The sequence below is a fragment of the Streptomyces sp. T12 genome, assembly GCF_028736035.1.
In the GTDB taxonomy this organism is placed as follows: domain Bacteria; phylum Actinomycetota; class Actinomycetes; order Streptomycetales; family Streptomycetaceae; genus Streptomyces.
In genome coordinates this window covers 9,005,421-9,118,312 of the sequence record NZ_CP117866.1, presented here as the reverse complement: position 1 = coordinate 9,118,312, position 112,892 = coordinate 9,005,421, and the positions used below count along the sequence as shown (strand labels likewise).

109 protein-coding genes and 4 pseudogenes (2 of these 113 cut by a window edge) are annotated in these 112,892 nt (G+C 70.6%); 55 read left to right on the top strand and 58 right to left on the bottom strand.

The annotated features are described in order from the left end of the window. Positions 1-643: the 5' portion of an ROK family transcriptional regulator gene (locus PBV52_RS40955; RefSeq protein WP_274249876.1), read on the bottom strand. The gene continues 539 nt to the left of window position 1, outside the view; the window shows 643 of its 1,182 coding nt (coding positions 1-643); its start codon is at positions 641-643; the stop codon falls past the left edge of the window. 426 nt (positions 644-1,069) lie between these two features. Between PBV52_RS40955 and PBV52_RS40950 the strand changes: the two are divergent. After that, positions 1,070-1,330: pseudogene (locus PBV52_RS40950) on the top strand (SDR family oxidoreductase); the annotation flags it as partial. 234 nt (positions 1,331-1,564) lie between these two features. Here PBV52_RS40950 and PBV52_RS40945 read toward each other — a convergent pair. The 6 genes from PBV52_RS40945 to PBV52_RS40920 form a co-directional block, all read right to left on the bottom strand. Next, positions 1,565-2,242 carry a GntR family transcriptional regulator gene (locus PBV52_RS40945; RefSeq protein WP_274245896.1) on the bottom strand — a complete coding sequence of 226 codons (678 nt, stop codon included), beginning with the start codon at positions 2,240-2,242 and terminating at the stop codon, positions 1,565-1,567. A 205-nt stretch (positions 2,243-2,447) separates the two neighbouring features. After that, a complete protein-coding gene (locus tag PBV52_RS40940) occupies positions 2,448-3,386 on the bottom strand; it encodes a beta-ketoacyl-ACP synthase III (RefSeq protein WP_062700747.1) in 939 nt (312 codons plus the stop codon). A gap of 221 nt (positions 3,387-3,607) precedes the next feature. Beyond that, positions 3,608-3,955 carry a hypothetical protein gene (locus tag PBV52_RS40935; protein WP_274245893.1) on the bottom strand — a complete coding sequence of 116 codons (348 nt, stop codon included), beginning with the start codon at positions 3,953-3,955 and terminating at the stop codon, positions 3,608-3,610. Positions 3,956-3,957: 2 nt separating this feature from the next. Further along, on the bottom strand, positions 3,958-4,479 hold the full coding sequence (locus PBV52_RS40930; RefSeq protein ID WP_274245891.1) for a DUF6232 family protein: 522 nt from the start codon (positions 4,477-4,479) through the stop codon (positions 3,958-3,960). Between the two features lie 148 nt (positions 4,480-4,627). Beyond that, positions 4,628-4,756: a hypothetical protein gene (locus PBV52_RS40925; RefSeq protein ID WP_274245889.1), complete on the bottom strand. Its 129-nt coding sequence runs from the start codon at positions 4,754-4,756 to the stop codon at positions 4,628-4,630. Next, positions 4,731-6,062 carry an OFA family MFS transporter gene (locus PBV52_RS40920; RefSeq protein ID WP_274245888.1) on the bottom strand — a complete coding sequence of 444 codons (1,332 nt, stop codon included), beginning with the start codon at positions 6,060-6,062 and terminating at the stop codon, positions 4,731-4,733. The genes PBV52_RS40925 and PBV52_RS40920 overlap by 26 nt, the downstream gene beginning before the upstream one ends. 234 nt (positions 6,063-6,296) lie before the next feature. On the opposite strand from PBV52_RS40920, the gene PBV52_RS40915 reads away from it, so the two are divergent. Genes PBV52_RS40915 through fdhD form a run of 5 tightly spaced genes read left to right on the top strand, consistent with a single transcriptional unit; the run spans position 6,297 to position 12,768 of the window. After that, positions 6,297-7,268: a 2-dehydropantoate 2-reductase gene (locus tag PBV52_RS40915; protein ID WP_274245886.1), complete on the top strand. Its 972-nt coding sequence runs from the start codon at positions 6,297-6,299 to the stop codon at positions 7,266-7,268. Beyond that, on the top strand, positions 7,265-9,211 hold the full coding sequence (locus PBV52_RS40910) for a molybdopterin oxidoreductase family protein (RefSeq protein ID WP_274245885.1): 1,947 nt from the start codon (positions 7,265-7,267) through the stop codon (positions 9,209-9,211). Before PBV52_RS40915 ends, PBV52_RS40910 begins: the two co-directional genes overlap by 4 nt. Positions 9,212-9,216: 5 nt before the next feature. Further along, positions 9,217-11,040, top strand: a complete 1,824-nt coding sequence (locus PBV52_RS40905; protein WP_274245883.1) for an NAD(P)H-dependent oxidoreductase subunit E — start codon at positions 9,217-9,219, stop codon at positions 11,038-11,040. Further along, the gene (locus PBV52_RS40900; RefSeq protein ID WP_274245882.1) at positions 11,037-11,897 is read left to right on the top strand and encodes a 2Fe-2S iron-sulfur cluster-binding protein; all 861 of its coding nucleotides are present in this window, start codon (positions 11,037-11,039) and stop codon (positions 11,895-11,897) included. The genes PBV52_RS40905 and PBV52_RS40900 overlap by 4 nt, the downstream gene beginning before the upstream one ends. A gap of 7 nt (positions 11,898-11,904) precedes the next feature. Next, positions 11,905-12,768 (top strand): formate dehydrogenase accessory sulfurtransferase FdhD, encoded by an 864-nt coding sequence (fdhD, locus tag PBV52_RS40895; RefSeq protein WP_274245879.1) that lies wholly within the window; start codon positions 11,905-11,907, stop codon positions 12,766-12,768. Between the two features lie 73 nt (positions 12,769-12,841). Here fdhD and PBV52_RS40890 read toward each other — a convergent pair whose 3' ends face one another. Then, positions 12,842-13,360 (bottom strand): isochorismatase family protein, encoded by a 519-nt coding sequence (locus PBV52_RS40890; RefSeq protein ID WP_274245877.1) that lies wholly within the window; start codon positions 13,358-13,360, stop codon positions 12,842-12,844. 19 nt (positions 13,361-13,379) lie between these two features. After that, positions 13,380-13,817 (bottom strand): MarR family winged helix-turn-helix transcriptional regulator, encoded by a 438-nt coding sequence (locus PBV52_RS40885; RefSeq protein WP_274245875.1) that lies wholly within the window; start codon positions 13,815-13,817, stop codon positions 13,380-13,382. 86 nt (positions 13,818-13,903) lie between these two features. Between PBV52_RS40885 and PBV52_RS40880 the strand changes: the two genes are divergently transcribed. The 3 genes from PBV52_RS40880 to PBV52_RS40870 all read left to right on the top strand — a co-directional run bounded on the left by PBV52_RS40880 (position 13,904) and on the right by PBV52_RS40870 (position 18,092). Beyond that, positions 13,904-14,821, top strand: a complete 918-nt coding sequence (locus PBV52_RS40880) for a zinc-binding dehydrogenase (protein WP_274245873.1) — start codon at positions 13,904-13,906, stop codon at positions 14,819-14,821. A gap of 132 nt (positions 14,822-14,953) precedes the next feature. After that, positions 14,954-16,834 (top strand): sialidase family protein, encoded by a 1,881-nt coding sequence (locus tag PBV52_RS40875; RefSeq protein WP_274245870.1) that lies wholly within the window; start codon positions 14,954-14,956, stop codon positions 16,832-16,834. Positions 16,835-16,853: 19 nt separating this feature from the next. Further along, positions 16,854-18,092: a DUF4185 domain-containing protein gene (locus PBV52_RS40870; RefSeq protein WP_274245868.1), complete on the top strand. Its 1,239-nt coding sequence runs from the start codon at positions 16,854-16,856 to the stop codon at positions 18,090-18,092. On the opposite strand, the gene PBV52_RS40865 is transcribed toward PBV52_RS40870, so the two are convergent. Further along, positions 18,028-19,083, bottom strand: a complete 1,056-nt coding sequence (locus PBV52_RS40865) for a bile acid:sodium symporter family protein (RefSeq protein WP_274245866.1) — start codon at positions 19,081-19,083, stop codon at positions 18,028-18,030. The two genes, PBV52_RS40870 and PBV52_RS40865, sit on opposite strands and share 65 nt — an antisense overlap. Before the next feature lie 194 nt (positions 19,084-19,277). Here PBV52_RS40865 and PBV52_RS40860 point away from each other — a divergent pair, with 194 nt between their 5' ends. Then, positions 19,278-20,141: a LysR substrate-binding domain-containing protein gene (locus PBV52_RS40860; protein ID WP_274245864.1), complete on the top strand. Its 864-nt coding sequence runs from the start codon at positions 19,278-19,280 to the stop codon at positions 20,139-20,141. On the opposite strand, the gene PBV52_RS40855 is transcribed toward PBV52_RS40860, so the two are convergent. After that, entirely contained in the window at positions 20,138-21,115 is a 978-nt protein-coding gene (locus tag PBV52_RS40855) for an Lrp/AsnC family transcriptional regulator (RefSeq protein ID WP_274245863.1), read from the bottom strand. The two genes, PBV52_RS40860 and PBV52_RS40855, sit on opposite strands and share 4 nt — an antisense overlap. A 113-nt stretch (positions 21,116-21,228) precedes the next feature. On the opposite strand from PBV52_RS40855, the gene PBV52_RS40850 reads away from it, so the two are divergent. Together PBV52_RS40850 and PBV52_RS40845 are read left to right on the top strand one after the other, a co-directional pair. After that, positions 21,229-22,761 carry an MFS transporter gene (locus PBV52_RS40850; RefSeq protein WP_274245861.1) on the top strand — a complete coding sequence of 511 codons (1,533 nt, stop codon included), beginning with the start codon at positions 21,229-21,231 and terminating at the stop codon, positions 22,759-22,761. A gap of 272 nt (positions 22,762-23,033) precedes the next feature. Next, the gene (locus tag PBV52_RS40845; protein WP_274245859.1) at positions 23,034-24,860 is read left to right on the top strand and encodes a long-chain fatty acid--CoA ligase; all 1,827 of its coding nucleotides are present in this window, start codon (positions 23,034-23,036) and stop codon (positions 24,858-24,860) included. Between the two features lie 22 nt (positions 24,861-24,882). Here PBV52_RS40845 and PBV52_RS40840 read toward each other — a convergent pair whose 3' ends face one another. After that, a complete protein-coding gene (locus PBV52_RS40840) occupies positions 24,883-25,665 on the bottom strand; it encodes a Tat pathway signal sequence domain protein (RefSeq protein ID WP_274245858.1) in 783 nt (260 codons plus the stop codon). A 259-nt stretch (positions 25,666-25,924) separates the two neighbouring features. On the opposite strand from PBV52_RS40840, the gene PBV52_RS40835 reads away from it, so the two are divergent. Then, the gene (locus PBV52_RS40835; protein WP_274245856.1) at positions 25,925-26,761 is read left to right on the top strand and encodes an aldo/keto reductase; all 837 of its coding nucleotides are present in this window, start codon (positions 25,925-25,927) and stop codon (positions 26,759-26,761) included. Positions 26,762-26,832: 71 nt separating this feature from the next. On the opposite strand, the gene PBV52_RS40830 is transcribed toward PBV52_RS40835, so the two are convergent. Continuing rightward, a complete protein-coding gene (locus PBV52_RS40830) occupies positions 26,833-27,444 on the bottom strand; it encodes a hypothetical protein (RefSeq protein WP_274245854.1) in 612 nt (203 codons plus the stop codon). A gap of 122 nt (positions 27,445-27,566) precedes the next feature. Between PBV52_RS40830 and PBV52_RS40825 the strand changes: the two genes are divergently transcribed. Then, positions 27,567-28,262 (top strand): glycoside hydrolase family 75 protein, encoded by a 696-nt coding sequence (locus PBV52_RS40825; RefSeq protein WP_274245852.1) that lies wholly within the window; start codon positions 27,567-27,569, stop codon positions 28,260-28,262. A 42-nt stretch (positions 28,263-28,304) separates the two neighbouring features. On the opposite strand, the gene PBV52_RS40820 is transcribed toward PBV52_RS40825, so the two are convergent. Then, positions 28,305-29,051, bottom strand: a complete 747-nt coding sequence (locus tag PBV52_RS40820) for an SDR family oxidoreductase (RefSeq protein ID WP_274245851.1) — start codon at positions 29,049-29,051, stop codon at positions 28,305-28,307. Positions 29,052-29,119: 68 nt separating this feature from the next. Next, complete coding sequence (locus PBV52_RS40815; protein ID WP_274245848.1) at positions 29,120-30,019, bottom strand: trans-aconitate 2-methyltransferase; 900 nt, start codon at positions 30,017-30,019, stop codon at positions 29,120-29,122. Between the two features lie 136 nt (positions 30,020-30,155). On the opposite strand from PBV52_RS40815, the gene PBV52_RS40810 reads away from it, so the two are divergent. After that, a complete protein-coding gene (locus PBV52_RS40810) occupies positions 30,156-30,926 on the top strand; it encodes a phytanoyl-CoA dioxygenase family protein (RefSeq protein ID WP_274245846.1) in 771 nt (256 codons plus the stop codon). A 30-nt stretch (positions 30,927-30,956) separates the two neighbouring features. Here the strand turns inward: PBV52_RS40810 and PBV52_RS40805 are convergent, their stop codons facing one another. The 3 genes and pseudogenes from PBV52_RS40805 to PBV52_RS40795 form a co-directional block, all read right to left on the bottom strand. Next, positions 30,957-32,672: a glycoside hydrolase family 6 protein gene (locus PBV52_RS40805; RefSeq protein ID WP_274245843.1), complete on the bottom strand. Its 1,716-nt coding sequence runs from the start codon at positions 32,670-32,672 to the stop codon at positions 30,957-30,959. A gap of 34 nt (positions 32,673-32,706) precedes the next feature. Further along, positions 32,707-33,104: pseudogene (locus PBV52_RS40800) on the bottom strand (cellulose-binding protein); the annotation flags it as partial. Between the two features lies 1 nt (position 33,105). Next, complete coding sequence (locus PBV52_RS40795) at positions 33,106-33,288, bottom strand: hypothetical protein (protein WP_274245841.1); 183 nt, start codon at positions 33,286-33,288, stop codon at positions 33,106-33,108. Positions 33,289-33,539: 251 nt separating this feature from the next. On the opposite strand from PBV52_RS40795, the gene PBV52_RS40790 reads away from it, so the two are divergent. Both PBV52_RS40790 and PBV52_RS40785 read left to right on the top strand, forming a co-directional pair. Continuing rightward, positions 33,540-36,455 carry a glycoside hydrolase family 48 protein gene (locus PBV52_RS40790; protein WP_274245839.1) on the top strand — a complete coding sequence of 972 codons (2,916 nt, stop codon included), beginning with the start codon at positions 33,540-33,542 and terminating at the stop codon, positions 36,453-36,455. 240 nt (positions 36,456-36,695) lie between these two features. Then, entirely contained in the window at positions 36,696-39,359 is a 2,664-nt protein-coding gene (locus PBV52_RS40785) for a cellulose binding domain-containing protein (RefSeq protein ID WP_274245836.1), read from the top strand. Between the two features lie 50 nt (positions 39,360-39,409). Here the strand turns inward: PBV52_RS40785 and PBV52_RS40780 are convergent, their stop codons facing one another. From PBV52_RS40780 to PBV52_RS40770, 3 genes are all read right to left on the bottom strand, one after another. Further along, positions 39,410-40,015, bottom strand: coding sequence for a DUF4352 domain-containing protein (locus tag PBV52_RS40780; protein WP_274245835.1), 606 nt, complete (start codon positions 40,013-40,015; stop codon positions 39,410-39,412). 162 nt (positions 40,016-40,177) lie between these two features. After that, positions 40,178-42,052 (bottom strand): rhamnogalacturonan lyase, encoded by a 1,875-nt coding sequence (locus PBV52_RS40775; RefSeq protein WP_274245833.1) that lies wholly within the window; start codon positions 42,050-42,052, stop codon positions 40,178-40,180. 40 nt (positions 42,053-42,092) lie between these two features. Next, positions 42,093-43,043 carry a YafY family protein gene (locus PBV52_RS40770; RefSeq protein ID WP_274245832.1) on the bottom strand — a complete coding sequence of 317 codons (951 nt, stop codon included), beginning with the start codon at positions 43,041-43,043 and terminating at the stop codon, positions 42,093-42,095. Positions 43,044-43,082: 39 nt separating this feature from the next. On the opposite strand from PBV52_RS40770, the gene PBV52_RS40765 reads away from it, so the two are divergent. Both PBV52_RS40765 and PBV52_RS40760 read left to right on the top strand, forming a co-directional pair. Continuing rightward, entirely contained in the window at positions 43,083-43,598 is a 516-nt protein-coding gene (locus PBV52_RS40765) for a hypothetical protein (RefSeq protein WP_274245829.1), read from the top strand. Further along, on the top strand, positions 43,595-44,071 hold the full coding sequence (locus PBV52_RS40760) for a hypothetical protein (protein WP_274245827.1): 477 nt from the start codon (positions 43,595-43,597) through the stop codon (positions 44,069-44,071). The genes PBV52_RS40765 and PBV52_RS40760 overlap by 4 nt, the downstream gene beginning before the upstream one ends. Here PBV52_RS40760 and PBV52_RS40755 read toward each other — a convergent pair. Continuing rightward, positions 44,040-44,783 (bottom strand): class I SAM-dependent methyltransferase, encoded by a 744-nt coding sequence (locus tag PBV52_RS40755; RefSeq protein WP_274245825.1) that lies wholly within the window; start codon positions 44,781-44,783, stop codon positions 44,040-44,042. The two genes, PBV52_RS40760 and PBV52_RS40755, sit on opposite strands and share 32 nt — an antisense overlap. Positions 44,784-44,788: 5 nt before the next feature. Continuing rightward, positions 44,789-45,091 (bottom strand): 4a-hydroxytetrahydrobiopterin dehydratase, encoded by a 303-nt coding sequence (locus tag PBV52_RS40750; protein ID WP_274245823.1) that lies wholly within the window; start codon positions 45,089-45,091, stop codon positions 44,789-44,791. A 266-nt stretch (positions 45,092-45,357) separates the two neighbouring features. Between PBV52_RS40750 and PBV52_RS40745 the strand changes: the two genes are divergently transcribed. Beyond that, complete coding sequence (locus tag PBV52_RS40745) at positions 45,358-46,194, top strand: helix-turn-helix domain-containing protein (RefSeq protein ID WP_274245821.1); 837 nt, start codon at positions 45,358-45,360, stop codon at positions 46,192-46,194. Here the strand turns inward: PBV52_RS40745 and PBV52_RS40740 are convergent. After that, on the bottom strand, positions 46,176-46,601 hold the full coding sequence (locus PBV52_RS40740) for a hypothetical protein (RefSeq protein ID WP_274245819.1): 426 nt from the start codon (positions 46,599-46,601) through the stop codon (positions 46,176-46,178). The genes PBV52_RS40745 and PBV52_RS40740 overlap by 19 nt on opposite strands. A gap of 322 nt (positions 46,602-46,923) precedes the next feature. On the opposite strand from PBV52_RS40740, the gene PBV52_RS40735 reads away from it, so the two are divergent. The 6 genes from PBV52_RS40735 (at position 46,924) to narI (ending at position 55,386) form a co-directional block, all read left to right on the top strand. After that, on the top strand, positions 46,924-47,787 hold the full coding sequence (locus tag PBV52_RS40735; protein WP_274245817.1) for a helix-turn-helix transcriptional regulator: 864 nt from the start codon (positions 46,924-46,926) through the stop codon (positions 47,785-47,787). Between the two features lie 129 nt (positions 47,788-47,916). After that, entirely contained in the window at positions 47,917-48,732 is an 816-nt protein-coding gene (locus PBV52_RS40730) for an SAM-dependent methyltransferase (protein ID WP_274245816.1), read from the top strand. Positions 48,733-48,828: 96 nt separating this feature from the next. Further along, complete coding sequence (locus PBV52_RS40725) at positions 48,829-52,533, top strand: nitrate reductase subunit alpha (protein WP_274245814.1); 3,705 nt, start codon at positions 48,829-48,831, stop codon at positions 52,531-52,533. Further along, positions 52,533-54,173 (top strand): nitrate reductase subunit beta, encoded by a 1,641-nt coding sequence (gene narH / locus PBV52_RS40720; RefSeq protein WP_274245812.1) that lies wholly within the window; start codon positions 52,533-52,535, stop codon positions 54,171-54,173. The genes PBV52_RS40725 and narH overlap by 1 nt, the downstream gene beginning before the upstream one ends. Then, entirely contained in the window at positions 54,173-54,667 is a 495-nt protein-coding gene (gene narJ, locus PBV52_RS40715) for a nitrate reductase molybdenum cofactor assembly chaperone (RefSeq protein ID WP_274245811.1), read from the top strand. Before narH ends, narJ begins: the two co-directional genes overlap by 1 nt. Then, the gene (narI, locus tag PBV52_RS40710; RefSeq protein WP_274245809.1) at positions 54,664-55,386 is read left to right on the top strand and encodes a respiratory nitrate reductase subunit gamma; all 723 of its coding nucleotides are present in this window, start codon (positions 54,664-54,666) and stop codon (positions 55,384-55,386) included. The genes narJ and narI overlap by 4 nt, the downstream gene beginning before the upstream one ends. Positions 55,387-55,394: 8 nt before the next feature. On the opposite strand, the gene dnaK is transcribed toward narI, so the two are convergent. The 6 genes from dnaK to PBV52_RS40680 all read right to left on the bottom strand — a co-directional run bounded on the left by dnaK (position 55,395) and on the right by PBV52_RS40680 (position 63,558). Next, positions 55,395-57,269: a molecular chaperone DnaK gene (gene dnaK / locus PBV52_RS40705; protein ID WP_274245807.1), complete on the bottom strand. Its 1,875-nt coding sequence runs from the start codon at positions 57,267-57,269 to the stop codon at positions 55,395-55,397. Positions 57,270-57,442: 173 nt separating this feature from the next. Next, positions 57,443-57,871 (bottom strand): OsmC family protein, encoded by a 429-nt coding sequence (locus PBV52_RS40700; protein WP_274245805.1) that lies wholly within the window; start codon positions 57,869-57,871, stop codon positions 57,443-57,445. A gap of 65 nt (positions 57,872-57,936) precedes the next feature. Then, complete coding sequence (locus PBV52_RS40695; protein WP_274245802.1) at positions 57,937-59,745, bottom strand: hypothetical protein; 1,809 nt, start codon at positions 59,743-59,745, stop codon at positions 57,937-57,939. Beyond that, positions 59,742-60,803 carry an ATP-binding protein gene (locus tag PBV52_RS40690; protein ID WP_274245801.1) on the bottom strand — a complete coding sequence of 354 codons (1,062 nt, stop codon included), beginning with the start codon at positions 60,801-60,803 and terminating at the stop codon, positions 59,742-59,744. The genes PBV52_RS40695 and PBV52_RS40690 overlap by 4 nt, the downstream gene beginning before the upstream one ends. An 80-nt stretch (positions 60,804-60,883) precedes the next feature. Continuing rightward, positions 60,884-63,025 (bottom strand): phage holin family protein, encoded by a 2,142-nt coding sequence (locus tag PBV52_RS40685; protein ID WP_274245799.1) that lies wholly within the window; start codon positions 63,023-63,025, stop codon positions 60,884-60,886. Positions 63,026-63,150: 125 nt separating this feature from the next. Then, positions 63,151-63,558, bottom strand: coding sequence for a hypothetical protein (locus tag PBV52_RS40680; protein WP_274245797.1), 408 nt, complete (start codon positions 63,556-63,558; stop codon positions 63,151-63,153). Between the two features lie 84 nt (positions 63,559-63,642). On the opposite strand from PBV52_RS40680, the gene PBV52_RS40675 reads away from it, so the two are divergent. Then, complete coding sequence (locus tag PBV52_RS40675) at positions 63,643-64,416, top strand: MBL fold metallo-hydrolase (RefSeq protein ID WP_274245795.1); 774 nt, start codon at positions 63,643-63,645, stop codon at positions 64,414-64,416. Beyond that, on the top strand, positions 64,413-65,042 hold the full coding sequence (locus PBV52_RS40670) for a DedA family protein (RefSeq protein WP_274245793.1): 630 nt from the start codon (positions 64,413-64,415) through the stop codon (positions 65,040-65,042). Before PBV52_RS40675 ends, PBV52_RS40670 begins: the two co-directional genes overlap by 4 nt. Before the next feature lie 49 nt (positions 65,043-65,091). Here PBV52_RS40670 and PBV52_RS40665 read toward each other — a convergent pair whose 3' ends face one another. The 4 genes from PBV52_RS40665 to PBV52_RS40650 form a co-directional block, all read right to left on the bottom strand. After that, on the bottom strand, positions 65,092-66,159 hold the full coding sequence (locus PBV52_RS40665; RefSeq protein ID WP_274245792.1) for an MBL fold metallo-hydrolase: 1,068 nt from the start codon (positions 66,157-66,159) through the stop codon (positions 65,092-65,094). Beyond that, the gene (locus PBV52_RS40660; RefSeq protein ID WP_274245790.1) at positions 66,156-67,403 is read right to left on the bottom strand and encodes an aminotransferase class I/II-fold pyridoxal phosphate-dependent enzyme; all 1,248 of its coding nucleotides are present in this window, start codon (positions 67,401-67,403) and stop codon (positions 66,156-66,158) included. Before PBV52_RS40660 ends, PBV52_RS40665 begins: the two co-directional genes overlap by 4 nt. 232 nt (positions 67,404-67,635) lie before the next feature. Next, positions 67,636-68,547 (bottom strand): hypothetical protein, encoded by a 912-nt coding sequence (locus PBV52_RS40655; RefSeq protein ID WP_274245788.1) that lies wholly within the window; start codon positions 68,545-68,547, stop codon positions 67,636-67,638. 209 nt (positions 68,548-68,756) lie between these two features. Continuing rightward, positions 68,757-69,473, bottom strand: a complete 717-nt coding sequence (locus PBV52_RS40650; protein ID WP_274245786.1) for an ANTAR domain-containing response regulator — start codon at positions 69,471-69,473, stop codon at positions 68,757-68,759. Positions 69,474-69,602: 129 nt separating this feature from the next. Between PBV52_RS40650 and PBV52_RS40645 the strand changes: the two genes are divergently transcribed. Then, positions 69,603-70,730 carry a PAS domain-containing protein gene (locus PBV52_RS40645; RefSeq protein WP_274245784.1) on the top strand — a complete coding sequence of 376 codons (1,128 nt, stop codon included), beginning with the start codon at positions 69,603-69,605 and terminating at the stop codon, positions 70,728-70,730. A 38-nt stretch (positions 70,731-70,768) separates the two neighbouring features. Here PBV52_RS40645 and PBV52_RS40640 read toward each other — a convergent pair whose 3' ends face one another. Then, on the bottom strand, positions 70,769-71,560 hold the full coding sequence (locus tag PBV52_RS40640; protein WP_274245782.1) for an RNA polymerase sigma factor SigF: 792 nt from the start codon (positions 71,558-71,560) through the stop codon (positions 70,769-70,771). Positions 71,561-71,805: 245 nt separating this feature from the next. Between PBV52_RS40640 and PBV52_RS40635 the strand changes: the two are divergent. From PBV52_RS40635 to PBV52_RS40615, 5 genes and pseudogenes are all read left to right on the top strand, one after another. Then, a pseudogene (locus PBV52_RS40635) lies at positions 71,806-73,286 on the top strand (thiamine pyrophosphate-dependent enzyme). Between the two features lie 87 nt (positions 73,287-73,373). Beyond that, entirely contained in the window at positions 73,374-73,904 is a 531-nt protein-coding gene (locus tag PBV52_RS51475; protein WP_306801463.1) for a helicase associated domain-containing protein, read from the top strand. A 227-nt stretch (positions 73,905-74,131) separates the two neighbouring features. Then, positions 74,132-74,332: a hypothetical protein gene (locus PBV52_RS40625; protein ID WP_274245780.1), complete on the top strand. Its 201-nt coding sequence runs from the start codon at positions 74,132-74,134 to the stop codon at positions 74,330-74,332. Positions 74,333-74,578: 246 nt separating this feature from the next. Beyond that, positions 74,579-76,123, top strand: a complete 1,545-nt coding sequence (locus PBV52_RS40620; RefSeq protein ID WP_274249872.1) for an MFS transporter — start codon at positions 74,579-74,581, stop codon at positions 76,121-76,123. A 188-nt stretch (positions 76,124-76,311) separates the two neighbouring features. Next, positions 76,312-76,947: a TetR/AcrR family transcriptional regulator gene (locus PBV52_RS40615; RefSeq protein WP_020276841.1), complete on the top strand. Its 636-nt coding sequence runs from the start codon at positions 76,312-76,314 to the stop codon at positions 76,945-76,947. 16 nt (positions 76,948-76,963) lie between these two features. Here PBV52_RS40615 and PBV52_RS40610 read toward each other — a convergent pair whose 3' ends face one another. After that, positions 76,964-77,665, bottom strand: a complete 702-nt coding sequence (locus PBV52_RS40610) for a TetR/AcrR family transcriptional regulator (RefSeq protein WP_274245777.1) — start codon at positions 77,663-77,665, stop codon at positions 76,964-76,966. A gap of 212 nt (positions 77,666-77,877) precedes the next feature. Here PBV52_RS40610 and PBV52_RS40605 point away from each other — a divergent pair, with 212 nt between their 5' ends. From PBV52_RS40605 to PBV52_RS40545, 13 genes are all read left to right on the top strand, one after another. After that, on the top strand, positions 77,878-79,173 hold the full coding sequence (locus tag PBV52_RS40605; protein WP_274245775.1) for an alpha/beta fold hydrolase: 1,296 nt from the start codon (positions 77,878-77,880) through the stop codon (positions 79,171-79,173). A gap of 31 nt (positions 79,174-79,204) precedes the next feature. Continuing rightward, the gene (locus PBV52_RS40600) at positions 79,205-80,467 is read left to right on the top strand and encodes a cytochrome P450 (RefSeq protein WP_274245773.1); all 1,263 of its coding nucleotides are present in this window, start codon (positions 79,205-79,207) and stop codon (positions 80,465-80,467) included. A gap of 5 nt (positions 80,468-80,472) precedes the next feature. Beyond that, positions 80,473-80,796 carry a 2Fe-2S iron-sulfur cluster-binding protein gene (locus PBV52_RS40595; RefSeq protein WP_037673461.1) on the top strand — a complete coding sequence of 108 codons (324 nt, stop codon included), beginning with the start codon at positions 80,473-80,475 and terminating at the stop codon, positions 80,794-80,796. A 6-nt stretch (positions 80,797-80,802) separates the two neighbouring features. Continuing rightward, positions 80,803-82,095 carry an NAD(P)/FAD-dependent oxidoreductase gene (locus tag PBV52_RS40590; protein WP_274245771.1) on the top strand — a complete coding sequence of 431 codons (1,293 nt, stop codon included), beginning with the start codon at positions 80,803-80,805 and terminating at the stop codon, positions 82,093-82,095. Then, the gene (locus PBV52_RS40585) at positions 82,092-82,613 is read left to right on the top strand and encodes an HtaA domain-containing protein (protein ID WP_274245769.1); all 522 of its coding nucleotides are present in this window, start codon (positions 82,092-82,094) and stop codon (positions 82,611-82,613) included. The genes PBV52_RS40590 and PBV52_RS40585 overlap by 4 nt, the downstream gene beginning before the upstream one ends. Beyond that, positions 82,610-83,686: a hypothetical protein gene (locus PBV52_RS40580; protein ID WP_274245767.1), complete on the top strand. Its 1,077-nt coding sequence runs from the start codon at positions 82,610-82,612 to the stop codon at positions 83,684-83,686. The genes PBV52_RS40585 and PBV52_RS40580 overlap by 4 nt, the downstream gene beginning before the upstream one ends. A gap of 52 nt (positions 83,687-83,738) precedes the next feature. Next, positions 83,739-84,758, top strand: a complete 1,020-nt coding sequence (locus tag PBV52_RS40575) for an alcohol dehydrogenase catalytic domain-containing protein (RefSeq protein ID WP_274245766.1) — start codon at positions 83,739-83,741, stop codon at positions 84,756-84,758. A gap of 99 nt (positions 84,759-84,857) precedes the next feature. Further along, positions 84,858-85,964, top strand: a complete 1,107-nt coding sequence (locus tag PBV52_RS40570; protein ID WP_274245764.1) for a zinc-binding dehydrogenase — start codon at positions 84,858-84,860, stop codon at positions 85,962-85,964. 164 nt (positions 85,965-86,128) lie between these two features. Continuing rightward, on the top strand, positions 86,129-86,983 hold the full coding sequence (locus PBV52_RS40565; RefSeq protein WP_274245762.1) for an MBL fold metallo-hydrolase: 855 nt from the start codon (positions 86,129-86,131) through the stop codon (positions 86,981-86,983). A gap of 22 nt (positions 86,984-87,005) precedes the next feature. Beyond that, complete coding sequence (locus PBV52_RS40560) at positions 87,006-87,986, top strand: aldo/keto reductase (RefSeq protein WP_274245760.1); 981 nt, start codon at positions 87,006-87,008, stop codon at positions 87,984-87,986. A gap of 136 nt (positions 87,987-88,122) precedes the next feature. Continuing rightward, complete coding sequence (locus PBV52_RS40555; RefSeq protein WP_274245759.1) at positions 88,123-88,299, top strand: hypothetical protein; 177 nt, start codon at positions 88,123-88,125, stop codon at positions 88,297-88,299. Continuing rightward, on the top strand, positions 88,290-88,856 hold the full coding sequence (locus PBV52_RS40550; protein ID WP_274245757.1) for a YbhB/YbcL family Raf kinase inhibitor-like protein: 567 nt from the start codon (positions 88,290-88,292) through the stop codon (positions 88,854-88,856). Before PBV52_RS40555 ends, PBV52_RS40550 begins: the two co-directional genes overlap by 10 nt. A 375-nt stretch (positions 88,857-89,231) precedes the next feature. After that, positions 89,232-90,374 carry a hypothetical protein gene (locus PBV52_RS40545; protein WP_274245755.1) on the top strand — a complete coding sequence of 381 codons (1,143 nt, stop codon included), beginning with the start codon at positions 89,232-89,234 and terminating at the stop codon, positions 90,372-90,374. Positions 90,375-90,604: 230 nt separating this feature from the next. Here PBV52_RS40545 and PBV52_RS40540 read toward each other — a convergent pair whose 3' ends face one another. The 7 genes from PBV52_RS40540 to PBV52_RS40510 form a co-directional block, all read right to left on the bottom strand. Next, positions 90,605-91,906, bottom strand: coding sequence for an MFS transporter (locus PBV52_RS40540; RefSeq protein ID WP_274245753.1), 1,302 nt, complete (start codon positions 91,904-91,906; stop codon positions 90,605-90,607). After that, a complete protein-coding gene (locus tag PBV52_RS40535) occupies positions 91,903-93,045 on the bottom strand; it encodes a PLP-dependent cysteine synthase family protein (protein WP_274245751.1) in 1,143 nt (380 codons plus the stop codon). Before PBV52_RS40535 ends, PBV52_RS40540 begins: the two co-directional genes overlap by 4 nt. Positions 93,046-93,186: 141 nt before the next feature. Beyond that, positions 93,187-93,609 carry a hypothetical protein gene (locus PBV52_RS40530; RefSeq protein WP_274245749.1) on the bottom strand — a complete coding sequence of 141 codons (423 nt, stop codon included), beginning with the start codon at positions 93,607-93,609 and terminating at the stop codon, positions 93,187-93,189. Between the two features lie 194 nt (positions 93,610-93,803). Continuing rightward, entirely contained in the window at positions 93,804-94,214 is a 411-nt protein-coding gene (locus PBV52_RS40525) for a hypothetical protein (RefSeq protein WP_274245747.1), read from the bottom strand. Positions 94,215-94,329: 115 nt separating this feature from the next. Then, positions 94,330-95,073, bottom strand: coding sequence for a CbtA family protein (locus PBV52_RS40520; RefSeq protein WP_274245745.1), 744 nt, complete (start codon positions 95,071-95,073; stop codon positions 94,330-94,332). A 16-nt stretch (positions 95,074-95,089) separates the two neighbouring features. Continuing rightward, positions 95,090-95,311 carry a CbtB-domain containing protein gene (locus tag PBV52_RS40515; RefSeq protein WP_274245744.1) on the bottom strand — a complete coding sequence of 74 codons (222 nt, stop codon included), beginning with the start codon at positions 95,309-95,311 and terminating at the stop codon, positions 95,090-95,092. 638 nt (positions 95,312-95,949) lie between these two features. Next, entirely contained in the window at positions 95,950-96,105 is a 156-nt protein-coding gene (locus tag PBV52_RS40510; protein ID WP_274245742.1) for a hypothetical protein, read from the bottom strand. Between the two features lie 145 nt (positions 96,106-96,250). On the opposite strand from PBV52_RS40510, the gene PBV52_RS40505 reads away from it, so the two are divergent. The 4 genes and pseudogenes from PBV52_RS40505 to PBV52_RS51930 all read left to right on the top strand — a co-directional run. After that, entirely contained in the window at positions 96,251-96,655 is a 405-nt protein-coding gene (locus tag PBV52_RS40505; protein ID WP_274245741.1) for a DUF2795 domain-containing protein, read from the top strand. Positions 96,656-96,742: 87 nt separating this feature from the next. Beyond that, positions 96,743-97,162: a CBS domain-containing protein gene (locus PBV52_RS40500; protein WP_274245739.1), complete on the top strand. Its 420-nt coding sequence runs from the start codon at positions 96,743-96,745 to the stop codon at positions 97,160-97,162. 163 nt (positions 97,163-97,325) lie between these two features. Further along, a complete protein-coding gene (locus PBV52_RS40495) occupies positions 97,326-97,883 on the top strand; it encodes a type 1 glutamine amidotransferase domain-containing protein (protein ID WP_274245737.1) in 558 nt (185 codons plus the stop codon). Positions 97,884-97,925: 42 nt separating this feature from the next. Continuing rightward, positions 97,926-98,012, top strand: a pseudogene (locus PBV52_RS51930) (catalase); the annotation flags it as partial. A 234-nt stretch (positions 98,013-98,246) separates the two neighbouring features. On the opposite strand, the gene PBV52_RS40485 reads toward PBV52_RS51930, so the two are convergent. After that, positions 98,247-98,531 carry a DUF6158 family protein gene (locus PBV52_RS40485; protein WP_274245733.1) on the bottom strand — a complete coding sequence of 95 codons (285 nt, stop codon included), beginning with the start codon at positions 98,529-98,531 and terminating at the stop codon, positions 98,247-98,249. Between the two features lie 58 nt (positions 98,532-98,589). Between PBV52_RS40485 and PBV52_RS40480 the strand changes: the two genes are divergently transcribed. Further along, entirely contained in the window at positions 98,590-99,696 is a 1,107-nt protein-coding gene (locus PBV52_RS40480) for a Vms1/Ankzf1 family peptidyl-tRNA hydrolase (protein WP_274245731.1), read from the top strand. A 38-nt stretch (positions 99,697-99,734) separates the two neighbouring features. On the opposite strand, the gene PBV52_RS40475 is transcribed toward PBV52_RS40480, so the two are convergent. Together PBV52_RS40475 and PBV52_RS40470 are read right to left on the bottom strand one after the other, a co-directional pair. Next, positions 99,735-101,354, bottom strand: a complete 1,620-nt coding sequence (locus PBV52_RS40475; RefSeq protein WP_274245729.1) for an ABC-F family ATP-binding cassette domain-containing protein — start codon at positions 101,352-101,354, stop codon at positions 99,735-99,737. Positions 101,355-101,445: 91 nt separating this feature from the next. Next, the gene (locus PBV52_RS40470) at positions 101,446-102,099 is read right to left on the bottom strand and encodes a histidine phosphatase family protein (RefSeq protein WP_274245727.1); all 654 of its coding nucleotides are present in this window, start codon (positions 102,097-102,099) and stop codon (positions 101,446-101,448) included. Positions 102,100-102,171: 72 nt separating this feature from the next. Here PBV52_RS40470 and PBV52_RS40465 point away from each other — a divergent pair, with 72 nt between their 5' ends. The 3 genes from PBV52_RS40465 to PBV52_RS40455 all read left to right on the top strand — a co-directional run bounded on the left by PBV52_RS40465 (position 102,172) and on the right by PBV52_RS40455 (position 104,824). Then, the gene (locus PBV52_RS40465; protein WP_274245725.1) at positions 102,172-103,665 is read left to right on the top strand and encodes a bifunctional phosphatase PAP2/diacylglycerol kinase family protein; all 1,494 of its coding nucleotides are present in this window, start codon (positions 102,172-102,174) and stop codon (positions 103,663-103,665) included. Between the two features lie 125 nt (positions 103,666-103,790). Next, positions 103,791-104,612 (top strand): class I SAM-dependent methyltransferase, encoded by an 822-nt coding sequence (locus PBV52_RS40460; protein WP_274245723.1) that lies wholly within the window; start codon positions 103,791-103,793, stop codon positions 104,610-104,612. A 41-nt stretch (positions 104,613-104,653) separates the two neighbouring features. Then, complete coding sequence (locus PBV52_RS40455; RefSeq protein ID WP_062702272.1) at positions 104,654-104,824, top strand: hypothetical protein; 171 nt, start codon at positions 104,654-104,656, stop codon at positions 104,822-104,824. Between the two features lie 24 nt (positions 104,825-104,848). Here the strand turns inward: PBV52_RS40455 and PBV52_RS40450 are convergent, their stop codons facing one another. The 12 genes in view from PBV52_RS40450 to PBV52_RS40395 are tightly spaced (at most 59 nt apart) and all read right to left on the bottom strand, a layout consistent with a single transcriptional unit that may run on beyond the window. Then, the gene (locus tag PBV52_RS40450) at positions 104,849-105,133 is read right to left on the bottom strand and encodes a gas vesicle protein K (protein ID WP_274245718.1); all 285 of its coding nucleotides are present in this window, start codon (positions 105,131-105,133) and stop codon (positions 104,849-104,851) included. Further along, positions 105,130-105,318, bottom strand: a complete 189-nt coding sequence (locus tag PBV52_RS40445; protein ID WP_274245717.1) for a gas vesicle protein — start codon at positions 105,316-105,318, stop codon at positions 105,130-105,132. The genes PBV52_RS40450 and PBV52_RS40445 overlap by 4 nt, the downstream gene beginning before the upstream one ends. Beyond that, positions 105,315-106,187, bottom strand: a complete 873-nt coding sequence (locus tag PBV52_RS40440; RefSeq protein ID WP_274245715.1) for a GvpL/GvpF family gas vesicle protein — start codon at positions 106,185-106,187, stop codon at positions 105,315-105,317. Before PBV52_RS40440 ends, PBV52_RS40445 begins: the two co-directional genes overlap by 4 nt. Further along, positions 106,184-106,510 carry a gas vesicle protein gene (locus PBV52_RS40435; RefSeq protein WP_274245712.1) on the bottom strand — a complete coding sequence of 109 codons (327 nt, stop codon included), beginning with the start codon at positions 106,508-106,510 and terminating at the stop codon, positions 106,184-106,186. The genes PBV52_RS40440 and PBV52_RS40435 overlap by 4 nt, the downstream gene beginning before the upstream one ends. Continuing rightward, positions 106,507-107,607: an SRPBCC family protein gene (locus PBV52_RS40430; RefSeq protein WP_274245710.1), complete on the bottom strand. Its 1,101-nt coding sequence runs from the start codon at positions 107,605-107,607 to the stop codon at positions 106,507-106,509. The genes PBV52_RS40435 and PBV52_RS40430 overlap by 4 nt, the downstream gene beginning before the upstream one ends. Next, positions 107,607-108,338 carry a DNA primase gene (locus PBV52_RS40425; RefSeq protein ID WP_274245708.1) on the bottom strand — a complete coding sequence of 244 codons (732 nt, stop codon included), beginning with the start codon at positions 108,336-108,338 and terminating at the stop codon, positions 107,607-107,609. The genes PBV52_RS40430 and PBV52_RS40425 overlap by 1 nt, the downstream gene beginning before the upstream one ends. Beyond that, a complete protein-coding gene (locus PBV52_RS40420; RefSeq protein WP_274245706.1) occupies positions 108,335-108,598 on the bottom strand; it encodes a gas vesicle protein GvpG in 264 nt (87 codons plus the stop codon). Before PBV52_RS40420 ends, PBV52_RS40425 begins: the two co-directional genes overlap by 4 nt. A gap of 4 nt (positions 108,599-108,602) precedes the next feature. Beyond that, entirely contained in the window at positions 108,603-109,373 is a 771-nt protein-coding gene (locus PBV52_RS40415) for a GvpL/GvpF family gas vesicle protein (RefSeq protein WP_274245705.1), read from the bottom strand. After that, positions 109,370-109,795, bottom strand: coding sequence for a gas vesicle structural protein GvpA (locus PBV52_RS40410; protein ID WP_274245703.1), 426 nt, complete (start codon positions 109,793-109,795; stop codon positions 109,370-109,372). Before PBV52_RS40410 ends, PBV52_RS40415 begins: the two co-directional genes overlap by 4 nt. A gap of 53 nt (positions 109,796-109,848) precedes the next feature. Continuing rightward, entirely contained in the window at positions 109,849-110,181 is a 333-nt protein-coding gene (locus PBV52_RS40405; protein WP_274245702.1) for a gas vesicle protein, read from the bottom strand. Positions 110,182-110,240: 59 nt separating this feature from the next. Beyond that, positions 110,241-111,170, bottom strand: coding sequence for a non-homologous end-joining DNA ligase (ligD, locus tag PBV52_RS40400; protein ID WP_274245700.1), 930 nt, complete (start codon positions 111,168-111,170; stop codon positions 110,241-110,243). Further along, a protein-coding gene (locus tag PBV52_RS40395; RefSeq protein ID WP_274245698.1) for a transketolase crosses the window boundary here: on the bottom strand, positions 111,167-112,892 show its 3' portion. The gene runs 122 nt beyond the window's last position; only the last 1,726 of its 1,848 coding nucleotides appear in the window; the start codon falls outside the window, past its right edge; the stop codon is at positions 111,167-111,169. The genes ligD and PBV52_RS40395 overlap by 4 nt, the downstream gene beginning before the upstream one ends.

Below are 112,892 nucleotides of genomic sequence, written 5' to 3'. Positions count from 1 at the left end.
AGCCGATGCCGGTGCCGATCTTGACGCAGAGGAAGTCGCCCACGGAGCGTGCGACGCCCGCGTGCTGCTCCCCCATCGCCATGAGGTTCACGTCGTTGTCGACCATGACCGGGCAGCCGAGTTCCTGGCTGAGCGCCTCCCGTACCGGGAAGCCGTCCCAGCCCGGCATGATCGGCGGAGCCACCGGGACACCCTCGGGGAAGCGGACCGGTCCGGGGACGCCGATGCCGGCGCCGTCGTACCCCTCCGCGAGCCCCGAGGCCCTCAACTTCGCTGCCATGGACAGGACTTGCTCGAAGACCGCGACCGGGCCCTCGCGGACGTCCATGGGCTGGTTGAGGTGGCCCAGGATCTCCAGTTCGGCGTTGGTGACGGCGACGTCGACCGAGGTCGCGCCGATGTCGACGCCGAGGAAGCGCAGCCCGGGGTTGAGCCGGACGTTGTGGGAGCGGCGGCCACCGCGCGAGGCGGCGAGTCCGTCGGCCACGACCAGGCCCGTCTCCAGCAGACGGTCCACCTCCACGGCCAGCTTGGACCGCGAGAGGTCGATCTGATCGCCCAGCTGGGCCCGGGAGTTGGGGCCTCCGTCGCGCAACAGCTTGAGCAGCCGGGCCTGATGGGCGTTCGCGGGTCGCGCCGTCATGCGTCTCACGAGCCCCTCCCCGCCTCGATCGGCCTGCACGCGCCGGGTTTCGGCCACTTGCGTGGCCTGCTTTCGAGGGGAACGTAGCAGCGGCTGCCGGGAGTGGGAAGAAGTTGCGCAGAGATTGCCCTCAACTTTCTCCACTCACAGGACAAAGCCACGGCCCGATCCGCCCCGCACCTCGCCACGTCTTGGTATCACCGGGTCTCAAACCCTGCGGTGCCTGGTGCAGTCAGGCAGCCAGCTCTGCGGAGTCCTGGTGCAGTCGGGCTCCCAGCCCTGCGGTGCCTGGCGTCGCAGGGCCCCCGACCTCCGCGGCGCCCTGGCGCCACCGGCCCCGGCCCCGCGACGCCCTGACGCCACCGGCCCCAGCCCCGGCCCGAGACCGTGCGGGACGTGCTCGACGGCGTACGGTCGCCGTTCCTGATGCCCGGCTACGAAGGACAGAGCCGGATCCTGGCCGACGCGCGGGCGTTTGGCGTGGCCCACGTCGTGCTCCTGTCCGGAAAGTCGGCCGAGATCGACGACGACAACGCGGTCACGCGCTACCTGCGGGCGGCCGAGTCGGAGGTGCGCGCGTCCGGGCTGTCGTGGACCTTCGTGCGGCCAGTGAGCTTCATACCCAACGCGCCGGCGCTGGCGGAGCAGATCCGCAAGGGCGACGAGGTGCGCGTACCGTGCCCCGGCGTGCGCACGGCGGACATCTCCCCGTACGACATCGCCCAGGTGGCCGCCCGCGCCCTGCGCTCGGCGGGGCCCCTCGGCGAGGTGCTCGGCCGCGAACTGCGCACCGTCGGCCTCACGGACGACGAGGCACGCGAGCACGCGAGGCGATGGGCGCCCACTTCCCGACCCCGTACGTCGACGCGCTCTTCCGCTTCTTCGTCGACGGGATCCTCGACGGGACGGAACCTCTCGGGACTACGACCGCTGCCGTGCGTGGTACGACCGCCGCGTGTGCTCCGTGTGCTCGCGCATCAGCTCCGTGGCCCGCTGCTCGTCCCGCTCGGTGATCGCGGCGATCATGCCGCGGTGCTCGGTCCAGGACTGCTGCCCGCGCTGGCGGGCGACGGGGGTGTAGTACCAGCGGACGCGCCGGTCGACCTGTGCGGCGAGCTCGGCGAGGACCGCGTTGCCCGCGAGTTCCATGATCTTCGCGTGGAAGCGGGCGTTGAGGGCGACCGCCGCGTCCACGTCGTCGGCGGCGACGGCCTTCTCGCCCTCCGCGCACAGCGACTCCAGGACCGCGATGCCGGCACTGTCGGCGTGGGCGGCGGCGAGCCGGGCGGCCTCGGCCTCCAGGAGCGTGCGGACGGTGAGCAGCTGGTCGGCCTCCTCCTCCGTCGGCTCGTGCACGAACGCGCCCTGCGCGGGCCGCAGATCGACCCAGCCCTCGGTGTTCAGCCGCTGCAGCGCCTCACGCACCGGCTGCCGGGACACACCGAGGTGGCCTGCCAGTTCGCTCTCGACGAGGTGCTGGCCCGGCTGGAGGGCGCGGGTGGTGATGAGTTCGAGCAGCGCCTCGTAGACGCGGTCGCGCAGCGGGCCGGGCCGTTCGAGCTTGGGCACCGCACCCTGCGGCAGTCCTGTCGACAACATCGGTCCCCCTCCTGGGCGAACACCGGACGGCGACTGCCTCCGGTAGCCGGCCGTCACTGGAAAGCCAGTATCGATTGTCTTTCGTCTACAGTCTACGGCGCACAAAGGCCAGGGGACCGGGGAGTTGGTCTCGTCACACGGGCGTCACACGGACCAAAGAGGGACACCAGAGGGACGCCGACGCCAGAGGGAGGACGCCACACGGTCAGGGGCAGCGGACGACCTGTCCCGCGTACGACAGGTTCCCCCCGAACCCGAAGAGCAGTACCGGGTCCCCGGACGAGATCCGCCCCTGTTCCACGAGCTTGGAGAGCGCCAGCGGAATGCTCGCCGCCGAGGTGTTCCCGGACTCCGAGACATCGCGCGCGACCACGGCGTTGACGGCGCCGAGCTTGAGCGCGAGGGGCTCGATGATGCGCAGGTTGGCCTGGTGCAGGACGACTCCGGCGAGGTCCTCGGGCGCGAGGCCCGCCCGCTCGCAGGCCCTGCGGGCGATGGCCGGCAGCTGAGTCGTCGCCCAGCGGTAGACGCTCTGCCCCTCCTGCGCGAACCGCGCGGGCTGTCCCTCGATGCGCACCGCGTGCCCCATCTCGGGCACCGAACCCCACAACACGGGCCCGATGGCGGCCTCCTGGGAAGCCTCCACGACGGCCGCGCCGGCCCCGTCCCCGACCAGCACACAGGTCGTACGGTCGCTCCAGTCGGTCACGTCGGACATCTTGTCGGCGCCGATCACCAGGGCCCGGGCCGCGGCGCCCGCGCGGACGGCGTGGTCGGCGGTGGCCAGGGCATGGGTGAAGCCCGCGCAGACGACGTTGATGTCCATCGCGGCGGGCGACGGGATGCCGAGCCGGGCCGCGACCCGGGCGGCCATGTTCGGGGAGCGGTCGATGGCGGTGGAGGTGGCGACCAGGACCAGGTCGATGTCGCCGGGCGCGAGGCCCGCCGCCGCGAGAGCCTTGGCGGCGGCGTGTGCGGCCAGTTCGTCGACCGGCTCGTCGGGCCCGGCGATGTGGCGCGTACGGATGCCCACCCGGCTCGTGATCCACTCGTCACTGGTGGCCACCATGCCGGCCAGGTCCTCGTTGGTGAGCACCTTGGCGGGCTGGTAGTGGCCGACAGCGGCGATGCGCGAGCCGTTCATGGGTGGATCCCCCTCGTTGCCTTGGGTAGCGGGATTCACCAGTCTGATCAGTGACTCACGAGTAGCGGTGCAGGCAATGGCACAGGATTGGGACCCCGGGGTTGTTGACTTCCCTCAGGCCGTAGCACGTCATAGCAGTCGGACCATCCGTCCCGGCAGTCGGGCCGTCGCCGTGCGGAAGGCCGCCTCACCGTGTGCGGCACCACCGAGGACGCACGCTGTCACATGCCGAGGGCCGCCGTCGCGCGACGCACCGCGTCAAGCACGGGGACGCCGACCTGACCGACCATGGCGGCGACTCCCGCGATGGCGCCGAGAGCACGGCGCAGCGTTCCGCGGTCGACGCTCTCACCGTCTCCGATGGCGCCCAGCGACTCGTCGACGACCTGCAGATCGGCGGGCGACAGCTCACCCCGGAGAACCCGCACGGCGGTGACCATCTCGCGCAGTGCGGTGCGGGGGTCCACCGGAGCCTGGTTCTTGATCATGCCGACATTGTGGTCACCGAACTGGGTGACCTCGTCGCCGAAGTGAATGCCGCCGCTCATCGCGCCGCCTTCCCCGTTCATATTCAGGCCACCTTCCCCACATTCCGGTCGCCGAATTGCTGAATCTTGTCGCCGAGATGGAAGTTCTCGACCTGCATACTGAAAGCGGCCTGCGGATTGTCGATCGCGTCCATGATGTTGACGACGAGCTGGTCCACGAGATTAGGGTCGGCACTCACCAGCGCGGTACGCGGAGTCCCCGCCGTTTCGATCACCAGCGCGAAATAGTTGCGCCTCAGCAGAACACTGAAGAGTTTCGCGGTGGCGATGACGAGGACGCCGAGGACGACGACGGTCGCGATGGTCAAAAAGCCCGGGCCCGCGTCCGAAAGGGCCTGCTCCTCCCCCGACAGGGCCCTGGCCGCCACCCAGATGACCACGCAGAGCACAGCCTGCGAAAGGAAACGCCCCACAGCGGCGGCACGCGCGGGCACGATCTTGATGACCTGTGCCCGCGCGATGTTGTTCAGCGGATATGCCTCCGCGCCGATCCACAGAATACGGCGGCTGACGCGGACACTGATGACTTCTCTTTTGAATGCCACTGCGATTCCCCCGATTTCGCCGCGGCTGGTGCCGCGCGCGAACCAGGATCCTCCCGGAAGCCCGCCCCGACAACAGGATTCACGTTTTCGGGAACGCCGACTTCTGCACCACGCGGCCCACCGTCCTCATGTGTCCGACATCAGTTCCTCATCCGGTGAACAACTGCGTCGCCTTCTGTACGAGTTCGTACAGCCCGTAGGCGAGCGGTACTCCCACCCACACCCAGGCGAAGGCGATGAGCCCCCGTCGGCTAGGCGGGCTGCTGTCGCTGGACATCTGGGGCCTCCTTCGACTCCGGGGTGGGGATGTGGTGGCGGGGGTGGACAGGCCGGACGAGTTCGTTGGCGACGAAGCCGACGGCGAGCAGGCCGATCATGATGAACAGGGACATCGTGTACAGGGACGAGCCGTCCTTGCCGGCCTCCTCCTGCCGGTCGGCGATCCAGTTGACGATCAGCGGCCCGAGGACGCCGGCCGTGGACCAGGCGGTGAGCAGCCGCCCGTGGATGGCACCCACCTGGTAGGTCCCGAAGAGGTCCTTCAGATACGCGGGGATCGTCGCGAAGCCGCCGCCGTAGAAGGACAGGATCACCAGCGCGCACAGGATGAACAGCGGCTTCGACGAGTCGCCGGCCAGCGCGATCAGCCCGTACATGAGGGCGCCCACGCCCAGGTACAGACGGTAGATGTTCTTGCGTCCGATCAGGTCGGAGGTCGACGACCAGCCGATCCGGCCCGCCATGTTGGCGGCGGACAGCAGGGCGACGAAGCCGGCGGCGGCCGACACCGACACCGGTGTGGAGGTGTTCGCGAAGAAGTCCGTGATCATCGGCGCGGCCTTCTCCAGGATGCCGATGCCCGCGGTCACGTTCATGCAGAGCACGACCCACAGACACCAGAACTGCGGCGTGCGCACGGCGTTGCGGGCGGACACCTGCGGTCCGTCGAAGACGCTGGGCCCGTCGCCGACCGGCTTCTCGGTGCGCGGCACCCGGACCAGCAGCACGCCGAGCAGCATGAAGACGGCGTACGACAGCCCGTGCACCAGGAACGCCAGCGCGATCCCGGAGCTGTCACGGCCGAACGAGTCCAGCATCTGCGTCGACCAGGGCGAGGCGATGAGCGCGCCGCCGCCGAAGCCCATGATGGCGATGCCGGTGGCCATGCCGGGCCGGTCAGGGAACCACTTGATCAATGTCGAGACCGGCGAGATGTAGCCGATGCCGAGGCCGATCCCGCCGACGAAGCCGTAGCCGAAAACGATCAGCCAGTACTGCTCGGTGGCCGCGCCGAGCGCGGAGAGCAGGAAGCCGGACGAGAAGCAGATCAGGGCGACGGTCATCGCCCAGCGCGGCCCGTTGCGCTCCACCAGCGTGCCGCCGAACGCGGCCGACAGACCGAGCATGACGATGCCGAGTTGGAACGGCAGCGCGCTCTGTGTGCCGCTGAGGCCGAGCGCGGACTCGAGCGGCGGCTTGAACACGCTCCAGGCGTAGGCCTGGCCGATGGACAGATGGACCGACAGAGCGGCGGGCGGAACCAGCCAGCGGCTCCATCCCGGGGGAGCGACAGGGGGACTCATGATCCCGAACGGTAGGGAGGAGCAGCGGAGTTGAGAAGGCGGCGCGTCGACCGTATGCGATGAACGGTATGCCGGGCGCGACGAACGGTCGAACGCCGTGCGCGAACCCTTGCTGACCCCCTATCCATACTGTAGACAATATTCCGTCGACAGGATTCGGTAGCAACTTCCCAGCCAGTCGGCGCTTGACAGCCACCTCCGCGGTACTCCCTCGACCGAACGGAGCGTTCCGAAGTGAAAGTTGCAGTCCTCGGCGCCGGTGCCATCGGCGCCTACGTCGGAGCCGCGCTCCATCGCGCGGGCGCCGACGTGCACCTCATCGCCCGTGGACCGCATCTGGCGGCCATGAGGCAGCACGGGGTGCGGGTGCTCAGTCCGCGCGGCGACTTCACCGCCCGCGCCCACGCGACCGACGACCCGGCCGACATCGGCCCGGTCGACTACGTCTTTCTGGGCCTGAAGGCCAACTCGTACGCGGCGTGCGGGCCGCTCATCGAGCCCCTTCTGCACGACACCACGGCGGTCGTCGCGGCCCAGAACGGCATCCCCTGGTGGTACTTCCACCGGCACGGCGGCCCCCACGACGGCCACCGCGTCGAGAGTGTGGACCCGGACGGCGCGGTCAGTGCGGTGCTCGCGCCCGAACGGGCCGTCGGCTGTGTCGTATACGCGGCGACGGAACTCGAAGGGCCAGGTGTCGTACGGCACTTGGAAGGCACCCGGTTCTCCATCGGCGAGCCCGACCGCAGCGTGTCCAGGCGCTGTCTCGCGCTCAGCGAGGCCATGGTGGCCGGCGGCCTCAAGTGCCCGGTGGAGCCCGACCTGCGCAACGACATCTGGCTCAAACTGCTCGGCAACATCTCCTTCAACCCGATCAGCGCGCTGGCCCGCGCCACCATGCGGCAGATGTGCCTGCACGGCGGCACCCGCAAGGTCATCGAGATCATGATGACCGAGACGCTCTCGGTCGCCGAGGCCCTCGGCTGCGAGGTCGGTGTCTCCATCGAGCGCCGGCTCGCGGGCGCGGAGCGGGTCGGCGACCACCGCACCTCCACGCTCCAGGACCTGGAGCGCGGCAAGCCGCTCGAACTCGACGTACTCCTCGCGGCCGTCGTCGAGTTGGCGGAGATCACCGGCGTGTCGGTGCCCACCCTGCGCACCGTGCACGCCATCTCGGACCTGCTCGCGCTGAGGAGCGCCGCATGAACTCTGACGAACGCCGCACGAGGAAACGCGACCGCACCCCGAAGACCTACACCCGGCTCACCCATCCCCTCGTCCGGGACTCACGCGACGAGCCCTTCCGGCAGGCGAGCTGGGAGGAGGCGCTGGACCGTGCCGCCCAGGGCCTGGCGGCGGCCCGCGGCGCGTTCGGCATGTTCTCCTGCGCCCGCGCGACCAACGAGATGAACTACGTCGCCCAGAAGTTCGCCCGCGTCGTGATGGGCACCAACAACGTCGACTCCTGCAACCGCACCTGCCATGCGCCGAGCGTGGCGGGCCTGTCGGCGGCCTTCGGCTCGGGCGGGGGCACCTCCTCCTACGGGGAGATCGAACACACCGACGTCATCGTGATGTGGGGCTCCAACGCCCGCTTCGCGCACCCGATCTTCTTCCAGCACGTGCTGAAGGGCATCAGGAACGGCGCCCGGATGTACGCCGTCGACCCGCGCCGCACCTCCACCGCCGAGTGGGCGGAGAGCTGGCTCGGGCTGAACGTCGGCACGGACATCCCGATGGCGCACGCGATCGGCCGCGAGATCATCCACGCGGGCCTCGCGAACGAGGCGTTCATCGAGCGGGCGACGAGCGGCTTCGAGGAGTACAAGGCCCTGGTCGAGCCGTGGACGCTGTCCCTCGCCGAGAAGGTGACGGGCGTACCGGCTGCCGCCATAAGGGAGTTGGCGCACGCCTACGCCCGCGCCGAGCGCGCCCAGCTGTGCTGGACCCTCGGCATCACCGAGCACCACAACGGCACCGACAACGTCCGGGCGCTGATCAACCTGTCCCTGCTGACGGGGCATGTGGGCCGCTACGGCTCGGGCCTGCAACCCCTGCGCGGCCAGAACAACGTGCAGGGCGGCGGCGACATGGGCGCCATCCCCAACCGCCTCCCCGGCTTCCAGGACATCCTCGACCCCGACTCCCGCCTGAAGTTCGAGTCGGCCTGGGACACCGTCATCCAGCCGCACTACGGGCTCAACCTCACCGAGATGTTCGAGGCGATGGAGGAGGGCTCACTCAAGGCCGTCTACTGCATCGGCGAGAACCCGGCGCAGTCGGAGGCCGACAGCGAGCAGGCCGTACGGCGCATGCGGCAGCTGGACTTCCTCGTCGTCCAGGACATCTTCCTGACGAAGACAGCCGAGCTGGCCGACGTCGTCCTCCCCGCGACCGCCGGGTGGGCGGAGACCGACGGCACAACGACCAACAGCGAGCGGCGAGTTCAGCGGGTACGGCGGGCCGTCACCCCGCCGGGCGAGGCGCGCGAGGACATCGACATCATCTGCGAGCTGGCGGCCCGGCTCGGCCACGAGTGGAAGTACGCCGACGCCGAGGCCGTGTGGAACGAGCTCAGGTCCGTCTCGCCGGACCACTACGGGATGACGTACGAACGCCTGGAGGAGCACCAGGGCATCCAGTGGCCGTGCCCGACCACCGACGAGCTCGAACCGACCTACCTGCACGGCCGGTTGTGGGAGAAGGACCCGGCCAGGCGCGGCATGCCGGCGCCCTTCGGGATCGTCCAGCACGATCCGCCGGTCGACCTCACCGACGAGGAGTACCCGATCCGGCTCACCACCGGACGGCGGCTCGACTCCTACAACACCGGTGTGCAGAGCGGGAGTTTCGCCTCCCCGCTGCGCCGCGGCGAGTACGTCGAGCTGTGCCCGGAGGACGCCGAGCGGTACGGGGTCGTGGTCGGCGAGGAGGTCCAGGTGACCTCGCGGCGCGGGTCGGTCGTCGCGCCGGTGTGGGTCGACACCGCACTGCGGCCCGGGCTGGCCTTCATGACCATGCACTTTCCCGACGAGGTGGACACCAACCAGCTGACGATCGAGGCGAACTGCCCGATCGCGGGGACGGCGGAGTTCAAGGCGTCGGCGATCCGGATCGAGAAGCTCCCCGTCGCGACCATCGTGAGGTGACGTAAGTGGACCTGCACTTCGGCGACAGCAAACCGACGGACGACGAACGGGCGGCCGTCGACGCCCTGTTGGGCCCGCCGGAGTCCTCCTGGGAGGGCGCCGACCGCTCCGACGCCGACCTGCGATGGGCGCGCGGCGGACGCGAGGCCCGGGACCGCCGCGACCTGCTGTTGCCGGGGCTGCACGCGATCAACGACCGGGTCGGCTGGATCAGCGAGGGCGCCCTCGACTACCTGTGCCGGCGGCTGACGGTGCCGCCGGCGGAGGCGTACGGCGTCGCTACCTTCTACGCCATGTTCTCGGTCAAGCCGCGGCCCGCGACCGTGCTCCACGTGTGCACGGACCTCGCGTGCGCGGCCGCCGGGGCGAGCGAGCTCTGCGCCGGGATCGAGGCACGGCTCGGGCTCGGCAGTGGTGTGTCGGTCGAGCGCAGTCCCTGCCTGGGCCTGTGCGAACGCGCTCCGGCGGCGCTCGCGATCAAGGCGGGGGATCCGGTGCGTACGGCGGTCTCGGCGCCGGCGACCGTGCACGACGCGGTCCTCGCCGCGAGCGCGCCGGACTCGGCACCCGAGGAGCCGCCGGCGGCAGTGGCGGTCCCCCAGGCGGGCGGCGACGACCTCGTACTGCTCCGGCGCGTCGGCGTCGTCGACCCGTCGTCGCTGGACGACTACCGCGCCCACGGCGGCTACACCGCCCTGCGCCGGGCGTTCGAGCTCGGTCCGGCCGGAGTCATCCGCGAGGTCACCGACTCCGGCCTGGTCGGGCGTGGCGGCGCCGCCTTCCCCACCGGCCGCAAATGGCAGGCCACGGCGTCGCAGCCCGACCGTCCGCACTACGTCGTCTGCAACGCCGACGAATCCGAGCCGGGCACCTTCAAGGACCGCGTGATCATGGAGGGCGACCCGTACGCGCTGGTCGAGGCGATGACGATCGCGGCGTACGCGACCGGCGCGCACCAGGGATACCTGTACCTGCGCGGCGAGTACCCACGCGCCCTGCACCGCCTGGAACACGCGCTGGCGCAGGCACGCGCGCGTGGCCTGCTCGGCGCTGACATCCTCGGCCAGGGATACACCTTCGACATCGAGATACGCAGGGGCGCGGGCGCGTACATCTGCGGCGAGGAGACGGCTCTCTTCAACTCGATCGAGGGCTACCGGGGCGAGCCTCGCTCGAAGCCGCCGTTCCCCGTGGAGAAGGGCCTGTTCGGCAAGCCCACGGTGGAGAACAACGTGGAGACGCTGGTCAACGTACTGCCGGTCCTGACCATGGGAGCACCGGCGTACGCGGCGATCGGCACGGCGAAATCCACCGGGCCGAAACTGTTCTGCGTGTCCGGGAGCGTGGAGCGGCCCGGCATCTACGAGCTCCCCTTCGGCGCCACGCTCGGCGAGCTGCTGGAGCTGGCCGGAGTGCGGAAAAGGCTGCGAGCGGTGCTGCTGGGCGGTGCGGCGGGCAGCTTCGTACGGCCCGACGAACTGGACATCCCGCTCACCTTCGAGGGCACGCGCCAGGCGGGCACGACGCTCGGCTCGGGCGTGGTCATGGCCTTCGACGACACGGTTCCGCTGCCCCGGCTGCTGCTGCGCATCGCCGAGTTCTTCCGCGACGAGTCGTGCGGACAGTGCGTGCCGTGCCGGGTCGGGACCGTACGGCAGGAGGAGGCACTGCACCGGATCGTTCAGCGCACGGGTGCCGCGGCCGCCGATGACATCGCCCTGCTCAGGGAGGTCGGCCGCGCCATGCGGGACGCCTCGATCTGCGGTCTCGGGCAGACCGCGTGGAATGCCGTGGAATCCGCCATCGACCGTCTGGGGGCGTACGAATGACCGTGACACCGCTGGGGATCCCGCGCCGACTGCTGGAGTTCACCATCGACGGGGAGCCGGTGCGCACCCCCGAGGGGTCGACGATCCTGGACGCCTGCCGGGCGGTCGGGAAGGACGTCCCGACGCTGTGCGAAGGGGACACGCTGAGGCCCAAGAACGCGTGCCGGGTCTGTGTCGTCGAGGTCGAGGGCTCACGCACCCTCGTCCCGGCCTGCTCCCGCAAGGCCGAGCCCGGCATGGAGGTCAGGACCGACACGGAGCGCGCGAGGCACAGCCGCAAGATCGTCCTGGAGCTCCTCGCCTCCTCGGTGGACCTGTCGACGACCCCGCGGGTCGCCGAGTGGATCAAGGAGTACGAGGCCAAGCCGGACCGCTTCGGCCCCGACGCGGCCCGGCTGAACGAGGAGCCGAAGGTCGACAACGACCTGTACGTGCGGGACTACGACAAGTGCATCCTCTGTTACAAGTGCGTGGACGCGTGTGGGGACCAGTGGCAGAACACGTTCGCGATCTCCGTGGCCGGGCGGGGATTCGGCACGCGGATCGCCGTGGAGCATGATGCGCCGCTGACCGATTCGGCGTGCGTCTACTGCGGGAACTGCATCGAGGTGTGTCCGACGGGTGCGCTGTCGTTCAAGTCGGAGTTCGACATGCGGGCGGCGGGTACCTGGGACGAGTCGCAGCAGACCGAGACGACCACCGTGTGCGCCTACTGCGGTGTGGGCTGCAACCTCACCCTCCACGTGCAGGACAATGAGATCGTGAAGGTCACCTCGCCGCACGACAACCCGGTGACCCACGGCAACCTCTGCATCAAGGGCCGTTTCGGCTACCAGCACGTACAGAACCGGGACTGAGACACACATGGGACGAGTCACGGAACGACGCAAGGTCATCCGGATCCGGGACGGAGCGGTCTCCAGCCGCCCGGACACGCTCGTGGCCGAGGAACCGCTGGAGATCCGCCTCAACGGGAAGCCGCTCGCGATCACCATGCGCACCCCGGGCGACGACTTCGCGCTGGCGGCCGGCTTCCTGGTGAGCGAGGGCGTACTGGCGGAGCAGGGCGATCTGCAGAACATCGTGTACTGCGCGGGCGCCACGGCGGACGGGTCGAACACATACAACGTGGTGGACGTGAAGACGGCGCCGGGGGTCGCCATCCCCGACATCACGCTGGAGCGGAACGTCTACACGACCTCGTCCTGCGGACTGTGCGGCAAGGCGTCGCTGGACGCGGTGCGTACGACGGCCCGCTGGCCCATCGACGACACGCACGGCGGCCACACTCCCCCGGTCCGGCTCGACCCCGACCTGCTCGCGGGCCTCCCCGACCGGCTGCGCGCGGCCCAGCGGGTCTTCGACCGGACCGGGGGCCTGCACGCGGCGGCCCTGTTCACCGAGGACGGCGAGCTGCTGGACATACGGGAGGACGTGGGCCGGCACAACGCGGTCGACAAGCTGGTCGGCCGCGCGTTGCAGAACGGCGACCTGCCCCTGTCCCGCACGGTCCTCCTCGTCTCCGGCCGGGCCAGCTTCGAGCTCGCCCAGAAGGCGGTCATGGCCGGCATCCCGGTCCTGGCGGCGGTCTCGGCCCCCTCCTCCCTCGCGGTGGACCTGGCCGCGGAGACGGGGCTGACACTGGTGGGTTTCCTGCGGGGCAGCTCCATGAACGTGTACGCGGGCGAACACCGGCTCGCCCTGCGGACCGCGGCCGCCCAGGCCTGACCGGCTCCCCGCGACACGGCGGCGGGGCCCCCGACCGGCGGGGAGCGCCCCCTGCGCCGCAAGGGGCCCCGTCTCAGACGACCACCTGCGCTGCCGTCACCACCGTGCCCAAGCGCGGGAAGTCGAGCCGTACCGACGCCTCGTGCTCGGCCGCCGTGAACGCCGTCATCGCGTCCTCGACGAAGACCAGCTCGTAGCCGAGGTCGCCGGCGGCGCGGGCGGTGGACTCGACGCCGAGGTTGGTGGCGATGCCGCCGAACACCAAGGTGGTGACGCCGCGTTCGCGGAGGCGGTCGTCCAGGCCCGTGCCCTGGAAACCGCCGATGGTGCGCTTCACGATCTCGATGTCGCCCTCCTTCAGCAGCCCTGCCACCAGGCCGCTGCCGGGCGGCTGTTCGGCGACACCGGCCCGTTCGACACGGACGAGGACGACGGTCCCTCCCGCCGAGCGGAAGGAGGCCGCCAACTCCTCGCACGTCACGAGGACTTCGGTTCCCTTACGGGGCTCCAGGGGCAGCGCGACGATCCGGTCCATCAGGTCGACGAGTACGAGGGCGGTGCGCGCGGGGTCGAGCGCGAGTGGTGCGGTCATGACGGAACGTTATCCGCCGTCACCGCTGCGTACCGGAAATCCGGATCAACAGGTCCATGAACCGGTCGCGCTCGGCCGGCGAGAGGGACGCGAGGAGCGCGTCGTTGGCCTCGCGGGCCGCTTTCTCGCAGCGCTCCAGCAGGCGTGCGCCCTCATCGGTGAGGGAGACCGCGTTCTTGCGCCGGTCGTTCGGATCCGGCGCGCGCACCACCAGTGCCCGCGCCTGGAGGTCGTTGAGGATCCCGACCAGGTCCTTGGGGTCGAGCTGGACGCTGCGCCCGAGATCGGCCTGCGCGACGGGAGCGAGGTCGCGCACGGCGGAGAGTACGACGTGGTGCCACATCTTCATCCCCTCCGCGGCCAGCGCCTCGGCCACCAGGGCTCGGCCGCGCGCGGCCGCACGCCCGAGCAGCCAGCTGGGCAGGGAGCGGATCGCGGGGAGGGGGGCTTCGGGCATGCATCGCAGCCTAGCCGAAAGTCATTGGACTTCCCAACGACTCGGCATCTATCGTTGGGACCACCAACGTTCTGGAGGTGTGGTTGATGCGTCGTGTCCGGTACGACTCCCCGGGCGGCCCGCTCTTCATGGAGGAGGCACCCGTCCCCGAACCGGCCGCCGGCGAGCTCCTCGTCCGCTGCGAGGCGATCGGCGTCACGCTTCCCGTCGTACGCAAGGTCACCGAGGCAGCAGAGCCGGTCGCGCTCGGGGGAGAGATCGCCGGGGAGGTCGTGGCCGTCGGCGAGGGGGTCAGCCGGTTCCGGCTGGGCGACCGGGTCACGGGACTGTGCTTCGGGCACGGGTACGCCGACTTCGCACCGCTGCTGGAGACCATGGCCTCCCCGGTGCCGGACGACGCCTCGGCCGTCGACGCGGTGGCCCTGGTCCGCAGCGGCCTGGTCGCACTCGGCGCGCTGGAGGCCGCCCGGCCCGAGCGCGGAGAGGCGGCACTGGTCACCGCGGCGGCGAGCGGTGTCGGGCATCTCGCCGTGCAGCTCGCGCGGGCCCGGGGCGCGGGGCGGGTCGTGGGTGCCGTGTCCGATCCGGCCAAGGCGGACTTCGTGCGCTCCCTCGGCGCAGACGACGTCGTCGCCTACGGGGAGGGCACTTGGGGAGCCCCCGTCGACTACGTCCTCGATGCGGTCGGCGGCGAGCTCCTCACCCCGGCCCTCGCCGCGCTCACCCCGGGCGGGCGGCTCGTGGCGTACAGCTCGGGCGGCGGGACGATCCAGGCGTACGACCTTCTCGTGGGCGCCAAGTCCGTCGTCGGGTTCCAGATGGCGCGCATCGCCCGCGGGGAGCCGGAGTTGTACGAGCGGTGGCGCAGGGAGCTGTGGGAGTTGTTCGCCGAGGGCACGCTGAAGCCTGCCGTACACGGGGAGTTCGGGCTTCAGGAGGCGGCCGAGGCGCACGCGGCGATCGAGTCGCGGAGCAACCGAGGGAAAGTGGTACTCCATCCGTGACGTGACACGTGCACGGTTCTTGTGATGTGTGCGATAGCCCAACTAACGTCTGTGATGCGCACTTTGGACGTGGGATGTCCGAATGTTCAGATGCCTGGACACATGACCAGACGATGAAGGGCGGGCCGCACCATGCCGTCAAGAGTTCGCGCACGTCTCAGAGCTGCCCTCGTCGCGGCCGTCGCCACCACGGCGACCGCCGCGACCTTAGGTCCGGCTGAGTCCCAACCCACCACCCGGACACCGCTGTTCGAGCAGCAGCTGCTCTTCAAGGCCTCCCAGGACCCCGGGTACACCTGCTTCCGGATCCCGGCGATCGTGAAGACCAAGGACGGCACGCTGCTGGCGTTCGCCGAGGGGCGGGTGCTCAACTGCGGTGACGCCGCCGACATCGACATCGTCCTCAAGCGGTCGACGGACGGTGGCCGCACCTGGGGGCCGCTCCAGGTCGTCAACGAGGGCGACGGCGACACGCACGGGAACCCGGCGCCGATCGTGGACCGCGAGACCGGCCGCATCCTGCTGGCGGAGACGTACAACACGGGCCGTACGGACAGCGGCAGTTGCTCCGTCCCGTGCAAGCGCACCCCCCATCTCCAGTACAGCGACGACGACGGCCTGACCTGGTCGGCACCGCGCGATCTGAGCGCCGAAATACTGCCCGCGAACTGGAACTCCTGGTACGCCACCGGCCCCGTGCACGGCATCCAGCTCACCGGGGGCAAGCACGCCGGGCGGCTCGTCTTCGGCGTCAACACCGAGACCTGGGACGGCAGTCGGGTCACCGCCAACCACGCCGCCCTCATCGTCAGCGACGACGGCGGCGACAACTGGCGGATCGGCGCCACCGACTCCTGGCCCATCGCCGCGGCCGACGGCACCTTCCGGCAGAAGCCGTCCGAGGTGACCCTCACCGAGCGCACGGACGGCACGATCCTCATCAGCGGCCGGGAACAGGACGGCACCGACCTCGGCCACCGCTCCCAGACGTACAGCCGTGACGGCGGTGACAGCTTCACCGGCCCCTTCCGGGACATTCCTGACCTCTACACGCCCCAGGTCCAGGGCGCCACGCTCCGCCTGGGCAAACGCCTCCTGCTGTCCGCCCCGGGCGATCCCGACCGCCGCCGGACCATGATGATCCGGTCGTCCTGGAACGGCGGCACCACCTGGGACAGCGTGGACCGCGGCAAGGTCGTGACGACGGACTGGTCGGGCTACTCCGACATGGTCGACATCGACGCGTCCACGGTGGGCCTGATGTACGAGGGCGGCGCCGTCGACGCGCGCGACGAGATCCGCTTCGCCCGCTTCGACGAGGCCTGGCTCGGACCGCGCCGCGGCCCCGACCCGACCACCCCCGACCTCGCCCCGAGCGCACCCCGCGCCACCGTCCTCGGGGGCGCCGAGACGACGGACGGCGTGTTCGGCAACGCCCTGGAGTTCGACGGCGACGACGACGCCGTACGCCTGCCGTACCGGACCCGACTTCCGCTCGGCACCGGTGAGTTCACCGTCTCGTTGTTCTTCCGCTACTCCGCCACCGCCGGCGAGCAGCCGTTCCTGTGGATGGGCGGGATCGGCTCCACCCAGCCCCAGGTCTGGCTGCGCGGCGAGCCCGACAACGACCGGGTGCGCGCCCTGATCACCACACGGCAGGGATTCGGGACCGTGCGCACCGCGTCCATGTGGGCCACCGGCGCCCACAACGACGGCGAGTGGCACCACCTCGCCCTGCGGCGCGGTGGAGGACAGCTGACGCTCTTCCTGGACGGTACGGCGATCAGCACCGCGGACGTGCCCGGTTCGGTCAGCCGGAACTCGCCGTTCGGCGTGCACGTCGGCCAGCGCATGGACAGCCGGGCCTTCCTCACCGGCGCGATCGACGACGTCCACGTGTGGAACCGGGCGCTCGGCGACGCGGAGATCAACGCCGCGGCGCAGGTCACCGCCCGCAAGAGTTCGGCCACTGCCGATACCGTCCTGTGGCTGCCCATGGACCAGGTGCGCTGAGACCACTAACGTCCCGGGCGTGCCCGACGACACACGAGCACGGCAGCGCACGGGAACCGGCCTCGGACTCCTGCTGGCCCTGGTTCTCGGGGCCGTGCTGCTCACCGCCCTCCCGGACGACGGCGAACGGGAGGGCGGTGGCGCGTGTGCCCCGCACTCGGTCGCGTCCTGGAAGGCCGACGACGGCCTCACCGCCGAGTTCGCCCGCTACGGCGACGACCCCTCCCGCACCGACGACTGGACCGGCGGCGACGGCACCCACTCGGTGCGGCTGCCGGACGGCCGGCTGCTGTGGCTGTTCTCGGACACCTACCTCGGCCAGGTGTACGCCCCTCCCAACCCGTTCGGCGAGTCCCACACCTGGCGGGACACCGCCGCGCCCCTGGTGCGCAACTCCGCGGCCGTCATGCGCGACGGACGCCTGGAGCGCACCCTGCCCACCCCGCTCTTTCCCGACCCGGCCCCGAACCAGTGGCGCTGGCCGGTGGCGGCCCGTGTCGAGCCCCGCTCCCCCGGCTCCTCCGAGCAGGTCCTGCGGGTGCTGCTGTGGGTGCGCACGGCCGGGCAGTCCCCCTGGATCTACGGTGTGCCCACCGCCACCGAGGTCGCCACGCTCTCGCTGCCCGACCTGCGGGTCGAGTCGGTCGTCAAGGTCCTCGACCAGCAGCTGGTGCCGGATCCCTCCCGGCGGGTCCTGTTCGGCACGACGCTGGTCGAGGAGGACGGCTGGACGTACGTCTTCGGGGGCGACGACGGCCAGGCCGCGTCCCGGCCGGCCTCGCACGCGTACGTCGCGCGCGTGCCGAAAGGCAGGCTGGCCGAGCCGGGTGCCTGGCAGTACTGGAACGGCTCCGCGTGGGCCGAGGCCGGCGCCGCCCGGCCACGCTCGGTGCTCGGGGACGGGCAGCGCAAGGGGGTGGGCAGCGCGTTCTCGGTGGCGCGGGTGCGGGGGACGTACGTCCTGTTCACGATGGCCGCGGGCACCGAGGGGCTGACGACCGTCACGTCGTACTGGGCCTGCTCCCCCGCCGGCCCGTGGCACGGGCCGACGAAGGACTTCAGCCCGTCGCTGCCGCAGGGCGGCCAGGTCGCCGCGTACAACCCGCAGGCGCACCCCGAGCTGAGCGACGACGGGCGTCTCGTGGTCAGCTACGACGTCAACTGGCTGGAGACGGGCGGCGCCGCGGCGCAGCTCAACCGGAACGTGTCCCTGTACCGACCGCGGTTCGTGACGCTGCGGCTGGCGCCGACGCGCTGACCGGCTCCGGGGCGTCGACGTCGACGTCGGCGTCGACCTCGGCGTCGACCTCGGCGTCGTGGGCCCGGCGCTTGGCGATGACCGCGCACACCATCAGCTGCATCTGGTGGAAGAGCATCAGCGGCAGCACGGCCAGCGAGGCGTGCGCGCCGAACAGGACGCTCGCCATGGGCAGGCCGGAGGCGAGGGACTTCTTGGAGCCGGCGAACTGGATCGCGATGCGGTCCTCGCGGTTGAAGCGCAGCGCCTTGGCGCCGTACCAGGTCAGGGCGAGCATGACGGCCAGCAGCACGGCCTCGACGGCGAGCAGGCCGGCCAGCCGGATCGGGCTCACCTGGTGCCAGATGCCCTGGACCATGCCCTCGCTGAACGCGGTGTAGACGACCAGCAGGATCGAGCCGCGATCGACCAGCCCGAGGACCTTCTTGTGCCGGGCGACGAAGCCGCCGATCCAGCGGCGCAGCAGCTGCCCCGCGACGAACGGCACCAGCAGCTGCAGCACGATCTGGACCACCGAGTCGGCGGAGAAGCCGCCCGCGCTGCTGCCGAGCACGGCCGCCGCGAGGAGCGGGGTGATGACGATGCCGACGAGGGAGGAGAAGGAGCCCGCGCAGATCGCGGCGGGCACGTTGCCGCGGGCCATCGAGGTGAAGGCGATCGACGACTGGATGGTCGACGGCACGAGGGTGAGGAAGAGCAGGCCCTGGTAGAGGGGGTGCGTCAGGAGCACCGGGACCAGGCCGCGGGCGGCCAGACCCAGCAGCGGGAAGGCGACGAAGGTGCAGGCCAGGACGGTGACATGGAGCCGCCAGTGCTTCAGCCCGTCCATCGCCTCACGGGTGGACAGCCGGGCGCCGTAGAGGAAGAAGAGGAAGGCGATCGCGGCCGTGGAGGCACCGGACGCCACGTCGGAGGCCGTCCCGCGCGCCGGGAAGAGGGCCGCGAGGCCCACGGTCCCGAGCAGCAGCAGGACGTACGGGTCGATCGGCATCCAACGCGGCCATTGCAGGCGTTTCACTGTGCTCCACTACTTCGCTGTCTCGACTCGGCTGTCGCTTCGCTGAACTTCGGGTTCCCGGCACGGACGTGCCCTCTCCATCGTCCTCCGGCGATCAGCGATCGGGAATCCGGCATACCACTCTGACTGTCATCACGTTCCGCGATAACGGCGGGTAGCCTGGGAGCGTGTACGACCCCTCCCATCTGCGTACGTTCCTCGCGGTGGCCCAGACCCTGAGCTTCACCCAGGCGGCCCGTCGCCTCGGCCTGCGCCAGTCGACCGTCAGCCAGCACGTGCGGCGCCTGGAGGACGCCACCGGGCGGCCGTTGTTCGCCCGGGACACCCACTCCGTGGAGCTGACCGAGGACGGCGAGGCGATGCTCGGCTTCGCCCGCCGGATCCTGGAGGTGCACGAGCAGGCGACGGCGTTCTTCACCGGCACCCGGCTGCGCGGCCGACTCCGCTTCGGCGCGTCCGAGGACTTCGTCCTGACCCGCCTGCCGGAGATCCTGGAGGGCTTCCGTTACGACCACCCGGAGGTCGACCTGGAACTGACGGTCGAGCTCTCGGGCACGCTGCACGAGCAGCTTTCCGCCGGAAAGCTGGACCTGGTGCTGGCCAAGCGACGCCCGGAGGATCCACGGGGCGAGCTGGTCTGGCACGACCGGCTGGTGTGGATCGGCGCGGAGCGGCTGCGCCTGGAGCCGGACCGTCCGGTGCCGTTGATCGTCTATCCGCCGCCGGGCATCACGCGGGCACTCGCCTTGGAGGCGCTGGAGCGGCAAGGGCGGGAATGGCGGATCGTGTGCACGAGCGGCAGCCTCAACGGCCTCGTCGCGGCGGCGCGGGCCGGTCTCGGCGTGATGGCGCACTCACGGGGCCTGATCCCGCCGGGACTGGTGCGTATGCCCGACCGGGCCGGGCTGCCGGAGCTGGGCCGGGTCGATTTCGTGCTGGTCCACGGCCACCGCCGCACGGCGGCACAGGGCGCGGCGGACGCACTGGCGGCGGCGATCCTGGCGGGCGGGGACCGGCTGCACAGGCGTTAGGGACGTCGCTGGTACGTCAGCTGTTTCACCCTCCGCAGGAACGGTGACGCCTCCACGTGCTGGACACCCTCCAGGCGGCCGAGGGGGCCGCTGAGGTAGGCGTACAGGTCGGCGGAGTTTCTGACGACCACCGTCGCGACCATGTTGCAGGGGCCGGCCGTCGCCGCGGCATGGGCGATCTCGTCGTGGGCGGCGAGGGCCTCGCCGACGGACGTCAGCGCGGCGGTGGTGGTGGTGATCCACAGGTGGGCGGCGAAGGGGTAGCCGATGGCCTCGGACCGGTACTCCACGTCGAGGTACACCGCTGCGGACGCCAGCAGCGCGGCGAGGCGGCGCTTCACCGCGGACTCCGAGCGGCCGGTGGCGCGCTGGAGTTCGGGGTAGGTGGCGCGTCCGTCGCGTTCCAGGGCGGCGAGCAGGGGTTCGTCGTCGGCGTCGATGCGGGCCGGTCCCGGGGCGGGGAGCGCCTCGGGCCGCAGTGCCGCGACCTGGTCGTCCGTGAGCACCCGGAACTTGCGCAGCCAGCCGGTCGGCCCGCCGTAGAAGCGGTGCAGCATCTGGTGGGCCCGGATCTCCAGGACGCGCGGCGTGCGGGGCAGTTTGCCGAGCAGGAGGTCGTCGCGGTCGCCCTGGCTGCGCGGCCGGGTTCCGAAGATGACCTCGGTGCCGCCCGAGGCGATCCCGATCCAGTTGGTGTCGGGCCGTTTGGCCAGCGCCTCCGCGATGACCTGAGCGCTGTCCGGCACGCAGCGCAGCCGCAGCGTCCACTGGTCCTGGCCGAGGCGCTCGGCGTCGCGGATGGCCACCACCCGCAGACCGGCCTCGGCGCAGAGCCTGCGGTAGCGGCGGGCGATCGTCTGGTCGGAGACGCCGAGCACCTCCCCGAGGCGGGCGAAGGACGCCCGGCCGTTCACCTCCAGCGCGTCCAGCAGCTGAAGGTCCAGCTTGTCGAACGTGTCGGATTCCATCTCCAAGACGGCTTCTCCTGTCGGATTCCGGCAGCCCACTGCCCGCTACGGGCGTGATCGGCCGCGCGCGCCCATCGTACGGAGGGATGAGCAACAGCCGCAGGAGGGGAAGAGGAACCATGCGTACATGGGGGCCGCTCACGGCCGTGTGCCTGAGCACGTTCATGTTGTTGCTGGACGTGACGATCGCGGTCGTCGCGCTGCCGGACATGGCTCGGGCGCTGGACGGGTCGCTGGGTGATCTGCAATGGGTGATGGACGGGTACGCGCTGGCGCTGGCCGCGCTGCTGCTGGGCCTGGGGGCCGCGGCGGACGTGCTGGGCAGGCGGCGCGTGCATGTCGTGGGGGTCGTCGTCTTCGCGGTGGCGTCGCTGCTGTGCGGGCTCGCGACGGGGCCGGGGATGCTGGTGGCGGCGCGGGGGCTGCAGGGCATCGGCGCGGCGGCCATGTTCGCCACGACGCTGCCGCTGCTCGGCTCCGTCTACCAGGGCAAGCGGCGGTCGATGGCGCTGGGCGTGTGGGGCGCGGTCAGCGGTGCGGCGGCCGCGGTGGGGCCGATCGTCGGCGGCCTGCTCACCGACGGACCGGGCTGGCGGTGGATCTTCTACGTCAACCTGCCGGTGAGCGTGGCCGCGGTGTGGCTGACGCTGCGGGTGGTGCCGGAGTCGCGGGGTGCGCGCGGGCGTCGTGTCGACTGGGCGGGAACCGTGACGTTCGCGGCGTTCGCGGGGGCGGTGACGTACGGGGCCGTGCGGGCCGGGAGCCATGGGTGGAGCGCGAGCGGGACCCTGGTGTGGTTCGCGGCAGCGGTCGTGGCGCTGGGCTGCTTCCTCGTGGTGGAGCGGCGGGCCGCCGATCCGCTGCTGGATCCGCGGCTGTTCCTGCGGCCCGCGTTCTCCGGGGTGATGGCGGGCGCGCTCGCCTTCAACGCGGCGGCGTTCGGTGTCATGGCGTACACCTCGATCTGGTTGCAGACCCTGCTCGGGATGAGCCCGGTGCGCGGCGGGGCGGTCTTCCTGTGGCTGTCGCTCGCCTCGTTCGTGGTCGCCGCGGCCGGCGGACGGCTGCTGCACGGGGTGCCGGCGCGGTTCACCATCGGAGGCGGGCTGCTGCTGATCGGCGCGGGCCAGTACTGCATGGCGGTCCTGGACGCCGGGTCGACGGCAGGCGCCCTGGTGCCGGGTCTTGTGCTGGTGGGCGTCGGTACGGGGCTGGTGTCGCCCGGCATCGCGGGCGCCGCGCTGGCCGCCGTACCGCAGGAACGGGCCGGCATGGCGGGCGGTGCGGTGAACACCTTCCGGCAGCTCGGGTACGCCCTCGGCATCGCCCTGTGGGGCACGGTGCTGACCTCGCGGATGCGGGACACGCTGCCGCAGGAGGCGGCCCATGCCCTGGCGGGCGGCGGCGCCGGTGCGCTGCGGAGCGCGTTCGGCGAGGAGAGGCTGCGCGCCGCCTTCGCCGACGGGCTGGACGCGGTGGCGGTGGCGGCGGGGTCGACCGCGCTGGTGGCCGGAGTGCTGGTGCTCGCCCTGGTCAGGAGGGCCGTGACGAAAACCGGAGTGACAGCTTCGGCCCCCGGCACGCTGACAGAGGAGACGGCGGAGGAGACGAGGGAAGAGACGAAGCAGGCGTGGACGACACGCCGGGGATGACCTGATCAACAGGGCCCGTACCGGGTAATCGGGTCGTCCCGTACCGGGTAATCGGGTCGTACAGATTCGGTGGAGATTACGGGCCCGAAACTTACTCAACCGTCAGTTTTCTGTCCGACCCTTCCCCATGTGAGCGCATTTTCCCGCGCTGACCAGTGCGTACCTGAGCACCCGTCGATTTCCGGCCCCCTCCCGTCCGAAACGCGGGTGGGGTAGCTTTCACGGCGCTGAGCGGAGCTTCAGCCGAGGCATATCGGAGCGGGGAGCGGGGTTTGCGCGAGTTCACCAACCCTCCGTTGGCGTTGGCACCGCCGGTGGGCGGCCTGGCCGACGTCGTCTTCGAGCATGCCCAGGAGGATCCGCTGTATGTCGCCCTCGGCCGCAAGGACGAGGACGGGCAGTGGCGGGACGTCACCGCCGCCGAGTTCCGGGACGAGGTGCTCGCCCTGGCCAAGGGCCTGCTCGCCCGGGGCATCCGGTTCGGCGACCGGGTCGCGATCATGTCCCGTACCCGGTACGAGTGGACGCTCTTCGACTTCGCCCTGTGGACGATCGGCGCCCAGGTGGTGCCGATCTACCCCACCTCCTCGGCGGAACAGTGCTTCTGGACGCTGTACGACGCCGAGTGCTCGGCGGCGGTCGTCGAGCACGAGGACCACGCGATGACGATCGCCACCGTCATCGACCGGCTGCCCCGGCTGCACCAGCTGTGGCAGCTGGACTCGGGCGCCGTGCAGGAGCTGTACGACGCCGGCGCCCACCTCGACGACGAGGTGGTCCACCGCCACCGGCAGGCGGTCACCCCCGACTCCGTCGCGACGATCATCTACACCTCCGGCACCACGGGGCGCCCCAAGGGCTGTGTCATCTCGCACGGCAACTTCATGTACGAGGCGGACACGGTCATCCAGCGCTGGGAGCCGGTGTTCCACTCCAAGAAGGGCGACGAGGCGGCGACCCTGCTGTTCCTGCCGCTGGCGCACGTCTTCGGCCGGATGGTGCAGGTCGCCGCGATCCGCGGCAAGGTCCGCTTCGGTCACCAGCCGCAGATGAACGCGGCCGCCCTGCTGCCGGACCTCGCCGCGTTCAAGCCGACGTTCTTCCTCGCCGTGCCGTACATCTTCGAGAAGGTCTTCAACGCCGCACGCCGCAAGGCCGAGAAGGAGGGCAGGTCGGGCGCCTTCGAGAAGGCCGTCGAGGTGGCCGTGAAGTACGCGGACGCCATGGAGGCCAAGGCGTGGGGCATCGGTCCCGGCCCGTCGGCCGGTCTGCGCATGCAGCACCAGCTCTTCGACAAGCTCGTCTACTCCAAGATGCGGGCGGCGATGGGCGGCCGCATCCGGCAGGCGATGACCGGTGGTTCGGGGATGGACCGCCGGCTGGGTCTGTTCTTCGCGGGCGCCGGCGTCCATGTCTACGAGGGATACGGCCTCACCGAGTCCACGGCGGCCGCGACCGCCAACCCGCCCTATCGCACCCGCTACGGCACCGTCGGCCAGCCCATCCCGGGCATGACCGTGCACATCGCGGACGACGGCGAGATCTGGCTGCACGGCGCCAACGTCTTCCAGGGCTACCTCAACAACCAGAAGGCCACCGACGCGGCCCTGCACGACGGCTGGCTGGCCACCGGCGACCTGGGCTCCCTCGACGAGGACGGCTACCTCACCATCACCGGCCGCAAGAAGGAGATCCTGGTCACGTCCGGCGGCAAGAGCGTCTCGCCGGGCGTGCTGGAGGAGCGCGTCCGGGACCACCCCCTGGTCGCCCAGTGCATCGTCGTCGGCAACGACCGCCCGTACATCGCGGCCCTGGTCACCCTCGACCAGGAGGCCGTCGAGCACTGGCTGATGATGCGCGACAAGCCCCAGATGACCGCGGCCCAGCTGGTCCGCGACGCCGACCTGGAGACCGAGGTGCGGCGCGCGGTCGTCGCCGCCAACACCCTTGTCTCGCAGGCCGAGTCGATCCGCACCTTCCGTATCCTCGCGCAGCCGTTCACCGAGGAGCACGGACTGCTCACGCCGTCGCTGAAGCTGAAGCGCAAGGCGATCGAGAACGCCTATGCCAACGAGGTCGAGGCGCTGTACCGGGCCTGAGCCGGCCTGTGGAAGGGCCGCCTCAGACGAGCTGGTAGCCGCGCAGACCGGTGAGCAGCAGGTGGCAGTCGCGCAGGGAGTCCGAGGTGTCGCCGAGTGAGCGGTAGATGCCCCACTTCGGGCGGACCCGGTCGTCCAGGAAGGTGTCGACGCCCGTGCGCGACTTGTCGATCAGCGTCGTGCCGCCGCTCTTGAGGATCCATCGCACCGAACCGGACGTACCGTCACCGACCTTGATCTGGAAGTCGACGTCGGTCCACCGGTCGTGCAGCGGGGCGAGCGGGGTGCGGCCGACGAGGGTTCCGGAGATGGGCAGGTGGAGTTCGATGGTCTGCTCCGCGCCGACGCGGCGCAGCGACTGCACGACGATCGGCGAGGAGCCGGCGCCGGGCTGCTTCATCTGCATGATGTGCGTGAAGGTGGTCGTGGCCTTCAGCGAGCTCGGGATGTACATCGAGTACGTGACCCGCCAGGTCTGGCCCGGCAGCCACTTCAGGTAGCCCGCGGACGTACGCAGGCCGGTGACCTCCTGGCGCTGACGGTCGGTCGCGGTGTCCCGGTCCACGGTGTGCATGGTGAAGCGCCAGTTGTCGCCCTCCGGGCGGATGTGGGGCGCGCCCGCGGGGTGCGAGTCGGCGCGGTCGTCCTCGACGGTCTCGAAGGCCCGCAGACCGTCGGACCGCGCGGACGGGGACCATTTCAGCTGCCAGGAGGCGGCGTTCGCGGGGGTGGCGGACAGTCCGACGGCGGCGGTCGCGGCGCCGCCCAGGGCCGCGCCGAGCAGGGTTCGGCGGCTGGTGCTCATGGCTGCTCCCTCAGGGTGGGGGTGAAGGGCCGGGCTCTCAGCACCCAGGCGCGCGCCTGGGGTTCACATATCTGCACCACGTTCATCGACCGGTTCGGCCGTGCCTACAGAGTCGCGACATGACGGGCCACGGTCAATGGTCCGGACCTGTAAAGCGGTCAGCAGTTTCGATCGGATTCCGCCGTCAGGAATGCATCACGCCACGTGATCGTTGACGATATGAGTACCACCTGACGACAACCGTAAGGATCAAGAGCTCGTGAGCAGCAAGGTCCCCCCGATCACCCTCAACAACGGCGTCGAGATGCCCCAGCTGGGCTTCGGCGTCTGGCAGGTGCCGGACGACGAGGCGGAGCAGGCGGTCAGCACGGCGCTGGAGGCCGGGTACCGCAGCATCGACACAGCGGCGATCTACGGCAACGAGGAGGGCACCGGCAAGGCCATCGCCGCCGCCGGCATCCCCCGCGAGGACATCTTCGTCACCACCAAGCTCTGGAACGGCGACCAGGGGTACGACTCCACCCTGCGCGCCTTCGACGTGTCGCTGGGCAAGCTCGGTCTGGACTACGTCGACCTGTACCTCATCCACTGGCCGCTGCCGGCCCGCGACACGTACGTCGACACCTACAAGGCCTTCGAGAAGCTCCACGCCGACGGCCGCGTCCGCGCGATCGGTGTGTCCAACTTCCTTCCGGAGCACCTGGAGCGGCTGATCGGCGAGACGTCGGTCGTCCCGGCGGTCAACCAGATCGAGCTGCACCCGCACCTGCAGCAGCAGGCCTCCCGCGACTACCACGCCGAGCAGGGCATCGCCACCGAGGCCTGGTCGCCGCTCGGCCAGGGCAAGGGGCTGCTGGAGGTCCCGGCGATCGTCGCCATCGCGCAGAAGCACGGCCGCACCCCGGCCCAGATCGTGTTGCGCTGGCACCTCCAGCTGGGCAATGTCGTGATCCCGAAGTCCGTGACGCCGTCGCGGATCAAGGAGAACATCGAGGTCTTCGACTTCAGCCTGGACGCCGAGGACCTCGCGGCGATCAGCGCGCTGAACGAGGACCGGCGGATCGGTCCGGACCCGGCGACGTTCGACGTGGCCTGACGCCCGCTTCACCACGACCGTCCGCCCGCCGCTCAACCGTATGAGCGGCGGGCGGACGCGTACGGGGCGTTTCAGTCACCGCGCACATCGGTGAAGACGACCTCGAACTCCTCCAGCCCGGTCACGGTCACATGCGCCTTGGCCGCACCTTCTTGCCGGGCCGCCGCCTGGCCCGCGCGGGACGCCGCCAGGGACGCCTGGTCGACGAAGACGGCTCCGACCATCCCGCGCCCCCGCTCCCGGTCGACCAACAGCGACGCCCTGGCCAGCCCCGTGAGGGTGTCCAGCTTGGGCACCACCGTCGCCCGGAACGTGTCGGCGAGCAGATCCGTGTCCATGGGGTCGAACTCCAGCCTGGTGAGCCGCAGTCCGCCGCCCGCCTGCGGCTGCCGCACCTGGTGGAAGACCAACGCCTCGTAGTTGAAGACCGCCAGTGTCCCCGCGAACGGCTCCAGCATCGCCGGCCGCCGCTCGCGCAACACCTCGTCGCTGTTGCGCCGGTCCTCCTCCGACTCCCACCAGCTCGCCGCGAGCAGCTTCCCGAGCGTCCGGTCCACGAAGACACTTGCCCCGCGGTAGCCCGGACGCTCTTCCAGCAAGTCCCGCCCCTCGGTGTTCATTGCCCTGATGGCCGTGTCGATCTTCGCGGGATCGCCGGTCGTGTAGATGGCGCGTACGAACATGACACCTCCCGGAAATCCGGGCCCATATCCGAAATCTTCGGCATGTCCAGTCTTCTACTGGGGTCATGACGCCGCAATCAGCGCAGGTCAGGAAGTTTTCCTAACAGAAGGGCCCCCGCACGGTGCACATCCGAAGACTGACCCTCGTCGCGGCCTCCGGCGCCGCGCTGCTCGCCGCCGGACTGCTCCCCGCGAGCGCCTCCGGCATGTCACGATCGCCGTCCGCCCGGGAAGGCTCGGTCAGCGCGGCCGACCTGCTCGCGAAGGTGACGTCGTGTTCGCAGATCTCGAACGGCATGTACCGCACCGACGAGGGGGCCTCGCCCACCATCCCGGTGTGCGGCGGGAACGGCGCCGTCTTCTGGACGGCCGACCTGGACATCGACTGCGACGGGCAGCGCACCGACCGGTGCAACGAGTACACCGACCCCTCGTTCCAGCCCGACACCGCGTTCCACCAGTCCGACGGCCGACCGCTGCGGTCCGACACGCTGCCCTATGTCGTCGTCCCCGGCATCAGCGACATCTGGGACCACTCCGCGGCGGGCATCGAGGGCGGCGGCGTGGTCGCCGTCATCCACGACGACCAGGTGCTGTACGCCGTCGTCGGCGACACCGGTCCGCGGAGCGTCATCGGCGAGGCCTCCTACGCCGCCGCCGAGGCACTCGGCATCGACCCCGACCCGGCGACCGGCGGCACCGCCTCCGGCGTGACGTACATCCTCTTCGAGAACTCCCGCGTCTCGCCCATCGAGAGCCACAGCGCGGCGGTCTCGCTGGGCGAGGAGCTCGCGGAGGAGTTCATCCGGGACAACTGAGGCCGGAGCGACCGGAACCCGGCAACTCAACGCAGCTGTACGTCAGTTGGGCTGTCCGAGCGGCCGTACGACGACGGTGTTGATGTCGACGCCGTCGGGCTGCCGGATGGCCCACACCACCGAGTCGGCGATCTGGTCAGCGGTCAGCAGATGCCCCGGCGGCAGGCTGCCGTAGCTGTCCCAGAACGGTGTCTCGACGCGGCCGGGCGCGATGTGGGTCACGCCGACGCCCCAATCGGTGACCTGCCGCCGGGTGTTCTCGGCGAGCCCGGTCACCGCCCATTTCGTCGCCCCGTAGATGTTGCCCGGCCCGGGCACGAACCCGGCGACGCTGCCGACGAGGACGATCCGGCCGCGGGTCTCCTTGAGGGCGTCGATGGAGGCGCGGATCAGCAGGGCCGGGCCGAGGACGTTGGTCAGCACCATCTCGGTCCAGCCGGACGGGTCGCCCTCGGCGACCGAGTCGTGGGTGGCGAAACCGGCGTTGGCGACGACTGTGTCGAGTCGGCCGAAGGTCTTGAGTGTCGTGTCGACGGCCGCCTGTACGTCGCCGTACTCGGCTGCGCTCCCGACGATCGTCAACAGGCCGTCCGGGTCCCCGAGTTCCTCGGCGAAGCCCCGCAGCCGTGCCTCGCCGCGGCCGGTGACGGTGACCCGGTACCCGGCGTCCAGCAGCTGTCGCGCGACCGCGGCGCCGATGCCGCTGCCGCCGCCGGTGATGAGCGCGACCGGAGAGTCGGTCGCGGCCGATCCGGTCGTGGTCGATCCGGTCATGGTCGATCCGGTCATGGTGATCCCCCTGCGTTTCGTTCGGACGACGGGGATTCCATCACTTGGAGAGTTCTCGAAGTCAAGGCTCACTTCGTCCGAACCGCCGTGTACACCGTCTGCGCCGCGAGGACGAACACGTCCGGCCGGTGGTGCACGCTCGCCTTGTCGTCCGGGTCGAGGAGCCGGTCGAGGGTCGCGCGGTCATCGACGTCGAGGTGGTCCCCGAGACCCTCGCGGGTGCGGGTCAGGGAGGCGACGGCGTAAGCGCGGGCCCGGTCGGTGGTCGGCGCGGGCAGGTCGAGGAGGAAGGTGCGGGTGCCGGTGGGCCGGAGGCCTGCGGAGGCGAGCAGTGCCGGCCAGTCCTCGGTCTCGGCGACGGAACCGGGCAGGTCCGCGCGCATCGCGGCGAACCACTCCTCCTCCAGCGCGTCGAGGCGCGCCTGCAGTCCGGGCCGCCCGAAGCCGAGGTCGCGCGGCAGGAACCGGGCCGGCAGGCCGCCCTCCTGCAGGGCCAGGGTGCCGCCCTGCGTGAGGCGGGCGGCGAACGCGGCGAGGGCGGCGCGCTGGTCGCCGAGGTGGTGCAGGCTGCGGCCGGCCCAGAGCAGATCGGCCGGGTAGTCCAAGTCGCCGAGGACGTCCGGCAGTTCACCGGCGAGGGTGCCGAAGCGGTCGGCGACGCCCAGCCGCTCGGCCCGCGCCCGGGCCCGCTCGAGGAGCGGTGCGGATCCGTCGACGGCGACGATCCGGGCGCCGGGGAAGGTGTCGGCGAGCAGACAGGCGACGACGCCGGGTCCGCTGCCCACGTCCACGATCAGCCCGGGCTCGGTCTGCCGCTTGGCCAGCCAGGCCATGGCGTGCTCGTACAGGGGCGTGAACAGCTCCGCCTGGGCCTCCAGGTGCGGGGCCATCTCGCTCCAGTCGATGTCGGTGTGGTCGTGGTGGTGGTGGCCGGCCCGGTGGCCTCCGTCGTGGTGGTGGTGCGCCATGCTCGTCAGCCTCTCCTTCGGATGGGGCCAGCGTGCGCCGACGCACCGTCGCGGGGCCACTGTCATTGCCGTAACGGCAAAACCATGGCACGAAAATAGGATGCGGCCGTCGTGGCCTATCGCCCACGATGGCCCGATGGACGACGAGATGGTGAAGCGCTTCCTCGAGGACGGGTTCGTGAAGATCGAGGGCGCCTTTCCGCCGCGCGTCGCCGAGCACTGCGCGCGGCTGCTGTGGCGGGAGACGGGGTACGACCCGCAGGACCCGGGCACCTGGAAGGACCCCGTGCACTGGGTGTACGACATGGCGCAGGGCCCCTTCGCGGCGGCCGTCAACACGCCCGTCCTGCACGAGGCCTTCGATGTGCTGGTGGGTGAGGACCGCTGGCAGTCACGCTATTCGCTGGGCAGTTTCCCGCTGCGGTTCCCGCACGAGGAGGAACCGAACGACGCGGGCTGGCACATCGAGGGCAGTTACGTGCCCGAAGGCGCCGAGCACCCGCACACGAACGTGCGCTCGAAGGACCGTGCGCTGCTCATGCTCTTCCTGTTCAGCGAGGTCACCGAGGACGACGCCCCGACCCGCATCCGGGTCGGCTCCCATCTCGACGTACCGCCGGTCCTGGAACCGTACGGCGAGGCCGGCGCCTCCTTCCTGGAGCTCGGCCCGAAGGTCGCCGAGGCCTCCGCGCACCGCCCGCTCGCCCACGCCACCGGTCGCCCCGGCGACGTCTACCTCTGCCATCCGTTCCTGGTGCACGCGGCCCAGCCCCACCACGGCACCCGCCCCCGCTTCATGGCGCAGCCGCCGCTGATGTCGGCGCTGCCCCACGAGCTGGAGCGGGCGGACGGCGACTACTCGCCGGTGGAGTTCGCGATCCGCCGGGGCCTGGCTCGGGAGAGCTGACCGACCCCGGCGGAAGTCGCCGTCACCGCACTACGACAGCGGCGGGTACGCGTTCTGCATCAGCTGCTGGAACTGCGCCGAGAACCAGTGGCCGGACAGCGGGGCGTTCGGCAGGGAGCCGGACATGCTGTTGCCGTTGCGCGGGTTGCCCGTGTAGGTCGGGTCGCACATCCGGTCGAAGCCCTTGCCCTCGTCGTTCGGGATCGCCGTGCTGGAGCCGTCGGACTCACCCGGCGGCTTGATCCAGACGTACGCGTCGATCCCGGCCGCCGGGTTGGCCTGCGGACGCTCGCCGAGGCCGGCACCGGACTGGTTGCACCAGTTGCCGACGTGGATACGGCGGTCGTAGCGCCCGCCGTTGACGTAGGTGTCGACGTCGGTCGTCGCACCCGGACCGGCAGGCCGTGCGCTGCCGCCCCAGCCGTTCCTCGACGTGTCGATCAGCATGCCGATACCGGAGTTGAAGCCGGTCGTGACCAGCTGGTTGCGGAAGCCCTGCGCGAAGGACAGCTCGTCGACGTACCGGTTCCAGTCGACCCACTTCGACTCGCGGACCGACTTGCCGGCCACGGAGTCGTTGATGGTGAAGTTGTTCTCCTTCAGGGCGCTGTAGTTGGCCGTGTTGGCGATGAAGCCGTGCACGTCGTTGACGGTGGCGCCCTCGGAGGTGGCGGCCTCCTTCATCACGGTGGCGCTGGCGGCGAAGTTGTCGTCCCAGCCGATCCAGCCATGGTGTCCGGCGTCGATGTAGTTGTAGACGTTGGCCGCGTCACCGAGCTTGTTGAGGGCGTAGCCGACGCCCTTCTGGTAGTTGCCGTTGGCCTTCATCACGTCGCACTGCGGGGTGGCCGTCGGACGGCTGCCGGTGTTGGTGACGAGGTTCGGCAGCGAGTCGATCTCGATCGTGGTGACGATCCGCAGCGAGGCGTACTTCGGGTCGGCGAGGATCGCGGCGATCGGGTCGATGTACTCGGTCTTGTAGCGGCCGAGCTCCGTCGGGCCGAGCTCGCCGTTGGAGGCGAGGGCCGCGCAGTCACGTCCCGGCAGGTTGTAGATCACCAGCTGGACGACGAGCTCGCCGGAGCCCTTCTGGGTGAGGGCCTCGTCGAGGTGGTCGCGCAGCCCCATGCCACCGTTCACGCCGTTGATGGCAGCGATCCGGTCCAGCCAGACGCCCGTCGGCTGGTTGGCGATACGGCTGCCGCCCGGTTCGGCGGCGGCCTTCGCGGACCACTCGGGGTTCACGTACACCTTGGCGCCGGAGTACGGGTTGTCGACCTTCGGGCCGGTGGGGCCGGGGTCCGGGGGGTCCGTGGGTCCGCCGCCGTCGACGTTGCAGGTCACGCCGTCGAGGGTGAAGGTGGCCGGGATCGCGTTGGTGCCGCTGTAGGTGCCCTGGAAGCCGAAGCTGACCGAACCGCCTGTCGACAGGGTCCCGTTGTAGGTCTCATTGGTGGCGGTGACGGCCGCGCCGCTCTGGCTGATCTTCGCGTTCCAGCCGCTGGTGACCTTCTGGTTTCCGGCGTACGACCACTTCACCGACCAGTTCGACTTGGCGGCCCCCTGGTTGGTGACCGTCACCGCGGCGGTGAAGCCGGTGTCCCACTGATTCTGCACCTTGTAGTCGACGGTGCAGGGGACGGCTGCCGTGCCGATGTCCTGGGGGACGTTCGCGGCGAGCGCGGTCCCCGAGGCCCCGGCGACCAGCGCCAGGGCGGCGAGCATCGCTGTTCTGGTACGACTCATGTGCGGGTTCCTTCTCCGTCAGGGATGAGAGGGGTTATCCGTCGAGGGCGCGCAGGTGATCACGCAGCCCTGTGCCGTACGACGTGGGAGTTCCGTCGCAACTGGAGATCAGGGCCGGCCCGGAGCCGCAGTTCCACGTGTTCCAGGTCCAGCCCAGGTAGGACAGGCCGCGGTCGTCGAACCACTTCATGACCTGGTCGATGAAGGAGTGCGCGCAGGTGATCTCCCCGATCTCACCCGCCGCCAACGGCACTTGGGCCGCGACGGGGCGAGCGTGGAGTTCCAGCAGCTCTCGTTCACGCAGGAGTTGAAGTTGTAGACGTGCCATGCCGCGGCGAGATCGCCCACCGGGTCGGTGGGCTGGTACGTCAGCCACTGGCTCAGGCCGTTCGCGTACGCGAGCCCGCCGAGCAGGATCAGGTTGTCGGCGCCTTCACTCGGGCCACCCGGTCATGAACTCGCCGCCGGAACGATGGACGCCGAGCAGGCGACGGGTGGTGCCGTCGGCGTCCACGAGCTTGTTCCCGGAGACGTGCAAGGCCGGCACCGTCACGGCCGCGATGAGGGCGACCGTGCCGGTGACGGCTAAAAGTACTGAACGCGGGGGGTGTCGCATGAGCGACTCCTTGCAGTTCAGGCGCGCCATGACGGACGCGTCGACTGATGGAATCGCTCCCACTGGTGTCAATGAAGCTAGCGCCAAGTGACAGTAAAGGACAGAGGAGTTGCTGACTTTCCCTCAACTAAATCCGTCGAATCTTTTCGACTCTTCAAGCATCTTGACCCCTTGCACCCCCATCCCCACTATGGGAGCGCTCCCACTGGTTCAAGCCTTGACTTCTCCGAGCCGCAAGGAGGAACCAGCACGTGCATCCCCCACGCAGACGCAGAACCGTACGACGGTTGTGGACAGCCGTCGTCGCAGCCATGGCGCTTCCCTTGACGATGCTGAGCACGGGCTCGACACCCGCTCAGGCCGCGGTAGTTCAGTGCAGTGTCGACTACAAGACCAATGACTGGGGTTCCGGCTTCACCGCGGAACTGACGATCACCAACCGCGGCACGGACGTCATCGACGGCTGGACCCTGACGTACAGCTACGCGGGCAACCAGAAGCTCAGCAACGGCTGGAACGGCACCTGGTCCCAGTCCGGCCAGTCGATCACGGTGAAGGACGCCGGCTACAACGGCAAGATCGCCACCGGAGCCGCGGTCACCACCGGCGCGCAGTTCACCTACAGCGGCAGCAACGCCGCCCCGACGAACTTCGCGATCAACGGCACCTCCTGCACGGGCGCCCACCAACCCCCCATCACCGTGCTGACCAGCCCGGCGGCGGGCGCCGTCTACTCGCAGGGCGACGCAGTCCCGCTCGCGGCCACCGCCGCGGCCGCGGACAACGCCACCATCAGCAAGGTGGAGTTCTACGACAACACCACGCTGCTGGGCACGGACACGACGGCCCCGTACTCGCTCTCGGCCTCAAGTTTGACCGTGGGCAGTCATTCGCTCCTCGCGAAGGCGTACGACAGCCTGGGCGCGTCCGGGGAGTCCACGCCGGTCGGCGTCACGGTCGCCTCGGGTCCCGCCGTGGTGGCCTCGCAGACCCAACTCCCGGTCCAGCAGGGCAAGACGGCGTCGTACGACATCAAGCTGTCGACGCAGCCGTCGGCCAACGTCACCGTCACCACCGCACGCGCGAGTGGCAACTCGGGCCTGTCGGTGACCGGCGGCGCCTCGCTCACCTTCACGCCCTCGAACTGGAACACCGCCCAGCAGGTGACCATCACGGCCGCCAACTCCGGCACCGGCTCGGCGACCTTCGAGTCGACGGCCACCGGGCACGCCAAGGCGTCGGTCACGGTGACCCAGATCGCGGCGACGAAGGCGTACGACGCCCGGTTCCTGGAGCTGTACGGCAAGATCACCAACCCGGCGAACGGCTACTTCTCACCCGAGGGCATCCCCTACCACTCGGTCGAGACGCTGATCGTCGAGGCTCCGGACCACGGTCACGAGACCACGTCGGAGGCGTACAGCTATCTGCTCTGGCTGCAAGCCATGTACGGCAAGGTGACGGGCGACTGGGCCAAGTTCAACGGCGCCTGGGAGATCATGGAGAAGTACATGATCCCGACCCACGCCGACCAGCCGACCAACTCCTTCTACAACGCCTCGAAGCCGGCGACCTACGCCCCCGAGCTGGACACCCCGAACGAGTACCCGGCGAAGCTCGACACGTCGGTCTCGGTCGGCTCGGACCCGATCGCGGGTGAGCTGAAGAGCGCGTACGGCACGGACGACGTCTACGGCATGCACTGGCTCCAGGACGTCGACAACGTCTACAGCTACGGGAACTCGCCGGGCAAGTGCGAGGCGGGGCCGACGGACACCGGGCCGTCGTACATCAACACCTTCCAGCGCGGCGCGCAGGAGTCGGTGTGGGAGACGGTGCCGCAGCCGACCTGCGACGCCTTCAAGTACGGCGGGAAGAACGGGTACCTGGACCTGTTCACCGGTGACGCCTCCTACGCCAAGCAGTGGAAGTTCACCAACGCCCCGGACGCCGACGCGCGTGCCGTGCAGGCCGCGTACTGGGCCGACAAGTGGGCCGACGAGCAGGGCAAGGGCAGCCAGATCTCCGCGACCGTGGCCAAGGCCGCGAAGATGGGCGACTACCTGCGCTACGCGATGTACGACAAGTACTTCAAGAAGGTCGGCAACTGTGTGGGCGCCTCGTCCTGCCCGGCGGGCACCGGCAAGGACGCCTCGTTCTACCTGCTGTCCTGGTACTACGCGTGGGGCGGCGCCACCGACACCTCGGCGGGCTGGGCCTGGCGCATCGGCTCCAGCCACGCGCACGGCGGCTACCAGAACCCGATGGCCGCGTACGCCCTGTCCAACTACGCCGACCTGAAGCCCAAGTCGGCGACGGGGCAGGCGGACTGGGCCAAGTCCCTTGAGCGGCAGGTCGAGTTCTACCGCTGGCTGCAGTCCAGCGAGGGCGCGATCGCGGGCGGTGCGACCAACAGCTGGGCGGGCCGCTACGCGACTCCGCCGGCCGGGAAGTCGACGTTCTACGGCATGTACTACGACCAGCAGCCCGTCTACCACGACCCGCCGTCCAACCAGTGGTTCGGCTTCCAGGCGTGGTCGATGGAGCGGGTCGCCGAGTACTACCAGCAGACGGGCAACGCGGCAGCGAAGGCCGTACTCGACAAGTGGGTCAAGTGGGCGCTGTCCGAGACGACCGTCAACCCGGACGGCACGTTCCGGATCCCGTCGACGCTCCAGTGGTCGGGCCAGCCCGACACCTGGAACGCGTCAAGTCCGGGCGCGAACAACGGACTTCACGTCACCGTCGCCGACTACACCAACGACGTCGGCGTGGCGGCCGCGTACGCCAAGACCCTGACGTACTACGCCGACCGCTCCGGTGACACGGCGGCCGCGACGACGGCGAAGGCCTTGCTGGACGGCATGTGGGACAACTACCAGGACGACCTCGGTATCGCCGTCCCGGAGACCCGCGCCGACTACAACCGCTTCGACGACGGGATCTACGTCCCGAGCGGCTGGACCGGCACCATGCCGAACGGCGACGCGATCAACTCGTCGTCGACCTTCGACTCGATCCGCTCGTTCTACGAGGACGACCCGGCCTGGTCGAAGATCGAGGCGTATCTCGCGGGTGGTGCGGCGCCGTCGTTCACGTATCACCGGTTCTGGGCCCAGGCGGACATCGCCTTGGCCATGGGTTCGTACGCGGAGCTTCTCGAATAGTCCCCGCCGGGCGCTCCGCGGGTTGGGCCGTGTTCGGCTGCGGGTCCGGTTGTGGCTGGTCGCGCAGTTCCCCGCGCCCCTTACGGGGCGCTCCCGTCCACGGCGATTCCTCGGAACCGCTTGAAAGCTCCGCGTATGTGGTCTCGTCACCTGACGGCGAGGCCGAACCGCCGGGCGGCCCCCTCCCGCACTGGGGGCCGCCCGGTCGTCGCGCGTTCCTCTCTCAGGAAGGACCCCACCGTGCGAAGAACCCGCATCCTCACCGCCGCGCTGGCCCTCGCGGCCGGGCTGCTCGCGGGCGCGCCGCCCGCACTCGCCGCCCCTGCCGCCAAGGAGGTGTCGATCGCCGCCGACACCTACACCTGGAAGAACGCCCGTATCGACGGGGGCGGCTTTGTCCCCGGCATCGTCTTCAACCGCAAGGAGAAGAACCTCGCCTACGCGCGCACCGACATCGGCGGCGCCTACCGCTGGCAGGAGTCGACGAAGACCTGGGCGCCGCTGCTGGACTCGGTCGGCTGGGACGACTGGGGGCACACCGGTGTGGTGAGCCTGGCGTCCGACTCCGTGGACCCGGACAAGGTGTACGCGGCGGTCGGGACGTACACCAACAGCTGGGACCCGAAGAACGGCGCGGTCATGCGCTCCTCCGACCGGGGCGCGAGCTGGCAGAAGGCGAACCTGCCGTTCAAGCTGGGCGGCAACATGCCGGGCCGCGGCATGGGTGAGCGGCTGGCGGTCGACCCGAACACGAACAGCGTGCTGTATCTGGGCGCGCCCAGCGGCAAGGGGCTGTGGCGGTCGACGGACTCCGGGGTGACCTGGTCGCAGGTGGCGAACTTCCCCAACGTCGGCAACTACGCGCAGGATCCGAGCGACACGAGCGGCTACGCCAGCGACAACCAGGGCATCGTCTGGGTCACCTTCGACGAGTCCACGGGGTCGTCCGGGAACGCCACCAAGACCATCTACGTCGGGGTCGCCGACAAGGACAACGCCGTGTACCGGTCGACGGACGCGGGCGCGACCTGGTCGCGGGTCGCCGGGCAGCCGACGGGATACCTGGCCCACAAGGGTGTCCTGGACGCGACGAACGGCTACCTCTACCTCGCCTACAGCGACAAGGGCGGCCCGTACGACGGCGGCAAGGGCCAGCTGTGGCGGTACGCGACGGCGACCGGCACCTGGACGAACATCAGCCCGGTCGCCGAGGCCGACACCTACTACGGCTTCGCCGGCCTGACCGTCGACCGGCAGAAGCCCGGCACGGTGATGGCGACGGCGTACAGCTCCTGGTGGCCGGACACCCAGATCTTCCGCTCGACGGACAGCGGCGGCACCTGGACGAAGGCGTGGGACTACACGTCGTACCCCAACCGCGCCAACCGCTACACCATGGACGTCTCGTCCTCCCCGTGGCTGGCCTGGGGCGCGAACCCGTCGCCGCCCGAACAGACGCCGAAGCTGGGGTGGATGACGGAGGCGCTGGAGATCGACCCGTTCAACTCGAACCGGATGATGTACGGGACGGGTGCGACGATCTACGGCACCGAGGATCTGACGAAGTGGGACAGCGGGAGCCAGTTCACCATCAAGCCGATGGTGCAGGGCCTGGAGGAGACGGCGGTCAACGACCTCGCCTCTCCCCCGTCGGGCGCCCCGCTCCTGAGCGCGCTCGGTGACATCGGCGGCTTCCGGCACACGGACCTCACCAAGGTGCCGTCGATGATGTTCACGCAGCCGAACTTCACCACGACCACCAGCCTGGACTACGCCGAGACCAACCCCAACACCGTCGTCCGGGTCGGCAACCTGGACTCGGGCCCGCACATCGCGTTCTCGACGGACAACGGCGCCAACTGGTTCGCGGGGACCGATCCTTCGGGCGTCAGCGAGGGCGGCACGGTGGCCGCGGCGGCCGACGGCAGCCGGTTCGTGTGGAGCCCCGGCGGGACCGGCGTGCAGTACGCGACGGGCTTCGGCAACTCCTGGTCGGCCGCCACCGGCATTCCGGCCGGGGCGACAGTCGAGTCCGACCGGGTCGACCCGAAGGTCTTCTACGGCTTCAAGTCCGGGAAGTTCTACGTCAGCACGGACGGCGGCGCGACCTTCACCGCGTCCCCCGCGACCGGGCTGCCGAGCGGAGACAGCGTTCGCTTCAAGGCGCTGCCCGGGGTGAAGGGTGACGTGTGGCTGGCGGGGGGTGCGACGGACGGGGCGTACGGCCTGTGGCACTCGACGGACGGCGGCGCGAGCTTCACGAAACTCTCCAACGTCGAGCAGGCCGACGCGATCGGCTTCGGCAAGGCGGCGACGGGGGCGTCGTACCAGACGCTGTACACCAGCGCGAAGATCGGCGGCGTACGCGGCATCTTCCGGTCGACGGACAAGGGCGCGACCTGGACCCGTGTCAACGACGACGCCCACCAGTGGGGTTGGACGGGGGCGGCAATCACGGGTGACCCGCGCGTGTACGGACGCGTGTACGTCTCGACGAACGGCCGGGGCGTCATCTACGGCGACACCTCCGACACCGATGGCGGAGACGGCGGTGGCGGAACCGATCCCACACCGACGCCGACCGGCGCCTGCGCGGTGACGTACAAGGTCACCAACCAGTGGTCGGGCGGCTTCCAGGCGGACGTACAGCTGTCCAACACCGGCTCAAGCGCCTGGAGCGGCTGGTCCCTTGGCTGGTCCTTCGCGGGCGGGCAGCAGATCACGCAGGCGTGGAACGCCGACTACACCCAGTCGGGCTCGGCGGTGACCGCGAAGAACGTCGGCTGGAACGGGAATGTGGCGGCCGGTGCGTCCGTGAGCTTCGGGTTCACGGGGAGCTGGTCGGGGGCGAACGCGAAGCCGACCGCGTTCAAGCTGGGCGACCAGAGCTGCACGGTGAGTTGAGCGAGCCGGAGGGCGCGTGCCGTTCGCCGGCCCGCGCCCTCGGTGCTGTCCTACAGCGTCCACTCCCCGATCTGCTCGGCGAAGCCCGAGTCCATCCCCCACGTGACGGTGGCCGCCTTCGACGCCTTCGGCACCTCGAAGACGACCCAGCCCAGCGCCTTGGCTCCGGGCTTCAGCCGGACGTCCGACGACATCGACGGGCCGGCCGTGATGTCGGCGAGGACGGTCCCGAACTGCTGCCCCTGGTCGTCGGCCATCTTCGCCCCGTTCACGGGAGCGTCGGAGTAGACCTTGGTGCCGGTGTTGACGAGCTGGAACTGCACGCCGATCCACCGGTTGCCGGACTCGGGGGCGAAGAACTCGTCACTGGACTTGGCGTTGTCGACGACCTTGACGACCGTGACGTCGAGTCCGCTGCCGCTCTCCATGCCCTTGAGGGCGAGCGTGTCGCCGACCTTGGCGACGTCGGGCGCGGCGCTGCTCTTCTCGGCGGCGGGCTCCTTGTCGTTGCCGCCGTCGGCCTTGGCGGAGGCCTTCGCCTTCGGCTTGTCGACGACCTCGTCGCCGGAGCCGGAACCACAGGCGGTCAGGGCGAGCGCGGCGACGGCGACCGCCGCGGTGGCGGCGGCGAGACGTATGCGGGTGTGGTGGAACATGTTCTCCCCAGGTTTCGGTGGTACGCATGTGAAGGACCCGTGAAGAACCCGCATGGTTGTACGGAACACCGAAAAAAGTCGGGCCCGCAAAGCAACCTGGCAGCCCGTCATGACGTCAGGGCTGCCAGGCCAGTCGAGCAAGGTCGAGCCGGTCGCCGATGCTCAGGGCGTGTACACCGCCGGCCGGGGCGCCGTCGGCATGCCGTTGCCGATGAAGAAGCTCGGATGCGGCGGCTGGTTGTAGGCGGTGTTCTGCCAGGCCAGGCCCGTGCGGTACATCGGGTCGTGGAGCAGGGTCGTGATCTTCGTGCTCGTTTCGTACGGCGTCGAGTAGATCCTGAGCGCCGTGTTGCCGCTCGTGCGCCAGATGACCTCCTCGCGCCAGTCGCCGAGGATGTCGCCGGACAGGACGGGCGTGGCCTTCGTGCTGTTGTTGGAGGAGACACCGGAACCGGTCAGCAGACGGGTGTCGGACGAGGTGCCGTACTTGTCGATGTGGGTGCCGTCGAGGAGTTCGCGGACGGTGTCGCCGTCCCACCACGACAGGAAGTTGACGGAGGACGGCTCGCGGCCCTTGGTGGCGCCGGCCTCGTCGCGGATGGAGGTGTCGGAGGCGGACCACACCTCGGCGCCGTCGTTGCCCGCCCAGATGTCCCCGGCGACCCCGCGGCCGTTGTCGCAGCAGGCGGCGAGCTTCCAGTTGACCGTGCCATTGGCCGGGTTGATGTACAGCTGGGCCGGCTGGCTGGTCGACTCCGAGACCTTGAAGTACTCCAGGCCCGCGTGCGCGGGGTCGAGGTCGCCGAGGTGCTGGGCGTCGCCGTGCCCGGTCTTCGTGGTCCACAGGCCGTTGCCGTTGTCGTCGACGGCCATCGCACCGTAGACGATCTCGTCCTTGCCGTCGCCGTCGACGTCCCCGACGGACAGGCTGTGCGAGCCCTGGCCGTCGAATCCCTTGCCGGTGTTGGTGGAGGAGTTGGTGTCGAAGGTCCAGCGGCGGGTGAAGCTGCCGCCTCGCCAGTCCCAGGCGGCGATGACCGTGCGGGTGTAGTAGCCGCGGGCCATGATCAGGGAGGGACGGGCGCCGTCCAAGTAGGCGGTACCGGCGAGGAACCGGTCGACCCGGTTGCCGTACGAGTCGCCCCACGAGGACACCGTTCCCCGGGCCGGGACGTAGTCGACCGTCCCCATCGCCTTGCCGGTCTGCCCGTTGAACATGGTCAGGTACTCGGGCCCGGAGAGGATGTACCCACTCGAATTGCGGTGGTCGGCGGACGAACTGCCGATCACCGCCCCGGTCCCGTCGACCGTGCCGTCGGCCGTCTTCATGGCCACCTCGGCCTTGCGGTCGCCGTCGTAGTCGTACACCTGGAACTGCGTGTAGTGCGCGCCGGAGCGGATGTTGCGGCCCAGGTCGATACGCCACAGCCGGGTGCCGTCGAGCTTGATGCCGTCGACGAAGGTGTTGCCGGTGTAGCCGGACTGGGAGTTGTCCTTGGCGTTGGTGGGCTGCCACTTGAGGACGATGTCGAGGGCGCCGTCACCGTCGAGGTCGCCGACGGAGGCGTCGTTGGCCTCGTAGGTGTACGCCACTCCGTCGGGGGTCGTACCGCCGGCCGGCGGGCTGATCGGGACGTCCTTGTACCCCGTACGGAACTGGATGGCGTGGACGGAGTCGCCCTGCTCCACGCCGCCCACGATCGCGCGGACCGTGTAGTCGGCCTGTTCGGGGGCGCCGGAGTGGAAGTAGTTCGTGGAGCCGGTGACCGGGGTCGAGTTGACCTTCGTGCCGGCCCGGTAGACGTTGAAGGAGACGTCGTTCGGGTCGGTACCGAGCCAGCGCCAGCTGACCAGGTTGCCGCTGGAGGTGTGGACGCTGACCACGCCCCGGTCGAGGGCCTCGACCTGGCGGGCGGTGGCGGCCTCGGCTGTGCCGGCGCCGTTCAGCGTGGTGAGTCCTGCGGCGACCAGGGCGGCCACGGCGAGGGTCGCGGAGAGGGCGGCTCGGCGTCTGCGGTGCTTGCGCGGGTGCTGCACGTGACGTACCTCCTCGGGAGGACGGACGGGTTCCGCTCCCTCAGTCGCCGCCCCCCGCCCTCAAGTTGCCGTACCTTTCGGCCAGTTCGGCCACCGTCCGGGCGATCTTCTCGCGCAGCTCGGGCGGCTCGAGCACCTCGATGCCGGTGCCCAGGCGCAGGAACTCGGCGTGGGCGTGGTCGACGGACTCGATGGGGACGGTGACCCGGGTCCAGCCGTCCGTCTCCGTGCGGTGGCCGGCCGCGCGGTCGAGGGTCACGCCGGGAGCCAGCCGCACCACGGCCTCCCCGCGGTGCAGCCGGTCGTGGAAGTCGCGCTGGTACGCCGCCCAGTAGGCGGCCAGGTCGAAGTGGTCGGGGCGGGTGAACTCCTCGTCGGTGACGGCGAGTCGGAGGATCTGGTCGACGCGGTACGTACGCGGCCCGGGGCCGGCGACGACGTACCAGCGCCCCGCCTTCAGGACGAGTCCGTACGGCTCCAGGCGGCGCTCCACGTCGGTGGGTTCACGCCAGCGGCGGTACAGGACCTGCAGGACGCGGCTGTTCCAGACGGCGTCGGCCACCGCGGGGAGGTACGGCGTGTCGTCGGCGTCGGCGTACCAGCCGGGTGCGTCGAGGTGGAAGCGGCCGCTGATCCGGTCGGCGTGGATGCGCAGTTCCTGCGGCAGGGCGGCGCGGACCTTCAGCTGGGCGGCGGCCAGGACGGAGCCGAGGCCGAGCTGGGCCGCGGGGCCGGGGGCGCCGGCGAGGAAGAGGGCCTCGGCCTCGTCGGCGGTCAGCCCGGTGAGGCGGGTGCGGTAGCCGTCGAGGAGGCGGTAGCCGCCCGCGTGACCCGCGTCGCCGTACAGCGGGACGCCGGCGGCGCTCAGCGCCTCGACGTCCCGGTAGACCGTGCGCACCGAGACCTCCAGCTCCCCGGCGAGTTGGGCGGCGGTCATCCGGCCGCGGGTCTGGAGCAGCAGGAGGATGGAGACGAGTCGGCTGGACTTCACTGACAGAGGATGTCAGTGAAGTGCTTCTAGCGTGCCGTCATGGCCTTCACGGAGAACCCGCCTCTGCCGGAGAAACCGGCTTTCGCCGAGAAACTGCTCACCGTGCCCCCGCCGATCGAGGTGGCCGGGCGGCACATCAAGCGCTACCACGTCACCGCCGACCCCGCGGGCATCACGCCCGAGGTCGAGAAGGCGGCGTACGAGATCCTGCCGGAGCTGCTGCCCGAGCCGGACGGCACGCCCCCGGCGACCTTCGTCGTGCTGCACCGGGGCGGCGACGACGGCGCCTACCTGAACGCGTACAGCTGGGTGTGGGACAACGTCCTGCACTTCAAGGGCGCCGCGGCGGGCCAGCCGGTGCTGGGCTGCCCCGACCACGACCCGACCCACTTCGTCACGCCCGACCTGCCGTGGATCGGCTGCGTCTGGGAACTCCCGCCGATCCTGCACGAACGGGACGCCTGGGTACGGCACCTGCTCGCGCCCGAAGTCCCGGACCTGACGGCCTACTTGGCCGATTCCCTGCCCGAAGGAACCACGGGAGACCGCACATGAGCAGCCCGCACGACTTCGACTTCTTCCACGGCGACTGGGACGTCGTCAACCGCCGCCGCACCGACTTCCTCGACCCGGACAGCGACTGGGTGGAGTTCCCGGCCACGAACCGCTGCCGGCCGCTGTTCGACGGCGCCGCCAATGTCGACGAGATCGACATGCCGCACCTGGGCTCCAAGGGGCTGACGTTGCGCCTGTTCGACCGGCAGACCGAGCAATGGTCCCTGAACTGGTCCTCCAGCGGCAGCGGCAAGCTGTTCCCGCCGGTCATCGGCCGGTTCGAGGGCGACCGCGGGGAGTTCTACGGCGACGACACACACGACGGCAAGGACGTACGGGTGCGGTTCGTCTGGTCGGGTGTATCCGCCGGCTCGGCCCGCTGGGAGCAGGCGTTCTCCGTCGACGGCGGGGAAACCTGGGTGACCAACTGGGTCATGGAGTTCACTCGGGCTTCCGGAACGCCCGGAGGCTGAACACCGGGTCCGGCCGGGGTCGGTCCTGGTCCGGCAGTTCCGCGAGGCGGGCGGCGAACCGGTCGGCGAGCGCGCCGCCGGGCGGCAGGGCGACGAACCAGCCCCGGCGCAGGTCGGCGATCGTACGGCGGGGGCTGCGCCCCTGGCCACGGCCGGTGAAGCGGGCCCGCCCGGCCGGGACCAGGCCGTGGTCGAGGGCGTACGACTCGACGAGCGCCGCCTCGTCGCGGGCCGGGCGGCGCGGGCGGGAGGCCAGCACCGCATCGATGTCACTGCCCACGTTGTGCGCGGCGGCCTTGTCGACCGTGGTGACGTACACGCCGCCGGGCCGCAGCACTCGGGCGCACTCACCGACGATGGTCCGCACGTCCTCGGCGGTCTGCGCCAGGTGGAGCAGCCACACGCTGCTGACGGCGTCGAACCGGTCGTTTCGCACAGGCAGCCGGCGGCTGTCGGCGAGCACGACGGCGCCGGGCAGGCGGGCGGCGGCCTGCCGGGCCATGCCGGGCGCGAGGTCGACACCGGTCACGCACAGGCCGTCCCGGGCGGCGGCGAGCCGGCGCGTCACGATTCCGGTGCCGCAGGCCACGTCGAGCAGGCGCCGGATCCCGTCGGGCAGGAGCCCCAGCACCGCCTCCGCCGCGGCCGCCGCCCGGGGCTCGCCGCCGCGCGAGGCGTCGTACCGCTCCGCTTCCTTGTCGTAGTCCAGCACGCCCGTCAGTGTGCCCCGTGGCCAGGAGCGAGCTCCTCGATTTTCCGGGCGAGGGCGAAGTCCCGCTCGGTCACGGCGCTGACGGTGTGGGTGTTCACGGTGAGGGACACCGTGTTGTAACCGAGGGTGAGGTCGGAGTGGTGGTCGAGCTCCTCCTGGACCTGGGCGATGTGCACGACCATCGCCGTGGCCGCGAAGTGCGAGGGGAGCCGGTAGGAGCGGGCGATGCGGTCGCCGTCCTGCGACCAGCCCGGCAGCTCCGCGAGCCGGTCCTCGATCTCCTTCTGCGACAGCGGTTCGAGGGGCATGGCCTCGCTCCTTCCTGGAGTGGGGGGGGTTCGTCTTCAGCCTGCCACAGACGGGACGCGGCGGCCCTGGTCAGACGGGTGCCCGGTGGGTCAGCGGCGGACACCTTCGGCCGCCAGATCATAGGCGAGCGCCTGCTCGGCGACTCCGGGCCACGTCGCTGTCACCGGCGAAGACCGGCCCGGTCACCCCGCGCTCGCCGTGGGCGGCTCGGATCCGCTCCTCACGGCTCGGTCATTGCACGCGCTCCTCGACTACGGTCGTACTCATGGCCATTGTCCCGCCCCAAGACGCCGCGCCCACCACCGCCCCCGTCGGCGGGACCGCGGGCGTGGGCCCTCTGCTTCGGGCCTGGCGGGAGCAACGGCGGGTCAGCCAGCTGGAGTTGGCACTGCGGGCCGACTCCTCGGCGCGGCACATCAGCTTCATCGAGACCGGACGTTCACGGCCCAGCGAGAAAATGGTGCTGCGGCTGGCCGGGCACCTGGAGGTGCCGGTGCGCGAGCGCAATGCGCTGCTGCTCGCGGCCGGATACGCCCCGCGCTACCCGGAGACCCCGCTGGACGATCCCGCACTGGACGCCGTCCGCGCGGGCATGGAGCAGCTGATCCAGGGCTACGAGCCCTACCCGGCCCTCGTGGTCGACGCGATGTACCACGTCCACGCGGCAAACCGGGGCATCCTGATGCTGCTCGACGGCATTCCCGAGCACCTTCTCGCGCCCCCGCTGAACGCGATGCGCCTGACCCTGCACCCGGAGGGCCTCGCGCCGCGCATCCGCAACCTGCGTGAATGGCGCGGGCATCTGCTCGCCCAGATGGACCGGCAGATCGCGCTGCACCGCTCCGAGCCGCTGCGCCGGCTGTACGAGGAGGTGGCGGCGTATCCGGTACCGGAGGAGACGCCGGACACCGAACCGGCCGAGCCCGTCCCGTACTTCGCGCTTCCGTTGCGGATCGAGCACGAGGGCCGTGTCCTGTCCTTCATCTCCTCCATCTCCACCTTCAACACGCCGATGGACGTGACCGTCGCCGAGCTGGCCATCGAGACACTCCTCCCGGCCGACCCGGCGACGGTCAAGTACCTTCAGTCGCTGATGCCCTGACGCCCTTTCAGCGCCGCGTACTGCAACCCGGCGAACCCGGCCACGGTGAGCGCCTGGAGCACGGTCCACACCGCGCCCGCCGTGGTCGGCGACAGCCACACCGCGAGGGCGACGAGACTGAGCACGGCCCAGGCGAGGTTGGCCTCGATCACGGCCCGCACCGGGAACGCTGCGGGGCGGGCACGGGAGGCGAGCAGGCCGACGGCGGCGGCGTAGACGGTGAGGAAGGCACCGAGTGAGAGCAGCAGCGCGCTGTCGACCCCGAGCAGCCGCCCCAGCGGGCCGGACGCGGCGAGGTAGGCGAGCCCGTTCGCCCCGGTCACCACCGCGTCCAGGGCCAGGAATCGGCGCAGCACGGTCTGCGGGTCGGAGGTCCGGGCGAGCGCGGCGAGCGAGGTGGCGGACATGACGAATCACCCTCCGTCGAGGTCGGGTTGCGGTGGCGGACCCGGATCCCGAGGCGGAGTGCGCCGTCCCGGAACCCGGTACCTTCACGATCCCGCGGATGGGCAGACTGGTCGATTACCCGCAAGGTAATGCGGTCGGCTGTTCGGCCGACGTGCGGGCAACGCCCTCCAGGGGCGCGGGGCTGTATCGATATGCGGCTCCGCCGCGTGGGCGCGACCAGCCCCCACACGCCCGCAGCCAGCATGCACACTGACCACCCCCATGAGACCCCGGACCATGGCACACTGCACCCGTACTTCCGGCGCGTAGGGGAGGCGTGGCGTGAGTGAGCGGCGGCCGGCCCCCACCGTGGGCCAGGTGGTGCTCGGCAGGCGGCTGCAGGAGCTGCGCGAGGCGGCCGGGCTGGGGCGTGACGAGGCCGCACGGGTCCTGCGGGTGGCCGCGGCGACCGTACGGCGGATGGAGACGGCCGAGGTCGCGCTGAAGATCCCGTACGTGCAGGTGCTGCTGGAGACGTACGGGGTGCCCGAGGAGGACGCGGCCGCGTTCGTCGCGCTGGCCGAGGACGCCAACCTGCCGGGCTGGTGGCAGCGGTTCCACGACGTGTTGCCGGACTGGTTCAGCCTGTACGTCAGTCTGGAGGGCGCCGCCCGCATCATCCGCTCCTACGAGCCGCACTTCGTGCCCGGTCTGCTGCAGACCGAGGAGTACGCGCGTGCCGTGATGGAGGCCGGGACGATCGGGCAGACAGGGCCGCAGACCATCGAGCGGCATGTGTCGCTGCGGATGGAACGGCAGCGGCTGCTGGAGCGCCCCGACCCGCCCCACCTGTGGGTGATCATGGACGAGACGGTGCTGCGGCGCCCGGTGAGCGACCGCGGCGAGGTGATGCGGGACCAGTTGGACAAGCTGCTGGAGTTCGCCGAGCGCGACCGGGTCACGCTGCAGATCGCCGAGTTCGCCTCCGGCCCGCACCCGGGGACGTACGCGCCCTTCACCCTGTTCCGCTTCGCCGAGCCCGAGCTGCCCGACATGGTCTACACCGAGTACCTGACCGGCGCCCTGTATCTCGACTCCCGCCAGGAGGTCGCCGCGCATCTGGAGGTCCTGGACCACATGTCGACGGCTGCCGCGTCGGCCGAGCGCACGAAGAAGATCCTGCGGGAGCTGCGCGAGGACTTCTGAGCGGCGTAGGGCGGTCTTCCCCGCCCTTCGCGGCACTTCCCGGCCCTTCACGGCAACCTTCGCGCCCCGTGCGGCGACTTCCGAGTGACTCCCCCAGCTCCGTTCCCAGACCCGAGGAGAACACACCGCATGACCGGATCCAAGGCCGCGTCCACCCGCGTCGACACCAGCAGGCCGCACCCGGCCCGCGTCTACGACTGGTGGCTGGGCGGCAAGGACAACTACCCGGTGGACGAGGAGCTGGCCCGCAAGATCCTCGCCGTGGACAGCACCGTCTTACGCGGTGCGCGCGCCAACCGCCGGTTCATGCACCGGGCTGTGCGCACCGCCGCCGAGGCCGGGATACGCCAGTTCCTGGACATCGGCACGGGCATCCCCACCGAGCCCAACCTGCACCAGGTGGCGCAGGGCGTCGCCCCGGAGTCCAAGGTCGTCTACGCGGACAACGACCCGATCGTGCTGCGGCACGCGGAGGCGCTGCTGCACGGCACCGCCGAGGGCAGCACGGACTACGTGCACGCCGACGTCCGCGACGTCGATGCCCTGCTGGGCCGAGCGAGCCAGTCCCTGGACTTCGCCGAGCCGATCGCGCTGTCGCTGGTCGCGCTGACCCACTACCTGGGCGATGATCCGGACGGCGACGACGTGTACGGCCTGCTCGGGAAGTACGTCGCCGCGCTCGCCCCGGGCAGCTACCTGATCCTGTCCCAGGTCACCCCGGACCTCAGCCCGGAGGCGATCGAGAAGGCGGCGAACCACTTCCGGCGCAGCGGCACCCCCTTCTTCCCCCGGTCGCTGGCCGGGTTCTCCCGCTTCTTCGACGGCCTGGAGCTGCTCGGCCCCGGCGTCATCCCCGTCTACGGCTGGCGCCCGGAGCCCGAGGACGTGGCGGCCCAGGCGGAGGGCATCGTGCCCGTGTACGCGGGGGTCGCCCGCAAGGCCTGACCCGTACGGGTGCCGGGAACCCGTACGGGTGCGGTGAAGGGGTGCGCTCCCGCGCCCCGCCCTAGGTTCGGGACCAGGGCAAGCAAGGGAGCGCCTGTGACCGACACCCGGATACCGCCCACCCCGCCCGCCGAGCCGCCCGCCGAGCCGGGCGCGGTGCTGCTGAAGGCCGGCCGGTTCTTCCGGCCGGGCACGCCCGCGCCCGATCTGCACAGCGTCGAGCTGACCGGCGGGCGGGAGGCGGACGCCTTCTACCGGGACCGCTGGAGCCACGACAAGGTCGTGAACTCCACGCACGGCGTGAACTGCACGGGCTCCTGCCGCTGGAAGGTGTACGTCAAGGACGGCATCATCACCTGGGAGACCCAGCAGACCGACTATCCGAGCGTCGGCCCCGACCGCCCCGAGTACGAGCCCCGCGGCTGCCCTCGCGGCGCCGCCTTCTCCTGGTACACCTACTCCCCCACCCGGGTGCGCTACCCGTACATCCGCGGAGTGCTCCTGGAGATGTACCGGGAGGCGAAGGAGCGCCTGCGGGACCCCGTCCTGGCCTGGGCGGACGTCCAGGACGACCCCGAGCGCCGCCGCCGCTACCAGCGGGCGCGCGGCAAGGGCGGCCTGGTGCGGGCGAGTTGGGACGAGGCGATCGAGCTGGTCGCCGCCGCGCACGTGCACACCATCAAGACGTACGGCCCCGACCGCATCGCCGGCTTCTCCCCAATCCCCGCGATGTCGATGGTGTCGCACGCGGCGGGCGCGCGCTTCCATTCCCTGATCGGCGCCCCGATGCTGTCCTTCTACGACTGGTACGCCGACCTGCCCGTCGCCTCCCCGCAGGTCTTCGGCGACCAGACCGACGTACCGGAGTCGGGCGACTGGTGGGACGCGGCGTATCTGATGATGTGGGGCTCGAACGTCCCGGTGACCCGCACCCCCGACGCGCACTGGATGGCGGAGGCCCGCTACCGGGGCCAGAAGGTCGTGGTCGTCGCCCCCGACTACGCCGACAACGCCAAGTTCGCCGACGAGTGGCTCCACCCGCACCCCGGCACGGACGGCGCGCTGGCCCTCGCCATGGGCCACGTCGTCCTCAAGGAGTTCTTCGTCGACCGCGAGACACCGTTCTTCGCGGACTATGTACGGCAGTTCACCGACCTGCCGTTCCTCGTCACCCTGGAGGAGCGGGACGGGGCTTACGTCCCGGCGAAGTTCCTGCGCGCCTCGGACCTGGGGAAGGCGGGCGAGAGCGCCGAGTGGAAGACGGTCGTGCTGGACGAGGTGACGGGCCGCGCGGTCGCCCCGAACGGCTCACTCGGCTTCCGCTGGACCGATTCCGGCAAGGGCCGGTGGAACCTCGAACTGGGCGACATACACCCGCAGTTGAGCTTGTACGGCAGTGCGGTCGCCGCAGCCGTGGAGGTGCTGCTGCCCCGCTTCGACACCGAGGGCGGACCGCACGGGCAGGGGCGCGGGGACGTCGTACGGCGCGGTGTCCCGGCGACGAAGCTCGGCGGAGCGCGCGGGCCGCTGGTGACGACGGTCTTCGACCTGCTGCTCGCGCAGTACGGGGTGGCGCGGGAGGGGCTGCCGGGCCGTTGGCCGGTGTCGTACGACGACGCCGACGCGCCCGGCACGCCCGCCTGGCAGGAGGCGCACACCTCCGTACCGGCGGCCAAGTGCGTGCGGATCGCGCGGGAGTTCGCGCGGACGGCCGAGCGGTCGAAGGGCCGCTGCATGATCCTGATGGGGGCCGGCACCAACCACTGGTTCCACTCCGAGACGATCTACCGCGCCTTCCTCGCCCTGCTCCAGCTCACCGGCTGCCAGGGCCGCAACGGCGGCGGCTGGGCGCACTACGTGGGGCAGGAGAAGTGCCGTCCGGTGACCGGCTGGGCGACGCTGGCGGCGGCGTCGGACTGGTCGCGGCCGCCGCGCCAGATGATCGGCACGGCGTACTGGTTCCTCAACACCGACCAGTGGCGCTACGACCGGTTCACGGCCGACGTGCTCGCCTCGCCGCTCGGTGCGGGCCGGTTCCGGGGGATGACGGGCGCGGACTGTATCGCGCTGTCGGCGCGTGCGGGGTGGATGCCGTCGTATCCGACCTTCGACCGCAATCCGCTGGAGCTGGGCGAGGTGTTCGGTGATCCGGTGTCGCGGGTGGTGGCCGAACTGCGGGCGGGCACCTTGAAGTTCGCCTGCGAGGACCCGGACGCGCCGGAGAACTGGCCGCGGGTGCTGACACTGTGGCGGGCCAACCTGCTGGGCTCGTCCGCGAAGGGCGCCGAGTACTTCACCCGGCACCTGCTCGGCACGCATTCCTCCCTTCAGGCGGAGGAGGCCTCCGAGGACGTACGGCCGCGGGATGTGACCTGGCGCGACGAGGCGCCCGAGGGCAAGCTCGACCTGCTGCTGTCGCTGGACTTCCGGCAGACCTCGTCCACGCTGCTGTCGGACGTCGTCCTGCCCGCGGCGACCTGGTACGAGAAGCACGACCTGTCCAGCACGGACATGCACCCCTTTGTGCACTCCTTCACTCCGGCCGTGGATCCGCCGTGGCAGGCCCGCACCGACTTCGACGCGTTCAAGGCGCTGGCCGAGCGGCTGAGCGAGCTCGCCGTCGGCCATCTGGGCGTGCGCAAAGACCTGGTGGCGACTCCGCTCCAGCACGACACCCCGGGCGAGATCGCCCAGCCGGGCGGGGTGGTCCTGGACTGGAAGCGGGGCGAGTGCGACCCCGTGCCCGGCAAGACCATGCCGAACCTGACCGTCGTCGAGCGGGACTACACGGCGATCGGCGCCAAGTTCACGGCGCTGGGCCCGCTGGTCGAGCAACTCGGCCTGCCCGCCAAGGGCATCACGCTGGAGCCGGACGAGGAGGTCGAGGACCTGAGGCGGCTGAACGGCGTGCGGCACGACGGCCGCCCCTTGCTCGATACGGCCGTGAAGGCCGCGAACACCATCCTCGCCCTCTCCGGCACCACCAACGGCCGCCTCGCCACCCAGGGCTTCCGCACCCTTCAGGCCCGCACCGGGCAGGAGATGGCGCACCTCGCGGACGAGCACGAGGGCAAGCGGATCACGTATGCGGACACGCAGGCCGCGCCGGTGCCGGTGATCACCTCACCGGAGTGGTCGGGCAGCGAGTCGGGCGGGCGGCGCTACACCGCGTTCACCCTCAACACCGAGCACCTCAAGCCCTGGCACACCCTCACCGGCCGCCAGCACTTCTTCCTCGACCACGACTGGATCCACGAGCTGGGCGAGGCGCTCCCGGTCTACCGGCCGCCACTGGACATGAACAAGCTGTTCGGCGAACCGAGCCTCGGTCCGGACGGGCAACGTGAAGTGACGGTGCGTTACCTCACCCCGCACAACAAGTGGTCCATCCACTCCGAGTACCAGGACAACCTCTTCATGCTGGCCCTGTCCCGTGGCGGCCAGAACATCTGGATGTCCCCGCAGGACGCGGACGCGATCGGCGCCGTGGACAACGACTGGGTCGAGGCGGTCAACCGCAACGGCGTGGTCGTCGCCCGGGCCGTCGTCTCGCACCGTATGCCGCCCGGCACCGTCTACATGCACCACGCGCAGGAGCGCACGGTCGCCGTACCGAAGACGGAGGCCACCGGCAAGCGCGGCGGCATCCACAACTCGCTCACCCGGCTGATCCTCAAGCCGTCCCATCTCATCGGCGGCTACGCCCAGTTGTCCTGGGCGTTCAACTACCTGGGCCCGACGGGCAACCAGCGCGACGAGGTGACGGTGATCCGCCGCCGCAGCCAGGAGGTCGAGTACTGATGCGTCCGATGGCCCAGATCGCGATGGTGATGAACCTCGACAAGTGCATCGGCTGCCACACCTGCTCGGTCACCTGCAAACAGACGTGGACCAACCGGCGGGGCATGGAGTACGTCTGGTTCAACAACGTCGAGACCCGCCCCGGCCAGGGCTATCCACGCCGCTACGAGGACCAGGAGCGCTGGCGCGGCGGCTGGGAGCTGAACCGGCGCGGCGCGCTGAAGCTGAAGGCGGGCGGCCGGCTGCGCAAGCTCGCCGGGATCTTCTCCAACCCCGAACTCCCCGAGATCAAGGACTACTACGAACCCTGGACGTACGACTACAAGAACCTCACCGACGCCCCGCTGGGCGACGACTTCCCGGTGGCGCAGCCGATATCGCAGCTCGACGGCAAGCCGATGAAGATCGAGTGGTCGGCGAACTGGGACGACAACCTCGCCGGCGCCCCCGCCCACGGCGATTTCGACCCGATGGTCGAGCGCGCCCGCAGGCAGGCCTCGGACAAGGTGCGGTTCGAGTTCGAGCAGACCTTCATGTTCTATCTGCCGCGCATCTGCGAGCACTGCCTCAACCCGTCCTGCGTGGCGTCGTGTCCGTCCGGCGCGATGTACAAGCGGGCGGAGGACGGCATCGTCCTCGTCGACCAGGACCGGTGCCGGGGCTGGCGGATGTGCGTGACGGGATGCCCGTACAAGAAGGTGTACTTCAACCACCGCACCGGCAAGGCCGAGAAGTGCACCCTGTGCTATCCGCGCGTCGAGGTCGGTCTGCCGACGGTCTGTTCGGAGACGTGCGTGGGCCGGCTGCGCTATCTCGGGGTGATTCTGTACGACGCCGACAAGGTGACGGCCGCCGCCTCGGTGCGCAGCGAACGTGACCTGTACGAGGCGCAGTTGGGAGTCTTCCTCGACCCCGAGGACACCGAGGTGCGGCGGGCCTGCGAGGAGGCGGGGATCCCGTACGACTGGCTGGAGGCCGCCCGTCGCTCCCCGGTGCACGCGCTGATCAGCAAGTACCGGGTGGCGCTTCCGCTGCACCCGGAGTACCGGACGATGCCGATGGTCTGGTACATCCCGCCGCTCTCCCCGGTGGTGGACGCGCTGACCGAGACCGGGCACGACGGCGAGGACGCACGGAACCTGTTCGGCGCGATCGACAGCCTGCGCATCCCCCTGGAGTACCTGGCGGAGCTGTTCACGGCCGGCGACCTCGCGCCGGTGCGGTCCTCGCTGGAGAAACTGGCCGCGATGCGCTCCCACATGCGGGCGATCAACCTCGGTGAGGAGCCGGACCCTTCGGTGGCGGCAGCCGTCGGCATGGGGCAGTTCGAGATCGAGGAGATGTACCGGCTGCTGGCGATCGCCAAGTACGAGGACCGGTACGTGATTCCGACGGCCGCCGTCGGCGACGCCCGGCGCCTTGAGGAGTCGGCGCTCCCGCAGGGCTGCAGCCTGGACTACGACGGCGGGCCCGGGATGGGCGGGGACGGACCCTTCGGCCAGGACTCCGGCCGCAAGCTGCTGCCGCTGGTGCCGGTGGAGAACTTCCACCTCCTGCGCAGACGGCAGACCGCGGACGACACGGACGACACGGCCGGCACAACCCCCACACCCCCCACAGCCGACGCCGAGGAGGCCTGATGCCGTCCTTCGAGGTGCTCTACCAAGCGGCCGCGCTCTGCCTGACCTACCCCGACGACGACTTCCGCGCCCGCCTGCCACTGCTGCGCGAAGCCGCCCCGCAACTACGCGAGTTCACCGACCACGCGATGGTCACGCCCCCGCAGGAGCTGGCCGCCCACTACGTCCAGGTCTTCGACTTCAAGAACCGCCACAGCCTGTACCTGAGCTGGTGGCACGACGGGGACACCCGGCGGCGCGGCATGTCGCTGGTCCGCTTCAAGGACGTCTACCGCGCGCACGGCCTGGAGTTCGCCGGCGAGGAGCTGCCCGACTTCCTGCCCGCGGTACTGGAGTTCACGGCCCGCACCGGCAACACCGACCTCCTTCTGGAACACCGGGAGTGCCTGGAGCAACTCCGCGCCCGGCTCACCGACTTCGGCACACCGTACGCGTCCGTCCTGGACGCCGTGTGCGCCACTCTTCCGACCGACCACACGGGGGCGCGCCCATGACCACCCTCCTGTGGGGCGTCCTGCCCTACGTCACCTTCGCCCTGCTCGTCGCCGGCCTCGCCTGGCGCCACCGCTACGACCGGTTCGGCTGGACCACACGCTCCTCCCAGGTGTACGAGTCGAAGCTCCTGAACATCGCCTCGCCCGCCTTCCACTACGGCATCCTGTTCGTGCTGGTCGGCCACGTCGTCGGTCTGTTCATCCCCGCGTCGTGGACGGACGCCGTCGGCGTGAGCGAGCGCACCTACCACCTGTTCTCCCTCTACGGCGGCACGGCGGCCGGCATCGTCACGGTCGGCGGGATCGCGCTGCTGGTCCACCGCCGCCGCACCCGGGCACCGGTGTTCCGCGCGACCACCGTCAACGACAAGCTCATGTACCTCGTGCTGGTCGCGGCGATCGTGCTGGGCATGGTCGCCAAGCTGTCCCACACCTCCGGCGACGGCTACGACTACCGCCGGTCCATCGCCCCTTGGGCCCGCAGCCTGTTCACCCTCAGTCCGGACACCGACCTGATGGCAGGCGTCCCGGTCCTGTACCAGGTCCACGCGGTGTTCGGCATGGCCCTCATCGCCCTGGTGCCGTACACCCGGCTGGTCCACATGTTCAGCGCACCGGTGCAGTACCTGTTCCGGCCGTACGTGGTGTACCGAACCCGCGACCCCGAGCAACTGGGGCCGCGGCCGGAGAAGCGGGGCTGGGAGCGGGCCGGATCCTAGGCGGCGCCCTAGGCCGCCCCGCCCTTCTGCTCCTTCTCGTCGTCCACGATCTCCGCGTCCACCACGCCCTCGTCGTCCTGCGGTGAGGTGTGCTCGGTGCCCGTGCCGGTGGTGCTGTCCGTCGGGGTCTGCTGGGTCTGGGCGTACATCGCCTGGCCCATCTTCTGGCTGACCGAGGCGAGCTTCTCGATTCCCGTGCGCAGGGCGCTCGTCTCGGCGTTCTGCTCCAGTTGCTGCTTGAGGTCGGTGATCGCCGACTCGACCTCGGACCTGGTGTCCGCCGGGACCTTGTCCTCGTTGTCGCGGATGAACTTCTCGGTCTGGTAGACGAGTTGCTCGGCCTGGTTGCGGGTCTCGGCCGCCTCGCGGCGGTTGCGGTCCTCCTCGGCGTACTGCTCGGCCTCCCGCATCATGCGGTCGATGTCGTCCTTCGGGAGCGCCGAGCCGCCCGTCACCGTCATCTTCTGCTCGCGCCCGGTGGCCAGGTCCTTGGCGGAGACGTGCATGATCCCGTTGGCGTCGATGTCGAAGGCGACCTCGATCTGCGGGACGCCCCGCGGGGCCGGCGGCAGGCCGGTGAGGTCGAAGACGCCGAGCTTCTTGTTGTACGCCGCGATCTCGCGTTCGCCCTGGTAGACCTGGATGCCGACGGAGGGCTGGTTGTCGGTGGCCGTGGTGAAGATCTCCGAACGCCGGGTGGGGATCGTCGTGTTGCGCTCGATGAGCTTCGTCATGATGCCGCCCTTGGTCTCGATGCCGAGGGACAGCGGGGTGACGTCGAGGAGCAGGACGTCCTTGACGTCGCCGCGGATGACGCCCGCCTGGAGGGCCGCGCCGACGGCCACGACCTCGTCGGGGTTGACGCCCTTGTGCGGGTCCTTGCCGGTGAGTTCCTTGACGAGGTCGGTGACGGCGGGCATGCGGGTGGAGCCGCCGACGAGGATGACGTGGTCGACCGCGGAGAGCTTGATGCCGGCATCCTTGACCGCCTGGTGGAAGGGGGTCTTGCAGCGGTCGAGGAGGTCCGCGGTGAGCTCCTGCAACTGGGCGCGGGTCAGCTTCTCGTCGAGGTGGAGGGGGCCCTCGGCGGAGGCGGTGATGTAGGGCAGGTTGATCGTCGTCTCGGAGGAGCTGGACAGCTCGATCTTGGCCTTCTCGGCACCTTCGCGCAGCCGCTGCAGCGCCATCTTGTCGTTGCCGAGGTCGATGCCGTACGACCCCTTGAACTTCTTCACGAGGTGCTCGACGATGCGCTGGTCCCAGTCGTCGCCGCCCAGGTGCGTGTCACCGTTGGTGGCCTTGACCTCGATGACGCCGTCGCCGATCTCCAGCAGCGAGACGTCGAAGGTGCCGCCGCCGAGGTCGAAGACGAGCACCGTCTGCTCCTCGCCCCGGTCGAGGCCGTAGGCGAGGGCGGCGGCCGTGGGCTCGTTGATGATCCTCAGGACCTTCAGGCCCGCGATCTCCCCGGCCTCCTTGGTGGCCTGCCGCTGGGCGTCGTCGAAGTAGGCGGGGACGGTGATCACCGCGTCGGTGACGTCCTCGCCGAGATACGACTCGGCGTCCCGCTTCAGTTTCTGCAGCACCCGGGCGGACAGCTCCTGCGCCCGGTAGCGGGTGCCGTCGACGTCCCCCTGTTCCGGGAAGCGCCAGGGTCCGTCACCCATGTGCCGCTTCATCGAGCGGGCGGTGCGCTCGACGTTCGTCACCGCCTGCCGTTTGGCCACCTCCCCCACGAGTACCTCGCCGTTCTTGGCGAAGGCCACGACCGACGGTGTGGTCCTGGCCCCCTCCGCGTTGGCGACAACCGTGGGCTCGCCGCCCTCCAGGACGGCCACCACCGAGTTCGTGGTCCCGAGATCGATCCCGACCGCGCGTGCCATCGCTGTCCCCTTCCGCCAGGGCGCCCCTTGAACTCCAGCACAAAACTTGAGCGGGTTCTTGTCAATGGGACGGGTGACCGGGAGGCGGGGTGCCAAACGGAGGCTGAGCGCCCGCTCAGGATTCGGGGGGCCGGCCCGGAGGGCCGCCCCCCCGGGGCTCCCCCTGCGGAGCGCTACGCCAACTTCGCCGTCAGCGTGATCGTCGTACCCGTCAGCGCCTGGCTGACCGGGCAGTTCTTCTTGGCATCCTCCGCCGCCGCGGCGAAGCCCTCCTCGTCGAGGCCGGGAACGGTGCCCTCGACGGTGAGGTGAACGCCGGTGATGCCCTCCCCCGGCTGGAAGCTCACGTCGGCCGAGGTGACGAGCTTGGTGGGCGGCGTGCCGGCACCCGCCAGGGCGTGCGACAGCGCCATGGAGAAGCAGCTGGAGTGCGCGGCGGCGATCAGCTCCTCGGGGCTGGTCTTGCCGCTCGCGTCCTGGGAGCGCGAGGCCCACGTGACCGGCTGGGCGGCGATGGCACCGGAGGAGTCGAAGTTGACGACACCGTTGCCCTCGAGCAGGTTGCCTTCCCAGACGGTGTGTGCGGAGCGCGTGGTAGCCACGATTCTTCCTTTCGCGTGGGGGCCCGTTTCCTGGGTCCGTGTCCCCCATCCGATCACACTCGGGCTCACTGCACCCGGAAGACCGGCCCACGGGGGGTGAACGGCAGGCGTCGGCCCTGGGGAATCAGGTACGCGTGCTCGCGCCGCACCCGCAGCACGTCGCACCAGCCGTCCGTGATGACCAGGACGGGCGCGCCCGGCGGGAAGTCGTCCACGCGCTGCAGCAGGTCGATCCCGGGCTGCAGGACCGTACCGCCGCGGCCGTGCACCCGCACCCGCCCGGCGATGTCCGTCACCGGCACATACCCGGCGTCGTACGGTGCCGCGTCGCAGAACACCACCCGCGCCGCCGGTACGTCCCGGGCCGCGGCGTAGGAGGCGATGGCGCCCAACGCCTTGCCGAGCAGCACCCGGTCCATGGAGCCGGAGGTGTCCAGGACGACGCCGAAAGTGCAGCGGGCGATCTCCTCGGGCGGGAAGTAGCGTCCCGCGCGCGGGATGTCGGGCGTGGACGACTGGCGGCGCGAGGGGCGGGCGTAGGTCCGGACCGGCTCCGGGCGCGGCACGAACTCGTCGAACCAGCGGGCGAGTCGGGCGTCCCAGGGCAGCGGCGGGTGGCTGAGCGCGCGGATCTCCTGGACCAGGCCGCCGGGCAGGAAGCCGCGCTCCTGCTGCTGGTGCAGGTCGAGCCCCTGGGAGAGGCCGCGGCGGTAGAACTCGTCGAGGTCGCACGTGTCGCCGGGCGCGCCGAGCGGGGCGCCCAGCACATCGCCGACGCCCTTGCCGCGCAGGGTGCCCAGCCGGCGCATCCGGCGCAGGTCGCCGACGATCCGGTCGTACACCTCCTCGGCGGACAGACCGGTGAACTGCGCGTCGTACAACAGGCCGTGGGGCATCTCGCCGACCTGCATCTCGCGCAGCCAGCCGTTGATGACGTAGTCGCAGGCGACGTTGAACAGGTACGGGTCGCGGGTGCCGCAGCGGTCGCCGTGGCGCAGGGCGGCGTGCAGCATCTCGTGGGCGAGGATGAACCGCCACTCCTCGTCCTCGAAGTGGCGCAGCGGGTTGATGTAGATCTCGCCGGCCTCGGCGTTGACGGCGGCGACGGAGATGCCGTGCGCGTGGGCGAGTTCGGCGTCGGCGACCAGTTTGATGCCGGCCGCGATGCCGCCGAGCAGCGGGTAGGAGGTGATGAACCACTCCAGCGCCCACTGCCAGGGCCGCTTCTTGAGCGGCTCGCCGTCCAGGGAGTCGCGGCGGCCGCCCGCCATGTCCATCGCGGCGGAGACGGTGCGGGTCAGCGCGGTGGCGAACGCCAGCTGGTGGTCCGGGGGCTGGTGGTACCAGCCGCGCCATTCCACGAGCAGCTGGTCGGGCTCACCGCCCGCGGTACCGCAGTGCTCGTACGCGGCCGGGAGCCCGTCGCGTCGCCAGTGCGCGGCGAGTCGCTCCTCGTCGCCGTCCGGGTACGACAGGGGCCGGTCGTCCGGGGCACTGCCTACGGGGAAGGACAGCAGGAAGCGGTTGACGACCACGCAGCGCGCGGCGATGTCGTAGCGGTCGGGCTGCTCGCGCTCCCCCTTCGCCGCCGGGACGTGGCCGAAGCCGAGGTGGAGAACGGCGTGCGCGATCGACCAGGCCCATACGGCGGGATCGGCGATGCGGGCCGGGTGGGCGTGCAGCGTGCCGCTGGAGGAGACGCGGACGAGTCCGTCCCGGGGCGCCGTCTCGCACTTCTCGTCGCGGCAGACACTGAACTCGACGGCGGCGAGCGCGGGGTTGGCCCGCACCAGCCGCATCCCCTCGGCGAACGCCTCGGCCGCGACGTCCCGCTTCTTCTTGGCGGGAGTCCGGTTGGCGGGCGTCCGGCTCATCGCCGCGCCTCGACCAGCCGCGGCATGTCCCGCGCCGCCTCCACCAGGAACCAGGCGGGCAGGACCGGGTTGCCGTCGGCGTCGGAGGCGATGACGCTCTGGGCGACCTCGACGGAGATCTCCGCGAGCTGCACCAGCAGCGACTTCGCGCGGTACGCGGTCTGCCGGCCGCTCGCCGACATGTGCTCCTTGCTCGCGGGCAGCTCCTTGACGAGGCGGCCGCGGAAGGACTCGGCGAGGTAGTAGAGCAGGTCGCGGTCCTCCATGCGGTGCGGCCATCGAGCGTCGCCCTTGATGATCGCCTCGATGCCGAACTGGCTGCGCACGATCTTGACGTAGCCGCAGAACGCGGTGGCGTGTACGGGCGTCAGCGTGCCGTGCGCGAGCACCTTCAGCGTCGCCTCGTCGAGGCCCTGGCCGAAGGAGTGCAGCGCGTCGGAGAGCATGTGCCAGGAGCGGGGCGTGGAGAACGGCTCCTCGGTCTTCGGCGGCTTGGACCACAGGTGGTCGGGCCGGTCGGTGAGGTGGTCCAGGATCCACGGGTGGATGCCGTTGTTCGCGGCCCAGGTCAGCCAGTCCTTGGCGGACGCCTCCAGGTGGACGTGGGTGAGACGGTTGACGAGCGCGGAGGCGATGGGGCGGGCGAGCGCGTTGTCCGTCGCCCGGTTGCCGGCGCCGATGACGATCGAGCCCTTCGGCAGCTCGTAGTTGCCGATACGGCGGTCCAGGATCAGCGAGTAGAACGCCTTCTGCACATCCGGGGTGGCGGCGTTCAGCTCGTCCAGGAACAGGCAGTACGGCTCGTCGCGGGCGATCGCCTCCGGCGGGCAGAACACCGACCGCCCCTCCCGGATCTGCGGCACGCCGATCAGGTCCTCCGGCGCGAGCTGCGTGCCGAGCAGGCTCACGCACTCCAGCCCCAGCGACTCGGCGAAGTCCCTGACGAGCGAGGACTTTCCGATGCCGGGGGCGCCCCAGATGAAGACCGGCCGCACGGTGGCGAGGCCGAGAAGGAGCTCGGGGATACGGACGGGCGTGACGGTGACGGCTGCCTGCAAGGAAGAGGCTCCTTGGGAGTGTTCGAGGGGTTTGCGACTCGAACAGTGTGTGCCTACGGTCCCTCGGACGCAGCCGATTTTCAGGCGGCCCGCTCCTCCGGCTCCACCGCCAAGGGCACCTGAGGGCCGTTCGCTTCACCCAGCCACCGGCGCAGCACGCGGTGCACCTGCTCGGCGCCGACGAGGTCCTCCCCGTCGTCGACCGGCGCGGAGAAGGCGAGCGGCGACAGCAGGAACGGCTTGCCCTGCGCCCCGCCGAGCCCGCCGTGCGAGCCGATCTGCTCCTCGAAGGCGAGGACCTCGCCCCCGTCGGCCGGGTCGTACGCGGAGTTGACCATGATGTCGGCGGCGTTCGGGAAGGAGTGCGTGCGGCGTACGGCGTCGGCGGCACCCGGCCCGAAGACCTCCAACGGCCCCGGTCTGTCGTCGAGTTGGTCCAGCGGGATCTCCGCGCCGTACGCGCCGAGCACGAGCCCGCCGTGCTCCTCGCTGCGGACGAGCACGAAGCCGACGCCGGGGTGGTTGGCGAGGGTGGTGAGCAGGGCCGGGTGGCGGGCGTCGATCTCCTCCTTGGTCATCCGGTGCGGCACGTCCGGGAAGGAGACCAGGCCGAGGTTGCCGGACGCGAGCACGAGCGGCTCCGAGCGGCGGCGGGAGGGGCGATGCGCCTCGCCGCCCTCCTCGACGGGCCGACGCAGCGCGGCGCGCACCGCCGCGCGGGCCTCGGCGCCGCTGTGGGTGCGCTGCGCCTTGCGCGGCACGGGCAGCCCGCAGCCGGCCCGCACCAGGTCGCCGAGGCCGAGGCCGTAGCGGGCGCGGAAGGTCTCGCCGGGGCTCTGGCCGTGGTCCGACAGCACGACGATCCGGTACGGCCGTGGCGCGTGCTCGGCGACGTTCTCGATCAACGCCAGCGCCCGGTCGAGGCGTTCGAGGACCTTCTCGGCGTCCCGGCTGCACGGCCCGGAGTGGTGGGCCACTTCGTCGTACGCCACGAGGTCGGCGTAGACGGAGGTGCGCCCGGCGAGCATGTCGCCCATCACCGCGGCCACGACGACGTCCCGTTCGACGACGGTCGCGAAGGCGCGGACGAACGGATAGAGGCCGCCGCGGGAGACCCTCGGGCGGACCTTGCGGACGCGGGCCCGGGTGGACTGGGCGATCTCACGGCCGACCTCGGCGACGAAGGACAGGGCGGTGCGCACGGCGTTGGCCGGGTCGGAGAAGTAGGCGAAGTAGCCCGCCCGGGAGCGGTTCTCCCGGCTGCGGCGCTTGGTGGCGATGGACAGCACGAGAGCCTGCTCGTCGGCCCCGCCGCTGAAGAGGTTGCCGCGGCTGGCGCCGTCGGCGGTGAGCAGTCCGCCGTCGCCGGTCCGGTCGACGGCGCGGCGCTGGAGTTCGGCGGCGCTGGTGGGGCGGTTGCAGACCATCACCTCGCGGCCGGCCTTCTCGTACCAGCGGAAGGCGGGCACGTCGTGGTTGCTGCCGTGCAGGATGCCGAGCTGGCTGGCGCCGGTCTGGCTGGACCAGTCGGTGCGCCAGGGGGTGAGCCGGTGGGTGGGGCGGGCGCCGTCGACGGTGACGGTACGGTCCCCGTCGCTGTCGCTGTCGCTGTCGCTGTCGCTGTCGCTGTCGCTGTCGCCGAGCCAGCGGGCGACGGTCGGCATCAGATCCTTGCCGACGGCGTCGCGCAGGACGTCGTGGCCCACGCCGTCGAGCTGCAGGAAGACGGTGCCGGGGCTGGACGGGCCGGGTGGCAGCGCTCTGCGGCGGCGGTCGGCGAGGCGGTACAGCCTGCGCCGGTACGCGTCGTCGTCCCGTACGGCGAGGGCGGCGCCGGTGGCGGAGGCGACGGCGGACATCACGGCGGCGACGATGACGGCGGTCTCGGGGGCGGCCTCGCTGTCGCCGGAGGGGACCAGGCGCAGGGCGACGATGAGCAGCGAGCCGTTGAGGAAGAACACCAGCAGGCCGAGCACGAGGGCGGGCACCAGCAGCAGGAGCCGTACGAGGAGGGGCCAGAAGATCGCCGAGAGCAGACCGAACGCGCCGGCGCCGAGGGCCGCGGTGACGGCGATACTGGTGGCGCTGTCGCCGTCCGCGGACTGGAGCTGGAAGTCGGGCAGGATCCCGGCGAGCACGAGCATGGTGACGGTGGAGACCGCCCACACGGTGACGCTCCGCCCGACCTGACTGGCAACCCGCCGCCAACGCCTACCACGCACGCCCAGCCCACCTCACGTCCCGACCCACCACCCCGAAACGGGCCTTTACGCCCCCAGCCTGGCACACGCCACCGACACCTGAGATTCACGGACCGGCGACCGGAGGCGCAGTCAGAAGGTGATCGTCAACGCCCGTCGTACCCGGCCGTCGGCATCGACAGCCTCCGATGCACCCGAGCCTTCATCTGCGCGTCGTACAACGGCTCCGCGCGCCCCACGATCTCCACCCGCGCCCCCCGCCGGGCGCACTCCGCGGTGAACTCCTCGACGGACGACAACGCGCTCTCCAGGACCCTCCGGCTGGGCGCCACGAACAGGTCGAGGCCGGGCCGGACGCCCTCCCACAGCACACTGTGGTCCGCCCGCAACCGGCGTACCAGGAGTTCGCGGGCGACGACATACCCGTGCTCCGCGGCCCAGCGCGCGCACATCGCGTGCTGGCTGCGGGAGTCCACCAGGAAGGGGTCGGCGTCCAGCTCTTCGAGAGGCGTCAGACTGGCGATCGCCGTCACTCGCACTACGGATGACCCCATGGCGTCCCCCTCACCTCCGGGTTTCGCCGCCGACCCTACTCCAGCCCGTACGCTTCGGGGAGTCGCGCGAAGGAGGCAAAGAAGGTGCCGGTGGAGATCACCTGGTGGGGTCACGCCACTTGCACGGTCGACGATTCGAACGTACGCGTCCTCACCGACCCCCTGTTCGCCCGCCGGCTGGCCCATCTGCGCCGCCGCCGGGGCGCACTGCCGCCGCCCGGTGCCTGGCGCGCGGACATCGCCGTGGTCTCCCACCTCCACGCGGACCACCTGCACGTTCCGTCACTGGCGAGGCTGGCGCAGGGGACCCGTCTGCTCGTGCCACGGGGCGCGTTCCGTGCCGTCCCGGCGCTGCGCCGACTCGCGCATCTGCGGGTGACCGAGATGGCGCCCGGGGACGTGACGGCGGTGGGCGAGCTGGCCGTACGGGCCGTCTCCGCTCGGCACGACGGGCGGCGGCTGCCCGTCGGCCCGCACCGCTGCCCCGCCCTCGGATATGTCATCGAGGGCGAGGGGCGCACGTACTTCGCCGGGGACACCGGCCTGTTCGAGTCGATGGCGAAGGAGGTCGGCCCGGTCGACGTGGCGCTGCTGCCGGTGGGCGGCTGGGGACCGTATCTCGGGGAAGGCCATCTGGACGCGGGGCGGGCCGCCGAGGCGCTGTCCCGGCTCGCGCCGCGCAGTGCGGTGCCGGTGCACTACGGCACGTACTGGCCGATCGGCATGGACGCCGTGCGCCCCCATGAATTCCATGCGCCGGGCGACGAGTTCGCGCGGCTCGCCGCGGAGCGCGCGCCCGGCGTGTCGGTGCACCGGCTCGCGCACGGGGAGAGCGTGCGCCTGGAGGTGGCCCGGTGACGGTGCTGGCGGCCGCCGCGACGGTGGCGCCGACCGAGTCGACGCAGCAGGCGATCGGCTATCCATCACTGTTCCTGCTGGTGCTGATCGGGGCGCTGGTGCCGATCGTGCCGACGGGGGCGCTGGTGAGTTCGGCGGCGGTGGTGGCGTTCCACCAGACGGCGCCGTTCTCGCTGGCGCTGGTGTTCGTGACGGCGTCGACGGCCGCGTTCCTGGGCGATGCGACGCTGTACTGGCTGGGGCGGCGCGGCATGCGCTCCAAGAACGGCTCGCGCTGGCTGGAGGCGATCCGCTCGCGCGCGCCGGAGGAGCGGCTCACGCAGGCCCAGGAGAAGCTCGCCGAGCACGGGGTGGCCGTGCTGGTGCTGTCCCGGCTGGTGCCTGCGGGGCGGCTGCCGGTGATGCTGGCCTGTCTGCTGGCGAAGTGGCCGATGCGACGGTTTGCCCGCGGCAACTTTCCGGCGTGCCTCGCGTGGGCGGTGACGTATCAGCTGATCGGGATCCTTGGGGGGGCGCTGTTCGACGAGCCGTGGGAGGGCGTGGTGGCGGCGATCGCGCTGACCGTGCTGATCAGCACGGTGCCGAGTGTGTGGCGGAGGGTCCGGAGGGGGACCAAGGCCGCCTAGGCCCTGGTCCCGTGCGCGCCCCGGATACGTCCACGTCCTGTGTGCGGTCCTACTCCAGTACGCGCGAGGCTCCCACCGGCAGGTCCCACAGGTCCTCCCGGTCCAGCCCCGCCTTCTCCCACGCCGCACGCACGCGCGTGAGCGGTTCCAGGACCGGCTCCGCCGACAGCACGAACGTGGCCCAGTGCATCGGCGCCATCCGTCGCGCGCCGAGGTCCTGGGCGGCGCGGACCGCCTCCTCCGGGTCGCAGTGGACGTCGCTGAGCCACCAGCGGGGGTCGTAGGCGCCGATGGGGAGCAGGGCGACGTCGATGTCGGGGTAGCGCTCGCCGATGCGGCCGAACCAGTGGCCGTACCCTGTGTCGCCCGCGAAGTACACGCGCTGTCCGTCGGAGGCAGTGAGCACCCAACCGCCCCACAGGCTGCGGCAGGTGTCGGTCAGGGTGCGCTTGGACCAGTGGTGGGCAGGCACGAAGTCGAAGCGGACGCCGGACAGTTCGGCCGCCTCCCACCAGTCCAGCTCGGTGACCTGGGTGAACCGGCGGCGATGGAACCAGCCCGCGAGGCCGGCCGGCACGAACACGGGGGTGTCGCGCGGGAGTCGGCGCAGCGTGGGGGCGTCCAGGTGGTCGTAGTGGTTGTGGCTGATGACGACCGCGTCGACGCGCGGCAGGGCGCTCCAGGCGATGCCGACGGGCGTGATGCGGGTCGGGGTGCCGAGGATGCGGCGCGACCAGACAGGGTCGGTGAGGACGGTCAGTCCGCCGATCCGCACGACCCAACTGGCGTGCCCCGCCCAGGAGACGGCGACCGTGCGCGCGTCCACGCGGGGCAGCGGGGCCGGTGCGAAGGGCAGCCGCGGGATGTCGGCGAGGCCCTCGCGGCCGGGGCGTACGGCGCCCTCGCGGGCGAAGCGGGCGAGGGTCTTGATGCCGGGCAGCGGGGCGGTGAGACGGTCGTGGAAGGTCCGCGGCCACACCCGGCGTTCACCCAGCGGGCGGGGTGCGGCGAGCGGCCGGAACGTGGGCGCGAAGGGGGACGGGGCCACCGGAGCGCCGGTGTTCCGGGGCGTCGTACGCGGCGTGGTCGACATGGCTGACTCGGACTGCTGCGTCATCGAGGAGGCTCCCATCGCTGAGCGTCGTCGCGGAGATCGTCGAAGACCGACTTCACGTGGATCAACGCGCGTTGCACATGCGGCAGTTCCAACGGCGAGGGTGAGGTGATGCATTCCGCGCGTTCCGCCTCGCTGCCGGCCAGCAGCGGTCCGGTGGACAGCCGTACGCGCAGCGCGCCGAGGTCGTCGCCGAAGCGGTGCCCGCCCGGCGCGGGCATGCCGAGCCGGCCGGCGAGGAAGTCCTCCAGGTCGTGCGCGTCCCCCACGTCGTGCGCGGACAGCCCGTCGCGCAACGGGCCGAGGTCGAGGTACAGGTGCCGCCCGGCCTGCGGGGGCCGCGCGAGGGCACCGGCCCCTACGGCGGCCGCGTGCATGGCGCCGGCCACGCGCGCGTGCAGGCGTACGGCGGCGGTGACCCGCGCGGTGACCGGCTCGGGCTCGGCCAGCGCGTACCCGGCCGCGAGGGCGACCGGGCCGGCGACGCGGGCGCCCAGCGCGGTGAGCACGTCGAGCACGCGCGCGTGGAGGCTGTCGCCGACCTCGCCCGCGGGGAACCGGGCGACCGCGGCCGGCCAGCCCGGCGGGAGGTGGGCGCCCGACAGGTCGGTGACGACGGTGACCTGGTCGGGCAGCATCTCCGCGGGGCTGAGCAGCACGGTGTCGTGCGGGGCGTGCACGGTGTCGCGCCAGGTCTCGTCGCTGACGATGTGCAGCCCCTCGTCGGTGGCGGCCTCCAGGGTCTCGTGCAGCACTTCGGGCGGGGCCACGGTGGCGGTGGGGTCGTCGGCGACGGACAGTACGAGCAGCCGCGGGTCACCGCCCTCCGCACGGACCCGGCGGACGGTCTCCAGAAGGGCGTACGGATCCGGGACACCACCGCACTCGGCCGGTGTCCCCACGTGGAAGACGGGTCTGCCCAACAGGCGTGCGTACGGCGCCCACCAGGCGGCGCAGGGCCGCGGCACCAGGACGTCGCCGCCGAGCGCGGCGGTCAGCGCGAGCAGCAGCGCGGGCGCCCCGGGAGCGGCCACCGCCCGGTCGGGCTCGGTCGGCAGGCCACGCCGGTCCCAGTAACCGCACGCGGCCTCCAGGAGCGGGGCGCCGCCGCCGACCGGTTCGCTCTCGGCCCGCCCCGCGGCCGCGGCGAGCACGGCGGCCAGTTCGGGCAGCACGGGCAGCCCGTCGTCCGGGAGCGGCGGCCCGAAACGGACGGGGCCGTGGTCTTCGGGGTCCGTCCGGCGCATCCGTGCCTCCGCGCAGTGCCTGGTGCCGTAGTGGTTCGTCGGGGTCCGGTGCTCCGTGAGGGTCGGTGTTCCATGGTGCGGGTTCTGAGGTTCGGACGGATGAGGGGTTCGCACGGTGCGCTGGGTACCCTCCCGCTCTGCGTACCCATCGTGGCGCAACCCCATGGGCGCCCGCTGAGGTTGCGCCCGTCACAGCGTCGGTCGTCCGGACGCGGTGGCCGTGACGTGCGGCTCACTCCTCCGCGGTGGGCGTCTTGCGGCGCAGCCGGTACACCGCGCCGCCGAACGCGCCCGCGATCAGGAAGCCCCCGGCGACCAGGGCAGGGACGGAGTCGGTGAAGGCACCACCCGCGCCGGCCTCCACGCCACGATGGTTCGCCTCACTGCCGCAGTCTTCCGAGTGCTGCCCGCTGGTGCCCGAGTGGCGCCCGGTTTCGTACGAGTCGGGTTGGGACTTGTCGAGGTTGGGGTCGAGGTTGGGGTCGGCCTTGTCCGTGTAGAGGCCGGTCTCGTCGGCGTAGGGCTCGGCGTTGTCTCCATAGGGCACGGCCTTGTCCCAGTGCTGCTCGCTGCAGGAACTGCTGCCGCCCGCATCCCCGCTCCCGCCGCTCTCGGCGTCGTCTTTGCCTCCTTCGGTGTCCGCCGCGCCTGCCTCGACGTCTCCAGTGCCGCCCTCGGTGCCACCCCCGCCCCCTTCGGCGCCGCCCTTGCCGCCGCCACTGTCACGCGCCACCGTGAACGTCGCGCTCCACGGCTTGCCCTCCGCTCCGGATGCCGCCGGGCAGGTGCCGTCGACCGTCGACGCGGAGTCCGATCCGACCGCGTCCGGGTCGCCCTCGAAGTTCTCGGCCGCAGGGACGCGGGCGGTGCCGCTGTAGGCGGCCCCGGCCTCCTTCTCGCCCTGGCCGGGGACCTGTTTCAGCTGGACGGTGCCTTCCTCGAACGCCTGCGAGGTGGCTTCGAGGGTGGCCGGCGCGGACCCGCCGAGGGGGTCGCAGGAGACCGTGACGGTGACGCTGCCGCCCGGGGAGACGGTACCGGGGCTGACCTCCGCGGCCGGGTCCGCGGAGGCGGCCGAGGCGGCACTGCCGACGACGGCACCGGCCAGAGCGGCGACGGACAGGACACGGGCGGTGCGGCGCATGGGGTGAACTCCTTCGGCCGACGGCTGCGGGGGTACGGCGTTCGTGCCCCCGCAGCCATGACAGCCCGCCCCACGCCCGGGCGCGCGCGGCCGGGCACCATTCGCGGGACGGGGGACGGCCGAGTGGGTGACGCAGGAGGGGCGGCCGAAGTGAGTTGGGTTTCCGAACCCACTCCGCCCCAGCGCGTCCGGTATGCCAACTCACCCCCTCAGTTCATCAGCGCTGCCAGGTCCCGCTCCAGCCCGCGCCCCCGCCTGCTGACGACGCCGGCCGCGACGTCCGACAGCTTGCGGTTGGTGCCCTGCGAGATACGGCGCAGGACGCCGAAGGCGGCGTCGGCGTCGCAGCCGAGGACGTGCATGACGATGCCGCACGCCTGGTCGACGACGGGCCGGGAGCGCAGGGCGGTGCCCAGGTGGTCGAGCTCGGCGAGCGCGGCGCGGTAGGAGCGGTCGCGGACCAGGCAGCTCGCGGCGAGTTCACCGAGGGCGTGCACGGCCCCGTGCGGGGCGTCCTCGAGGGCGCCGGGCCGGAAGCTGTACAGGCTGAGCGTGACGGTCAGGCCGGAGCGGCGGAACGGGAGCGTGACGCTGGAGCGCACGCCCGAGTCGAGCGCCATGGCGCGGTACTCCGGCCAGCGTTCGTCGCGCAGCAGGTCGGCCGAGTCGACGGGCCTGCCGCGTTCCAGCGCGGCCGGAATGGGGCCGTCCCCGGACCGCAGCTGCACGGCGACGAGTCCGGCGAGGTCGGGATGGGTGACGGCGGCGGGCCGCTCGGCTCCCGCCTCGGCCACCATGCTGCTCGCTCCGCAGCAGTCGGCGGTACAGCGCACGGCCTGTTCGGCCAACTCGGACAACCTGCGCCCCGGCAGGGCGGCTTCGGCGGACTGGTCACCCCAGTGACCCACCTGTTCGTGAGCGGGCATCCTCAACTCCTCCTCTTCCGTGCGCGTTCCCGGTCCCGCGCGGGGAAAACAGGGAAGGCAGTGAGGAACAGGGAGAACCAGTTGGCACCCGCCGCCCCGGAACACCTCACCGCCAGCTAGGTTCATCCCATGGCGCAGACGGACGAATTCGGTGAAGAGCTCGCGGATTTCGTGCGCCGCGTCGCGGAACTGAAGGCGGCGCGGTCCCTCTCGGGCGGGGACCTGCCGACGGTCCTGGACGCGGCCATCTTCGAACTCGACCATGTCGCCGACCAGTTGTGGCCCCGGTACGAGCGGCTGTCCTCGGGCTACACGGGCTCCTCGGGCGGACTGCCCCGTACGGCGTCCGCCGACCGGCAGGAGCACCATCTGCTGCGGGCGGTGTTCCAGCGGTTTCCGCTGCCGGTGGCCCTCGTGGACCGGGAGGCGGTGGTGCGCAGGCTGAACTTCGCGGCGACATCCTTCACCGGCGTCCGGGCGGGCTATGCGACGGGACGTCCCCTGACCGGATTCCTCGCCCATGCCGACCGGGCGGCATTCCGTTCCCAGGCCGCGGCGGTGGCCCGCGGCGAGGGCGACCGCAGCCTCACCGTGCGCCTCCTGCAGCGCCCGTCCACACCGGTCCACGCGACCCTGACCGCCGTACGCCCGAGCGGGGAGCCGCACACCACCGTGCTGGTGGTGCTGCAGCCCGGCGAGCCGACCCCGGCCGCCACGCCGACGGCCCAGGTCCCCGACCTCGCCGAGACGACCCGGCACGTGGCCCTGACGGACCTCCAGGACGAGATGACCGCCACCCTCCTCACGGCACCGCGGGGCGACCGGGATGCGGTGGTCCGGCGGGCGGCCCAGGTCCTGCACGGCCGCTTCGCCGACTGGGTGATCGTCGACACGGGCGCCGCGCGGATGTCCCGTACGGCAGTGCTCGCCCCCTCGGAGAAGGAGGCGGCCGCGCTCGCGGAACAGGACCCGGCCACCTGCCCGCTGGCCACAGAGACGACACGCACCGGGTCCCCGTCCCTCCAGATACGCCCCGAGGACCCGGACGCCTTCGGCAGGGACGGGGAAGGCGCCCCCGTCCTGGTACAGGCGAACGTCACGTCACTGCTGTGCGTGCCTCTCGTGGCCGACAGGGCCGTACAGGGCGTCCTCACGCTGTTCAGATGTGGAGCCCGCCTGGCGTTCTCGATGGCGGAGGCCAAGGCGATGGACACCATGTCCCGCCACATAACGCTGGCAGCGACTGCAGCGCCCTGAGGTTGCCCTGAGGGTCCCCTCAGGGCACTGCCCGGCTCTCAGACCACATCACTCAGCACTTGTTCCCGCACCCGGCTGCAGCACCGGCTGATGAGCCGGGACACATGCATCTGCGAGATGCCCAGGTGCTCGGCGATCCGGCTCTGGGTCATGTCCTTGAAGAACCGCATGTACAAAATGGCCCGCTCACGCTCCGGCAGCGCCGCCAGTCGAGGCTTGACGGCCTCACGGTCCACGACCGTGTCCAGCGCCGGATCCGCGGAACCCAGCGCGTCGCTCAGCGAGTACCCGTCCTCGCTGCCGGGCAACTCCGCGTCCAGGGACAGCGCGGTGAAACTCTCCAGCGCCTCCAGGCCGACCCGGACATCGGCCTCGGTCATGTCCGCGTGCTGGGCGATCTCGCCGACCGTGGGCCTGCGGCCCGAGACGGTCTGCAGATCCTGAACGGCGAACCTCACACGGTTACGCAGGTCCTGCACCCGGCGCGGCACATGCAGCGTCCACATGTGGTCGCGGAAGTGCCGCTTGATCTCGCCGGTGATGGTCGGCACGGCGTAGCTCTCGAAGGCGTTGCCGCGCTCGGGGTCGTACCGGTCGACGGCCTTGACCAGCCCGAGGGCGGCGACCTGCCGCAGGTCGTCGAAGCTCTCGCCGCGGCTGCGGAACCGCCCGGCGAGCCGGTCGGCCATGGGCAGCCAGGCCTCGACGATCTTGTCGCGGAGGGTGTCGCGCTGCTGGCCCTCGGGCAGCGCGACGAGTGTGCGGAAGTCCTCCGCGGTGTCGGGGGCGTCGTCGTGCGGGTGGTGCTTCGCGCTCACTGAAGTGGGCATCGTGCGTCGCAACTCCCTTGGTTGTGCTCTGGCTTGGACGGTCACCATGGGAGTGCGGACGCGCACCGCAGCGGGGCACACCCGTGGCGGGAATCCCCGCTCCCACGGACGTGCCTCCTGTCCGAAGCACTGTTTCTTCGCCTGCCCCCACCCCCGGCCCGCAAACACCGGCACAGGTTTTCCACCGGCCCGCAGGGTCACTCGGAGCGGTGTCGCGCAGTCCCACGGAGCCCAGGAGGTCCCGCATGAGCACCAAGGTCGCCGACCACGTCCTGCAGCGCCTGCGCGAGTGGGGTGTGGAGCACGTCTTCGGCTGTCCCGGCGACGGCATCAACGGCCTGCTCGCCGCCTGGGGCCGGGCCGAGAACCAGCCCCGCCGGGGTCCGGGGTGTCCCCGGAAAATCACAGCATCCAGTCCCGGCACGAGGAGATGTCCGCGTTCCAGGCCGTCGGCCAGACGCACCGCACCGCGATGGGCGGCTCGTACCAGCAGGAGGTGGACCTGCACACGCTGTTCAAGGACGTCGCCTCGGACTTCGTGGAGACGGTGACGGTCCCCGAGCAGCTGCCGAACGTCCTGGACCGGGCGATGCGCACCGCGTACGCGCGCCGCGCCCCCACGGCGATCATCATCCCCGGCGACGTCCAGGAGTTCGACTACTCGCCGCCGACGCACGAGTTCAAGATGGTGCCCTCCAGACTGGACCGCAGCAGTTGGACGGCGATCCCCTCGGACGACTCGATCCGCAGGGCCGCCGAAATCCTCAACACCGGTGACAAGGTGGCGATCCTGATCGGCCAGGGTGCGTCCGGCGCGCGGGCCGAGGTGGAGCGGATCGCCGAACTGCTGGGCGCCCGGCGTGGCCAAGGCGCTGCTCGGCAAGGACGCCCTGAGCGACGAACTGCCGTACGTCACCGGCTCGATAGGCCTGCTGGGCACCCGCCCGTCGTACGAGCTGATGCGGGACTGCGACACCCTGCTGACCATCGGGTCCTCCTTCCCGTACACGCAGTTCCTGCCCGACTTCGGCAAGGCGCGGGGCGTGCAGATCGACATCGACCCGCACATGGTCGGGATGCGCTATCCGTACGAGGTGAATCTCGTCGGCGACGCGAAGGCGACGCTGGAGCGGTTGATCCCGGCAACGCCATCATCAGCTCCGACTCGGGCTCGGCGGCCAACTGGTACGCCCGCCACCTGACGCTGCGCCCCGGCATGCGCTCGTCGCTGTCCGGGACGCCGGCGACGATGGGCTGCGGGGTGCCGTATGCGATCGGCGCCAAGTTCGCCCACCCGGACCGCCCGGCGATCGCGCTGGTCGGCGACGGGGCGATGCAGATGAACGGCCTGGCGGAGCTGATCACGGCGGCGAAGTACAAGGACCTGTGGGAGGATCCGCGCCTGGTCGTCGGCATCTGGAACAACCACGACCTCAACCAGGTCACCTGGGAGATGCGCGCTATGGAGGGCGCCCCGTCCTTCGTGCCCTCGCAGGAGCTCCCCGACGTCCAGGACGCCGCCTTCGCCCGCTCCCTCGGCCTGACCGGCATCCGGGTGGAGAAGCCCGAGGACGTCGAGGCGGGCTGGCGCGCGGGCCTGGAGGCGACGGCGTCGTCGATCCTGAAGGGGGACGCGGACCGGGGGTCGATGGTCAGGCAGGGGTTCAAGGCGAAGGTGCAGGAGTTCTTGCCGGGGCGGGACAAGAAGCACCACCGACCCTGTTGAACGGCACTGAAGAGTTCAGTTGCGCACGAAACAGTTCAGCGGTCAGTTCAGTAGCGCGGTGAACTGTTCAGTGCCATACCTAGCATCGTGGTGTGGCTGAAGGTCCCAACGTCCCGCCACGTGTCCGGGTCAGCTGTCCCCGGCCAGCAGCGCTGCAGCGCACCCCAGATCCGGCCTGCGGCCCGAGGAGCAGTGGCGAATGGCCTCACACCACGCACATCCTGTGTCTCCCTGCGGTGCACCGCGCCGACCACAGTCCCCAGCGGTGTGCAGCAGTGGCTGCTCGGCGAGGTGCTGGGCATCGAGCCTCTTCCGGAGCGACCGCCCGTCCCCGCGGTCTCTCCGCGGCGCAGCCGGGCGCAGAAATGGGAGGCGAACTTGGCGGCGTCCCGCCAGTACCGCACCCGGGAGGGGCAACTGAACGTACCTCGATCGCACATCGAAACTGTTGACGGGGCGGAGCTGGCCCTCGGTGTGTTCATCGCCAACGCCCGTACTCGCAAAGCGAGTCTTGCTCCCGAACGAGTGGAGGAGCTGTCCGCTGTTGGTATGCGCTGGCAGCGAGTCGGGGAAAGGGGTCAGCTGGGCCGTGGTGGGCGTCGGCCTCGCACACGGTGAACGGACGGGCCTGAGTCAGCGGGGAGTCAGCCCGGGCCGTGGCAGTGCACGCGCGGCGGGTGCACATGGGCCGCTTGGGGAACTGTGGCCGCTGTCAAGCGAGTTCACGCGTCTACGGCCGTAGCCGCCTGCATGCGGGGCCGGCCCAGTTCCGCCGTGCCGCCCCGCGACGACGCGTTCACCTCGGGGCACTGGCCCCTCCAGCCCGCTGCCCTCCACCCAGCCTGGTGTCGATCCAAGCGATCACCAAAACCCTGCGCCCCTACGGCCACCAGACCGGCCGCCTGCGCCTGAACCGCATCCTCAACGAAGCCCAGCACACCAACGACCCCCTCCACCCCATCCGCCGCACAGCGGTTCTCCTGACTGCGCCGGATACCTCTGAGCGGGCAGACCAGGCCGGTTCGACATCCGTTAATCCGGCTTGAGAGCTCCACTCCGACAACTGCCGGGCTGGAGTCGGGGAACGGGCCGCGGACAGCCGTCGAGCCTCCTACCAGCTGCCGACGCCACGTGCCATATGTCACTTGGAATTAACTTGGCACTTGACTGCCACATGGCACTTGATGCCATAACGTGGGTTCATCCGATCGAACCGTGAGTTCAGGAGAACCCTCACCGTGAGCAAGTCCACCGTTGCCGAAGCTCCCGCCCAGAAGCCGGTCCCAGCAGCCCTGGGCATCCGCCGACTGCGTGGCCATCCGTGGCTGTCGTTGCTGGCCGTCGCGCTCGGCGTGATGCTCGTCGCGCTGGACGGGACGATCGTCGCCATCGCCAGCCCGGCCATCCAGAAGGACCTGGCCGCGTCACTGTCCGACATCCAGTGGGTGACCAACGCCTACCTGCTGGCCCTCGCGGTCAGCCTGATCACCGTCGGCAAGCTCGGCGACCGCTTCGGGCACACGAAGATCTTCCTGATAGGTGCGGTCGGCTTCGTCGCCTCCTCCGCCGGCATCGGCCTGACCGACGACATCAAGGTCATGATCGGCCTGCGCGTGGTGCAGGGCTTGTTCGGCGCGATGCTCCAGCCGACCGCGCTCGGCATCATCCGCTCCACGTTCCCGGCCGAGAAGCTGAACTCCGCGATCGGCATCTGGGGCGCGGTGGTCGCCGCGTCCACCGCGGCCGGCCCGATCGTCGGCGGTCTGCTGGTCGAGCACGTGAACTGGGAGTCCTGCTTCTACATCAACGTGCCCGTCGGCATCGTCGCCGTCGTCATGGGTCTGCTGTTCCTGAAGGACACCGAGCGCGACCAGAACTCCAAGTCCTTCGACGTCCCCGGGATCGTGCTGCTGTCCGGCACCCTGTTCCTGCTGGTGTGGGCCCTGATCAAGGCCCCCGACTACGGCTGGGGCGACACCAGGACCCTTGGCTTCCTCGGCGCCACCCTGGTCGTGGGCCTGCTGTTCGTGCTGCGTGAGCGCCGCACGAAGGAGCCGCTTCTGCCGCTGCGACTGTTCCGCTCCCTGCCCCTGTCGGCGGGCGTTGTACTGATGCTGATGCTGTCGTTCTGTCTGTTCGGGGCCATGTTCTACATGACCTTCTACCTGCAGAACGTGCACGGCATGAGCGCCGTCGACGCCGCCGTGCGGATGCTTCCCCTCACGGGCCTGATGGTTGTCGGCGCACCGCTGGCCGGCGCGCTCATCAATCGGTTCGGTCCGCGGCCGCCGATGGTCGCCGGCATGCTCCTGACGGCCGGAGCCCTGTTCGGTCTCGCCGGCCTCAACACCGGTTCGGGCGCCAACGACACCCTGGTGTGGTTCGGCATGCTGGGCCTCGGCCTGGCCCCGATCATGGTCGGCGCCACCGAGGTCATCGTCGGCAACGCCGAGGTCGAGCTGGCCGGTGTGGCCGGCGGTCTGCAGTCCACCGCCATGCAGGTCGGCGGTACCCTCGGCACCGCGGTCCTGGGCGCGGTGATGACGGCCAAGCTCAACGACGTCTTCGCCGAACGCTGGTCGGCCGCCCACCTGCCGCCCCTCAGCGGCGAGCAGCTCGCCCAGGCCAAGGAGGCGGTCTCCGTCGGCGTCGCCCCGGTCGCCCCCAAGACCCCGGCGCCCGTCGCCGAGGTCATCACGAACATCACGCACAGCGCCTTCATGGACGGCATGCATCTCGCGTTCGTCGTCGCCGGCGTCGTCGCCCTCGTGGGCGCCGCGATCGGCCTGCTGACCAAGCAGGGCCGCAAGGTCGAAGGCGCCGCCGTGCACATCTGACGTCCTGCCAGGCGGGCCGGCGGTCCGCCCGCAGGCGCGGGGAGCGCGCCGCCCGGCTTTGAGCGGTGCCGGACGGAGGGCCACGAAACACTCCCCGCTCGGCCGGGGCCCTCGTGGGGACGGCGGGCCCCGGCCTCTCCTTCTGCCCTGTGGCAGACTTCCAGCGGAAAGAGCGGAGGCAGGACGACATGACGGCTGAGGCGAAGCCCGGTCTGCGGGAGCGCAAGAAGATGCGCACCCGGTATGCGATCATCTCGACCGCCGTAACCCTGTTCGTGGAACGCGGTTACGACGAGACCACCGTCGCCGAGATCGCCGAAGCCGCCGAGGTTGCTCCCCGCACCTTCTTCCGCTACTTCGCGACCAAGGACGAGGTCGCCCTGGCCCTGATCACCGAGGCCGACGAGGCCATCTTTCCCGCCCTGGAGGCACGCCCGGCCGAGGAGCCGCCGGTCACCGCGTTCGCCAACGCGGCCCGTACCGTCGTGGAGCAGCTGATGGAGGCCGACGACGGCACCGGCGAACTGTGGACGCGCATCGTGTGGCTGCTGGAGAACTCCCCGCCGCTGCTAGCCGCCTATTTCCAGCGCCTCCTGTCGATCGAGGACCGTCTCGCGCGCAAGCTCGCCGAGCGCGAGGGTGTGGACCCGGACACCGACCTGCGCCCCTTTCTCGCCGTCGGCGCGGTCGGCACGGCCCTGCGCGCCGCCCATCACCGCTGGGCGGCTCTTCCCCAGGGCACGGCGGAGGATCTGGCCCGGCTGCGTGAGCAGGCCCTGCAGATCTTGAACGAGCCCCTCGACCGTCACTGGCGGGAGGGCTGAGCTCGGAGTCGAGGCGTCAGGCGATGTCGCTGGGGCGACGGGAGCCGGCTGTCATCCGATGCGACGAGCCCCTTGACGTCAGGGCGGCGAGCCGGTCGAAGACGTCCTGGGCGGCCTCCGCGTAACTGAGGCCGTGGGCGACGGCGTTGCGTTGGAAGAGGCGGAGCAGGGCCATCGTCGTGGAACTCCACACCTTGGCGTCCATCTCGTCGAGTTCCGGGTACCGCACACGCAGCGCGTCCGCGAGATGGTCCTCCCAGACGACAGTGCGGAGGTTGACAGCCGCCATGAGGGTCTCGGACTGCTCGGTCATCGGAGCCAGGGCGCGGAATAGGTCCCCGTATTCGCGACACCAGGCCACGACGGCTTCGGTGAGCGTCGGCAGCACCTCGGCCTCGGGTTGCCCCACCGTCTCGATCAGCTCCATGAGACGTGCGTTCGTCTGGTCCCAGATGTCGAGGATCACGGTTTCCTTCGACGGGAAGTACCGGAAGAACGTCCGTGACGTGACCCCCGCGTGCGCGGCGATCTCGCTGACCTTCACGTCGTCGAAGCCCCGTTGGGCGAAGAGCGCGACTGCGCTCGTGCCGAGCCTGCGCGCGATGCTCCTGGTGTCGCGCAGGGTCGTTCCGCGCCGCTCCTCGGTGACCGCCGCGACTCCTTGTACGGCGGCGAGCAGCGCGGCGCTCGCTCCGGTGGCCCAGCTCTCGTCCCTCACCGGGCCAGGCTAGCGAATCCGGCGACAGGCGACTGTTCAGGCGTTCGACCGCCATTGATTTCCATCACGTTTCCCCACCTCTTGCCACACCCAGGTTCGTGTCATACGGTGACACCGACTTCGAGTCACAGTGTGACACGAAATGGACGGCCGTACGGCATGGCCCGTCGGCCGCTTCTCTCCCCTCCCGGCACGCAAGGAAGCGGGCTCCCATGACTGCTCTCGTCGATCGACAGAAGATCCTCGCGGCGGCCGGTTCCGACAAGGAACTGGCCTACAAGCTGCGCACCTACTCCGGCCGCGTCCGGTTCGATCTGCCCGAGGGGGCGTTCGACCTGGTGGTCGAGGACGGTGTCCCCGCCAGGGCCGAGGAGGTGCACGCGGACCTCGCCGCCGATGTGACCTTCTCCGCGCCGGCCGAGTTCTGGTCGACCGCGTTCTCCGCTGCTGTCCCCCCGGCCGGCTACGAGAGCTGCGTCGTCGGCATGACCCGCGGTCTGAGGATCGTCGGCGACTTCGGCGGCACCGTCGCCCCCTGGCAGAGCGGCTGGGCCCGCCTGTACCAGGTGGTGCGCGAGACGGTGGCCGGCGCGCCGGTCCGCAAGCCCTTCCAGGACCCCTTCCGCGAGACGGACAACGCCGTCGGACGGTACGTCTACGTCTCCGCGAACGGCCAGGAGGCACGGATTTACTACGAGACCTCCGGCCACGGCCCGATCCCGCTGCTGCTGCAGGCGACCGCAGGCGCCGACGGCCGCCAATACCGCCACCTGCTGGCCGACCCGCGGATGCAGGGACGCTTCACGATGTACGCCTACGACCTGCCCTACCACGGCAAGTCGCTGCCTCCGATCGGGGTGCGCTGGTGGGAGGAGACCTACCGCCCCGGCCGCGACGGCCTGATCAACTGGGTGGTCGCGATCGCCGACACCCTGGGCCTGGACAACCCGTACTTCATGGGCTGCTCGGTCGGCGGCCAGCTCGCCCTCGACCTCGCGGCCGAACGCGGCGACCGCTTCGGCGCGTTCATCTCCCTCAACGGCTGGTACGGCAACCCGCCGCTGTTCGACGGCTTCTCCAACGACATGTTCCGTACCCCGTCGATCGCCGACAGCTACGCCCCCGCGCTCAACTTCGGTGCGACCGCGCCCCAGGCACCCGAGCCGAACGCGCACGAGACGTACTGGATCTACCGCTCGGCGTTCCCCGGCATCTACGCGGGCGACAACGACTACTTCGCCTACGAGCACGACCTCAAGGAGAACGGGCACAAGATCGACGCCCACGCGAAGCCCGTCTACGTCGTCACCGGCGAGTACGACCCGGCCAGCGACGACGACGTCAACGGCGGCCCGGCCGTGGAGAAGTTCATCCCCGGCGCCAAGTTCATCAAGGTCGCCGGGCTCGGGCACTTCGCCCCCTGCGACGACCCAATCGGGTTCGGCGACGCCATCGTCCCGATCCTCGACGAGGTCATCGCCAAAGCTGCCTCCGCCGGCCAGTCCTGATGCCGCTCCCGCGAAGAAAGGCCCGTACGACATGAGTGTCACCCACGACCTCGTCCGGCGGTCGGCCACCGGCAGGCCGGTCATCGACTTCGACCACCACTCGCCCGCCTACCGCGACACCTGGAAGCAACTCGCCGCCCGGTTCCACGCCACCGGCAGCCCCATCGCCTGGACCGAACACCACGGCGGCTACTGGGTGGTGGCCTCGTGGGAGGAGGTGCAGCGCATCGGCTCCGACTGGGAGACCTTCACCTCCGTCAACGACCTGACCGGCACCGAGAACGGCGGCAAGGGCCAGCTCATCCCCCAGATGCCCTACCGGCTGCACCTCGGGGAGTCCGACCCGCCGCTGCACACCGAACGCCGCCGCATCGAAGCGCCGTTCTTCACCCCGAAAGCCCTGCGCCAGTGGGCTCCCGTCGCCCGGCAGTACCTCGACGAGGCCCTCGACAAGGTGGCGGGGCGGGGGCAAGCCGAGCTGATCGACGACGTGATCATCCCGACCACGGCACGCACCACGCTCTGCGTCCTCGGATACGACGCCGACGACTGGCACGACGCCGCCTACGCCGCGCACGAGGGTGTGTACCTGCTGCCGGACGATCCCCGCTACCCGCACGAGGCACAGGCACGGCTCCGGGTCCGCTTCCGCGACATGCTGGCCGCCCGCAGCCAGAACCCGGCCGGTGACGTCCTCTCGGCCCTGGCCACCGGTACGGTGCAGGGCGAACCGCTCGGTCTCGAGGTGGCCGAGAGCATGGTGAACGCGCTGGTCTTCGGTGGCTTCGACACCACTACCGCCGCGACCGCGAGTGCGCTGATCCATCTCACTCAGCACCCGGACCAGGCGGAGCGGGTGCGCACGGACGCCGCGTACCGGAAGAACGCCATCGAGGAATTCCTGCGGTTCTGGCCACCGGGGACCGGCATCGCCCGTACCGCCGTACGGGACACCGAGATCCTCGGGCAGCCGATCGCCCGTGGGGAGAGCGTCTACATGTGGCTGGCCGGCGCCAACCGCGACCCGCTGAAGTTCCCCGACCCGGACCGGCTCGACCTGGAGCGGGACAACGCGCGCGACCACGTCTCCTTCAGCACCGGACACCACCGCTGCCTCGGCTCGCCCCTGGCCAAGGCCGAACTCGACGCCACGCTGGAGACGATCCTCACCCGGCTGCCCGGCCTGCACATCGACCCGGACGCCGTGGTCGGCTACCCGAGCATCGGGGGCGCGCACGGCTACATCTCGGTCCCCGCGACCTTCACTCCCACTTCGACCCCGACGGAGGTGTGACGAACATGCCCAAGGTCACTTATGTGTCCGACGCCGGTGAGGTCCGCGTCGTCGACGGCCTGGTCGGCGACTCTGTGATGCAGACTGCAGTCCGCAACGGCGTCCCCGGCATCACCGGCGAATGCGGCGGCGTCCTGTCCTGCGCCACCTGTCACGTCTTCGTGGACGAAGCCGACCTGGATCGGCTGGAACCGGTCAGTGGCCTGGAGGACGAGATGCTCGACGGCACGGTCGTCGACCGCTGCCCCAACTCCCGGCTGTCCTGCCAGATCAAGCTCTCCGAAGAGCTCGGCGATCTGCGCGTGACCACCCCGGAAGCCCAGGAGTAGCACGTCGTGAACAGCACCGCCGTCGCCCCGCGCGACACCGGCGTGCTCGTGGTGGGCGCCTGTCAGGCCGGCATCCAGCTGGCCTGTTCCCTCCGCGAGTACGGCTACACGGCCCCGATCACCGTGGTCGGCGCCGAACGGCACGCGCCCTACCAGCGTCCACCGCTCTCCAAGACCCTCCTGCACGCGGAGACGTCGCCCGACGCGATCGCACTGCGATCGGAGGCGTTCTACGCCGACCACGGCATCCGGCTGGTGCTCGGGGAACGCATCATCCGGGTCGACCGGGGCGACGGCGGTGCGGGGGTCGCGTACGCGCACTCCGGCCGTAGCTTCGCGTTCGACCGGCTCGCGCTCACCGTGGGCGCCCGCCCGCGCCGGCTGCCCGTCCCCGGTGCCGATCTGGCCGGCGTCCACTACCTCCGGGACGCCGACGACGCGCTCGCCCTGCGTGCGGCCTTGGCAGAGGCGGTCGACGTCCTGGTCATCGGCGGTGGCTTCATCGGACTCGAAGTCGCGGCCAGTGCCCGGGGGCTCGGCTGCGAGGTCACCGTCGCCCTCGCCGACGACCGACTGCTCGAACGTGCCGTAGGGGTCCCGACCAGCGAGTTCTTCCTCGACGCCCACATCCGGCGCGGGGTGCGAGTGCGCCTCGGAGCGCCGCCCGTACGCCTCCTGGACGACGGTCACGGGCGCGTCCGTGGCGCCGAACTCCCCGACGGCAGCGTGCTGACGGCCGATCTGGTGGTCGTCGGGATCGGCGCCGTGCCCCGCACCGAACTCGCCGAGCAGCTCGGACTGACCGTCGACAACGGCATCGTCGTCAACGAGTACGGCCTCGCCTCCGACGGCACCACGGTCGCCGCGGGCGACTGCGTCGCCTGCCCCCCGCCGGTGGACCTCCCCGACGGCCCGGCCCGGATCCGCTTCGAGTCGGTGAACACCGCCATCGAACAGGCGAAGACCGCCGCCGCCCTGCTCGCCGACAGGCCGGTCCCCTACTGGGCCGTGCCCTGGTTCTGGTCCGACCAGTACGACCTCAAACTCCAGGTCGCCGGCCTGTCGACCGGCCATGACCGGTACGTCGTACGCGGTGAGCCGGACACGGAGAAGTTCGCCGTCCTCTACTACCGCGGCGGACATCTGGTCGCCGGTGACTTCGTCAACCGGCCGGCCGACTTCCTCGCCGTACGCTCCGCCTTGGCCGTGGGCCGGACCATCCCGCCCGAAGCGGCCACTGACACCACGGTGCCGTTGAAGAAGCTCATCGCCGACGATCCCCGGCAGGCAGTGGCATGACCGCCGGCCCGACCGCCCTGCCCGGACTGCGGTGGAGCGTCAAAGTCCCGTTCCTGCGCTACATCGCCCGCTCTCCAGAGGGCCGCTGCTCGGTCACCGACGGCGCCTCGGTCGTCGACGAGCACATGTTCCTCTTCAGCCCGGACGATGCGTCGGCATTCGACGCCGGTACGGTCACCGGCCTGCTGAAGTTCCGGGGAGACGTACGCTTCGCCGCCCACTACGGGCTGCTCTTCCTCCGCATCGCCGACCCCTGGCTGTCCGTCACCGGCGGCGCGGGAACCCTGACCATCGCGGCACCGCCCGGCCAGTCACCCGAGCGCATCCCCCTGACCACCCTCCACCTGCGGACCGCCGATCCGACGGACCACGCCGACTTTTGCCTCGGCACGCACGTCCGGCTGACTGCTCAGGGATCCGAACTCTTCAACGGGGTCTACCCCGTGGATGAACCGTTCGACGACCTGACCCTCCTCCTCACTCCGTCCTCCACAACCGCCCTGGAGAAGACACCATGACGACCCTCGCGTCGGACACGGAAACGGCCCCCTGGCCGACCGAACCCACCCCCGACCTGCTGACCCGGATCAGCCAGGCACGGGCCAAAGGGGTGGCTTGGCTGCGCGACCGCATTGCCGACGACGGCCGCCCCGAAGGCGCCGAGACCGCCAACTCGTGGTGGCGCGCCCCTTGGGCCCTGTGCGTCGGCGGAGCCCCGGACGCCGCCGCCGCGATGATGGGCTGGGCCGAACGCGAGGCCCTCACCGACGAAGGCGACCTCCGCTCCGGCCCCTACGACGCCCCCGGCGGCACCAGCCCCGTCTACCACCTCTCCCCCCTCGCGATCGCCTCCTGGCTGCTCGGCCGCTACGACACCGCGACCGCGATCAACACCACGCTCGCACGCTTCCAGAACCCCGGCACCGGCGGAGCCTACGACCTCCGCGACTTCGCGCAGGACCCCCTGGAGGACAACCTCAAGACCGCCCAACTGGGCTTCTCCGCGCTGGTCACCGGTGACCGTCACACCGCCGACGGCGTCCACCGGTGGCTGAATCGCAACCTCGCCGACCAGCCCGACCTGCCCCACCGGCTGTTCACCAGCCGCCGCGGCGACACCCTGGTCACCGACTTCCCGGACGAGACGGCCTTCCTCCGCGTGGTCGACTTCCGGGCGCCCCGGCAGGCGTACTTCCACCCCGGCATCGCCGCCGCCTTCCTCGCCGGATACGCACGACAGACCAGCGACGCCTCCGCGCTCCGGCTGGGCCGTGAGTACCTCGCCCTCACCACAGGCGGCACCGAGGAGCAGTACGACGACCCGACGTCGGTGCAGATCTGCAAGTTCGGCTGGGGCGCCGCCGCCATGCTCACGGCCGACCCGGACGGCGGCCACCTCCCCTGGACGGTCCGGATGGGCGAGTGGTTCGTACAGCGCCAGCGCCACGACGGCGCCTGGGCACCGTCGTCGTTCGCGACCCCGAGGCCCGGAATGCTCGACCTGTACTGGAAGACGGCCGAGCACGTGATGGAACTGTCCTACATCGAGCACGCCCTGCGCTCCACGAGCGTCGGCACCACCCCCGCCTGACGCATTGATTCGCACGGCCAAAGACGGACGTGCGTCGGCAAAGGAACCAGGAATGCTCGCTGTCGTTACCCAGGGCAATGGCACCGTCGAAGTGACGGATGCTCCCAAGCCCACTGTCGTGGAACCCGATGACGTGATCGTCAAGGTGAGCGCGGCCGCCGTGTGCGGGACGGATCTGCACTTCGTCCGGCACCCGTTCCTGCCGCCCACCCTCACGCTGGGGCACGAGTTCATCGGCACCGTCGTCGAGACGGGCACCCAGGTACACCATGTGACCGAGGGGCAGCGGGTGCTGTCGAAGATGTTCGTCGCCTGCGGACGGTGCAAACCCTGCCGCACCGCGAACCAGCCCCGGTGCGCCGAATACCGGCTCTTCGGCGGAGGCATCCTCGACGGAGGCCAGGCCGAGTACGTCCGCGTCCCGCGCGCCGACTTCACACTCAGCGAACTCGACGCCTCCGTGTCCGACCAGGACGCGCTCGTCCTCACCGACATCCTCCCCACCGCCTGGGAGGCGCTCGTCAAGACCCGCTTCCAGAGCGGTGCGACCGTGGGCGTCGTCGGCTCCGGCCCGGTCGGCCTCCTCATCGCGCAACTGGCCCTCGCCCGCGGCGCGGCCGCCGTCTACCTCGTGGACCTGGACCAGCGTCGCCTGAAGCAGGCGGAGAAGCTCGGCGCGGTGCCGGTGCCCGGCGGTGAGAGTGCCGCCGAACGCGTTCTCGAACTGACCGGTGGGAACGGCGTCGACGTGGCCATCGACGCCGTCGGCGCCATCCCTGCGATCAGCACCGCCCTGGCGTGTGTGGCCCTCGGCGGCACCGTCGGTCTCGTCGGTGTCCTGCTCGACGGCGACCTGCCGGTCACCGCGCAGAACCTGTTCGGACGCCAGGTGACCATCGTGCCGGTCACCGGCAACCCGTACGCGGCCAACGACAACCTCACCACCATGATCACCGCGGGGAGGATCGAGCCGGGCATCGTCATCGACCACGAAGCCCCCCTGTCCGCCGCCGCCGAGACCTACCAGTCGTTCATGGCACGCGACTTCGTCAAGACCATTCTGCGGCCCTGAACCCTCCCGCCGCGCTCCCGCGCTGCCGGGAGCGGGGCACTCCAGCCGACGAGATCACCAGCAACATCAGCAACATCAGCAACACGAAAGGAAACAGACATGACCAAGGCAGCCGTGCAATTAAAGGCAGACGGCCCCGTCGAATTCATCGAGGTCGACGTCCGGCCGCCAGGTGCTGGAGAAGTCCGTGTCCGGATGGCCGCCGCCGGCCTGTGCCACACGGACGTGCAGGCCCTCTACGGCGGCGTCGCCAGCATGACCATGCCGCCACCGGCGGTCGCCGGACACGAGGGCGCCGGCGTGGTGACCGAGGTCGGCCCGGGCGTCTTGGGCCCCGCCGTCGGCGACCACGTGATCCTCTCCGCCTTGGGGCACGATGGCACGTGCGAGTTCTGTACGGACGATCATCCCTCGTTGTGCCTGCGGAGCCTTCAGCTGGCGGACCCGCGCACGGGGAACGGCCCCGCCCTGTCGGTCGACGGCACCCCGGTGACCCCCTTCGGCCCCCTCGGCACGTTCACCGAGGAGACGATCGTGCCCGCGGAATGCGCCATCGCCATCGACAAGGCCATGCCGCTGGACCTCGCGTGCCTCATCGGCTGCGCGGTCTCCACGGGAGTGGGTGCCGTCCGCAACCGGGTCACGGTACGGCCCGGCGACCACGTCGCGGTCCTCGGCTGCGGCGGAGTGGGCCTGAACATCGTCCAGGCGGCACGACGGGCGGGCGCCGGCAGCGTGATCGCGGTCGACGTCAGTGAGGAGAAGCTGGCGGCCGCGACCGCGTTCGGCGCGACCCACGTCATCGACGCCCGCCACGTGCAGGTACCCGACGCCGTCCGCGCCGTCACCGGCCCCTTCGGCGCCCACTTCACGTTCGAGAGCACCGGTCTGACGGACTGCATGGTGCAGGCCGTCTCCGCAATCCGCCCGGGCGGAACCGCGGTCCTCCTGGGCATGGCGCCCAGCTCCTCCGCACTCGCCCTTGACAACATCGCCGACATCATCCTCCAGGAGAAGGTGATCACCGGCTCGCTGATGGGCAGCGGCTACTCGGCCCGCGACTTCCCCGTTCTGGTGCGCGAGTACCTCGAAGGGACCCTCAAGCTCGACGAGCTCATCACCCGGCGTCGTCCCCTGGCCGAGATCAACGAGGCCATCGCCGACCTGAAGTCGGGCACCGGCCTGCGAACCGTCTTCACCTTCTGAGCCCTCTCATCCGGCTCCACCCCTCGTCGCGGGCACGGAGGTCCCGCAGCACTGCACCCGACAAAACCGTGACGACATCACCGCGGGGACGATCTGCGAACCGATGAGGCCGTCCAAGCCCGTGCCGTCGCCGCTGCACCGCCGACTGCCGGCGCCCACGGTGCATGACACACAACGCCGAGGAGGACCTTGTGGTCGTTACCAGCATCGATCCCGTACTCGATGCTCAGCATCCCGTACCGCCGGGCGAATTCTTCGACCCGCCGCCCGGCGCGGGCCAAGATTGGCAGACCGCGCCGCCGTGGTTCGACGGGGCGGGCTGGATCATGCCGATGGGCGGTTTCCTGCTGCGATCGGGAGACCGGACGATCCTGGTCGACGCGGGACTGGGACCGAGCATCGATATCGTCGAAACGCGCGGAAAGCTGTTCGACTCGCTCGCCGATCTTGGCGTCACACCCGAGCAGATCACCGATGTCGTGCTCACCCACCTGCACTTGGACCACGTCGGCTGGGTCGCTCCTGCGGGTGAACCGATCTTCACTCACGCCCGGCACCACTGCCACCGCGCTGATTACGACTGGATGCGTGCTGATCCCGGCAGCAACCCTGCCACGGCCCGGGTGACCGATACCATCCATGCCGTTTCCGACCTTCTCCGCCTAGCCGAGGGGGAGCGAACGGAGATCGCGGATTCGGTCGCGCTGCGGCTGTTCGCCGGTCACACGCCCGGCAACTGCGTCGGCGAGATCGAGACCGGCGAAGCACGAGTATTGCTGCTGGGGGACACCGCGCATCACCCCGTACTCCTGGTCGAGGATGGGTGGACCGACCGCCTGGACGAAGATCGCGCCGCGGCGGCCAGGGCCCGCGACCGGCTCGCGCAAGAGATGGAACGTACCGGAGCTATCGGTCTCGGCGCACACTTCCCGGGGACCCAGGGCGGCCGCATCATCCGTGACAAGCAGGGCTCACGGCAGTGGCAGCCGATCCCGAGCAACCGAATCCACACGAACTGAACGCACATGAAAGGAATCACAGGTGAAAACTGTCCGACTGGGCCAGAGCGGCCTGGAGATGAGCGGCGTCATCCTGGGCATGATGACCTACGGTGACCCCGAGCAGGGCTACCCGTCGTGGACCATCGGCCTCGATGAGGCCCGTCCGTTCGTCCGCCGCGCCTACGAGGCGGGTATCACGACCTTCGACACCTCCAACGTATATTCCAGCGGCACAAGTGAGGAAATCCTGGGCACGCTGACCAGAGAGTTGGGTCCGCGCGAAGAGTTCCAGATCGCGACGAAGGTGTACGGGCATCAGCGCCCGTCTCGCAACGGCTCCGGCCTGAGCCGGGTCGCCATCATGCACGAGATCGACGCCTCGCTGCGCCGCCTCGGTACCGACTACGTCGACCTTTATCAAATCCATGCTTTCGATCCGAATACACCGAACGAAGAGACGATGGAAGCACTGCACGACGTGGTCAAGGCTGGCAAAGCCCGCTATATAGGCGCATGCAATCTCCTGATGTGGCAGCTCGCGCTCATGCAGAACGCGGCAGACCGACACGGGTGGACCAAGTTCGTGTCGAATCAGCTGCACTACAACTTGCTGGCGCGGGAGCTGGAACGCGAGGTCGCGCCCTATGCCGAAGCCACAGGCATGGGAATTCTGCCCTGGAGCCCGCTCGCACGCGGACGGCTCACCCGGCCGTGGGGCTCGGAAGGGTCCGGGCGTGAAGCCAACGACACACTGTCTCCACAGCTGTATACCCGCGACGAGGAATCGCACAAGCGGGTCGTGACCGCTGTGCAGGAAGTCGCCGAGGCTCGCGGGGTGCCGATGGCGCAGGTCGCGGTGTCCTGGGTGGCGAATAAATCCCCGGTGGCCGCGCCGATTGTGGGTGCCACGAAGGAACGCCATATCGACGACGCCGTCGCCGGTCTCGAACTCGAACTCACCACCGAGGAGATCACCAAGCTCGAAGCGGCGAACACCTTGGTCCGCAACGGAATCATCTGAGTCCTCCCGCCGCTGCCCCGCCGGGCCGCGCACCACAACACCATCCATTCGGTGATCATCCGACCAGGAGAAGAAGATATGCCCGACAGGGACACAGTCATCGCATCGGTTCCGACCGGGCTGTGGTGGTGAACAGGTGCTGGCCATCGACGGACGCACGTTTCCGATGTTCGATCCGGCCGATGGCCAGGTGCTGACCGAGGTCGCCGTGGCCGACTCCGCCGATGGCACCCGCGCGCTGAGGTTGCTCGACGGCACTGTCATCGCGGGTGATGCTGCCTCGACCGACACCGACGGAGTGCGATGTCTCTGATCGGCAAACTGCTTGTCAATCGGCGCGCCGGTGAACAGACCCTGGCCTGGCACCGATCGAATCTGGCCGCTGCGGCCACCTTCGACATCACCAGTCCCAATTTCGACCACGAAACCACGCTTCCTGTTCGGCATGTGGTGAAGAGACTCGGCGGGCAGAATCTTTCGCCGGCGCTGGCCTGGGCGCTGCCACCGGCCGAGACCGCGCAGTTGCTGCTCGTGGTCGAAGATCCCGACGTACCGCTGCGAAGCCCGCTGGTGCACGCGGCGGCACTGCTGGACCCCGCAGTGACCGAGCTACCGTGCAACGCACTTGATTCGAGCGCGCTCGACGCGGGCGTGCAGATCTTGCGGTCGAGCCAAGGGCGCGGCTATCAGGGCCCGGCACCGATCAAAGGTCATGGCCCGCACCGCTATGCGTTCCAGCTGTTCGCACTCGCCGAACCAATCTCCACAGTGGCAGGCAAACCGGTGGCCTCGGCGAAGCCGAAGGCTGTCCTGGAGGCTGGTCAGGCATTGGCCCGCGCACGGATTGACGGCTTCTACGATCGACCCTGACATGCCGAAACAGGCGAATATCAAGCCTTCTCGAGCGTTCGCCACCGCTGATGATCGGCTGGCCCCGGCGGCGAAGCGATGTCTTCGTCGTTGTGGGCCGACTTCTTGGATTTTTTTGGTCTCCTCTAACGAGACATCCACTAATCGCGCATTTTCCCCCACCCCGGCCAGATACATCCCGAATTCAGGAGTCTGGCCGGAGGCGGGAACAAGAAGCCTACAGGTCTCCCTACAGGGACCCATTACGCACGGGACACGCAGGAATGCGGAAACCGCTCGCCGAACCCGGTGGCAGCGAGCCAGCCGGAAGTATGCCGCCAGCGGATCGCAGACATCCCCACTCTCTCGGTCCCACATGCGTTGGTTGATCTGCAAGTGCGCGCGCTCGCCATTGCCGACGGCGGTGCGGCCCGGCTGGCCGGCGAGCCTGTCTCCGGCGCCGAATGGTTCGATGCTCTGCGCTACCTGACGGCAGCTGCGCGACTGGTCGTCCACGATGACGAACTCGCGGAACTTCCCGGGTTCGCCGCGGACACATTCGCCGCCGTCCGCACACAGCGCGCACTCAGCCCTCGCGCAGTACCCGGTGGGGCCAGCGCGATGCCGGGCACCGCGTCCGAAGCTGCCGCCGCTCTCACACTCGCGGAACCCATCCTGAACGCCTCCGACTGGGGTGCTGGCGCACGCCATCTTGCTCCTTGGGCGCGCAGGTTGGCCGCAGAACGGCAAACCAGGCACAGTGGCCGCAACCCGCTGCGCGGCATCCAGCACCCGGCGGGACTACATCGCATGATGACGGCGATCGTTCCCCACCAGAGACGAATCGCCGGCGCCGTTCCCACTGGATCATCCGTCGCCCTGGAGTTCCGGCATATTCCGAATCTGATAGACGCTGATGACTACCGCAACGTCATGGCCGTTCACCTTCCCGGAACCACACCTGTCATCGGCAGGCACTTCTGCTCCCTCGCGCTCGCTCGCCTGGCCGGGGCAGAGACTTGGGCCCAAGCCGAAGACTCGCTAGACGCCCCACAGCGCCGCAAAGGAAATTGGGGGAAAACTACCCAGCGAATCCCTGACTCTCAGGCTTTTTGGAGCGGAATTCGCACTTTGGCCGATCTATTGCGGAAACGAGGAGCCATTGACTACGCCGCTCGCCGGAGAGCGCTATCCGAACTTCTCGAAGTCCCTTATGACAGCCTGTTCTCGATCTTCCGTCCAGTACGGATGGGCGTTACTCGCCAGCGGCAACGCCACGCCGCAGCGTGGATCTGGGAAGCCCTCACAGGCAGCCCAGCCCGTGACTCCCCTGTCTACGCCGGAGGCTGGGAAGGACTGAGCGTGGCCTCGGTGACCGAAGCCCGGCGGAAGTTCCACGATCGCGTTCCGGAATCTGCCGCCAGGGCGTTGACGCTGTGGGGGCTGGAATGGCTGGACGAGAAGGGCACTGGACCCCAGTCTGACTCGAGAGCCGCTGGTGCCGTGGGCGGCCCGGTGCGATCGTGGTCTGCGCACTGAACTGTTCCGCGCGAGGGTTGCTACTTCCTTCTATGCAGAGAAGAGTTCAGTGCCCAGGTCAGGGCCACGGGAACTGAACTTTTTCCTTTCGTCCGACAGACCCCACCCGTGACCGTGTCGAACGGCCGGGAGCTGTCACGCGGTTGAGCGGCGACGGCTCCCGGCACGTGCGGGCGGATGCTGCCGACGACAGGCAGGAGCACCAGCCGGAGGGTCGGAGGGCCCGAGGGTCAGGCTGTCGTGGGCAGCGGCTCACAAGTGCGCGGCGCCGTCAGACGGCCGGTGCGGTGCAGGCCGTACAGGGCCGCCGCGCACGCCGGCCCCAGCGCGAACAGCGCGATCCACGGCAGCGCGGGCATCCCGGACGCGCGGGCGGCGTCGAGCACGGCGCCCGTGCCCAGGTTCCCGACGGTGATGCCGATGCCGCAGATCGTGTTGTACAGCCCGTAGTGCGTGGCGACCAGGCGGTCACCGCAGAGGCGGACGATGGTGTCCATCTCGAACGGGTAGGCGATCATCGTGCCCACCGCCAGCAGCAGTGCGGCGAGCGTCGGCGGCACCGCCGCGAGCAGCCACAGCCCGATACCGGACTCCGGTACGGGTACGGCGGTGGCAAGCAGCAGGGGAACGAAGGCCAGCCCCATGGCCACCAGCCCCCGCACCAGCGCCTGCCCGGGCTCGTACCGCGCCTTGCACCACGCCGTCACCCGTGTCTGACCGAGGATCGTGCTCAGCCCGGAGACCGCGAAGAGCACCGCCACCGCCGCCGTGCCGAACTCCCCGTCCCCGCCGAGCCGGCGCACCTCCAGCGGCAGCGCCAGATAGACCTGGAAGGACAGGACGTACGAACCGATCATGGCGAGGGAGAAGAGCAGGAACGGCCGATTGCCGAGGATGCCGCGCCACTGGGCGAGCATGCCCTGACCGCGGTCGCCCCCCTGCCGCTCGGCGTCCTCGGCCCGCCGGGCGGGCAGCGCGCGGATCTGTACGACGCTCAGCAGCGCGAAGATCCCGGCCGCGACGAGGCAGGTGACGCGGAAGTCCACCCCGGTCAGCACCATGCCCACCAGCGGGCCCAGCAGGATGCCCGCCTGGTAGAAGACGTTGAACAGCGCGAACGCCTCGACCCTGCGCTCCCCCGCGTCCGCCGCCAGGTAGGCCCGTACAGCGGGGTTGAACAGCGCGCCGGCCAGTCCCGTGGCCGCCGATGCGGCGATCAGCGCGGCGAGCGAGTCCACCAGCCCCAGCGTCGCGAACCCGACGGTGCGCAGCACGCACCCGGCCACGATCATCGGCTTGTACCCGAACCGGTCGGCGAGCGTCCCGCCGACGAGGAACATGCCCTGCTGGCTGAAGTTGCGTACGCCGAGGACGAGCCCCACGACCCAGCCGGCCAGCCCGAGGGTGCCGGACAGATGGGCGGCCAGGTAGGGCATCAGCATGTAGAAGCCGAGGTTGATGGTGAACTGGTTCATCATCAACAGCTGGACGCTGCGTTCGTACGACCGAACCTGGGTGAGGAGCCCCTTCACCGGCCCTCCTCCGTGGAGTCGGACCCGGCGCCCGCAGCGTCCTCGGCGACGTCTTGTCCCGTGCCCCGCAAGGACAGGGGATCGACCACGGCGGTGCACCGGCTCCAGCAGGTGACCTCCTTCTCGTCCAGGCAGCCGATCAGCTCCGGTTCCGGCGCCGGCGGGGAGCCCAGCAAGCCGTGGGCGGTGCAGTAGTCGTCGTCGTAGACCGTTCCCAGGTAACGCTGCGGGCCGTCGGGGAAGATCGCGACGATCCGTGCGTCCGCGGGCATCGTCCGGGCCAGCCAGCCGGCCACCAGCGCGACCGCGCCGACACTCCATCCGCCGGTGGCGTAGTGGGAGGCGGCCAGTTGGCGGCATGTCCACACCGCCTCGGCCGGGGCCACCCAGTGCACCTCGGAGAAGTTCTCGTAGGCGACGTTGCGGGGGTAGATGCTGGAGCCCAGTCCGCGCATCAGGCGGGGCCGGGCGGGCTGGCCGAAGATCGTCGAACCGGTCGTGTCCACGCCGACGACGGTCAGCTCCGGGTAGAGCTGGCGCAGGACCTTGGAGACGCCCGCGGAGTGGCCGCCGGTGCCGACACTGCACACCAGCACGTCGATGTGGCCCATCTCGGAGGCCAGTTCGAGAGCCAGCGGGGTGTAGGCGGCGACGTTGTCCGGGTTGTTGTACTGGTCCGGGCACCAGGAACCGGGGTGTTGCTCCAGCAGCCGCCGGACGCGTTCACGACGGGCCTGCTGCCAGCCGCCTGTGGGGTGCGGCTCGGCGACGACGTTGACCTGGGCGCCGTACGCGGTCAGCAGCCGGGTCATGGACAACTCCAGCCCCGGATCGGTGACCAGGGTGACCGGATGGCCGTACACCATGCCGGCCAGGGCCAGTCCGAGGCCCAGGGTTCCGCTCGTGGACTCGATGATCCGTCCGCCGGGCCGCAGGTCGCCGCGGGCCCGGGCGCGCTCCACCATGTGCAGCCCGGGACGGTCCTTGATGCCGCCGGGGTTGAACCCCTCGAGCTTCGCCCAGAAACCGCGCCCGGCCGGGGTCAGTGGCTCCGACACCCGCAGCAGCGGGGTGTTGCCCACCAGTCCGGACAGAGCGGACCGGCCCGAGTCGTTCGCGGCCTTGGTCAATGACTGCATATCTGTGTTTTCACTCTCGCTCGATGAATGCACGATGCGGGTTCATCTCGCGCCCCACGGCGACAGGGGCGGACCAGGGGTCCGTGTGCCCGCCATGGGCGCGCGGCAGCCGGCGATGTCGGTCGGCTGCGAGCGAGTGGTCTAGATCCGCCACCGCGAGGTACGAACGAGCGCCACGCGGCCGGTGCGTGCGCTGCGACGTCTGCGCGTTTCAGGTCGTACGAGGGGTCTTCCGACCGCCACGGACACGGCGACGAGCACGACGAGCGCGACGAGCACCATCGCGCCGAGGGAAAGGTCCTCGGACGACGCGGACGCGGTACGGATGATCACGTCCGCGGCACAGTCCTCGGCCCCGTGCGGGACGTGGGGACCATGAGGGTCCCCGCCCGCTGCCCTCGCCGAAGCGGCGGCGGACACGGGCACCGACGCGTCGGTCTCCTCGGACAGGCCGTGCAGGACGGCGCACAGCACGAGCGCCATCACGAGCGCGCCCCGGATCGCCGAGACGGGTCGGCGCCACAAGGGCGAGTCGCATGGAGCCCATGGGGCGTGCGCGGGCATACGGGAAAGTGTCGGCACAGGTCCTCCGCGCTGCTGCCGCGGCTCCGGCAAGTGCGGAGTGAGGCGCAGACATGGGTGGGGCAGGACGGCATTCGACGAACGTGACGGCTCATCATGAGCACGGGATACGACGCTCGTCACGCGGCACCAGCCGAACCGGTGAAGACCGGCGGCCGGTTGGAGGACGCCTACTCCTAGGTCTGCTGCACCACCAAGGCCGCTCTCAGAGCAACTGGTGACGCCCCGTCGATGGGCCGACCGGCAGCGGACATGCGCAGGGTCGAGGCATCATCGGCACCGGTCGATGCGCGAACCGACGCTGCGGAGCAGGGCGACACCAGGACAGAACCCTGCTGAGGCTGCCCGGCCGCACAATGCTCGCCAGGCTGTGACGGCACGTGGCCGCCATGGTGATCGTCGGCTTCCGCGGCGAACAGCGGCACAGTCGCGACGGCCGCGTGGTGAACGTCGTTGCCGCTCTCCACGTGCACACCGTGCGCCACGAGGACGCCGAACAGGCACAGGGACAAGTTCAGCACGCGCAGCAACGGACCCGCGCCGCAGCGGGTCCTGACGATGCGCCAGGGCGACCAAGCCGTAACCATGCCGTGATCCTAGCGGTTGGTCGACAGCGATCGAACACCGCTCCGGAAACCCCGGGTCAAACGCCAGGACCCGTCGGGCGCGCCCCCGACGGGTCCTGGTGCTGCTTGTGGTGGGTCAGGCGACCGGTGTCGGCGCCTGGTTCCTCGGCGCCCTCGGTTCGAGGACGCGTTCGGCCAAGTACCCGAAGAGCAGGCCGAAGCCCGCCCACAGCACGACCTGCACGCCGATCGAGGCGAGCCGGAACTCCCACAGGTCGTTGGCGGGGAAACCGCTCGGGGTGTTGTCCCCGGACGGCAGGAACACCATGGCGACCGCGACGGCCGCCGCGAACGCCAGGCCCGCGGCGGTGGAGGCGTTCCAGTTGCCCCACCGGGGCGCCAGGCGGCGGCCGATCAGGACGGCCGCGATGCCCAGCAGCACAGTGAGCACGATCATCAGGAAGAACAGTGCGGTGCGCTTGCCGATGGTGTCCGGGTTGCCGACCGCGGGCGGGTTCGCCGGGTACTTGAGCATCGGCACCAGGTACCCGAGGACGAACGCGGCCAGTGCGGTCAGGGCGGCGGTGGCCCGAGCCGAGAACCGGCCGATACGCCCCAGCGCGAAACAGAAGGCCAGGGCGGCGATCCCGCCGACCGCCACCCCGAAGACCAGGACCCCAGTGGCCAGCCCGGCGGTGGACTGCATCGTCCGGCTGACCAACTCCTCACCGTGCTCATGGGAGTTGGCCGACTCGAAGGTGATCGCCGCGTCCACCGGCCCTTCGCCCACCAGGTAGGCGAAGACCAGAGCCGGGACCGCGGCGCCGAGGCCGGCGAGCATGCCGCGCACCAGCAGGGTGCGCACGACGGCGGAATTCACAGGTGTTCCGTCCGTCTCAGTGGCAGGGGAAGCCGAGCAGATGGCGGGCGTCGTGCACCCACTCGTGCACGCCCTCACCGGAGAGGACGGAGGTGGCGCCCTGTTCGGCACCCACGAAGTACAGCAGGACGAGCATCAGGACGCCGAAGAACACCGCCCACGGAGCGATCGACTTGAGCGGCAGTGGTGCGATGGCAGCCTTGGTGGTGGGGGCAGGGGCGGCAGTGGACTGCGCCATGGCGAGACCTCCTCGGGAACAACGCGTCCCGTGTCGTGTGGAGCACGCGACGACGGCATGGGGTCTGACTCACCACCACCTCCCGCGGGAAGGGCGGCACACAGTGGCGCGACCGTGCCGGACTTGCACCGGGCTTCCGTCGTACCGTCGTCCTTGTCATCCCGGATGGTAGGGGCAGGACGAGGATCGGCCAACATGGCGTACGCCACCCACCATGAGCCGACCGTGGTTCACTGAACTCTTCTCAATCGCCCTACAGAACCGGCTCGCCCGACTACCCCGAGCTCCTGCAGCGGCGAGTACGACGTGGTCTGGTGGGTGGCGGCCGGGGATCTCGTACGGATTCCCGAACAGCTGGCGCAGCGGCCGAGGCCATGGGCGTCGCCCGAGCCGGCACGTCTACCGAAGTCGCCCTGCCTGCCGTCACCTCCCGCGACCTCATCCCCCCGGCCGTCCGTCACGCGGCGGGCGAGGGCTGCCGGTACCTCTACGAGCGGGGCGAGGCCGAGAACGTCCTGCGACGCCTGCGGGAGCTCGACCAGGCTGGGCGGTTTCGCTGGGGCCCGATCACCCCGACACCCTGCGCACCAAGTCCGTCCTGGCCGCCCTCCGGCCCGGCATCGCACGGCGGAGGACGATCAGCCCGAGGTCTGATGGCGCACCTTGGAAGTCGGCGGTGTGGCGGGCTCGAAGGGATCCGGCTCCCTTCGCGGCAACAACAACTCCTCGTACCGCCCCAGTGCCAGCACCACGCCGAGCATGAGAAGCGGGAGTAGCACAGCGAGCAGTGCCATGACCTGGTCCTTCCCCAGAACCGACGTGCGTGGGACGTGCGCGGGGGGTAAGGGACCGGGTCTCCCTCCTTCCGGTGTGCAAACCCTGTGTCGGCCCCCGATGTGCGGGTACGCGGTGCGCACGCCCGAAGATCTGGAGGGAGTCATGCAGCGAGGCAGTGACCGGCTGAGCGTCCACCGTGACGACGAGATGAAGCACGAACTGCAGGGGCTGCTGCGGTCCGGGCACCCCACCCGGACCGAGGAGTGGCACGACCCGGAGCCATCGGCCGACGACGACCCCGAGGTCGCCGGCGGGCCGGTGGGGTGGCCGGGGCCCTCCACGGCATCGCTGGCGACGGTCCGGCTGGAGCTGGCGCGGATTCTGGGCCGTAGCGCCTTCCCGGCGACCACCCGGGAGCTGATCGTCGCGCTGCGCCGTGGGTACGCGCCCGACGCCCTGGTCGAGCCGTTGGAGCGGCTGCCGCGTTCGTCGCGCTACGCCAACGTCCAGGAACTGGCCGAGGCCCTGACCGGGGCCGAGCGGTCCACGGGGCGGAGGAACGCATAGGGGCCCGGTCGGCGGGTACTGCGGGCCGGATCACACCGACGCGGCCGCGGCACCCGTACCGGCCGGGGAACGCAGGAGGTGCCAGGGATGGCTGATTTCGTGAGGGACGTCATGACACCGGGGGTGGTCGCCGTCCGTCCGGACGCCTCCCTCGTCGAGGCCGCACAGCTGATGCGCGCGCAGGACATCGGCGATGTGGTGGTGGCCGACGGGCAGCAGGTCGTGGGCCTGCTCACCGACCGTGACATCACGGTGCGGGCGGTCGCGGACGGCGCCGATCCGCTGACGGTGAGCGTCCAGTCCGTGTGCACCCGGGACCCGGTGATGATCGACCCGGGCGAGCGCGTGTCCGTCGCGGTCTCACTGATGCGCGAGCACGCGGTACGGCGACTGCCGGTGGTGGAGAACGGCTTGCCGGTCGGCGTGGTCAGCCTCGGCGACCTGGCCGAGAACCAGGACCCCGAGTCGGCACTGGCCGAGATCAGCCGCGCCGCTCCGGACGAGTAGTGACGAGTAGTGACGAGTGACGAGTAGTGAGGCGCATGAGCCGGGACCGGACCGCTGAGGTCCCGGCTGCGCTGTGGCACGTCACAAGCGCCCGACCAGCCACAAGGCCCGTTTCACAGGCACAAAAGGCCATTTCACAGGCACGGAAGGACGTGGAGACATCATGCGTATCGCTTTTCTGACCGCACCCGAGGGCGTCGAGCAGGTCGAGCTCACCGATCCGTGGCAGGCGGCGGTGGACGCGGGGCACGAGCCGGTGCTCGTGTCGACGAAGCCGGGCACGATCCAGGCGTTCCATCATCTCGACAAGGCGGAGAAGTTCCCCGTGCAGGAGGTCGTCGGCGAGACGTCGGCCGACTCCTTCGGCGGGCTCGTCCTGCCGGGCGGGGTCGCCAATCCGGACTATCTGCGGATGAACCGCAAGGCCGTCGCGTTCGTGCGGGACTTCTTCGAGCAGGGCCGGCCGGTCGCCGCGATCTGCCACGCCCCGTGGACGCTGGTGGAGGCGGACGTCGTACGCGGCCGGGTGCTGACCTCCTGGCCGAGCCTGCAGACCGACATCCGCAACGCGGGCGGCACCTGGGTCGACGAGCAGGTGCGCATCTGCGACCACGGCCCCAACAAGCTGGTCACCAGCCGTAAGCCGAACGATCTGAAGGCCTTCTGCGAGACGTTCCTCGACGTGTTCGCCAAGGAGTCCGAGGAGGCGGGCCGACGCTGATGGAGGCCCCGAAGAACAATGAAAAGGGGCCGCTTCCCGTACTTCGATCTGCTCGACGCCACGAAGCTCATCCCGGGGGAGCAGGTGCCGGTGCGGCCGATCGGCCGGATGGTGCTGAACCGCAAACCGCGGCTGGGCGGTCCCACCTTCGCACGCTGTCCTGCCCCGCGCTGAGCCTGGAGTCACTGCGCGGCGACGGACACGTCCCCGGGCCCGGCGAGCGAGGACTTCCTGCGCGCCTTCACCTCCGCCGCGGCGGCCCACCGCCGGTGCACTGCTGAGCAGGCGAACGACGAGGCTGGGCCGCGGCCCGGCCTCGTCCCGTCTGCGGGCCCACCCCGGAGGACTCGGCCCCGCTCCGGCTCACACCGGCGGGACCGTCGGCTCCGGGCTGCCCGCGCAGCGGTCGCGGGCGCCCTCGCGGGTTCGGCCCGCGGCCACCGTGCGGCGTGGGTTGCGGCGCAGGTACTCGCCCTCCAGCTGCGCCATGCGTTCGTTGTGGGCCCGCAGCGCGTCGTTCGAGCCGTACAGCAGCGTGTCGTGGCGCGTCCGGTGGATGGTCTCCAGCTCTTTCATGAGCTGTTGGTCGTCCAGCCGGCCGGGGTCGACTCCGGTCATGGTGGTGCCCCGCTCGTCGTGTTCATTCATGCGGTCCGGGTACCCGCCCGTGGAGCACACAGCCCCCGAGCGGCGTACGGGAGAGACCATGGATCTCGCCTTTCTGCATCCACTGTACGAACACTCCGGGCCCTGGGCCTCCGTGTACGTGGACACCTCCCGGCACACGGAGGACACACCGCATGAGCGCCACCTGACCGCCCAGGCCCTGTCCCGGGAACTGGCCGAGCAGGGCGCCGACGACGCGACCTGCCGGGCCGTACGGAACGCGCTGGAGGAGTTGGAGCACTCCTCCGAGCCCCATGGACGTGCGGTCTTCGCCCGAGCGGGTGAGGTGGTCCTGGATCCGCCCCTGGCCCGCGCCCCGCTGCGCGACAGCGCCCACTGGGCGCCGCTGCCGCACACCGCGCCGCTGCTGGAGCTGGCGGGTGAGGACCCGGTCTGTGTGGTGGCCTACGTCGATCGCAAGGGCGCCGCCTTCGAGCTGCGCACCGCGCTGGGCCGGCAGGACGTCGGTTCGGTCACCGGCCGGCAGCATCCGATCCACCGTACGAGCACGGTCGACTGGTCCGAGCGGCACTTCCAGCTCAAGGTGGAGAACACCTGGGAGCACAACGCGGCCGAGATCGCCGACGCGCTCACCGTCTGCCAGGAGGAGACCCGCGCCGACCTGCTGATCCTCGTGGGTGACGACCGGGAGCGGCGGACCGTGCACGACCGGCTGCCGCAGCGGCTGCACGACCTCGTGGTCGAGGCCCCGCACGGCACCGGCAGCAGGCTGCTCGACGCGGACGTCGAACAGGCGCGCGAGGACCATGTACGGCAGCGGGCGGAACGCGAGCTGGAACGGTTCCTGGCGGCCCGCGCGCCGGATCCCGAGGGGCGCTCCGCCGCGGTGGAGGGCGTACCGGCGCTGATCGAGGCCGCGCGGGAGCACCGTATCGACGAACTCCTGATTCGCCCGGACGCTCCCGACGCCCACCGCGAGGTGTGGATCGGCGAGGATCCGGACCAGGTGGCGGTACGCCGTACGGACCTGAAGATCCTCGGCGAGCAGCGCTCCTGGGCGGCCCGTGCGGATGACGCGCTGATCCGGTGCGCGGTCGCGACGGGCGCACCCGCGCTGTCGGTGACACCGGCGGCCCCGGCCACGGAGCCGGCGGGCGGGCTGGGGGCACTGTTGCGCTGGACCTGAGCGCCGTTTGAGGACGAGGCCCGTTCAGGGCCGAAGAACTACCGCGGCCGCTCCACCCTCCGTTCGTCCCACACCGGCTCCGGTGTCTCGCGGACGCGCCCGTCGCTGCCGAAGACCAGGTAACGGTCGAAGGAGCGGGCGAACCAGCGGTCGTGCGTCACCGCCAGCACCGTGCCCTCGAAGGCCTCCAGCCCCTCCTGGAGCGCCTCCGCGGACTCCAGGTCGAGGTTGTCGGTCGGCTCGTCGAGGAGCAGGGCCGTGACCCCCTCCAGCTCCAGCAGGAGGATCTGGAAGCGGGCCTGCTGGCCGCCGGAGAGGCGGTCGAAGGCCTGCTCGGCCTGATGGGTGAGCTCGTAGCGGCGCAGCCGGGACATCGCGGCGCCCCGGTCCTGGGCGTGCTCCTTCCACAGGATGTCGAGGAGGGTCCGGCCCATCAGCTCGGGGTGCGCGTGCGTCTGCGCGAAGTGGCCGGGCACGACGCGCGCGCCCAGCTTCCACTCGCCCGTGTGCGCGACGTCGTCGCCGGCCAGCAGACGCAGGAAGTGCGACTTGCCGGAGCCGTTGGAGCCGAGGACGGCGACGCGTTCGCCGTAGAAGACCTCCAGGGAGAACGGCTTCATCAGACCCGTGAGCTCAAGCCCCTTGCAGGTGACGGCCCTCATCCCGGTACGGCCGCCCTTCAGCCGCATCCTGATGTCCTGCTCGCGCGGCGGCTCCGGCGGCGGTCCCGCCTCCTCGAACTTGCGCAGCCTGGTCTGGGCGGCCCGGTAACGGGAGGCCATGTCGGGGCTGTTCTCGGCGGCTTGACGGAGGGTCAGCACCAGCTTCTTCAGCTGCGCGTGCTTCTCGTCCCAGCGTTTGCGCAACTCCTCGAAGCGGGCGAAGCGCTGGCGCCGCGCCTCGTGGTACGTCGCGAAGCCGCCGCCGTGCACCCAGGCGTCGGCCCCGGCAGGCGAGGGTTCCACGGAGACGATCTTCTCGGCGGCGCGGGCGAGGAGTTCACGGTCGTGGGAGACGAAGAGGACCGTCTTGCGGGTCTCCTTCAGCCGCTCCTCCAGCCACCGCTTGCCGGGTACGTCGAGGTAGTTGTCGGGCTCGTCGAGCAGCAGCACCTCGTCGGTGCCGCGCAGCAGCGCCTCCAGCACCAGCCGCTTCTGCTCACCGCCGGAGAGCGTGCGCACCTGGCGCCACTGCGCCTTCTCGTACGGCACGCCGAGCGCGGCCGTGGTGCACATGTCCCACAGCGTCTCGGCCTCGTACCCGCGCGCCTCGGCCCAGTCGGCGAGCGCCTGCGCGTACTTGAGCTGGGCGGCCTCGTCGTCGACGGTCATGAGGGCGTGCTCGGCGGTGTCGACGGCCTTCGCGGCCTCGCGGATGCGGGGCGGCGCGACCGACACGAGCAGGTCGCGTACGGTCGTCTCGTCCCGTACGGATCCCACGAACTGCCGCATCACGCCGAGGCCGCCACTGACGGTGACGGTGCCGCCGTGCGGTTTCAGCTCGCCGGAGATCAGCCGCAGCAGGGTCGTCTTGCCGGCACCGTTGGGCCCGACGAGCGCCACGACGGCGCCTTCGCCCACCCGGAACGACACGTCGCCGAGCAACGCCCTCCCGTCGGGGAGGTAGTACTCGAGGTGCGCGGCTTCCAGGTGTCCCATAGGGCCGCATTCTGAGGTCCACCAACGGCACCGGGCAAACGCTTATCCGGCGCTCACTTCCCCTTTCAGGGCCGAAGCGGCCGCGCGCGGCCTACTCGGCGTCCACCGGCCGCCCCGTCGGCCCACCCTCCCCCGCCGGAGCCACCACAGCCCCCGCCCAGGTCAGCGCCTTCCACCCATCGGACGGTGACCCCTCCAGGATCACCACGCCGGTGTTGTCGAGCGGCCGCGCGGCGGCGAAGGCGACGTCGACGTTGCCCGCCCGCGCCGCCGTCCACAAGCGGATCGCGGCACCGTGGCTCACCATCACCACGGTCCCGGCCCCGCTGTCGGCGGCCTCCGCCACCACGGCGTCATAGCGCGCCAGCGCCTGCGCCCCGCTCTCACCACCCGGCATGTGCAGCTCCGTGTCGCCGGCCGCCCAGGCGAACACGGTCTTCATGTAGGCGTGCCCGGCCTCCGTGTCACCGCGCAGCATCTCCAGCTCCCCCGCGAACACCTCACGGATCCCGTCGCGCACGAGCACGTCGAGGCGGTGCACGGCAGCCAGCGGGGCGGCGGTGAGCTGGGTGCGGATCAGCGTGGAGGCGTAGATCGCCTCGATGTCCTCGTCGGCCAGCGCCGCTGGGAGGGCGGCGGCCTGCTGTTCGCCGAGTGCGGTCAGGCCGGCCCCGGGGACGGCCGTGTCCAGCAGGTACTCCACGTTGGAGGGCGTCTGTCCGTGGCGGACGAGGAGCAGGCGCATGTACGGGTTCCTCCGTGTGTCGGTCACCGTCGGCCGGACAGGAATCGGCCACTTCAGGGTACCCAGCCCTGTATGAGCCCAGACGTCGACCTCACCGTCCCGAAGCCCGGCCGGCACGCCCTGCGCGACCGGCTCCTCGCCCTCGACTCCCGGCTGTTCGAGTTCGCCGCCGAGCGGAACTGGCCGTATGCCGAGCGGGTCCTGCCGCGGCTGAGCCGGAGCGCGAACCACGGGGTGCTGTGGTTCGCGACGGCCGCCGCCATCGCCGCCGGCAGTACGCCACGGGGCCGCCGGGCCGCGGCTCGGGGTCTCGCCTCGCTGAGCCTGGCCTCGCTGACCATCAACACCCTCGGCAAGCGGTCGGTACGCCGTCCCCGCCCCGTCCTGGACCCCGTACCGCTGGTCCGGCAGCTGAAGCGGCAGCCGATCACCACCTCGTTCCCGTCGGGTCACGCCGCGTCGGCGGCCGCGTTCGCGACCGGTGTCGCCCTGGAGTCGCCCGCGTGGGGCCTGGTGGTGGCCCCGATCGCCTGGTCGGTCGCGCTGTCGCGCGTCTACACCGGCGTCCACTTCCCGAGCGACGTGCTGGCGGGCGCGGCCCTGGGCACGGGTGCGGCGTTCGCGGTGCGGGGCATGGTGCCGACGCGTGATCGGCTGATCCCACCGGCCCGGCCTCGTACGGACGTTCCGGCGCTGCCGGACGGAGCCGGGCTCGTCGTGGTGGCCAACAAGGGGGCGCGCACGGCAGACCGGGTGCACGCCCTGCTGGACGCGCTGCCGCGCGCCGAGGTCGTCGAGTGCGAACCGGACTACATTGGCGCCGAGTTGAACAAGGCGGCGGCCCGCGCGCGGGTACTCGGCGTGTGCGGCGGCGACGGCACGGTGAACGCGGCCGCCGAGGTGGCCCTGCGGCACGGTCTGCCCCTCGCCGTGCTGCCCGGCGGCACGCTGAACCACTTCGCCCACGACCTGGGCGTGGAGGACGAACGCGATCTGATCCGCGCCGTCCGGCGGGGCGAGGCCGTGCGCGTGGACGTGGGCCGGTTCACCTGCGACGGACAGCACGGCCTGTTCCTCAACACCTGCAGCCTGGGCGTGTATCCGGAGCTGGTGCGCAAGCGCGACCGCTTCTCGCCCCGGATCGGCGCCTGGCCGGCCGGCGTGCTCGCGACCCTGCGCGTCCTGCGCAGCGACCGCCACCCGCTGCACACCGAAGTCGCCGGCCGCGCCCACCCGTTGTGGCTGCTGTTCGCCGGGAACGGCACCTACCACCGGCTGGGCCTCGCGCCCGCCCGCCGCCTGGACCTCGCGGACGGCGTACTCGACGTACGGGTCGTGCACGGCGGCCGCCGCCCCGCTCTGCGCCTGCTCGCGGCCGCCCTCGCGGGCCCGCTGACCCGCTCTCCGGCCCATGCGGCGGTCCAGGTGGGCCGACTGCACCTGTCGGGGGTCACCCCGGGCGCGCTCCTCGCGTACGACGGCGAAGTCACCGAGGTGGGGGGCGAGGTGACGCTGGAGAAGCTGCCGGAGGCGCTGACGGTCTACCGTCCACTGCCGGGCACCTGATGGTCCGTCAGTCCACATAGCAAAACGGATGTCTCAGCATTCGACATGCTGGCCTACGGTGTCGAGTACCGCCCGGCGGGGCCGCGCGCCCCGTGAGCCGGTACGACGCGACGAGGGGAACACGCATGTCGAAGGCCCAGGAAACCGCCGTCTACACGCACGGGCACCACGAGTCCGTGCTGCGTTCGCACACCTGGCGCACCGCCGCCAACTCGGCGGCCTATCTGCTCGGCTCGCTGAAGCCGCACATGAGGATCCTGGACGTCGGCTGCGGACCGGGCACGATCACCGCCGACCTGGCGGCCCTGGTCCCCGACGGACACGTCACCGGTGTCGACCGGGCGCCGGAGATCCTGGAGCAGGCCCGGGCCACGGCCGCCGGACGGGGTCTGACGAACGTCGGGTTCGCCGTCGCGGACGTGCACGCCCTGGACTTCCCGGACGACACGTTCTGCGTGGTCCACGCCCACCAGGTGCTCCAGCACGTCGGCGATCCGGTCGGGGCGCTGCGCGAGATGAAGCGGGTCACCAAGCCCGGCGGGTTCATCGCGGTCCGCGACTCGGACTACGCGGCCATGACCTGGTACCCCGCGTCCCGGGGGATGGACGACTGGCTGGACCTGTACCACCGCGTCGCCCGCGCCAACGGCGGCGAACCGGACGCCGGGCGCCGGCTGAAGTCCTGGGCGCTGCGGGCGGGGCTCACGGACGTCACGGCCACTTCGAGCACCTGGACCTACGCCACGCCGGACGAGCGGGCCTGGTGGAGCGGCCTGTGGGCGGATCGCACGCTGGCCTCGGCGTATGGCGAGCGGGCCACGGAGGGCGGGCACGCGAGCGCCGAGCAGCTGCGGGCCGTTTCGGAGGCGTGGCGGGAGTGGGGACGGCAGGAGGACGGCTGGTTCAGCGTGCTCCACGGGGAGATTCTGTGCCGAAAGGAAGCCTGAATCGCGAATTTCTGGTAACTCGACGAGCAGGAGGTCAAACAATGGTTCCCATTCTGCTCGTGTTGCTACTGGCCCTGATTCTGTTCGGTGCCGGATTCGCGCTGAAGGCCCTGTGGTGGATCGCGATCGCGGTTCTCGTGGTGTGGCTCCTGGGTTTCGTCATGCGTGGCACGACCACGGCAGGCGGCAGGGGTCGCTGGTATCGGTGGTGAGTTGAATTCATTCCCAGGGCGATTTCATTCCCTGGGAAGCAGCGGTCCCAGCGGCCCGAGGTCCAGGTTCAGGTCCTCGGGCCGCAGTCCGTAGCGCTCGCGCAGCTCGGTCATACGGTCGTCGAGCAGCATCAGCGTGAGCCCGATCCGTTCCTCCTGCTCCTCGCTCAGGTCGCCCTCGTCGAAGCGGCGCAGTGCCTGGCGTTCCATGAGCTGGCGCAGCAACTCCACCACCGTCAGCACGAGTTTCACCAGGTCGCGTTCCACGGTGTCGGGTTCGAGGTCCAGCCGGTTGCGGCGTGACGTCATGTCAACTCCCCCCAGGGTGACGGGACCTGCTCGTTGACAGAGCTGATCAGCGCGTTCAGGTCGATGCGGACGAGGTCGACGTCCGCGATGCGCAGGGTGACGTCCCCCGTGACGACGACGCCTCCGGCGAGCAGCCGGTCGAGCAGGTCCACGAGGGCGATCTCACGGCGTTCGACGACGGTCACGGCCCCACCTCCGGCTCTTCCTCCGTGAACTCCCCCGCGAACTCCCCCGTGAAGGAATAGGCCGCCCAGGGTCCGGTGAGTTCGACCCGGATTCCGGGGGCGTCGTCCTTGGCCCGGTCCACCAGTTCCACGAATTCCTCGGAATCCGCGCGCGGCACCAGATAGGCGGCGTTGATCACATTCTGCCCGGGGGCACGGGAAAGTGCGGAGTTCTGCGGGGCGTGCAGCCGGGAATCCTCGGCGAACGAGGAAAGCCTTTCGTGCAGTCGGCCGGAGAATGCGGCGGCCCGGTGCCACACGTCCTCGCGGGCCCGCGTCTGCATGCGCCGCCGACGCAGATAGTCGCGGCCCGACACGGCCTTGGGCTCCGGCCGACCGGTGCCCGCGGCTTCCGTAAGTCCGGCGCGCTCCGTGGGCCCGGCGCGCTCCGCCGGCGTCAAAGGCCCGGGGGGCTTCGGTGCCTTGGTCGGCTCCGTTTCGGCGTAGACCTTGACGCCCCACTCCACCCGCCCTTCCAGCCGGTCGAGGACGCGCCGGAAGTCCTCCTCGCGGGCCTCCATCATGGTCCGGACGCCGCTGTCGTCCCGGAACACGGTGGCCAGCCGCAGCGGCAGCGGTGTGGTGACGACGGTGAGCGCGTCGATGACCGTCTGGTGGGCACGGGCCGTCGCGGTGAGCCAGTCCAGGTCCTCCAGGTGGGCGCGCAGCGGCTCCTCGGCGAAGTCCGCCTCGGGCACCGTACTGACCACGGCGATCAGGCCGTGGTGCGTCAGCTGCTTCGGCGGCGCCCCGGCGACCCCCGACAGCTGGGCCTGGAGGGCGGAGCGAAAGGGACGGCAGACGGCGTAGACGTAGCGCAGGCCGGTCATCGGGCCTCCTCCTCTTCCCCGGCGGGCTCCAGCCGGGCCAGACGCTCGCGCAACTCCGCGTTCTCCCGGGCGAGTTCCTTGCGGCGGGCGCCGGAGGACAGTGCCGGGTCGTCCTCCCACCAGTCGATGCCCATTTCCTTCGCCTTGTCGACCGAGGCGACGATGAGGCGCAGCTTGATGGTGAGGAGTTCGATGTCGAGCAGGTTGATCCGGATGTCGCCCGCGATGACGATGCCCTTGTCCAGAACCCGTTCCAGGATGTCGGCGAGGTTGGCGCCGCTGCCCTGGCCGTAGGGCTCGGGGAGCCGGCTGGACATCGTCATCGTCGGCTCCCGCCGCCGGCGTACTCGGGCTCGGTCTCGTCCTCGTACTCGTCCTCCTCCTCGTACGCGTCCTCGGGTTCCTCTTCGTCCTCGTCCTCTTCGTCTTCCTCGTACGCGTCCTCGGGCTCCGCGTCCTCCGCGTACTCGCCGGTCTCGTCGCTCTCGCCGTTCTCCTCGTTCTCCTCGTTCTCGTCGTACTCCTCCTCCTCGTCCTCTTCCGCGACCGCGTCCTCATGGCTGCGGACGACCTCGCCGTCACGGATCTCGCCGCGCCAGCCGTCCTCCGCCTCTCCCTTGAGGGTGACGAAGCGGACGTAGTTCTTGAGGTCGAGGCGGGCCCGGCGGCCCTGGGCGCGCCAGAGGTTGCCGGTCTTCTCGAACAGGCCCTGGGGGTAGTACTCGACGACCAGCAGGACGCGCGTGAGGTTGTCGTCGAGCCGGTGGAAGGAGACGACGCCCTTCGTGGTGCCCTTCGCGCCCTCCGACGTCCAGGCGATCCGGTCGTCCGGCACCTGCTCGGTGGTGTGCGCCTTCCAGCTGCGGTTGGACCAGAAGACCTTGAGCTGCCAGTCGGAGGTCGTGTCGTCGGCGCGTTTCGCGCTCTTCACGCCCTTCGCGAAGGTGCTGAAGTCCTGGTACTGGGTCCACTGGTCGTAGGCGGTGCGCAGCGGCACGCCGACGTCGACGTACTCGATGATGACGGTGGGCTTGTTGCCCGCCCCGCCCTTGCGTTTGCCCTTGCCGCCGCCGAGATTCTTGAACGCGCCGACCACGCTGTCCTTGGCGTGTCCGGCGCCGACCTCCAGCGCGGTGCGCAGCGGGCCCTTGCCGTCGGCGAGCTTGCGGCCGCCGTCGAGGGCGAGCTTGCCCAGGCCGGGGCTGTTGCCTTCGGCTATGTCGTTCAGCTTGACCGTGGCCTCGCCGAGTTTGCGGCCGGCGCCGACCAGCATCCGCTGGGCCTGCGCGGCGAGGTACTCCTGCAGTTCGGCCTTGAGCCGGTCGGCGGCCTCTCTGTGGGCCACGCCGGCGAGTGGCTGCTTCGCTGCTCCGCGGGCCGCGGAGCCCGCGGAGCCCGCGGAGCCGAGCGTCTCGGTCATCACCCGTCACCGCCCTTCGACCGGCGCGCTGCCCGGCCGCTACGGGCGGCTGTGCGAGTTCCGGTCGTCTTCCTCGCGGCCGACTTGCCGGTCCCGCTCCGCTTCGCCGCGGCCTTCTTGGGCGCTGTCCTGCCGGCGGTGGTCTTCTTCTTCGCCGCCGTCTTCTTCGCGGGGGCCTTCTTGGCCGCCTTCTTGGCGGTCTTCTTCGGCGCGGCCCGCTTCGAAGCCGCCTTCCCTGACGGCTCCTCGTCCTCGGGCTCCTCCTCGGCCTCCTCGGATTCCTCGGACTCCTCGTGCCCCTCGGGCTCGTCGGACTCGCGGTCCTCGTCCTCGGCGCGCGGCTCCTCGTCCTCGGTGGCCTCGGTCTCCTCGTCGGACTCCTCGTCCTGCGCGCCGAGGTCCGGTGTCGGCACCGCGCCCGACAGCTGCTCGCGCATCTCGGCGGTGCGTCCGTGCAGCCGGTCGGCGAGCGCGTCGAGCCGTCGCTCGACCAGGGCACTGGAGGCCGCCCCGCCGACGCCGCGCAGGTCCTCGCGCAGCTGTTCCCCGATCTCCTTGAACTGCGGGTTGTTCTGGAGCTGTTGGGACACCATGTCCGTGACGGCCCGCGGGCTCAGATGCATCCGCTTGCCGGCCACGAGCGTGCCGACGGCGAACGCCAGTTTCATCTTCTTCGTCCGTCCGAGGACGTATCCGGCCCCTACCGCGAGGCCCAGTCCCACTCTGTTCATCGTGCCGTCCCGTCGCCGTTCCCATAACCTGCGCGCAGGCCGATCTCCAGCCGGGCGAGGAGCTCGTCCTCGCGCCGGTCGAACTCCTCCTCGTCGATCTCGCCCGAGGTCAACTGCTCCTCCAGGCTCGCCAGTTCGGCCCGCACGGTGGAGGGGTCGTAGTAGATGCGTTCCGCCTCGCGCAGCACCTGTCCGATCACCCAGCCGCTGCCGCGCACCGGGGCGAACGGCAGCAGCAGGACCTCTCCGATCAGTCCCACGGCCTCACTCCTTCGCCGTTTCGCCGCCGACCATGCTGTCCGCGGGCTCGGCGGGGCCGGGCTCGACGAAGCTGTACGGCGGCAGCGGGCCGTTGACCCGCAGGTCGAGGTGCGGATGGCCCTTGCGGAGCTGCTCGACGGCGGTCATGAACGTCTCGGCCGAGCCGCGGTCGACCAGGAACGACACGTTGGCGAGCCAGCCGGTGGATTCCGGACCCACACTGACCGCGTCCGCTACCGGCTCCAGCGTGTGCTGCACGTCGGTCGCGTCCTCGGCCTCCTGGGCCTTGACCGCGGCGACCACCATCTCGCCGAGCCGCAGCCGCTCCTCGTAGGAACCGCCGCCGGTCTGCCGGTTGGCCTGCGTCATGGCCCGGATCTCCGGATTCTCGGCCAGGACGCGGTGCAGCACGGCCTCCTCGGCGTGCGTGGCCTTCACGTTGTACTCGACCTTGCCGTCGAGGGCCCCCAGGCGTTCCTTGTAGTGCTCCACGCGTTCGGCGAGCACCCCGGTGACCGTGTCGTCGTCGGGGGCGACGCTGCCGAACCGCATGGGCAGTACGCAGCCGCCCGCGCCCGCCTCGGCGAGCACGGTCGAGTGGGCAAGCAGTTCCTTGCGCTTGGGGCGCAGCCCTTCGGGGGCGTCGCTGACCACGGCGGCGAGCGCACCCTCCTTCAGGACGCGCACCGGGCGCGGCGGGTCGCCGACACCGCCCAGGTCCCCCGGAAGGTCGGGATGCGAACTCGCGGTGATGCCGTACACATACGTGCTCACTCCTGCTCCTCCTTCCTGCGCGCCGTGGTGGACTTGCGGGTGCGCTGCTTGGGCTGCGCCTCGCCTTCCTCACGCGCCTGCTTGAAGGCGTCGGAGATGGTCTCGGCAGCGCCGGACAGCGCCCCCTTGGACTTGCCACGCGCGCCGGACTCGGTGATCTCACCGACCAGGTCGGGCAGGCCTGGCGCCTTGCGCGGCCCGGCCTCCAGGTCGAGCCGGTTGCACGCCTCCGCGAAGCGGAGATAGGTGTCGACGCTGGCGACGACGACACGGACGTCGATCTTCAGGATTTCGATGCCGACCAGGGAGACGCGCACGAATGCGTCAATGACGAGCCCCCTGTCGAGGACGAGCTCCAGTACGTCGTAGAGGCCGCTGCTGCCGCCTCCGCCGCCGGTCTGCTGTGCCGGGACAACGGTCATGCCGACCGTTCCTCCTTGTCTCATGACGGGGTGCTTGGGGTGGGCGGTGCGGCCTACCGACCGCCGGGCCTGTGTGCGTCGGAACGGCCACGTTCGTAGCGACGCACGCGCCGATACCCGGTGAGCTGTCCCTCGGGGTCGAGATCGACCTGGTAGCTCGCCAGCAGACTCATCGTGTCGGGGACGCGGACCAGTTCCAGGACCTCGATCTCGAGCGTCCAGCCGTCCTCCGTCTGCTCGAAGGACGACACCGTCTCCGCGTTCATGCCGGTGAGTTCGGCGAGCTGGCTGCGTGCCTGACTCAGGATCTCCATGGGGGTCGGCTGCTTGTCCGCCCCGCCCGTCTGCCGTCTGGATGATTTGGGTGTGTTCTGTGAATCATTCATGGGCGCCTCCTGCGCCGAGTGGCCCGGGAGGCTCGGCCCAAACCCCTGGTACGGCTACTTCAGCCTCGCAGTACGTCGAGCCTGCGCCGGGCCGGTCCGAGGGCGCGGCCCCGGTCCAGCAGCCCGGACCAGGGGTTGGTGCGGGCGTGCTCCGCGGCGTCGGCGATGGTCCAGCGGCGGGCGTGCAGGTCCGGGTCGTCCAGATCGGCCCAGGTCAGGGGCGTGGCGACGGGTGCGCCGGGCCGGGCGCGGACGGTGTAGGGGACGACGGCGGTCTGGGCGTAGGCGTTGCGCTGCACGTCGAGGTAGAGGCGGTCGCCGCGGTCCTTCTTGCGGGCGGCGGTGGTGAGCCGGTCCGGGCGGGCCGACTCCAGGACCCCGGCGACGTCCTTGGCGAATTCCCGGACCTCGTCGAAGTCGTGGTGCCCGTTGAGCGGTACGACGATGTGCAGCCCGCGCGAGCCGGTGGTCATCGGCGCCGAGGGCAGCCCCAACTCGTCGAGCAGCTCACCGAGCAGCCCGGCCGCCTCCCTGACCTGCGCGAAGGAGTCCTCGGCCGGGTCGAGGTCGAAGACCATCCGGTCGGGCCGGTCGACGCGGTCGGTGCGGGAGAGCCAGCGGTGCAGGGTGAGGCAGGCCTGGTCGGTGAGGAAGACGAGGGTGGCGGTGTCGTCGCAGACCGTGTGACAGACGGTGCCGTCCTCTTTGGACACCTCGGCGCGGGTGATCCACTCCGGATAGTTCTCCGGGGTGTTCTTCTGCATGAACTTCGGCCCGTCGACGCCGTCGGGAAGCCGCTCCAGCATCAGCGGGCGGCCGCGCAGGTGCGGCAGCATGAACGCGGCGACGGACCGGTAGTAGTCGACGAGGTCGCCCTTGGTGTACTCCTTGGCGCCGCCGCCACCGGGGAACAGCACCTTGTCGACGCGTTTGACCTCGACCGTACGGCGACCGGCCCGCACCTTCCTCGTGGCGTCGTCGCCGGTCATCGGACGACGGCCTCCTCGACCAGCAGCTTGCCCGCGGCGGCGATGGACGCGGCGTCGATGCCGGCTGCGTGCAGCTGCTCGTCCGGGGACGCCGAGCCCGGCATCATGCGGACGGCGAGGCGCACCAGGCGCGGCACGGGGCGCCCGTCGAGGAAGGCGTCGAGGACGGCGTCGCCGATGCCGCCCTCCTCGTGGTGGTCCTCCACGGTGAGCAGGCAGCCGGTGTCCTCGGCGGCCCGGCGCAGGGTGGCCCGGTCGACGGGCTTGACGGAGTAGAGGTCGACGACCCTGACCTGGATGCCGTCGCGGTCCAAGGCGTCGGCGGCGGCGAGGGCCTCGTGCACGGTGACGCCGGCGGCGACGACGGTCAGCCGGTCGTACGGGCTGGACCGCAGCACCTTGCTGCCGCCGACGGGGAACTCCTCGTCGGGGCCGTAGATGACCGGGGCGGCGCCGCGCGAGGTGCGCAGATAGCGGACGCCTTCCAGTCCGGCCATGGCGGCGACGAGCTGGGCGGTCTGGTTGGCGTCGCACGGGTACAGCACGGTCGAGCCGTGCACGGCCCGCATCATCGCCAGGTCCTCCAGGCCCATCTGGCTCGGCCCGTCCTGCCCGATCGCGACGCCGGCGTGCGAGCCGACGAGGTTGATGTCGGCGCCACTGACCGACGCCATGCGCACGAAGTCGTAGGCGCGGGTCAGGAAGGCCGCGAAGGTGGAGGCGTACGGCACCCAGCCGCGCGTCGAGAGCCCCACCGCGGCGGCGACCAACTGCTGCTCGGCGATGTAGCACTCGAAGAAGCGGTCCGGGTGTTCCTTGGCGAAGAACTCGGCGCGGGTGGAGTCGCTGACCTCACCGTCCAGGGCGACGACGTCACCGCGGCCGGTGCCGAGGGCGGCGAGCGCCTCGCCGTAGGCGTTCCGCGTGGCGACCTCCTCCCCCTTCTCCCAGCGGGGCAGTTCGACGTGCCCGGCCGGGACGGCGTGCAGCATGCGGGCGGCGGGCGGCTCATGGACACGGACCTGGATGTCGCGGGGGCCGCCGAGCTCGGCGATCGCCTCCTCGGGGTCCGGCAGCGGCTTTCCGTGCAGTCCTTCACGGTCCTGGACGGATTGGACGCCCTTGCCCTTGAGCGTGCGGGCGAGGACGACGGTGGGCTGCCCGCTGGTGGACCGCGCCTCCCCGAGCGCCCGGTCGATGGCGTCCACGTCATGCCCGTCCACCTCGATGGTGTGCCAGCCGAAGGCCTGGAAGCGGCGGGCGTAGGCGTCGAGATCATGACCATGCCGGGTCGGGCCGCGCTGGCCCAGCCGGTTCACGTCGACGATCGCGGTGAGGTTGTCCAGATGCTCGTACGCCGCGTGCTCGGCGGCCTCCCACACGGACCCCTCGGCGAGCTCACTGTCCCCGCACAGCACCCACACCCGGTACCCGGACCGATCGAGCCGCTTCCCGGCCAGCGCGATCCCGACCCCGATCGGCAGCCCTTGCCCGAGCGAGCCGGTCGCCGTCTCCAGCCACGGCAGCCGGCGCGGCGTGGGGTGCCCTTCGAGACGGCTGCCGATCTTGCGGAAGGTGAGCAGTTCGCCGTCCTCTATGGCGCCCGCCGCCTTGTAGGCCGAGTACAGGAGGGGCGAGGCGTGCCCCTTGGACAGGACGAGGCGGTCGTTGGCGGGGTGGGCGGGCCGGTCGAAGTCATAGCGAAGGTGGTTCGCGAGGAGT

Bases quoted from the DNA above. Each gene is read 5' to 3' on its own strand.
- PBV52_RS40945 (WP_274245896.1), bottom strand. From the start codon at position 2,242: ATGTTGTCGACAGGACTGCCGCAGGGTGCGGTGCCCAAGCTCGAACGG.
- PBV52_RS40940 (WP_062700747.1), bottom strand. From the start codon at position 3,386: ATGAACGGCTCGCGCATCGCCGCTGTCGGCCACTACCAGCCCGCCAAG.
- PBV52_RS40935 (WP_274245893.1), bottom strand. From the start codon at position 3,955: ATGAACGGGGAAGGCGGCGCGATGAGCGGCGGCATTCACTTCGGCGAC.
- PBV52_RS40925 (WP_274245889.1), bottom strand. From the start codon at position 4,756: ATGTCCAGCGACAGCAGCCCGCCTAGCCGACGGGGGCTCATCGCCTTC.
- PBV52_RS40920 (WP_274245888.1), bottom strand. From the start codon at position 6,062: ATGAGTCCCCCTGTCGCTCCCCCGGGATGGAGCCGCTGGCTGGTTCCG.
- PBV52_RS40910 (WP_274245885.1), top strand. From the start codon at position 7,265: ATGAACTCTGACGAACGCCGCACGAGGAAACGCGACCGCACCCCGAAG.
- PBV52_RS40900 (WP_274245882.1), top strand. From the start codon at position 11,037: ATGACCGTGACACCGCTGGGGATCCCGCGCCGACTGCTGGAGTTCACC.
- fdhD (WP_274245879.1), top strand. From the start codon at position 11,905: ATGGGACGAGTCACGGAACGACGCAAGGTCATCCGGATCCGGGACGGA.
- PBV52_RS40890 (WP_274245877.1), bottom strand. From the start codon at position 13,360: ATGACCGCACCACTCGCGCTCGACCCCGCGCGCACCGCCCTCGTACTC.
- PBV52_RS40885 (WP_274245875.1), bottom strand. From the start codon at position 13,817: ATGCCCGAAGCCCCCCTCCCCGCGATCCGCTCCCTGCCCAGCTGGCTG.
- PBV52_RS40880 (WP_274245873.1), top strand. From the start codon at position 13,904: ATGCGTCGTGTCCGGTACGACTCCCCGGGCGGCCCGCTCTTCATGGAG.
- PBV52_RS40875 (WP_274245870.1), top strand. From the start codon at position 14,954: ATGCCGTCAAGAGTTCGCGCACGTCTCAGAGCTGCCCTCGTCGCGGCC.
- PBV52_RS40865 (WP_274245866.1), bottom strand. From the start codon at position 19,083: ATGCCGATCGACCCGTACGTCCTGCTGCTGCTCGGGACCGTGGGCCTC.
- PBV52_RS40850 (WP_274245861.1), top strand. From the start codon at position 21,229: ATGCGTACATGGGGGCCGCTCACGGCCGTGTGCCTGAGCACGTTCATG.
- PBV52_RS40840 (WP_274245858.1), bottom strand. From the start codon at position 25,665: ATGAGCACCAGCCGCCGAACCCTGCTCGGCGCGGCCCTGGGCGGCGCC.
- PBV52_RS40830 (WP_274245854.1), bottom strand. From the start codon at position 27,444: ATGTTCGTACGCGCCATCTACACGACCGGCGATCCCGCGAAGATCGAC.
- PBV52_RS40820 (WP_274245851.1), bottom strand. From the start codon at position 29,051: ATGACCGGATCGACCATGACCGGATCGACCACGACCGGATCGGCCGCG.
- PBV52_RS40815 (WP_274245848.1), bottom strand. From the start codon at position 30,019: ATGGCGCACCACCACCACGACGGAGGCCACCGGGCCGGCCACCACCAC.
- PBV52_RS40810 (WP_274245846.1), top strand. From the start codon at position 30,156: ATGGACGACGAGATGGTGAAGCGCTTCCTCGAGGACGGGTTCGTGAAG.
- PBV52_RS40805 (WP_274245843.1), bottom strand. From the start codon at position 32,672: ATGAGTCGTACCAGAACAGCGATGCTCGCCGCCCTGGCGCTGGTCGCC.
- PBV52_RS40795 (WP_274245841.1), bottom strand. From the start codon at position 33,288: ATGCGACACCCCCCGCGTTCAGTACTTTTAGCCGTCACCGGCACGGTC.
- PBV52_RS40780 (WP_274245835.1), bottom strand. From the start codon at position 40,015: ATGTTCCACCACACCCGCATACGTCTCGCCGCCGCCACCGCGGCGGTC.
- PBV52_RS40765 (WP_274245829.1), top strand. From the start codon at position 43,083: ATGGCCTTCACGGAGAACCCGCCTCTGCCGGAGAAACCGGCTTTCGCC.
- PBV52_RS40760 (WP_274245827.1), top strand. From the start codon at position 43,595: ATGAGCAGCCCGCACGACTTCGACTTCTTCCACGGCGACTGGGACGTC.
- PBV52_RS40750 (WP_274245823.1), bottom strand. From the start codon at position 45,091: ATGCCCCTCGAACCGCTGTCGCAGAAGGAGATCGAGGACCGGCTCGCG.
- PBV52_RS40745 (WP_274245821.1), top strand. From the start codon at position 45,358: ATGGCCATTGTCCCGCCCCAAGACGCCGCGCCCACCACCGCCCCCGTC.
- PBV52_RS40740 (WP_274245819.1), bottom strand. From the start codon at position 46,601: ATGTCCGCCACCTCGCTCGCCGCGCTCGCCCGGACCTCCGACCCGCAG.
- PBV52_RS40730 (WP_274245816.1), top strand. From the start codon at position 47,917: ATGACCGGATCCAAGGCCGCGTCCACCCGCGTCGACACCAGCAGGCCG.
- narH (WP_274245812.1), top strand. From the start codon at position 52,533: ATGCGTCCGATGGCCCAGATCGCGATGGTGATGAACCTCGACAAGTGC.
- narJ (WP_274245811.1), top strand. From the start codon at position 54,173: ATGCCGTCCTTCGAGGTGCTCTACCAAGCGGCCGCGCTCTGCCTGACC.
- narI (WP_274245809.1), top strand. From the start codon at position 54,664: ATGACCACCCTCCTGTGGGGCGTCCTGCCCTACGTCACCTTCGCCCTG.
- dnaK (WP_274245807.1), bottom strand. From the start codon at position 57,269: ATGGCACGCGCGGTCGGGATCGATCTCGGGACCACGAACTCGGTGGTG.
- PBV52_RS40695 (WP_274245802.1), bottom strand. From the start codon at position 59,745: ATGAGCCGGACGCCCGCCAACCGGACTCCCGCCAAGAAGAAGCGGGAC.
- PBV52_RS40680 (WP_274245797.1), bottom strand. From the start codon at position 63,558: ATGGGGTCATCCGTAGTGCGAGTGACGGCGATCGCCAGTCTGACGCCT.
- PBV52_RS40665 (WP_274245792.1), bottom strand. From the start codon at position 66,159: ATGACGCAGCAGTCCGAGTCAGCCATGTCGACCACGCCGCGTACGACG.
- PBV52_RS40660 (WP_274245790.1), bottom strand. From the start codon at position 67,403: ATGCGCCGGACGGACCCCGAAGACCACGGCCCCGTCCGTTTCGGGCCG.
- PBV52_RS40655 (WP_274245788.1), bottom strand. From the start codon at position 68,547: ATGCGCCGCACCGCCCGTGTCCTGTCCGTCGCCGCTCTGGCCGGTGCC.
- PBV52_RS40650 (WP_274245786.1), bottom strand. From the start codon at position 69,473: ATGCCCGCTCACGAACAGGTGGGTCACTGGGGTGACCAGTCCGCCGAA.
- PBV52_RS40645 (WP_274245784.1), top strand. From the start codon at position 69,603: ATGGCGCAGACGGACGAATTCGGTGAAGAGCTCGCGGATTTCGTGCGC.
- PBV52_RS40640 (WP_274245782.1), bottom strand. From the start codon at position 71,560: ATGCCCACTTCAGTGAGCGCGAAGCACCACCCGCACGACGACGCCCCC.
- PBV52_RS40615 (WP_020276841.1), top strand. From the start codon at position 76,312: ATGACGGCTGAGGCGAAGCCCGGTCTGCGGGAGCGCAAGAAGATGCGC.
- PBV52_RS40605 (WP_274245775.1), top strand. From the start codon at position 77,878: ATGACTGCTCTCGTCGATCGACAGAAGATCCTCGCGGCGGCCGGTTCC.
- PBV52_RS40600 (WP_274245773.1), top strand. From the start codon at position 79,205: ATGAGTGTCACCCACGACCTCGTCCGGCGGTCGGCCACCGGCAGGCCG.
- PBV52_RS40595 (WP_037673461.1), top strand. From the start codon at position 80,473: ATGCCCAAGGTCACTTATGTGTCCGACGCCGGTGAGGTCCGCGTCGTC.
- PBV52_RS40585 (WP_274245769.1), top strand. From the start codon at position 82,092: ATGACCGCCGGCCCGACCGCCCTGCCCGGACTGCGGTGGAGCGTCAAA.
- PBV52_RS40580 (WP_274245767.1), top strand. From the start codon at position 82,610: ATGACGACCCTCGCGTCGGACACGGAAACGGCCCCCTGGCCGACCGAA.
- PBV52_RS40575 (WP_274245766.1), top strand. From the start codon at position 83,739: ATGCTCGCTGTCGTTACCCAGGGCAATGGCACCGTCGAAGTGACGGAT.
- PBV52_RS40570 (WP_274245764.1), top strand. From the start codon at position 84,858: ATGACCAAGGCAGCCGTGCAATTAAAGGCAGACGGCCCCGTCGAATTC.
- PBV52_RS40565 (WP_274245762.1), top strand. From the start codon at position 86,129: ATGACACACAACGCCGAGGAGGACCTTGTGGTCGTTACCAGCATCGAT.
- PBV52_RS40550 (WP_274245757.1), top strand. From the start codon at position 88,290: ATGTCTCTGATCGGCAAACTGCTTGTCAATCGGCGCGCCGGTGAACAG.
- PBV52_RS40535 (WP_274245751.1), bottom strand. From the start codon at position 93,045: ATGCAGTCATTGACCAAGGCCGCGAACGACTCGGGCCGGTCCGCTCTG.
- PBV52_RS40530 (WP_274245749.1), bottom strand. From the start codon at position 93,609: ATGCCCGCGCACGCCCCATGGGCTCCATGCGACTCGCCCTTGTGGCGC.
- PBV52_RS40525 (WP_274245747.1), bottom strand. From the start codon at position 94,214: ATGGTTACGGCTTGGTCGCCCTGGCGCATCGTCAGGACCCGCTGCGGC.
- PBV52_RS40515 (WP_274245744.1), bottom strand. From the start codon at position 95,311: ATGGCGCAGTCCACTGCCGCCCCTGCCCCCACCACCAAGGCTGCCATC.
- PBV52_RS40510 (WP_274245742.1), bottom strand. From the start codon at position 96,105: ATGGCACTGCTCGCTGTGCTACTCCCGCTTCTCATGCTCGGCGTGGTG.
- PBV52_RS40505 (WP_274245741.1), top strand. From the start codon at position 96,251: ATGCAGCGAGGCAGTGACCGGCTGAGCGTCCACCGTGACGACGAGATG.
- PBV52_RS40500 (WP_274245739.1), top strand. From the start codon at position 96,743: ATGGCTGATTTCGTGAGGGACGTCATGACACCGGGGGTGGTCGCCGTC.
- PBV52_RS40495 (WP_274245737.1), top strand. From the start codon at position 97,326: ATGCGTATCGCTTTTCTGACCGCACCCGAGGGCGTCGAGCAGGTCGAG.
- PBV52_RS40485 (WP_274245733.1), bottom strand. From the start codon at position 98,531: ATGAATGAACACGACGAGCGGGGCACCACCATGACCGGAGTCGACCCC.
- PBV52_RS40480 (WP_274245731.1), top strand. From the start codon at position 98,590: ATGGATCTCGCCTTTCTGCATCCACTGTACGAACACTCCGGGCCCTGG.
- PBV52_RS40475 (WP_274245729.1), bottom strand. From the start codon at position 101,354: ATGGGACACCTGGAAGCCGCGCACCTCGAGTACTACCTCCCCGACGGG.
- PBV52_RS40470 (WP_274245727.1), bottom strand. From the start codon at position 102,099: ATGCGCCTGCTCCTCGTCCGCCACGGACAGACGCCCTCCAACGTGGAG.
- PBV52_RS40465 (WP_274245725.1), top strand. From the start codon at position 102,172: ATGAGCCCAGACGTCGACCTCACCGTCCCGAAGCCCGGCCGGCACGCC.
- PBV52_RS40460 (WP_274245723.1), top strand. From the start codon at position 103,791: ATGTCGAAGGCCCAGGAAACCGCCGTCTACACGCACGGGCACCACGAG.
- PBV52_RS40455 (WP_062702272.1), top strand. From the start codon at position 104,654: ATGGTTCCCATTCTGCTCGTGTTGCTACTGGCCCTGATTCTGTTCGGT.
- PBV52_RS40450 (WP_274245718.1), bottom strand. From the start codon at position 105,133: ATGACGTCACGCCGCAACCGGCTGGACCTCGAACCCGACACCGTGGAA.
- PBV52_RS40440 (WP_274245715.1), bottom strand. From the start codon at position 106,187: ATGACCGGCCTGCGCTACGTCTACGCCGTCTGCCGTCCCTTTCGCTCC.
- PBV52_RS40435 (WP_274245712.1), bottom strand. From the start codon at position 106,510: ATGACGATGTCCAGCCGGCTCCCCGAGCCCTACGGCCAGGGCAGCGGC.
- PBV52_RS40430 (WP_274245710.1), bottom strand. From the start codon at position 107,607: ATGACCGAGACGCTCGGCTCCGCGGGCTCCGCGGGCTCCGCGGCCCGC.
- PBV52_RS40425 (WP_274245708.1), bottom strand. From the start codon at position 108,338: ATGAACAGAGTGGGACTGGGCCTCGCGGTAGGGGCCGGATACGTCCTC.
- PBV52_RS40410 (WP_274245703.1), bottom strand. From the start codon at position 109,795: ATGACCGTTGTCCCGGCACAGCAGACCGGCGGCGGAGGCGGCAGCAGC.
- PBV52_RS40405 (WP_274245702.1), bottom strand. From the start codon at position 110,181: ATGAATGATTCACAGAACACACCCAAATCATCCAGACGGCAGACGGGC.
- ligD (WP_274245700.1), bottom strand. From the start codon at position 111,170: ATGACCGGCGACGACGCCACGAGGAAGGTGCGGGCCGGTCGCCGTACG.